Genomic DNA, 115,343 nt, shown 5'->3' with positions numbered 1-115,343 from the left:
ATCATATGAATAAAAATAAACATTATTAGTTCGTTCGGGAGCGTAAAATTCTATATGGTATATTGGATTTTCTTGAAGACTTCCCCTATAATCTTGCCCTTCAGAGAAAACAATTGGAGAATCTGTTTCAAAGAAACCTTTCGATTCTAAGCTATTGCTTGAAACAATACTTTTTTGTTCTGATTTAGACAAAATCATTTGCTCAGGTAAAAATCTAGTCAGGTTTTGAAAGGTAGAAATTCTGCTAAATCCACCGTTGTCTAGACTATAAAATGTAACCATAAACTCATCTGTTATATTAAATTCACCTGGAGCGTGCAAAACTGTTTCGGTTATGCTTCCTTCTATTTGTTTTGCCACAATATTTGTACCATCAGGTTTGGAAGCATAGACCCAGAATATTTCAATAGCTTCATCTACAAAATCAGATGGAAATTCTAATCTTAACAAAGCTCTTAATATTTCTATGTTAGCAATACTTTCTGTTTGATTTCCTAAATAATCAATAGCAATAAACTTAAAAACTCCATTACCAACAGGATAATTTTCAGGATCAAATTCGAATTTGTAATCCAAAGTATTTTCAAAAAGCTTTATTTGTTGGTTATTATAAAAAACTTCGAGAGAAGTAACTTCAGAAAAAGCATCTGTTAACTCGGGGTTAAAACTGAAAACTTCGTCAATAATTTGTCCTTCTACAAGTGTATTTATTTTAATTTCAGGGCCAGTATTATCAACGATAAAGTTTTGTATTACCGTTGAAACATTTCCAGTTAAATCAGTCGCAATGATCTTAATTATGTTGTTCCCGTCTTGTAAGTCCGAGGTATTAATTACTGTTTCGTAATTACCATCTGTAATCTCTGTTTTGGCTATATCATTAATGAACACTATGACGTTCTCTATTTCTTCATCATCAGTCACTTCAAAGGTAAGAGGGGTTTCGTCTCCATTTATCACAGTATTATTTTCTATAGATATATTGGTTATAGATGGCATAGTGTTATCTATAAAAATCGGCTCTTCTTTAGACGTCATATTTCCAGCTGCATCTGATGCTGTAACTTTTAGCAAGTATTCTCCTGTTTCGAAGGGAGTTACGTCGACCTCAATTTTAAAAGGAGCGGTACTATCCTCATTTACTTTTTGATTGTCGATGAACGCTTCTACTTTGGATATCCCCCTGTCATCGGTAGCATCTACTTTTATTTCAAGGATATTACTTACTCGTATAGCTTCTGTAGAATTATTTCCTGATAAATCATTAAGAACTAAAGTGATATCTGAAGGTGGAGTAGTGTCGGGAGGTAAAGAGTCATCGTTACCACAGGATTGCAAAAATATAGACGTAAAAATAAAAAAGAATTTTAAGAGATTTTTATTGATTTTCAACATGTTAAAATTTTTAATAAATTAAATTTAATAAAAACACCTTGCTGAGGATTGTATTATGATGTTTGATTTGACAAAAATATAACATACGAGTTTCATTTTTTGAAACTATCAACTTTAATTTAGTTATATTTTAATACCCAAGGATTGGTGGTAAAATAATTCCATGATACATTGGCAAGATCCACTTCGGGATCGATAAAAACTTTTCGTTTTTTACCGTTAACCGAAACACTACTTTTTACATAGACCTCAATTTCTTTTCCTTCAGCAGCATATTTTTTCTTTAAATGCTGAGCAAACTGCCACATAAAGTCGGGTTTGGTATTTACCGAGCGAATTTGCTTTTTGGTCAAATGATCATTTTTCTTGATGATTTGTTGCCGGGCTTCAGTATCATTTTTATCGACAACATAGAAGTTTGTGATACCAGAACGTCCTCGTAACATCATGCGCCAGCTTAATCGGTGCCCTTCTTCGGTCCATAAAACATCTCCAGGGATAAACCAATGGCGTAAAGGCAGTGCGATCTGAATTATAAACCAAATGATAGCTATCGGAATTAAAAAGCGTTTGTACGAGGGGACTATAACTTCGTTAGCAGTATAGAACTCCTTCTTTTTCATGAAAATACGATGTATTTTTTCTCTAGAAAAGAAAAACACACTAAAGGCTAGCGATAAGTAAGGGAATATCCCTATCTGGAATACAATAGAGTTGAATAGGTGAAAAAAGATACCCAGACAAAAAATGAAGAATCTAGTTCTTTTCCATAACAATAATGGGATGACCAAAAGATCAAATAAAATTCCAAAATAGGTGACACTTACATGAGCCCAATGATTTTGTAAAATGGGTCCTACTATAGGATAATACGCACGTCCTGCCATTAGATTTTTTGCTACCGTAAAATCCAGCCAGTCAGGATAGAGTTTGGCTACCGCAGCGTAGGTATAGACGATCCAGAGTTGTATGATGATCAATAGTACCACCCAACGAGGCATTGCAATTTTTTTTAAAGATGGATTCTTTTTTACATCTACAGAAAAGTAATTTCCTGCCGGTAAAATGATCATTATAATTAATAATAAAAGTAATAAGTAATAGTGATTATTGTATGACGATTTTTGCATAAAATAAACACCTGCCCACATAATGGTGTATGCGGTCATACTTAAACGATATTTATACCCAATCATAACCAACAAACCAAAAATACCCATGATGGCAAAATAGAAATACATCCCATTGCCGGGTAATGGCTGTAAAAAATCGAATCCAATAAAGTTAAAGGTAAACTCTGGCTCGATAAGTGTTTTTTTTACCCAGCCGGTAAAAATGGCTCCGATTGCCTCTGCAGCAATTAAAAATCCAAAGAAGACTCTAAATATAATTAGAGCACTGTTGTCTATTTGAGTAAACAACCAACGATTGATCATACCATAGAATTTATATAGTCACGAGAGAATTCTTCATCTTGTTGCATAGCTTCTTGCAATTGATCAACAGAGTCAAATTTTTTCTCATCTCTGATGCGTTTAAGTAGTTCGATTTGAATTTTTCTGTCATAAAGATTAAAGGAGATATCAAAAAAATGGGTTTCTATTGTTTGTTCAGTGCCATTAACGGTTGGATTGTTACCAATATTCATCATTCCAAAATGAATGACGCCATCAATATTAGATTTAACGATATAAACACCATTTTTAGGAATAAGTTTATAGTCTTCTTTGATATGAAGGTTTGCTGTTGGGTATTGTAATTTGCGCCCTAGTTCTTTTCCTCTCACAACTCGTCCGGTAAGCATAAAATTGTAGCCTAAATATGTATTAGCTTTGGTAACGTCACCATTCAATAGCGCTTCTCGAATTTTTGTTGAACTTATCGCTACATCGTCAATATCTTGTTTAGAAATTTCTTCTACTGTGAAATTATTTTGAATTCCATAAGAAGCCAGGTCCGTTATATTTGAGTTACGATTGCGCCCAAATCTATGATCATATCCTATGATCACATGTCTTACATTAAGACTATCAACCAGCATTTGTTGAACATATTCTCCGGCACTAAGACGTGAAAATTCTTTAGTAAAAGGATGGATAACCAGATTGTCTAAACCAGTTTTCTCTAAGATCTGAATACGCTCTTCAATAGTATTAATAAGTTTAATACCAGAATCTTGTTGTAGTACCATTCTTGGATGTGGGAAAAAGGTTAGAATGACAGATTCTAAACCATTATTTGAAGCACTTTCTAACAAGCGTTCAATTATTTTTTTATGGCCAATATGCACACCATCAAAAGTACCTATGGTCACTACCGATGGTATTTTGTTGTCATATGTATCAGCACTATTGTATAGTTTCAAGAAATAAAAAATTTTGAATTATAAAATTACGGAAATGTTGGGATACATTTCTTTATTTTCCGTTAAAGATGTTCATGGTATTTGCAAGTCCGGCTGTAGTAAAGGATTTAATTAAATCAATCCCTTTTTGTAATCTTTCGGGCATGGCAGATTCTTCGTCATTATTCCATTCACCCAATACATAGTCTACTTGTCGCCCTTTACTAAATTCTGCCCCAACACCAAACCTAAATCTACAATACTTTGAAGTGTTTAACTGGGTTTCTATATCTTTAAGACCATTATGCCCGCCGGCACTACCTTTTGCTTTTAATCGTATAGTGCCAAAAGGAAGATTAATATCGTCTGTAACTACCAATAAATTTTCTAGCGGAACTTTTTCTTTTTCTAACCAATATCGAACTGCTTTGCCGCTTAGATTCATATACGTGTTCGGTTTAAGAAGAATTATAGTCCTTCCTTTATGCTTAAACGAAGTGAGGTCTCCCAGTTTTTGAGTCTCAAAAGTTAGGTCTTCTTCTTTGGCCAAAGCATCCAGAATTTTAAAACCAATATTATGTCTTGTATTATGATATTTGGGGCCAATATTACCAAGGCCCGCAACAAGGAATTTTTTCATGAGCTCTTCTTGAGTTTCCTCTTTTTCTTCTTTCTTTTTTGAAAATAATTTCCTGAAAACAGAAAGCATATTTTTTATGTTTTGTTTGAGGGATAGTAGCTGTATCTTTTTTATAATCGTACCCTGAGGTTCTCGAAGGGTACGATTATAAAAAAGGATGCAGCGAAAGCCCGGCCCCGATTTTGATCGGGGACGAACCCTAAATTTTGGTAAAAATAAAAAAAGCACTTTGATTTTTCATCAAAGTGCTTTTATAATGTTCTTTAGTTGCAAAACTATGCTTCGGCAGCAGGAGCCTCAGTCGCTGGTGCTTCTCCTCCTTCAGCAGTTGCTGCAGTTTCTTCTTCATCTTCTTCATCGTCGACATCGACAGCAGTACGAGATGTTTTCACCATACAAATTACAGTATTGTCTGGATGTAGGATAGTAAAATCATCACTGGCTACATCAGTAACATATAATTTGTTTCCAATTTTAAGTTTTGTAATGTCTCCTTCAATTACGTCTGGTAATTTTGAAGCAAGTCCTTTTACTTTAATACGTCTTAAGTTGAAACGTAACACACCTCCATTACGAACACCTTTAGAATTTCCTACAGTTCTAAAAGGAAGTTCGACAGTAATAGGTTTGTTGTCAAAAATCTCGACAAAATCGATATGCAAAATTTTATCGGTCACAGGGTGAAATTGAATATCCTGCAAGATTGCATTTATTTTTGTACCATTATCTAACGCTATAACCACGGTATGAACGTCTGGAGTGTACACTAAGTTTTTGAAAGCAATTTCTGGAGCTGCAAAGTGTACAATAGTGTCTCCACCATAAATAACACAAGGTACCTGTCCAGCATTACGTAGGGCTTTTGTTGCTTTCTTGCCCACGCTTTCTCTTTGAGATGCGTTGATTGTTAATGATTTCATTTTAAAATTTATTAATTACTAATTTACATTATAAATTTAGAGCTAATAGACTCGTTATGATGCACTCGGTGCATTACATCGGCAAATAAATCTGCACAGCTTACCACTCTAATTTTATCACTTTTTTGTTTTAGAGGAATTGAATCGGTTACGATCAATTCTTCTAATTTTGAATCTTCCAACCTATCATAAGCACTTCCCGAAAGAATAGGGTGTGTACAAATTGCACGTACGCTTTTTGCTCCTCGTTCTATCATTAAGTCTGCTGCTTTGGTTAGGGTGCCAGCAGTATCTACCATATCATCTACTAAGACCACATTTTTTCCGGTAACGTCACCAATCAACTCCATATGCGATATAACATTGGCCTTGGCGCGTTGTTTATAACAAATCACGACATCACTTTTTAATGCCTTTGAGTATGCATAAGCTCTCTTAGAACCTCCCATGTCTGGAGAAGCGATAGTAAGATCTTGCAAATTTAAGGATTGCAAATAGGGTAAGAAAATCGTAGAAGCAAATAAATGATCTACTGGTTTCTCAAAGAATCCCTGGATTTGATCTGCATGAAGATCCATCGTTATGATTCTTGTTGCCCCAGCTGTCTCTAACATTTTAGCAATTAATTTTGCTGCGATAGGAACTCTGGGTTTATCTTTTCTATCCTGGCGTGCCCAGCCATAATAGGGTATTACTGCCGTTATATGCCTTGCTGAAGCTCTTTTTGCCGCATCCAGCATTAATAACATCTCCATAAGGTGGTCAGAACCAGGATGTGTTGATCCTATGATGAAAACTCTAGAACCTCGTACCGATTCTTCAAAAGATGGTTGAAACTCACCATCGCTATATGTAGATGTAATTACGTTACCCAATTTTGCGCCATACGCAGCCACTATTTTTTCTGCAAGCTCAGTGCTTTGATTACATGTAAAAAATTTTGCTTCTGTAACTGGGGTAGGCATAGGGTAAACTATTGTTTAATAATGAGTTAAAACTTATTTTTTAAAAACAAGGTGCAAATTTAAAAATTTATTTCAACTCTTGGGCTTATTTTATTACTTATTTGCTGGTTGGGAATAAATAATTTTTTAATTTTGCCGTCCAGTTCAAGGATTAATGCTCAAGTGGCGGAATTGGTAGACGCGCTGGATTCAAAATCCAGTTCTTTCGGGAGTGTGGGTTCGATTCCCACCTTGAGTACTGATAAAAAAGACTATTATATTGTTAATCAATATTTTAGTCTTTTTTTATCTCTGAAAAACCCCACATATCTCCCACAATACATATCGTTTTTTATTCTCCGTAGGTTTTTTATACTTTTATGATGCATTAATAAACTCTATGGTATGAAACCAGAATCTTGCGCTGATATCGAACAAAAAATCATGAAATTAAAATTCGAATATGATGATTTAAATCCTATAGATATAGAGAGGATGGAGGAGATTAAAAATGAAATAAATAAACTAGTTCATTTATTGTTTGTGAAAAGTGACGAGGAGGGCTATTACTATTTTGCCTGTGCTCTTCCGGTTTATAAGAAAACACTTTCTGATCGTCTTGAATCTGTAAAACGAACTATGAATCCTGGAATCACACTTCAGAAATTGATGGAGAATGATTATAAGGTTATTGACAATGCAGAAATAAATCAGGTAAACTCTGGCTATCCATCTTTTATGATGTCGTCTTTGAATAGAGAATTATTGAAACAAGCCCGATCCGAAAAGTTGGAGTATATCCAAAAACGGTTTAACGATGATGGTTTGATGATGTTTAAGTCTGGTAATGATTACGATTTGGTAAATATACCAACGGATGGTCTGGAGGAAGATGATGTGGATAGAAGTACAAATGCTTTGAAAATTGCTTTGATGGTAGAAGCGGGTTCTTTGGATACAGAAGTTATGAAGAACTTATATCGTTCATCTCTTAAAGATTATTATAAGGCTATTTCAAAAATGACGGGAGTACACTCGAGAGATGTACGAGGGTTTCTGAACATTCTAAATAAAAGTAGTACAGAAAGTTCTGGTAGGTATCCAACGGAAAAATGGTTGCCAGAAGCAAGAAAGTTGTTGAAAATCATATAGTTTACAATCATATAGGTAGATATTAATCAAAGTGAGGGGATTTTTTTTGGATTCCCCCTCGCTTTTTTTGTTGCATAATATTAAACTACAGAAAAATGCAACAAAATATTCAATTTGTACAGATTACACCGGAGGAATTGGTAGAAAAAACAGCGCAAAGAACCGCTGAACTTCTCGAGGATAAAAAAGAAGATTCTAAATCTACTGATAATCCCAAAAAACCAATGACCAAACAGGAAGTAGCGGATTATTTTAATGTCAATCTTTCTACTGTTTACCGCTGGGGAAAAGATGGTATACTTTCGCCTTTGGGAGTAGGTGGTAGGGTATATTTTGACCGAGAGCAAGTAGAGGGTTTGGCGGTTAGTCTTAATGAGAAGTAACAACTATTATTTATAAGATGATTGATTATCTTAAAATACTTGTTACGGATATGAGGGTATGGGATTACTTCCTTAATCACGAAAAACTTGTCTTTGTCCGGCAAATAAAACGAAGTGACCAAGAGTATGATGTAATAACAAAGGAGTATAAGGGGATCACCTTTGTTTTTCACGAAAAGTGCCTATGGATATATTTTAAGCCTCACTATTTTTTTAATGACAATCTTCATAACTCTAATGATTTTACGGTTTACGATTGTATAGGTGTTTTAAGTGACTTTTTAGAGGTTTTTAGGGAAGTTCGAAAGGAGTTATTGGAATGCCCCGTTATTAACCTAGAATTTGGGGTTAACGTAATCTCACCAATTTATGTTAAAGAATTGCTTGATAGTATTCTGTATCATGGAAAAAACCTCTTTCGTATTCAGGAGAACTTACCTTACTCCAAGATAAGCAGCAAGATAAGACAAAACGGCAAAGCGAATGATTACAAAATGATTAAAGCTTATGCAAAAGGATTGCAGGTATTTCCCGGATATGATAATCAGCATCATCCCAATACTTTTAGGTTTGAGGTCAAAAGCAAGCAAAGTAAATACATCAATCGACTTGGTATTAAAATCTTTGGAGACTTACTTAACTTGCAAATCTATGAAACACTAGCTGATCATATTTTGATATAGAGTTTCACGAGGTTTTGATTATAGATAATTCCGCAGCCCCAGAATTAAATAAGAAGGAGAAAAAGAACTTCTATAAATACCTCAACCCTAATACCTGGCGCAAGTATCTTAATAGCAGCCGAAATACTTTTAATAATAATAAAAATCAGTATTGTTCATTTTTAAGTCGTGATCAAAAAAACATAAGAGACCTTCTGATAGGGAAAATAGTAGAAAAGCTAGAATGTTTAAAAAATTGTGCAGATTCCACACTTGTACCAGAAAGTATACATAAGGGTTTTCTTGCTAATTATAGCAATAGTATAATTGGAAATGGCACAAAAGAATATGGAGTGTGTTTGGTTACTGGAGTTAGTCTTGCTTTTAATAAAAATAATAAAAGTGATACATTAACCGAAACAGGAATTAGATACTGTAGAAAACATAAACCTGATCTATATAGAAAGATTATGGGGATACATTCTACCCAAAAATGGGCAGCCTATCCTCTAGAAGTTAGGGAGCGAGAAGCCGCGCATAATATTCGTGACTATAAACGGAACTATAGAGTAAGTGAGCATTGTAGGTACAGACCAGGGCAGTATAATCTTTTAGGTGATTTTGATATAGTGCCTTTACTGCTTAGAGAAGTAAAAGGAATAAATGTAAAATAATTTCTTTTGTTTAAATATTGTAGGTAATTGAAAAATTTATTATTGCTCTGTGTTTGGTTGTACTATAAGTTTTTACAGTTCTGTAAATACATTAGTGTCAAAAACTCAAAACATCTACAATTAAAAGCTCAAAAAATACCCCACCCCTTTGTTTAAATCTATTTTCCTAATTGCAGAAATTGTATATAAACTACTATACCGTCTCATGTTCAAAAACAGATAGTACATTTATTTTTGTAAGCCTCACAGGTTGTATAATTTTAAGACGGCAAAAACAAATATGTATTGATTTGGTATATACTAAACATTTCTAATTGGGTATGTGAGGAGTATGGATTATTTCTTGTATATTTTGATCTTAACTGTGTAAGCATAGACGAAAAAAATGGATTGTAACAACAAAAACTCAAAAAAATTATCTCCCTTACAAAAGAAAGGAGCTATACTGGCAATTCTAAACAAAATGGAAGTAAGTCCTGCTTATAGGAAAAGAGTAGAAGAGGTTTTAGAAGAGAATCGATTGAGGCGAGAAGCATAGGAATAATCGTAGAGCTGTTTTATTCATGAGGTTATGATTTTGAACTTTCTTTCTTTTTTGTTATTAGATAGATAGCGAAAATAGAAAGTCCAATTACGTAGAGCATTTTCTTTATAAAATACTCTGAATTGTTTTGAAATTTTTCAAAATTTGTTGCTAACAAATAACCAAATCCAACAACATTTAAAAGTACTATGAGACTAATTAGTAATCCACTTACAAGGTTTACGTCAATTGAGGCTCTTTTTTTAAAATCTTTAAAATTTAGTTCTGAGTATTCTTTTGCTTTTGTTTTACCAGATTGTTCCCATTTACTACTTTTTTCATTATAATTTTGAGCACTTGTAGTTGTTTTCCCTTTTTGTTTATGAAACTCATTAAACAAAAAATCATATTGTTTTCTTTCTTCGCTGTTTTTTAAAACCTCATACGCTTCTGTTATTTCTATAAATTTTGTGGCAGCATCACTTTCTTTGTTCTTATCGGGGTGATATTTATTGGCTAATATTCTGTATGCTTTTTTAATGTCTTTTAAAGAAGCTTGGTTGTTGATATTTAAATCTTTATAATAGTTTCTCATATAACATCAATTCCACCAATAATTTCCTTTAGAATCGGTAAGTACTCCTTTTCATTTTTTGTAGTATATATTCCTTGAATAATGATCATTTTATTATCATAAAAAATGATGTAATTTATTGCTGATAACTTTTTGTCATTACTACCGGTTACAGAGGCTTTAGCATATTTGGCATTAATATTATCAATTTTCTTACTACCAATTTTATGAAAATGACTATTAGGGCTAAAAAGGTTTTGAATTACTGTTTTTATTTGATCATTGGTTATATTCTTTGCATCTGCCATTCCGGTTTGATTTGGCATTTCTATTACAGAGAACTGTACTGTTTTTCCTAAGTCAAAAGACATAGCGCCATAGCTGATGTTGTTCTTTGCCTTGATATAGTCCATTTCAACCCAATTTTTGGGATAGGAATATTTTAAATGTTCGTAAGATTTAGTAATCCAGTTACTTTTATCTTTTTTAAGGTTTTTTGAGGGTTTAGGTTTTTCTTTTCTTATGATATGTTTTGGGTTTATTTCAGCCAAAGGGACTGCGCTTGCAACATCTCCAAGTTTTTCTAACGTAGTAAGCTTTCTGTAAAAACTTTTATGCTCCTTAATCCATCGTTTTTTGGTTGTGTCCGTATTATTTTGATTAGAGGTGTTTTCTAAAACTTCTTTATAACTTAATTTACCCGACCGAAACACAATCGTATCGTTTGTCCCTTCGGTAGCGACTATAATTATCTCTTTTTGATCTTTTTTAAGGGTTTCTATTTCTTTTAGGGCTTCATCATATTTTGATTGTGAGACACATCCAACAATCAAAACGGGGGTTATAACTAAAAATACTTTTCTCATTATTTGGGCTTAAAATTTATATGGCTGTTATTCATAGTCAAAAACTAAGTCAAGTATTTCAGGTTCTTTACTATAATCCAGATATTTAAAACGTTTAAATTGCTTGTTGTCCAGATAAAAAGTAACAAAATAGTTTTTTGCATCATAATTATCACGGTGCTTATCACAGATCTTTGATAAGACATCTTCATTGAACTCTTTGTTTAAGAATATGTGAATACTAGCTTTTGTTCCACTGCTTTTTATTTGGTGTTCTGTAACTGTGTAGTTTAAATCTTTTGGAAGTTCTAAGTTGTTGCAACTGATTTGAGAAATACAGGCTAATAGGATTGTTATGAAGGTCTTTTTTTTCATTATCGTAGGGTTTTAAAAGTCATACTCTGTTTGTTTAATTAAGTGTTGGATAACATCTTTTTGGGATTCCCCTTTGATAAATTTCTTCATCATTTCAGATATAACTTGTTTGATGTCATCTTTTGATTGCCCGTATCCTGCTAGGATATATCTACTTTTATAATAATCAATTGAATAAAGTTGTTTTTTCTTGATGTCGAAAAAGGTATAATTTCCATATCTGTTTTTTGCTATAACATACCTGTCTGTTTTTTTAGTAACCGAATTCTTGTTTAAAGCACTATTTTCTCTCAGTCTGTAGGTTAGGGTTGTCGTATCATAAGTAACAGTTATGTTATAGTTTAAATCGGATGCAGTTACACCATTCTTCTGGCTCATAACATAATTAACAGCATTTGGGATTTTTACCTTTTTTTGTCCATAAATTAAACCGGTAAAGGATACTAAAATAATTATAGATAATAAAATTACTCTTCTCATAATATATAGGATTTGTTAGAACTTAGGTTTAGAATTGTAGTTTCTCATTTCCTTACTGTTCTTTGATGATGTATTTAGGGTTGTAGGTAAGAGATAAACGAACTTTGAATATCTTATCGGTAATATTATCTTTAAAGTTTACCTGAAACTGCCAATTATCGTAATCGTCCGGTGTATGCATTTTATCTACCGCTTGTTTTATTTCGCTATAAGTTTCTGCTTGTTGTAGTTGAGCTTCTCCAACGGCTTTATTACCTCCTGCTACTTGGGCAAGCTTATCTGTCCAATTTTCTGGCACTCTCGCTTGTCCTATGTCTATAATGGTAATATCTGTGAACCCGTATTTAGCGAGTTTTTTAGGCACTCTGGATTTCATTGCTTTAATTACTGCGTTAGATGCTGTGCCTTGTCGTACATCTTGATTGTACTCACCTTCAAAAGTCTGTTTTACTTCTAAAGTTTTCTTGCCTCCTGTAGGCGCGGTTTGTGCTGTTATACAAATGGTAGTTGCTAAAAACACTATTGCTAAAATTGCTTTTTTCATAAATATTGAGTTTTAATTATTTTTTTGATACATATAAGTGTATAAAATTAGCGGTCTGAGTAATTTTTATTTCTAACATTAGACTTATTTCACTACCCAGCCAAGCATAACCGTATCCTTTGTCTGTTGTAAATTTTTGAACTGGCTCTTTTAGCTCATAAGAATACAAGTCCTTTAATAGCATAATCACTCTATGTGCCTTTCTGGGGATGGAAGGTCAATCTTTAGTAAAAAACCATCAAATAAATTATTGTCATTAAAAGATAGCCAGAGTTCATCAAAAGTAACATGGCTATATTTTCTAAAACTCTCTGAACAACTTTATAAGTAAGTATTGTCCCTAGTTTCAACATAGTCATAGTTGAAATAACTTTTTATAGGATCATTAAATTTTATATACTTAAAGCCAGTAATTTCGTCTATGGATTCTTGATTATAAGCTAAATAAGACGTAAAAATGAATAAGAGTAATATTGTTTTTTTCATTTATCTTAGTTTTAGGTAAACTCTCGTATTTCGTTTCGCAATAATGCATATTCAATGATGTTTGACACAAATATGTTTACATCTTCATTATCCCATTTTAAAAGGCTTAGAATTGCCTAATTTGCCTAAAAAAATCTTATTATTTTTAACTAGTTTTGGGCTTTTCCTTTTCACATAGTCAATTACAACTTGATTTTTAAGCCTTCCCTTATTTCCTGCGGTCAGAGTACCATCGTGCCAAAAGGAGTATATCTCTTTATCTTTTTCAATAAATCTATCAATAGCATATTGTAAAGATAGATTGCTTGTTTCCGCATTGTCTATGGCAACAAGAAGCATTGTGTAACCTCTCTTTTTATCGTTAGTTTTTCCCATTATAGATAAGCTAATAATTTCGGTTTCTTTTTTGTCTTGTACTAGAAAAGAGCGATAATCACCTGCCCATCCACCACCACCGGCATTGCCAAAAGTGATATATCTTACCCCTAAGTCTTCAATAAATTCACGGTCAGAAAAAGATAAGTTTTTTGGACTGTCTTCTTCATCAAAAAACAATCCGATCAAATTATAAAACAAAGAATACAATCTAGGATTTGAGGCTTCGCCAATTTCATAAGATAGTTCGTTAATTTCAAACTGTGTGGGGTTGAGGTGGTTTGGTCGTGTCCATTTTGGATATTCATAATATGAATAATCTAATTTTGGAAGATTTACAATCTCCGGGAAAGTTGGTAATTCATTAATTTGTCTACGTTCTTGTATGTGTTCATCCCATTTGTAGAATTCTGTTTCTATCCCGTTGGTGATAATCATAAATTCAGGTTCTAAAAAATTGTCGTAACCTTCTGCCTGATCATAGACCTTTTGTGTAAGTGGTACATTGGAAGCTTTACATTCAATTAGTATTAAGGGGGTTTCTAGTCTTCCTTCTTTAAACTCCTTAGAGACCAAAATATCGGCTCTCTTTCTATTTGACAAAAGTACCTCTGTTTCAATAAAATTAAAAGGGACTTTGTAAATGTTTACCAGTTGCTGTATAAATTCCTGTCGCACTGTTTCTTCGGGAGTGCAAAGAATTAGTTTTTTACGAATTTGACAGAGATAATGTTCTTTTCCGTTTTTTTGATATGTTTTCACATATTTACATTTATGAGTTTCAAAAACCTTAAAGTAGGTCAAATTTTGGTGTACTCCTGTGTTTCTTTTTGGCTATCAGGAAAATCCCCTATTTCGTTATCATTAAAGGATTGAAATTCTAATTTATTCTCTGTTAAAGAGAGCATACGGGATTTTAAAATGTATGTACCTCCATTATCTCCTTCTCCGGGAATAGAAAAAGTAAGCTCACTACCATTAACTGAATATTGGAAAGTTATTGTGCTATAATCGCAAGGGTCGTTATCTACATAATAATTTTCTATGTTACCATTGTCAGAAAAGGTTAGGGTTTCTTCTTTTCTACAGTCGCTTAAAGTTATTTCGCCAGTACTTCTAGTAACTTTTACGAGTTGCCATTTTCCTAAAATTAGACTTTGATCAGCTGAATTGTCTGGAGAATCATCAGAGGAGCAAGAAACAAGATGTATGATTATTATGATTATTAGCGGGAAATAGGATAGTTTTTTCATAATGTCTTGTGTTTATTTGTATAAAGGTTTTGCAGTCTAATAGTTTGTATAATTTCATCCGAAGATATTTTGCTTTTAATGGCAAACTGATTAAGATCTTCCATAATAATTTCAAAGAAAATAACTGTGATATCGTGTTCTTTAAATCTGTTTTTCCACTTTTTTTGATTTTCTTTTGATGTTCCAAAAAAATTGCTTGTAGTAATAAACACTTTCTCTATTATATAGGATTCCGGTATTTTTTCTAGTATGACCCTTTTACGATCTGGGTACAAATAATCCTCTACAAATTTTAAAAAACCAATAGTTTTTTTGTTACTTCCTTCTAAGATTCGTGAGGTTCCGGTGCGCAGTTTTACTTCACAATCCCAAGCTATATTGTTAAAGGGATCAATAGCCAAGATATCTACATCTTTATTGTCTTTGTTTTCATCTCCATTAAAATAAAGGGTGTTGAGAGTAAACATATTTCGGCATTTTTGTAACCAGGTATTTACTATTTTTTCGTTAACGTCCATATTGGGTTTGATTAGGGGTTGTATTGTTGTTTTAAAGTGATAAATAATATCGCTCTAAACTATTGTAATAATTAATAGTTTCCTTGCGGAAAACCACAATATCAATTTATTCTTAATGCTATAGGGGTAATTTTGGGTATTTGATTAAATGTGGGATATTAAAGTTAGCTAATTATTCGCAAAACAGGATGCAGTTTACCCTCAATAGTTTTAAGGGTTTCTTGTGTGTTATTTTAAAATAGGAGTTATTTTCCAGATGCATTCTTAATAACCTTTAATATAGTTTTGTTCGATACACTTTTTTCTTTTAATCCTTGTTCTTTATGAGCTTCCAAAAGGACTGTGACTTTTTTACTAAGATTATCATTTACGTAAATTTTTAATGTTTCATCTTTTATGTGTCCAGTATGAATTTTTGCCACGGTAGTTCCGTATTTGTAATTATAATAGCTGGCTCCGGTTTTTCTAAAAACATGCGGAGTGATAAGCATCCATTTAGGATAAGTTCCTTTAACTTTTCTCTTAACCTCTTTATTCCCAACTTTAATTATTTTAATTATTTCTCCATGAGTTGGGCTGTTGATTTCTGCTAATTCACATACTTTTTTTACATAATCTCGCAATTTTTGTGAAGATATTTTGTAAGGTAAACCATCTTTAATAATCTCTTTAACTTGCTCAGCTAGGAAAATAGCTTCCGCCCCAGTTTTGGATTGTATTATATGAATTACTTCAACTAAATTGCCATTTTCATCAGGAACGTGCTTAAAATTAGTTTCGTCAATATTTAGGAGGTCTTCTACTCTTTGCGCTAGGGTGCAACCCAAAAGTATCCATTTCCTAGTATTTTCAAGGTGATTATTGGGTAGGTTAACTTCTTTTATTTTTTGAAGTTCGGTATCAGTAAGAGTAAGTGGTTCTTTTCTTTTTATGGCATACTTTGTAATTTCATAAAGTTCTGGGTTTGACACAACTTTTTGTCTTTTAGCAAATTTGCAAACGGCTATTAAATCATCCGCATATTTTTTGAGAGTGCTATCGCTGTATTTTTTGGAAATCAACCAAGTGCAAAAATCATCGTAAAAAAGTTGATCAACCTCTAACACCTTGCACATACTCCTGCCTTGGAAATCATTAACCAAATTTTTCAGGGTTTTATATGCCTTTAATCTATTTGCAGAAATACCAATATTACCTTGAACCGTTCTTATGGTTTTATGATTATCTATAATATGATTAATCCAATCAATGATATAAGGAGAAAGACCATTGTTATCATTATTAAAGAAGCCATCAACTACTTTTTTCACCCATCTGCTATTGATATCTATTCCTTTATGCGCATCTTCATCCATTCGTTCCTGGATTCTAATTACAAGAGAATCTAGTTTGTTCTTGATTTTTTTAAGAGGGGTTGAGGTTGCCTTAATAGTTTGTTTTTTATCGCTCCACGATTTCTTATCAATTTTATAAGGGGTTTTATACGATACATCCGCTTTTCTTCCATTTCTCACCCGTATATATAATGATATTTTGTCTTTTGTGTGTGTTCCAATTATTCTAATCGTTGCCATAGCATGTTATTGTATATTGCAAAGATATTAATTTCCCCCGCCAATCCCCCACATTTTTGCGTTAATAAGAATTATGCTGTTAAGTAATAATTAGTATAAATAATTGATTATCAACAATTAATAATGCATAATGGATTATAATTTTTCATAATATTGCATAGGTTCGATTCCCACCTTGAGTACAAGAAACCCTGATAAACATTTGTTTATTAGGGTTTGTTATTTTTTTTGGCAACTAGTTCAGGTTTTCTAGAGTAGCTTTATTTTGAGATATTGTCGTTATTCTGACTGAAACAATTTTATTGGTCCCAGATTTGGGCTTAAAATACTGTGATTTTATCGCAGCACTTCAGTAAATCGAAGAAATCTGTTTTTCAAAACTGTTAATAAGCAAAAGATATACGTTAGAGGTTGTCTGCAATCTGTACCTATACCAAGTAACTGTTTAACAGGTAGTAAATAGCAATACCTTGCGAATCAAAATCCCTACACTGTAAGTGTAGTATAGTTTAGTATTTTAAATTCATGCACAGTCTTTTATTTTATGAAAACAATTCTTATATTTCAAAAAAATCATTTGATAATCATGGGTAAAACAGCAATATTATTGATACAAATTATTTTATGTACCTGCCTCATTGCAGGTTGTAGCGATAGTGAGAATAATACCGACCCAGAACCAGAAGAAAACACTGGCAGTCTAGAGGATCTATCAGAAGATATGGTCTTTAAAGAGTATATTTCGGGAATTAAAACCATCTATACTAATAGTACTAATTTATCTAGAATTCAAGAGCTATTTGATAAAGACACTCCCTTGACAGATGAAGAACTTTTAGAACTAGCCAATAACCTAGGCTTTGACGATGTTGATAGTTATCTTGAAACATTCGAGCTATTATATCAACAATGGAGCAATCTAGCCGGGCGTTATCAATTTGATGAGGAAGAGATTAGTAATGTTGTAAGACTTTTTGTTAATACCTTTAATGGCGCAAATGTACAAAATAGAAATACTTCTAAGGTTTCTCAAGGTCACAATAAGAACAATAAAAACCCAGATGTATGCCCGCCGGGTAATAGAGAGTGTACTTGTACTCAAGAGTTTGAGACATGTATGGCGTGGTGTGTAGATAGATCATTTTTATTATTAAGAATGTGTGGCATAGATGGTAGTATACCTTGTCCTTTGGATATGGATGCTCACCATACAAATATGAGACTCTTGATCCGTTGTGCAGGTTTGCGTGAGTGTTGTCTCATAGGTTTCGATGATGAGGAGCGCTGTAAAAATGTTTTCGATCCTACCAGCTGTCTTATGATGTAGTAGATAATCTCAATAAAACTTTTATAAGCAGATCATCTTATAAGTATTTATGCTAATAACTCCCCGCTGGTACGAGCGTCTCGCTCATATCCTGGTGTACTTCATTATTATCGTTTCATTTTTCAAATACCGTATCTTTTCATAAGCATCGTCTTCTTACTCTTACCGGCACGAGCAAGATGTTCGCGTTAACAGGGGGTCTCCATCTTTAAAATCCAACATTGCACCTTCAGCTTTGCTGAGCTTTTTAAGAATCAGACTATTTATCTTAGCTGCACTATGATAAGAATCTTTAACTCTGCTCTTTGTGGCATTCCAATGTTTTTCTTCTATCCAGTTCAAAGAAAGATAACTTGATTTCCTATCCTTTGTAACTCTCACAGTAATCGGGTAAGTGCCATTTGCTTTTTTCTGTACTCACATAAGGCGTTTTGCAAATATTAGTAATTTTTATAAAAAAAATAGTTTGCAATATAGAGCAAAGATTCAAAACCCGGTTCTTTTGGGAGTGTGGGTTCGATTCACACCCGATGTACAAGAAAAAAGCTTAGATGAAAACCTAAGCTTTTTTATGTTTTGTTACAAAATAGGTACGACATTTTGTCCTTTTGATGTATCTCATTTGAATTATACACTTTTGATTATTTGTTAATACTATTAAATCTTATTATTTGGGAATTTGATCAATAGTTTTTGATATACTGTAATTATTTTTAATCCCACTCAGCACATTTTCCTGCATTTCGCAAAAAGCTACATTTCTGGAAAAGAGCTTCACTACATAGGTCTTGGAGACAATCCTCAATTTTAGCTTTCCATTCCGTTAACCTTTCCCTATACTCTGGGAAAGAACACCTCATTCTAGAGCCAAAATCGTGTTTAAGTCCGCTTTTTTGAATTTGAAAAAATGAAACTTTTGAAAAGTTACTTTTATCCATATCCACTTACAGGGATAATAGTATATTTATTGACTATATAACGAGTTACCTGCAAGCTGGAAAGAAGTTTAATTTAAACATTAATGAATGGAACAAATAAAAATAATATTCTTCGCCTTGTCATCCTTTTTTGGAATCGAGGATGGAAGAATTGCCGCTGATAAAACTACAGTTACGGTATTTCCTGAAAACAAGGAAATTGAAATCATTCAAGAAAAACTATTTACTGTTATTCAATCAGAAAAAGATAATACACTTGTATTGGAACAGTGGGATAAACTATATTATTGGAAAGAAAGAAAAACTTCTTGGTCAAAAGAACTGGACAGTTTTCCTATGAAAAATTTCAATCTTACACCTATAAAAAACAAAATACAACCAAATTTAACACTTACCTACTCAAATGAAAAAGATTTACGAAAGATGGGTATTTGGTATAATACAGAAAAAAATCAATTTTCTATCAACCATATTCCACAACACAACATCAAAACCAAAGACGGAAAATTAATTGGCAATTATTGGGTTTTTAATGGGGATAGAACATTTAGTTTTACAGTAGAGCCTTTTTTACAAATGCCCGAGAATTATCAAAAATTTAAACAACCTCTAAGAGAGTTATTAACCGAAAATAAAAAAGAATAAAGCCAGCAGGTAACAGCATATAAAATTATTTACTAGTGCAAGTGTACTTACGAAAATCCTCGCGAATTTTCTATTCGGTTTGTATTTGCTAAGTTATGTGCTTAAATAACACAACTAATCTTATACAAATACCTAAATACAAATGAAACTAAATTACCAACTTTCAAGTTCAGATTTTTTTCATGAGATACTGATCTTGAAGCTTTCGCGAAACAAGGGACTTTGCGTTTTGTGATGATATGGTAGAACGTAAAGCTTTAATCTACTATACAAAGGGTTTTTGTTCCTTAAGAATAAAATTTTATCTTTTTTTGAGTTGAATTTTTACTCTCTTACCAGATTTCTTAATTTATTGAGGTACTTCCTAGATATGTGTACACATTCTTCAATGCTAGATAGATTATAATTATATGCCTCATTAACTGTTTGTATCTATCTTTTAAACGCAGATACCTCTTCCTTAATCTTAGCTTTTAGATTCAATGTTCTATTTCTTTAAAATTTTAATTTTTTGTTAAAAGCACAATTTAAATAGTTCACTAAAGAACTAATGTATTATATTTGTAGCAAGAAAATTAATATGATTATGAAATTACCTTTGGAAATAGAAATAGGAAGAACAAGCACGCGCTTCTTTTGGAGTTTACAAAACAAGCTTAATTCGCTATTGAAACCTTTTGGACTCACTATTGAGCAGTGGCGTCTATTGATGCTAATACGTTACAATGAGGGCACGGACCAACAATTTCTGGCAGATGAGACCTTGAAGGTAAAGTCGGCAATAACTGCTCTTTTAACCAAAATGGGTAAGGCAGGACTGATAGCCCGTATAGCGGACGAAAAAGATGGTAGAAACAAAAAAGTCTATTTGACAGATAAAGGAAGAATCTTGGTAGAACAGGGAGAATCCATCATCATATCCGAAGGTAAAAAGGTACTGGAGGGTCAGGATAGGGAAAAATTGCAGATGATGGTGAACATCATGCAGGAGTTGACCGAAAAAATGCTTTAATTTTTTTATATAAACTTAATAGTTCACTAAAGAACTAAATAAAATAATTGAATATGATTAGCCCGAAAGGAAAAGAAAACGGTATAGGAAATAAAATTATCAATGCACCTATCGCATGCAATGGCAAGGCATCCAATATCAACGAATATTTAGAAAGAAAAACACACCACCTCTTTCTATTTACAGGAAATAAACCAGCGATAGAAAGTGCTTATTCCACCTATGACTTATTTGACTATGTGGTCAATAACCATCTGGAGAAAATGAATCCGATAATCGTAACAAAATTAGTTCCTATGGGATTGAGCGACAGGGAGATTATTCTTGATTTGGATGGTGAACTCTACGATGCATTCAATATCGGAAACCAACCTAAAATGGCCGTTATAGACGACAATAATATGATACTTGGTATTTCTGAAACAGTTACCAAATCAGGACTTAAAGTGTTAATAAATAACATTTTAAAAAATAAAAGTAACAATCAAAAGTGTTAAAAATGAGAAACAACAGCAATTATTTCGTTTGGTTAGTTTTCATATCGCTTATTCTAATGAGCTGCGGAGAAAAGCAACCAAAGAAGCAAGAAAAGAAAAAAGATTACAAAGAGTTTCAAACTGTAAAAGCAGAGCCAGCTGAGATTCAAAATACCTTAAATCTTACAGGACGTATCGTACCGATTCAAAAAGTAGATATCATCGCCGAAGTTCAGGGGAGGGCTCAAAACATGAGAAAAACCTTTAAAGAAGGTACAAGTTTCCGTAAAGGAGAACTTTTATTGAGCTTGGACGATAACAAGTTCCGTTATAACCTAAATGCACAGAAAAGTCAATTTGTAAGCGCACTTGTCAATGCAATGGCCGATGTGCAGTTGGATTATCCCAATGAATTTCCCAAATGGAATACGTTCCTTCAGGAAATTGATGTAGAAAAATCTTTGCCCACTTTACCGGAAGCTACCAACCAACAGCTGAAAAACTTCTTGAACGACAAGAACATCTATAACCTTTACTACACTATTAAAAGCCAGGAAGAAACCTTACGGGACTATCGCATCTATGCACCCTTTTCGGGTAGCGTCACTATGGCGATGATAGACGCGGGCGACTTGGTGCGTCCCGGCGCAAAGTTGGGTGAGTTTATCAGAACCGATGTCTATGAGGTAAAAGCAGCCGTTACCGCTAATGACATTAAGGAATTTGAAGTAGGACAAGAGGTAGAATTGTATGTGCGCAACATCGACCGAAAGGTTATGGCCAAAATAAAACGTCTCGGTACTTCCGTCGACGCGGCTACCCAGGCGGTCAATGTCTTTTTAGAAGTTCCTGGGGAAGGTTTAAAAGAGGGAATGTATGTAGAGTCAAATTTTGTCAAGGGTGCATTTAATAACGCGATTGAAGTGGATAAACATTTGATCTCTCGTGAAAACCGAATCTATGTCATCAAGGATTCTACAGTTGTGGCCAAACAAATCGAAGTGCTTCAGACCAAAGAAAGTAAAAGCATCATTACGGGCCTTGAAAAGGGCGACCAGATGATTACTGAAAAAACTAATAATCCTATTGCCGGAATAAAGGCAGTACCAAAAGCATAATACTGATGAAAGGCGCAATCAATTATTTTATAAAAAGACCCACGTTGGTCAATTTAATGATGTTCCTGCTTGTAGGCTTAGGTATTTTAAAACTGAGTCAAACACAGAACACCAACTTCCCGAAGCAAAAAACACGCTTTGTAGATGTAAGCGTGGCCTTCCCTGGTGCCAGTCCTTCGGAAGTTGAAGAAGGAATTACCATCAAAATTGAGGACAATCTTGAAGGTATAGAAGGCATAGACCGCGTAACGTCTACCTCTCAGGACAATCTTGCCACAATAAACGTAGAACTTACCGAAGAGGCCAAAGCAGACAAAATGCTCGTCGAGGTAAAGAATGCTGTAGATAAGATAACTAATTTTCCAGCTGGTGTAGAATCGGCGTCGGTCGAGAAACGCGACCCGCAAGACCTCACTGTTAGCTTTGGCATTATGGCCAAGGATATGCCACTTACCGCCATAAAAGATATTGCAAAACAGATAGAAGACGATTTTCTGGCGCAACCTGGACTTTCGCAGGTAGTGATACAAGGTGTGCCTGACGAAGAAATTGAGGTCCGCTTGCGCGAAAATGATTTGCGTCGGTACAACTTAACATTTCAACAAGTAAGTGCTGCAGTTAGACAAGCTAATTTGGAAACCTTTGGTGGTACTATAGAAAATGAAGCGCAGGTCATCAATATTAAAACGGACAATAAAGGCTACTTTGCCAATGACCTAAAAAACATAATCATTTCAGCAGGCGACAATGGCCAAACCGTTTATCTAAAGGATGTGGCCGATGTGGCAGACCAGTTCAAGGACAGTGCCACTGGTCGATATTTTAAGGGTGAACCTATCATAACGATGAGTGTTTATACGCTCAATTCTGAAGATATTTTGGCAAATGCCGAATTCGTAAAGAACTATATCGACACCTATAATGAAACCCGTAAGGGGATAGAATTATTGATTTTGGAAGATGGTACGGTCAACCTAAAAAGCCGTATCGGTACAATGATAGAAAACGGGATTACAGGTGTCATCCTTGTCCTCTTAGTGTTAGCACTCTTCCTGGACCGTTATCTGGCCTTTTGGCTGGCGGTAAAAATACCTATCGTGCTCTTGGGAATGTTCCTTTTGACGGACATTCAGGATATGACCATCAATGTGGTTTCCCTCTTCGGATTTATTCTTGTACTGGGAATTCTGGTGGATGATGCCGTGGTAGTCGGCGAAAATATCTACCATCACGCCAAGGAACTTGGCAAACCACCATTAAAAGCGGCATTGGACGGAACTATGGAAATGTTGTCGCCCGTAATCATCTCTTTGTCCACAACGGCGACCGCGTTCGCAATGTTCTTCTTCCTTCCGGAACAGGTCGGTGAGTTTTTCCAAGAGGTCGCGTTCGTGGTTATCGCGGTATTGATAATGGCGATTATTGAAACCTTCTTTATTCTGCCCGGTCATGTAGGTCACGCAAAAGGTATCAAAGAAGATATCAAATTGACTAAAATAGAAAAATGGTTCACCAATGCAATGGAATGGATGCGCAGTAAACTTTATATGCCCGCATTTTCAAAAACCGTATTGAAGAATAAATTTTCAAGATTGATTACTGTTGTAGTTTTTATTGGATTGCTAATAGGTTCTGTAGCCTTGATTCCTGCTGGCGTGATGGGCTTCACCTTTTTTCCCAACATTGATGATGATGCCGTATTTGTGGAGATGGAACTGCCACCAGGAACACCTGTAGAAGTGACCAAGCAAAAGTTGATGTCCATAGAAGAAGCTGTATGGGAAGTCAACGAAGATTATTCCGAAGGACGAGAAGATGGTAAGGATATTATTCGCTTTGTGGAAGTTATTACAGGGCCATTAGACAATCAAGGCGAATTAAAAATTACATTTCTAAATGGAGAAGAAAGAGGCATAAGCTCGTTCGATATCTCTAATTCCATAGCCGAGGAAGCCCCTGCAATCCCTGAAGCCACACGTCTTATTTACGGGCTTGGGGCAACGTCGGCACTCTTCGGCCTTCCGGTATCCTTCGCGCTAAAAAGCTACAATCTCGATGAAGTTCGTGCCGCCAAGGAAGACCTTAAAATAGCGATGCGTGATGTAGAAGGATTACGGGACGTTTCCGATACCGACCTAAAGGGCATTACCGAATATCAGGTGCGCCTAAAACCGAATGCCGAACTATTGGGCCTCAGTCTTTCAGAAGTCATGGCACAGATTCGTTCCGCATTCTTTGGAGTGGAAGCACAAAGTTTGCAACGCGGCGATGAGGAAGTCGAAATCTGGCTGCGTTATCCTGAAGAGGGTCGCCAAAACAAGGCACAGCTGCTCGATATGCGCATCAACGGCAAAAACGGTAGCAGTTATGCGCTAAGTGAAGTGGCCTATATAGAGGAAACCGTGGGCAACCTGACGATTGACCATCTTAATGGCCAGCGCGAAATACGTGTAGAAGCCAATGTGGCCAACAAGGATGTTTCGGCGCCACAGGTCATTGGCCAAATCGAAAGCGAAGTCCTGACGCCTATCCTAGAAAAATACCCATCGGTTACCTATTCCGTAGAGGGGCAGAGCCGTCAGGCATTCAAGCTCATCGATGCGATGAAAGTTGTTGGGCCAATCATTTTGTTACTTATTTTCTCGCTGATTGTATTTAACTGTAACAGTTTCGCACAGGCCATTATGATATTTCTGTTGTTTCCATTTGCTTTGACAGGGGTTATCATTGGACATCTTATTCACGGTGAGGCATTGAACATTTTTAGTTTAATCGGTACCATAGCCCTAATCGGTGTTTTTGTAAATAACACACTGGTCTATATTTCAACACTCAATGATTTACTCAAGGAAGGAAGGGAATTTATGGAAGCCGTCAAAGAGGCTGCCTACAGCCGTTTCAGACCTATCGTATTGACCACGATTACCACAGTTGCAGGTCTAGGGCCGCTTATCTTCTCAACTAGTTTAAGCGCACAGTTCCTTAAAGGGCCGGCGATTGCAATTGCTTATGGACTACTATTCGGTCTGTTCAATGTACTGTTCCTGATGCCTATTTTCCTGATTAATCTAAACAAATTCAGGGTGTTCTGGGCCAAGAAAGTGCAGGGAAAAAAAGATGTACAAAGAAGAGAATTGGAACCAGCGGTACGCCTTGCAATGGCAAATAAGGAAGAATAACAACATGAAACAAAAACCAAGGGAGCTTGTATCCCAATTAATTAGTTCTATAGCGAACTACCTGATATTAATATGAATATAATGGAAACAAAAATTAAAACAACAACAATGCTTTTGATGGTTTTTTTGGCCTTGAAAGTACAGGCGCAGGACCAACTTACCCTAGCGGATGCCATAGGGATAACCCTGCAAGAGAACCACGATATCCAGATTGCACAATTGGACACCGTTGTTTCTTCCAATAATGCCACAGCGGGCAATGCGGGGTTGTTACCAAGCATTTATGCTGTCGGGGGATACAACTATAGCGAGAACAATACGGAAATTGAATTTGCGGCCTTTGACGGTAGTGGTGATACGCAGTCCATTAGGGCAGATTTTGCAGAAACCGAGGAAATTAGTGCTTCCGTTAATGTGGAATATACGCTGTTTGATGGTCTTGGCGGGCACCACAGGCTCAAACTGCTCAAAAATTCAAATAAAGCTACAGCCTTACAGACCCGCTATCGTATAGAAAATACCGTATTGAATACAACCTTTTTCTACCTAAACGTGGCCACCCAACAAGCCAATCTCGTCATAGCACAAGAGCAGCTTGATATCAGCAACGAAAGATTGCAACGAGCGGAAAGTCAATTCAATTTTGGTGCCGGTAATCGTACAACCGTGCTCAATGCCGAAGTAGCCGTGAAAAATGATAGTGCGGCATTGCGCCAGAATCAACTACGTTACAAAACAGCACAAGCAGAACTGAACGCCTTTATGGGGCGCTCCCCAAAAATTGGATTTAGCGTTGATGAAGAAGTCGATTTTTATCCCTTTATAGATAAAGAGCAATTAGAAGCAAAGGTTCTAGAAAACAATGCCCGATTAAAACTATCCCAACAGGGTCTTGAGATTTCGGAAAGCGAACTATCGATAGCTAAGGCAGAGCGCTACCCAAAGGTATTGCTACACGGTGGATATAGCTATTTTGACCAGACCAATGAGGCCAATCTATTATTATCCCAGCAGTTGGATGGCTGGAACGTGGGTGTCGGTGTTCGGCTTAATATTTTTGATGGTAGTCGTGTCAACCGAAAGATTCAAAATGCACAAATCAGGATTGACCAAGAAAAATTAAGGATTGACCAAACGGAACTACAGGTAGTCAAAGATTTTGAAAATACGTATACAGAATACGAGCAGGCCTTGAACGATTTGAATATTGAACGTTCAAACCTCAAGACTTTTGAACAGAACTTTGAGCGCAACCAAATAGACTTCAGAAACGGACAGATTACCAATACTCAACTGCGTGAGGCACAGCTGGATTTAACCTCGGCCAAGACCCGAATTGTCACGGCAACCTATACCGTAAAGCAAAAAGAAGCAGAATTGTTACAGCTTACCGGTGCTATGTTAAAGTTAGAATAAATGATATAACACCACGAGATGATTAATAGCAAACGTGGTAAATACTGGGTTAAATTCCCCGTACGAGAAAATCCGAAGGCACCGATAAGGGGAACCATACAAAGTAATTCTTTTGGTTGGTCAGTTTTTGAGTTGCTTGTTACCCGAAGTGCAGTCTTGGCTTTTCCTCGTGCCGAAAAGCCTGTTGACTGCTACAAACACAAATAGTTATTAAAAATGATAAAGAATAAGGACATATCGATTTGGATGGAATACATCATTATTCTACTCTTCTTTGTTGTGGGATACAACTTATTTGTATACTTCAAAACAGCTGGCTTGGTCACTATATTTTCAGACGAGGGTATCCGCCCTTTTGAAATTAGTGAAGCTTATATTAAAACTACGGCAGGAGGCCTGTTGTTCGGATTTAAAACGATTTGGATTGAAACGAGATTTCAACCCTTTGTAGCACTACGGCTAATGAAATGGCAGCGTCGTATTGTCTGGGTTTTTGGTGTCATCATACTTATTGTGACTACAGGTATTGAGATAAATATCTTGTACCTATGGGTATTGGCAGATTATCTCTTTAACAAAGCCATTTCAGAAGCATTCTTATTTGCCGGTTCTGGCGTGTTCGTCTCTTTTCTTGTCCATTGTTTCTTTTTAAGTATGGCTATGAGTTTTGTTAGGCAGTTGCGCATCTCTTTCGGCGAAACAGTATTTCTCAATTATCTATACGGAAAATATTCCAATCCATTGGTCGAAGAACGCTATTTCATGTTCCTGGATTTAAATAATAGTACCCGTATTGCTGAAAGCTTGGGACACGTTAGATACAGTAGGTTTTTAAACAAATGCTTTAACGATATTCTTGAAGCCCTACAACCTTTTAAATATGAAGTATATCAATTTGTGGGTGATGAAGTTGTACACACCTGGAAAACAAAAGAGGACGTATCGGGTAAGGCGGTAACAATGTTCCAAACGGTTCGTGAAAAGCTAATTGACCATAAGGAAGAGTATATCATGCATTTCGGCGTTGAGCCCTCTTTTAAAGCAGGTGTGAGCTGTGGTGAAGTTTCGGCGACCTTGGTAGGAAGAAAACAAAAATCAGTAGCCTACCATGGTGATGTACTCAATACAGCAGCCAGATTGTTGGGGCATTGCAAAAAGCTGAAAACCTCATTTTTATGTACCGATTTTTATCTCAAGTCCCTAAATGTCAAAATCGGCTTTCAACCCGAATTATTAACGGAACTAAAACTGCGTGGTAAGAACAATACCAGTCTTGTCTACAGTGCATCCATGTTTCACTTAAATAAAGCGATATGAAAACAATGGTATTGAGTCTTTTACTACTATCAGGTATAGCAGTAAAAGCACAACAAAAAGATACTTATCAATACGAAATAGAACTAGGTCACAACAACGATTTTCTCATTATCTATACAGGTACCGACCGTGGTTACACCTACGGCATCAATGGTAGCTTTAGATGGCGTAATAAGAAAGAGACTTTTATAACAAAGCTATTTAAGACCGAGTTAGTGTCTTACAGTGAGGTAAATTTGAATATTGAGGCGTATACACCGGATTATCTAAGTGACGGAAGTCCAGACCCGAACGAAGAACGCCCTTATGCCGGCTGGTCCTATGCCAATTTCACTACCGCCCTGGCCTTTGAAAAATCGTTTCTTCATCTGGGTCTTGATGTAGGCGTTCTGGGATCGTCTTCCCAAGCGGATGATATCCAAAACTGGTTCCATAGGGAAATTACAGGCGACGTAGAACTTCAAGGTTGGGAAAATCAGATACCGGATCAATTGGGAATCAATTTAAGAGCCAATTATGGTTTTGACCTCAAGCATACCAAACTGCTCGATATATATGGTACTATAAATAGTTCAATAGGAAATATTGACACCTATATAAAACCTGCCATTCATTTCCGTTTCGGAAAATTTGAGCCCATACAATACTCGGTAGGTCAGGACAATCAATTATTAGGGAAGCGAAAACAAGTTGAATATTATCTCGATACAGGCTTCGGGGCAAAATTCTCGCTATACGATGCCACAGTACAAGGTAATATTTTCGACAACCATTCCCTTTTTGAACAAGATGAAATCAATAACATCCTTTTCAACGGCTACTTTGGCTTCTGTGTCTTGAAAAATGGTACGAGCATCGAGTTCAAATACCATTTGACCACAGGGGAACTCAATAGCGGGGATACACACCGCTATGCCACATTAAGTTTTGCACAACGATTTTAAGTAAACTAAAAAAAATAAAAACATGTATTTAAAACTGAAACATATGAAAACTATAGAAGTAACAAAAAGTGATTACAATTATTCCAACTTTAAGGCAAAGTTCTATCAGTTCAAGGATTTTACGGGATTAAAGGAAGGGGATACATACCAGGATTTTGAATTTTTGAGTATACAGGGTCAAAAAAAGAGGTTATCCGATTTTTTAGATAAGCCTCTAGTCGTAGAAATGGGCAGTATTACCTGTCCTATGTATGCCGGACACGTTACCCCGATGCAAGAGCTGGCCCGTAAATATCCAGAGTTCAATTTCGTTGTTCTCTATGTACGTGAGGCCCATCCTGGTAATAATATTTCATGCCATAAAGATTTTGACGAAAAAGTTTCTGCAGCAAAAGAAGCTGCCCGCTTTTATGATGACAAAAGAACCATACTAGTCGATGACATTGACGGGGAAGCACATGAGATATATGGGAAACTTCCAAATAGTGTTTATGTCATCGATACCGATGGCGCTATCCTGTTCGTAAAACCATGGAACAATACAGATTACCTGGGCGATATCCTAACCAATCTTCTTCATAAAAAACCGACGGAAGATTTGAAATTTAGACCGGCAAAACCTGGTCTTGGACAATCGTTTACAACGCTTCTTAAAGGCGGTTGGGTGTCGCTCTATGATTTTGTAGTGCAATTGCCAGAACTGCTTTGGAAGCATTGGAAAGCCGGAAACCTGTATTAATCTTTAAAAATGAATATGATGAAAACGCTCGTTCCTTACCTAATAATCTTATTACTTTCCTATGCTACCGGAATTTTTTATGTGCTGTCGATGATAGAAAAACCCATTTGGAAGGATATGTTATCTTCAAAGAAAATCTTCCCCAACGAATCGCTGATGCGAAGTATCCATGGTCAGTTAAAACGTTTGATAACCCTATTGCCGCCCATGATGGTAACTTCAATGTTAGGCTCAGCGACCCTTATTATCTATCAGTATTTTTTGCTAAAAAGTACGATGTCACTCGTACTATTGGTCATATTCTTTTCCGGACTTGGATATCTCATATTTCATCTGAAAAACAGGATAGATGGTGTTGCCAAAATCGATTCGAACGCTGAATATAAAGTGCTAAACCGTGGCGTGATTCGGCTGGCACAATTGCATCACGTTGGTTTGCTTGTAGCAATAATTTCTTGGCTATTGCAACTTATAGTTGTTTTTCTTCAATAAGCTGTGAAATGCCTTCATAACAATAATTCATCATCAAAGAATAGAATAAATAACTGGACAATGACAAATTCCCGCAATAAGATACTTCAGGCCTGTATGGAACAATTTATAAAACCGGCCGGGCAGTCCTACACGGTTGACGCTCTTGCGTCGGACCTAGGTTGTAGTAAGAAAACGATTTATAAATATTTCAAGTCCAAAAACGAACTCTTGGATGCCGTTTTCTCAAACTATAAAGATATTGTACTACGCCGTTTTCAGAGTATCAATAATGGCTCGGATGGCGAAGTCGATATTTTAATGAAGTATATCTATGCCGTCGACAGATCCGTTTGGGAAATTAGAATGTCAAGGTGGTATATTCAGTCAAAGGATTCAAGCTCTATACAAGAACAGTATTTTGATTTGCGCCTTTCCGTTTTTGAAAACTATATGCTCAAAGCCTTGATTCCTTTTGAACAGAATCTCTTACATAGAGGAAAGACGAGTATCCATATTGCTGATTACATCATAGGCTCGTTGGAAAGTCACTACCTTAACACGCCTGCTGGTCAACTTAAAAATACGCAATCCAAAACCTTTGTCGATACCTTACTTTTTCTAGTGCACGGTTGCCTAATACACCTTGAAGATGATTAGATTTTTCTTACATATCACAGCTTTCTTTATGCTGAAGAACTTTGGTGGGTTGACTTTGATGCTATTATGTTTTATTGGGATAGGTACCGTGGTATTTCATTTTGCTGAAGGCTGGGATTGGGTGGATTCCTACTATTTTTCGGTGATGACCCTGAGTACGGTAGGGTATGGCGACCTACACCCCACGACACCGTTTACCAAAATTTTCACCACGTTCTATATTCTTGGTGGTTTGGGTATCATACTAAACTTTGTAACGGTCTTTTATGAGCACAGGCAGGCAGCCTTAAATATACTATCTAAAAAGGCAGATGAAACTAAACATCGATAAAGAAATATTAAATAAACATTAATCTTAAAAACAAAAGTAATGAACAAATCACTTGACGTAATGAATGACAAAAAAAGTAAATGGCGCTTTATCTGGGTTATCCCAATATTGTTATTAATAATAACCGCGGTTCCGAAGGTCATTGGTATGAGCTTTATGGTCAATAATATGGAAGCTGCCGGTATGGCGCATATGACCTTTCTCGTTGGGATTATAGAATTACTATGTGTGCTGGTTTTCTTAATCCCAAAGACAAGAAACATCGGTTTTCTTCTCGTTGTGGCCTATACGGGCGGCATTATTGCCGCAGAATGGGTAGCGCATAAACCAGTAATTCCAGGGATAGTAGTTATGGTCTTATTATGGATTGGGATGCGATTTGAAAATCCGACTTTCTTTAAAATGAATACATAAAGCAATAATCCAATATCAAATTCAAAATTTACAATGATAATTAAGACAATAATAACCGCAAGTATGCTGCTTTTAAATTTCGCTTTCGCTAAAGCGCAAACTGGAAGCATCACAGTAAGCGCAACTGAAATAGAAGAAGTCAAGGGCAACATCTATTTTCTGATTTACAAAACTGATGAAGGATTCCCCAAGGAAAAGGATAAAGCTTTTAAGGTCGGAAAAGTAAGTGATTACAAAACCAAGGCATCCTACACCTTTACAGATATTCCCTATGGGACTTATGCAATTACCTTTTTTAAGGATGAAAATGGCAATGGGAAGTTAGACGATAATTTTATCGGATTTCCTAAAGAACCCGTAGGTGCATCCAATATGACCAGTATGGGCAAACCATCCTTTAAAAAGTGCAAGTTTAAACTCAAGGAAAACACTAAAGAGATGACGCTAAAATTTGTATTGTGATGGAAAAGCTAAGAGTATCAAAAGTAATGAAACAGCCAACGTGTTTATCCTCAAGAAAAGTCATAAAAGAACACTAAAATGAATCAAGAAAATGAAACTATATAGAATAATTCGACGACCCCCATTTTTCTTACGCTCTTCCTTTTGGATGCCAAAAGGGGAAAAACCCGTTAAGGCCAGTTCAAATGCTCGTCTTCCAGTTATCATTCCCACACTTTTGATACAGTATGGCAGCCTAGCAAGTAAACTTAACAGTTTTAGAGTCGTCGGAAAATCCCTTTGGATATCGCTACGTGAAATGTACCGAAGCGCATCCCAACTCAATAAAAATCCTAAAACTGGCAAGAAAATAATCTCACAAAACCAATTAAAGCAAATTGAAGAGTATGCAAAAGAATTGGGAATATCCAAGATTGGGTACACAAAAGTGAATCCAGATTTTATTTATAAAGATTTTGAGATTCTTTACGAAAACGCAATGATACTCGCCATGGAAATGAATAGAACGGCCATAAAAACCAATCCCTCAAAAGAAGCTACCAAGGAAATATGGCGTACGTACTCAGAGTTAGGCCAGACGGTAAATATTTTAGCAAAATTTATTAGAGATATGGGCTATAATTGCCACCCTTCGCCAGCCATAGGTGGTGATATAATGACGGTTCCAGTGGCTCAGGATGCAGGTATTGGTGTGGTGGGAAAGAATGGTATTCTAATTGCGCCAGAATTTGGCCCTTCAATGCGTTTGGCAGCAATCTTTTTGGATATGGATAATCTTCCATTGAAAACCTTGGATGATAACGGGCATCTTTGGGTAAGGGACTTTTGCGAAACGTGCAACCATTGCGTAGAAAGATGCCCCGGAAAAGCCATTTACAAAGAGACCAAAATTTTAGAGGACGGCTATCCCCAGTTTATTGACCGTGAAAAATGTGCACCAGAATTTTCCAAAAATTGTAGCAAATGCATTTCTACATGTCCTTTTATTATGGGTAACTATCACAAAATTAAGGAAACGTTTTTCATGCGTCAAGATAGGGAGATGTCAAATCAATAACTACAACCGATTTAGTTTTGGAGATTACGAACATAACAAAGAGCTCTATGTTAACTATAAGAACGAAAATAGATAATGTTAAAAATAAAATTTAGATTAAAATGAAAAGTAAAGTAGCAATTTTATCAGTAGCCTTTATGGCGTTTACGAGTATCTCTCTTGCGCAAGTGCAAGATGTAGCGAAGGGAACACACAATTTTGGCATTGGCCTTAACGCAGGAGTGACAGTTGGGGATTTCGAGGATTCTTATTCCTCTAACATTGGTCTTGACCTGTTCTATTTATACGGTGTTTCCGAACGCTTCTTTGTAGGTGGTACAACTGGTTTAGCCAGTTATTTTGGTCAGGAAGTCAATATTGCAGGTCTTGGAGAGGTAGAACTTGATGATGCTCAGTTTATACCACTGGCAGGAAGTGTAAGATTCTCACCATTTACTAATTTCCTGGTAGGTGCCGATATTGGTTATGCCATTGGTGTTAATGATGGCGACGACGGTGGTTTTTATGCTTCGCCAAGGGCAACCTATATGTTCAAAGGCAAGTTTCCAATATTTGCAGGCTATAGACTAATTGATTTGGACGGGGAAAGTCTAGGCTCAATTCAATTTGGAATAGGGTATAAGTTTTAGTGTTTTTGTCGAGTTTATTAACCACCTCTATTGCTAACAAGAAAGTTTAAGGTGGTTTTAAATTCTATGAGATTAAATAAAGTCATAAAAAAAACATCATATGGAAATAGTAAATAAAGCTTTCGAATTTGAAAACAGAAAGATGAGCAATATGTCAACAAGTGATAGAGTTAAAGCGTCTAGAGAAGCAAAACAATTGATTTTGAGTATCAATGAGATTTACAAAAAAACAAAAGATGTTCAATTAATGGATATTATGAAACGTCTTACCTACAAAAAACGTAAAATCGAAAAAAGACTAAAAGGGAGCATTTCATAATTACATCAAGCTAGAAATTAATCACACTGTCCAAGGCCTCATCAGCATCTTTGTGAATGAAATTTGCTTGATAATTTATAGTCGTTTTGAGGTCGCTATGGCGATGAAGTTTTTGAAGCATTTTCATTGGGATTTTATCTTCAGATAGATTTCCAAAACTATGACGTGCAATGTGCATTGTCACCTTCTTCTTAACTTTTACTTTCCTTGCAACTTCAACTAAGTATTTATTGAATTTTTTTGTAGCCGTTTTGGTCTTGGCATAAAAATCTTTGGTATCTTTAAAGTTGGCTTTTTTCAACTCTGTAAAGACAAAATCTTTATCACTTCGTTTACTATTCTTGTAACAGTCTAGGATGGATAACGCTTTTTCACGAATTTTAAGAGAAAGCAATTTTGAATTTTTATTCATTTTGTAGTGCAATCTTTCGTCATAAAAATCGAACCATCTTATTTCAAGAACATTCGCAGCTTACTACCCGCGAAGTTAAAGCTGAATAAGCTAACATTGCGAGCGTGGGTTTCACTATCAGTTAGATTTTACGGTTTCGAACGCTATTATATTTTGCTTGTTGAGTCCTATTTTTTCAGTTTCTGGAAATTTAATTCTAATCTTGTCATAACCGAATGGATAAAGTTTTCTATCTACTAAACCCATTTTTATAGCCCTGTTATAGATAGTTCTAATCACTACAAGTTTTTTGAACACATCACTTCTTGTATAGAATATTATAATTTGATTTTGAATGGATTAAGTTCGTTTTATAATGTTTTGAAAAACATTTACTCAAAAATTAATACAAATCAAGTTGCTCGGGTCAAAAGGTGAGAAAACGATATTTTTTCCAGTGTTTTTTATCTGGGTTAAATATCAGATTTGTTAGAAAAGAAGAGCGAGATCAAGTTTTGGATATTTGTAATTGCTTGATTAACATATATCTGCTTATAAATAATTATGGTTAAAACATAATTTTATTATGTTTTAAACTTACGTTACTAATCTATTTTATACATATCTTTACGATGTTAAGAAAAACTTAACATTTTTTAACCTCTAATTTTTAAATAGCTTGTAGATAAAAATTACTTTACTGATGTTATTATTTCTTACTCCCTTTACCGTTATGATAACATATTCTCTTACTAATAGATCCAACAGCTATTTTTTGAATTAAGAAAATCGTCAAGATTGCATAATTAGTAATCATGTGCCCCATGTTTACATTAATGAATTAACTTAAATAAAACATTCTATCTGAAGAATTATTGATTTATGGCTAATCTTTACTTTTGTCCGATTTTAAAATTCAAAGTATCTTCTTTGATGATTACTTTTTCGGTGTTGATGAAGTATACATTTTTATTTGAAGTAATTTGATATGATAAGGAGATAAATTTGTTATTCAGAAAAGAAATAATACTAAGACCAAATAGAATAGTATTACATCTTTTATAAATAGAATGTATAAGAAGTGGACTAACTAGAATAGAAAAGTATTAATAACAAAAACTAAAATCAAAATGTATACTTAATAAAACGAAAAGTAAAAAACGGCCCTGCAATTGTACACTTTGGCGAGCTAACAAGAGTAAGGGTTTGAATAACAATTAATAAAAAAATTTATCACTATGCAGAAATCTTCAAAACTTGTGCATTCAAAAAGTTATGTGCTGTTTGAACGAATCAACTTCACATGTAAAAGGACACTGTTGCAGTCTTACAAAGATGTCCTAAAAATTTCTTATAAGCAATATGCTGATTTAGTTTCATCTATATGTGGTTTTCCATAAAATTACTAGCAAATAAAATTAGATCTTAGTCTAGAGGGTTTGTAATTCATTTAATTTATGTAAATGGATCATCTTACTTTTTAAACAGTAGAATTAAATATGTAATGTATTATAATGCTTGAGAAAAGTTTTATAAGGAAATTACTTGAAAGTTCTTTATTATATAAATCTGCACTTAATCGGTGCAAATGTGTATTTAAACGATAAAATAATTCTCTTTATCGATACAAAAAAGAAAATACATTAACCAATTGTTAAGTTTATAAAATCATTCTAAATGCCATTTTAAGATCATTTATTCTGTAAAATTGGTGTTATCAAAATAAAAAACCTATGAAAAAAATTACTCCTATAATTTTATGCATCGTTTTGATATTAAGTTTTCAGGAGATGTTTTCCCAGGCAACTTTTACAAGTAATCCAACTGATGTTGATATACTAAACGAGCTTGCAGGTCCAGGCCTCACACTATCCAATCCAACATTAGAGTATGGTTCAAAATCGATTCAATTTGCTACATTTTCAAATGGTAATGCTGGAGCAAATTTTACAGTAGATACCGGGTTAATGATGACAACAGGTAGTACTACGCAAGCTTTTGGTAGTAATGGAACAGCAGCCTTTCCTAGTAATTCTGGGCTGCAAGCTAGTACTACAGCTGGACTTGCAACATATTCAGATCCAGATATTACGGCAATCGATGCAGGAGCGGTGCACGATGTTGCCGTATTTTCTTTTGATGTAACTTTAGACCCAGGGTTAACGGCCATACAAATTGTATATCAATTTGGATCAGATGAATATCCAGACTATGTTGGGACTACATTTAATGATGCCTTTGGTTTTTTTGTTTCCGGTCCAGGGATAACGGGGAGTCAAAATATTGCCAAAGTACCAGGGACTGACAACCCCGTTGCAGTAAATACGGTTAATGGGGGATACCTGGGATGTCAACAAGCTAGTTTTCCTAGTTCTGGTACTGTAGATATTTCTAAATCTTCCCAGTTTATTGTAAATGGGCATGATGTGGAAACACCCCCGGGACCACCTGGTTCTTGCAATACGAATTCTGGAGCATTTACTGTTTTTACAGAGTATAACGGAATCACCAAACAGTTTACAGGAACTATTAATGAACTAACTCCTGGCGTAACTTATCGATTTAAAATAGCCATTGCCGATACCGGAGATGCATCTTTAGACTCTGCAGTATTTATTAATCAAATTATAGGTACAACAGATATAGATGGTGATGGAACTTCAGATATGGCAGATCTTGATGACGATAATGATGGTATTTTGGATATAGATGAAAATATTTTCGGAATAGATCCTTCTGGAGATGCAGATGCAGATCTGATCCCTAATTATAAAGATTTTGATAACAATGGAACAGCAACATCACCAGTATGCACTGATGGTAATGCAGATGGTATTTGTGATACTTTAGATCCTGCTTTCGATTTTGACGGCGACAATGTTTCGGATCATTTGGATTTAGATAGTGATAATGATGGTATCTATGATGTAGACGAGGCGGGAGGAACAGATGTCGATAATAATGGTATAGCCGACGGTACGCCAGGGACGTCACCAACGACCAATGGTATACCTGCTTCTGCAGGATCTGGGCTTGCCTTAATAGAAACAACATCAGGTACTTCTGACCATCTTAACACCGATAGTGATAGTGATGGATGTACTGATGCTAATGAAGCATATAGTGATCCTGATGCTGATGGAGGAGATGGAGGACAATTTGGAACTACAGACCCTGCCACGGTAGATGGTGAAGGTCTTGTAACCGAACCTGGAATTGATTATACATTGGGAACTAACACGGCAGTAACCGATTCCTCTATAGTGAGCATATGTATCGATGCTACGGATGATACCAATTCTATACAGATTATAGACGTAAATGGAGGTGAAGCTGTTTCGAATATATTAGGTAATGATACACTAGGAACTGCAACAGCAACGACAGCAACTGTAGATATAACTGTAGTTACTCCCGCATCAAATCCTGGAGTAAGCTTAAATACTCTTACAGGAACCGTAAATGTAACAGGAGGAACTCCAACCGGATTTTACACTATTGTTTATCAAATTTGTGAAGCAAGCCTTACTGCTCCTTGTGCTACTGCAACGATTACGATTTTTGTGGACGTAGATACTGATAATGACGGTATTGGTAACGCTACCGATTTGGATGATGATAATGATGGTATTTTGGATACTGCTGAGAATTCTTTGGGCGTAGATCCTTCTGGAGATGCCGACATGGATGAAATTCTTAACTATCTTGATGCTACCGATAATGGAAGTGGAACTGCTCCCGTTTGTACAGATGGGAATGCTGATGGAATATGTGACACTTTAGATACTGTTTTCGATTCTGATGGCGATGAAGTCCCAAATCATTTTGATTTGGACGGCGACAATGATGGTATTTATGATGTTGTAGAAGCTGGAGGAACACCTAGCGGTGCGAATCCTGGCCAGGCAGATGGTGCCGTTGGTACTACTCCAACAACAAACGGAATCCCGGCAACTGCCGGAACTGGATTGATGCCGATTGATACTTTATCAGACGGATCATTCGATTTTCAAAATTTAGATAGTGATGGTGATGGATGCAGTGATGCTAATGAAGCCTATGCAAGTGCTACTGCAGATGGGGGAGATACAGGTATTTACGGAGATGATGCTGCCTTGACTGTAGACCTTAATACTGGACTTGTTACTACACCCAGTTCTGGTGTTGATTACACTATTATACCTGCAAATGCAGATGGAATAGCACCTACTAATGATATACAAGCCGATTTCCAACAAGCTGGTACGCAGCCGGCAATATTAACACAACCTTCAAACGTATTAACCAACGGAGTTAGTGCCGAGACATTCGAAGTAGAACCAAACGTGAATTACTATTCCTATCAGTGGCAGGTTAATGATGGAGGAGGTTTTGTGAATATCGACCCTGCTGATATGACTGATATTTATACCGATAGTGATACATCAATTTTGACGCTTACAGGTGTAACTGCAGCTGAAGATGGATACCAATATCAAGTAATTATAACAGATAATACTTTTATTTGTACCACTACAACATCAAATTCTGCTTCACTAACTTTTGACGATATCGCTACGATTGCCATCACCACTCCGATTGAGATCGATGATATTGTTAATGGTACCGAAGTAACTGATGTTACAATTAGCGGAACGACTACCGGTGTTGAAGCGGGCCAAACGGTCACGGTTACCTTTTCAGATGGGGTAAATCCAGATGTGACGACTACAGCCAACGTAAATCCAGATGGAAGTTGGACGGCCACCGATGCTGATATTAGTAGTTTGAATGATGGTGGGATTACTGTAGATGCCGATGTAAGTGATTTAGCAGGAAATGCTGTAAACGATCAAGCACCGATTACCCTAGATACTGCACCTGGCACGATTACCATCACCACTCCTATCGAAGTCGACGATATCGTTAATGGTACTGAAGTAACTGATGTAACGATTAGCGGAACGACTATCGATGTTGAAACGGGTCAAACTGTCACGGTTACCTTTTCAGATGGGGTAAATCCAGATGTTACTGTGACTGCTATGGTTGGAGCAGGAGGAGCATGGACGGCCACCGATGCTGATATTAGTAGTTTAGATGAAGGTCCTATAACCGTAGATGCCGATGTAAGTGATTTAGCAGGAAATACTGCAAACGATCAGGCACCGATTACCCTAGATACTGCAGCGACGATTACCATCACCACTCCTATCGAAGTCGACGATATCGTTAATGGTACTGAAGTAGCTGATGTAACGATTAGCGGAACGACTACCGATGTTGAAACGGGTCAAACGGTAACGGTGACTTTTTCAGATGGGGTAAATCCAGATGTGACGACTACAGCCAACGTAAATCCAGATGGAAGTTGGACGGCCACCGATGCTGATATTAGTAGTTTGAATGATGGTGGGATTACTGTAGATGCCGATGTAAGTGACTTAGCAGGAAATGCTGCAAACGATCAGGCACCGATTACCCTAGATACTGCAGCGACGATTGCCATCACCACTCCGATTGAGATCGATGATATTGTTAATGGTACCGAAGTAACTGATGTAACGATTAGCGGTACGACTACCGGTGTTGAAGCGGGCCAAACGGTCACGGTTACCTTTTCAGATGGGGTAAATCCAGATGTTACTGTGACTGCTATGGTTGGAGCAGGAGGAGCATGGACAGCCACCGATGCTGATATTAGTAGTTTAGATGAAGGTCCTATAACCGTAGATGCCGATGTAAGTGACTTAGCAGGAAATACTGCAAACGATCAAGCACCGATTACCCTAGATACTACAGCGACGATTGCTATTACCACTCCGATTGAGATCGATGATATTGTTAATGGTACCGAAGTAACTGATGTAACGATTAGCGGTACGACTACCGGTGTTGAAGCGGGCCAAACGGTCACGGTTACCTTTTCAGATGGGGTAAATCCAGATGTTACTGTGACTGCTATGGTTGGAGCAGGAGGAGCATGGACAGCCACCGATGCTGATATTAGTAGTTTAGATGAAGGTCCTATAACCGTAGATGCCGATGTAAGTGACTTAGCAGGAAATACTGCAAACGATCAAGCACCGATTACCCTAGATACTACAGCGACGATTGCTATTACCACTCCGATTGAGATCGATGATATTGTTAATGGTACCGAAGTAACTGATGTAACGATTAGCGGAACGACTACCGGTGTTGAAGCGGGCCAAACGGTCACGGTTACCTTTTCAGATGGAGCAAATCCAGATGTGACGACTACAGCCAACGTAAATCCAGATGGAAGTTGGACGGCCACCGATGCTGATATTAGTAGTTTGAATGATGGTGGGATTACTGTAGATGCTGATGTCAGTGACTTAGCAGGAAATGCTGCAAACGATCAGGCACCGATTACCCTAGATACTGCAGCGACGATTACCATCACCACTCCGATTGAGATCGATGATATTGTTAATGGTACTGAAGTAACTGATGTAACGATTAGCGGAACGACTACCGATGTTGAAACGGGTCAAACGGTCACGGTTACCTTTTCAGATGGGGTAAATCCAGATGTGACGACTACAGCCAACGTAAATCCAGATGGTAGTTGGACGGCCACCGATGCTGATATTAGTAGTTTGAATGATGGTGGGATTACTGTAGATGCCGATGTCAGTGACTTAGCAGGAAATACTGCAAACGATCAAGCACCGATTACCCTAGATACTGCGGCGACCGTTGCTATTAATACACCTGTTGAAATAGATGATATCGTAAATATTAGCGAAGCAGGAGATGTAACGATTAGCGGTACGACTACCGATGTCGAGGCGGGTCAAACGGTAACGGTAACGTTTTCAGATGGTGTGAGTCCAGATGTGGTAACCACCGCTACAGTTCAGCCTGATGGCAGCTGGACTGCTACCGATGCTGATATAGGTGATCTAATAAACGGATTAATCACCATAGATGCAGGTGTAACTGACGTAGCAGGTAATTCCGTGAATGATCAAGTAGTGATTACACTTGATGACACTATTTTAATCACTATTACCACTCCGATTGAGATCGATGATGTTGTCAATGCTGCCGAAGTATCAGATGTAACCCTTAGGGGTACAACGAATGATGTTGAGCCAGGTCAGATTGTGACTGTAACGTTTTCAGACGGTACTAATCCCGATGTAGTTACTACTGCTACCGTAAATCCTGATGGTAGTTGGACAGCTGCCGATGCTAATATCAGCAATTTGGATGCCGGAACAATTACCATCGATGCTAATGTAAGTGATAGTGTAGGAAATACAGCCACCGATCAGGTTACTGTCATTTTAGACGTACTATCTGGAGTTGTGATTGACACTCCGATTGAAGTCGATAATATTGTTAATGCAAGTGAAGCCAATGATGTTGTTGTATCTGGAGCGACTACTGATGTTGAAGCAGGTCAAACGGTAACTGTTACCTTTTCTGATGGAGTAAACCCAAATGTCACTGCTATCACTACGGTTCAGGCCGATGGTAGTTGGACCATTATCGATACAAACATAAGTGGATTGAATTCGGGTACTGTAATTATAGATATAAATACTAGTGATATCGCAGGAAATAATATAAATATTCAGCAGAATATCATTTTGGATCAAAATATTCCAATAGTAGATACTGTACTTTCGAATGACCTCACACCAATTTTATCTGGTGTGGCAGAGCCCAACGAAACTATTTTGGTGGGTGTAGATTCCAATGGTGATAGTATTTTGGAAGTGATTTATACAGTAGTGGCAGATGCTGCCGGAAACTGGAGTGTTGATCCTGATATAACCACTCCTGATAGTGGAAGTTTTCCCGTACTTATAGATCAACAAGTAATCGATATTACAGCAACAGATATTGCTGGGAATATGGGTATTGGAATGATACAAATTGATCTTACTGATACCGATGCTGATGGATTTAATGATTTGGAGGAAGAAGCCAATGATACTGATCCTTTAGATCCTTGTGACCCAGATCCTTTTGCGCTTAGATCAGCGGATTGTGATAATGATGGAATAGCCAACGAATTTGAAATAGGAGATGATGTTGATAATCCACAAGATACTGACGCAGATGGTATTCCAGATTTTTTAGATGATGATGATGATGGCGATGATATTCTAACTTCAGAAGAAAATCCGGATCCCGATGGAGATGGAAATCCTTTAGATGCTTTTGATGCTGATGGAGATGGAACTCCAGATTATTTAGAACAAAATAATATAAATCCTCAGTCTGAAGATGGAGTCGAAATATTCAATATTGTTACTCCTAACGGAGATGGAGATCATGATGTCTTAACTATTGCTAATATTGAAAAATTCCCTGATAATGAAATAAAGATTTTTAATCGATGGGGAGTAGTGGTCTATGAGGCAAAAGGGTATGGACAAAACGGAGAATTCTTTAGAGGTGAGTCAAATGGCAGAGCTACCCTTAACGCAGAGGATCAACTGCCTGTAGGAACATATTTCTACATCTTGACGTATAGAACTGAAGATGGTTCTGGCAAGAAGATATCTGATTACTTATATATAAATAGATAACATTCAATCAGGGAGTAGAAACTCTGCTTCCTGATTAAACAAAATAACCCTTTAAATCATGAGAAAAACTTACATATTAACTATTGGTTGCTTCCTGCTGTTGCTGGCCGATATTTTTGCACAACAAGACGCACAGTATACTCAATATATGTACAATACCATAAGTGTTAACCCAGCATATGCAGGATCTAGAGAAGCGATTAGTATTGTTGGCTTATACAGAAACCAATGGGTGGGAATTGGTGGAGCTCCTGCTACACAAACAATAAGTGTGCATTCTCCTATAGGAGCATCTAACAAGGTAGGATTAGGACTTTCTATTATCAATGATAAAATAGGCCCAACACAAGAAACATATTTTGATATTGATTTTTCATACACTATAAAGACTTCCGATCAAGGGCAGTTGGCATTTGGGGTAAAAGGAGGAGGACATTTATTAGACGTAAATCTTGATGAGCTTAATCAATATACTAATTCTGATATTCTTTTAGACACCAACATTGACAACAAGTTTTCTCCAAATGTAGGTGTAGGAGTTTATTATCATACCGAAAAATTATATCTCGGAATCTCTGCGCCAAATTTATTGGAGACCGAACATTTTGATGAATCGTCTAGTGATAATAGAGCATCCTCATTTTTTGCAGAAGAACGAATTAACTATTATTTCATTACTGGATATGTTTTCGATCTCAGTGAATCTCTAAAATTTAAACCGGCCTTTCTGGTAAAGGCAGTAGATGGTTCACCGTTACAAGTAGATCTATCTGCTAATTTTTTACTAAATGATAAGTTTACTATGGGGGTCGCTTATCGATGGGACGCTGCTTTAAGTGGGCTAGTTGGATTTCAAATTTCTGACGCAATTTCTATGGGATTTGCTTATGATTGGGAAACCACAGAACTTGGTAATACAGAATTCAATGCTGGATCCTATGAGTTTTTCCTACGATTTGAAATTTTTAAAAACAACAGAATTGTTTATCCTAGATTCTTTTAACCCTTATAATACCTAATTGAAATGAAAGTATCTGTCAAAATAGTATTGTTAATGTTCCTGATGAATAGTTATTATAGCAATTCTCAGGATAGATTACTAAAAAAGGCGAACAATAACTACGATAAATTTGCGTATGTAAAGGCAAAATCAATTTATGAATCTATTGTTAGGAATGGAAAGGCAACAACCGAGGTATATCAAAAATTAGGGGATTGTTATTATTTTAACTCCGATATGGAAAATGCTTCTAAATGGTATAAAGAAATGATTGATTCGAATGAGGCTTTACCATTAGAGTATTATTTTCGATATGCCCAGACATTAAAATATTTAAAAAGCTATGATTCGGCAGATGAGATTATGATGATTATCAAAAACCAGGTTGAAAATGACAGTAGGATTAATCGTCTAGTAGAAAACCCGGACTATTTAAGTGACATAGCTCTTCAGAAGGGAAGATACGAGCTGATCCAATTTAAGGAAAACTCAATATATACTGATTTTGCCCCTTCCTTTTTCAAAGATCAACTCGTGTTTTCTTCTTCCAGAAGTAATAGGACGTTTACTGATAAAAAAAATAAGTGGACAAACCATTCCTATCTCGATCTTTATATAAGTAATAAGGAAAATCTTAATACGTCAGAAACAGATAAGTTTTCTCGAAGAATTAATACTAGACTGCATGAATCTACCTCGGTATTTACCAAAGATGGATCGACGGTCTATTTTACCCGGAATAATCTTCATAAACAAAAATTTGGAAAAGATTCAATAAGCGTTAACAGGTTAAAGATTTTTAAGGCTACAATCAATAGTAACGGTAAATGGACAAAAGTAAGAGAACTTCCTTTTAATAGTGATCACTATTCTGTAGGGCATCCAGCTTTAAGTCCAAGTGAGGATAAATTATACTTTGTATCCGATCGACCGGGAGGTATGGGATCATCAGATTTGTATGTTGTAGATATAATCTCTGAGGATCGCTATGGTAAAGCAAAAAATTTAGGTCCGGAAATCAATACAGAGGGGAGAGATACATTCCCTTTTATTAGTAAAAGTGGTAAACTATACTTTGCGTCAGATGGTCATTTGGGACTTGGTGGATTAGATATATTTGTAACAGAATTATATAATAGTACCATATATAATGTAGGAGAGCCAATAAATAGTTATGCCGATGATGTCACTTTTATTATAGATGAAGATACGAACAAAGGTTTTTTTGCTTCAAACCGCCCAGGAGGAACAGGAGATGATGATATCTATGGCTTTGTAGAAACAAGCCCATTGATAGAAAAATGTAGTGGAAGAATACGAGGATTAGTGAAAGATAAAGAAACTGGTGAAGTTCTGTCAAATATAAAGACCAATATTGTAAATAGTATTGGAAAGGTTTTATTTGACATATATACCGATTCTGACGGTAAGTTTATTATTGAAGATATTAATTGTAATGAAAAGATCTATGACCTAATATTTACAACCGATGGATATAAACCTAAAAATACAATTGCACAACTCAACAAGAACAATCCTGATTTTTATGAGGAGATAGAATTACTGGCATTACCCAAGCTTGTGGAAGTTGGTGCCGACTTGGCCGAAACTTTAAAACTGAATCCTATTTACTTCAATTCAAATAAATATTATATAAGAAAAGACGCGGCAATTGAATTAGATAAAGTAGTGACTTTCCTAAACGAAAATCCATTAGTTTCAATAGAAATTAGATCACATACAGATAGTACAGCTGGTGATTGGTATAACCTTTGGCTTTCTAACAAAAGGGCCTCTGCTACTGTAGCATATATTGTAAAGAAAGGTATTAAACCTAACAGAATAACTGGTAAAGGGTATGGGGAAACTAGATTGAAAAATGAATGTGCTAATAATATACCTTGTAGTAAAGAAAAACATCAATTGAACAGGAGAAGCGAGTTTATTGTCATAAATAACTAAGTTTTTCATAAGAAAATAGGTATGATTTATTCACATTAATTGTTATGAAGCACCAGTATCTGTCTCGTCAAAGTATAGGAAAATTACCTTAGTATAAAACCAAAAATTCACTTGAAATATTAAGAGATCCCTTATGGTTAATTCTTCTAATCAAGTATTACCAATAAAATAATTTTTTAAAGACATTTGTTAATTTTTGTTTAATGTTTAGTATAAATTGTTAAACAATTTCGTAGCTTTGATTTCTATGAAAAAAAATGCTATGGAAATTGAAAATGGAACCCAAATAAAGTATAATGGTCGTACTTCATATGTAAACGGGTTTACAGACGAAGAGATAGGAGATGATCATATGTATACGGGTATTGATACACCTTTAAGGCAAAATGCTTTCGAAATGTCTGATGATGATAAGAAGATACGAATAGCAGAATTATTTGCTGAAATTATGGATGTGATGGGATTAGACCTCTCAGACGATTCACTCAGAGGGACTCCAAATCGTGTCGCAAAAATGTATATTGATGAAATCTTCTCTGGACTAAATCCAAAAAACAAGCCCAAAGTTGCTTTATTTGATAATAAATATAAGTATCAGCAAATGCTGGTAGAGAAAAATATTACATTTTATTCTAATTGTGAGCATCATTTTGTACCTATCGTTGGAAAAGCTCATTTGGCTTACATCTCTTCTGGAAAAGTGATTGGCCTATCAAAACTAAACAGAATCGTGCAATATTTTGCCAAGCGACCTCAGGTGCAAGAGCGTTTAACAAATCAAATTGCTCTCGAATTAAAACAAGCTTTAAACACAGAAGACGTTGCGGTTATTATTGATGCGAAACACCTCTGTGTATCTTCGAGAGGTATAAAAGATGAGTCATCGGCTACTGTTACCTCATATTATGGTGGAGTTTTTAATACACCTGCTAAAATAGCAGAGCTACAAAATTATCTCAATGATTAATTTAAAGAGTTACCTAAAAAACTAAAGCTATGTTCGGATTATTCAAAAAGAAAACAGAGATAGAGGTACTACAAAAAAAATATGAAAAATTGATGGGTCAATGGCATGAGTTGTCAAGTATTAATCGCACAGAAAGCGATAAAAAATATGCAGAGGCAGAGGAAATTTTGAAAAAAATTGAAGCTTTAAAAAGCCATTAATTTTGTTTGAAACTATAAGATTACTTTTCGATTTTGGATTACTTGTCTTAATTTGGATAGTACAACTCGTTATTTATCCCAGTTTTTCTGAGTATAAAAGGGAAGATCTAATGAGATGGCATAAAAAATATATCAATAGAATTGCTATAGTAGTAATGCCATTAATGATTGGTCAGTTAAGTTTGGTAATCGTACAAGTTTTCAGAGATCTAACTTTCCTTAACATTATTAGCTTAGTTTTAGTTATGATGACGTGGGGATCTACTTTTCTTCAATTTGTACCAATTCATAACGATATTTCATTTGGTATTGTTGATCGTAATTCATTACATAAATTGACTTATAAGAATTGGTTACGCACGATACTATGGACAGCGATTTTTATAATAAGCTTTTTTCAATACTCATCTTAAATGATTTAGAGCAAATATTTCGATTATAAATCGATTAATTTTAAATTAAAAATGAAAACGCCACTTCTCGTATTTAATGAAAACGGAATTTATTGTGAAGCGGCAGATGTTTACCTCGATCCTTGGCGCCCTGTAGATAAAGCTATTATTACGCATGGTCATGCCGACCATAGTCGTTGGGGTCATAAACAATATATTACGCATACTACGAATGTACCAATCATCAAACATAGATTAGGAGAAATTAATGTAAGTGGTAAAGAATACAGAGAAACATTCACCATCAATAATGTAACCTTTTCTTTTTATCCTGCAGGTCATATTATAGGAAGCTCTCAAATAAGAGTTGAGCACAAAGGAGAGGTATGGGTGTTTACAGGAGATTATAAAATAGAAGATGATGGGATTTCTGTACCTTATGAACCTGTAAAATGTCATACATTCATTACAGAATGTACTTTTGGCCTGCCTGCCTTCAAATGGACTCCACAAGATGAAGTGTTTTCAGATATAAACTCATGGTGGGCATCTAATAAAGCTGAAGGAAAAACTTCTGTGCTTTTTGGATATTCACTTGGCAAAGCACAGCGGTTATTAAAACATCTAGATGCTTCTATTGGGAAAATTTATACGCATGGAGCTATCGAAAACATGACCAAAGTAATTCGTCCTATGGTCGATTTTCCCGAAACCACGTTAATTACCAGAGAAACGAAAAAAGAAGGACTTAAAGGAAATATAGTACTTGCACCCCCCAGTGCCCATGGAAGCACCTGGATTCGAAAAATGGTGCCGTATGAGACTGCTTCCGCAAGTGGTTGGATGACATTTCGCGGGGCACGCCGACGTCGGGCAATCGATAAAGGTTTTGTGCTTTCTGATCATTGTGATTGGCAAGGTTTACTCACCGCAATCACAGAAACAGGAGCAGAAAAAATCATTAGTACCCATGGGTATACTGATATTTTCTCACGTTACCTCAGAGAATTGGGTTATGATGCGCGAACCGAAAAAACGCAGTTCGAAGGGGAGTTGGCCGAACTTGAAACCAAAAAAGAGATCGAAGATAGTGTATGAAGCTTTTTTCAGAATTAATCAAAAAATTAGATAGCACAAACAAAACCAATGTAAAGGTTGATGCATTGGCATCTTATTTTGAAAATGCTCCAGACACCGATAAGGTTTGGACCATCGCTATACTTTCCCATCGGCGACCTCCACGGCCGGTAAATACAACTTTATTGAGAACTTGGGCTTCAGAGTTAGCGAATATTCCGCTATGGTTGTTTGAAGAATCTTATCATATTGTAGGAGATTTGGCAGAAACTATTGCATTAGTTGCACCTCCTTCTGAAAAAAGTACAGAAAAAACGTTGACACAGTTTTTAAAAGAAATAATAGATTTAAAGAAGAAAGACGATACTCAAAAAAAAGAATATCTGCTTGATAATCTGAAAAAACTCGATTATTATGAACGATTTGTATTTACTAAACTAATCACAGGTAGTTTTAGAATAGGCGTAAGTCAAAAATTAATGACCAGAGCGCTAGCCAAGGCTACAAGAATAGATGAAGATGTCTTAGCATATAAGCTAATGGGGAATTGGGATCCCAATACGATCTCTTTTCATGATTTGATTCTCGAAGAAAAGGCATCAGATTTCTTGTCCAAACCGTATCCTTTTTATTTGGCCTATGCAATCGAAGATAAAGTTTCTGATTTAGGAGAAGTGAATGCATGGAGTGCAGAGCATAAATGGGACGGAATACGGGCACAAGTCATTATTAGAAGTAAAGAAATTTTTGTTTGGAGTCGAGGAGAGGAGCTGGTGACCGATAAATATCCAGAGTTTCATCAGTTTGTCGATCAAATACCCGATGGTACCGTAATTGATGGTGAAATTTTACCTTTTCCCGAAGGAGAAATAGGAACTTTTAACGATCTTCAAACCAGAATAGGGAGAAAAACAGTTTCTAAAGCCTTGTTGGAGAAGACACCGGTAATTCTAAAAGCATATGATTTATTAGAATGGCAGGGAAATGATATACGCCATTTACCTTTTTCTAAACGAAGAGAAGTATTAGAAAAACTTTATAAAGACTGTCATTCCAGACTTGATCTGGAATCTAAAAACAATTTTTCATTTCACTTATCAGAAAAAATGTATTTTGATTCTTGGGAAGATGTTGAAAAAGAAAGAGCACGATCACGTGAAAAACGAAGTGAAGGCCTCATGTTGAAACGAAAAGACTCTGCATATCAAGTAGGAAGAAAAAAGGGAGATTGGTGGAAATGGAAAGTTGATCCTTTAACAATCGATGCAGTGCTTACGTATGCAATGAGAGGCCATGGCCGCAGATCCAATCTCTTTACCGATTATACATTTGCTCTTTGGAATGAAGATAACAAAGAATTAGTAACTTTTGCCAAAGCATACTCTGGATTGACCGATGCAGAATTTCGAAAAGTCGACGCCTGGATCAAAAAAAATACCCTAGAACGATTTGGCCCGGTTCGAAGTGTAACGCCTGAGCTCGTTTTCGAAATAGCTTTTGAAGGAATTGCATTATCAAAAAGACATAAAAGTGGCATTGCTACACGGTTCCCCCGTATTTTAAGATGGAGACAAGACAAAAAAATAGAAGAAGCCAATACCTTGGACGATTTAAAGGCTATGATCCCTTCAGCAGATAAATAAATGAATAGAAACGATCTTCAACAAATAGCGATCAATTGGTTTGAACAGCAAAATTGGGTACCCTTTGCTTTTCAAAAACAAGTGTGGACTGCCTTTTTGCAAGGAAAAAATGGATTGTTGAATGCTCCTACGGGTAGCGGAAAGACCTATGCACTTTGGGTGGCTATAGTTCTAGAGTACATTAGAAAAAATCCAGATTATCTTTCAGAACATAAAAAAGGACTTAAAGCAGTTTGGATTACTCCACTCAAAGCACTTTCGATTGAGATCAAACAGGCTGCAGAACGTTTTGTCGAGGGTATTGGCGTTCCACTCACCGTCGGGATACGTACAGGAGATACCGATCAAAAAGAGCGAGCTGCTCAAAAAAGAAAAATGCCCGATTTGTTAATTACCACTCCAGAGAGTTTACATCTCTTGTTAGCTTCCAAAGGGTATGACCAAACTTTTAAAAATGTAACCGCTATTGTTATTGACGAATGGCATGAACTTTTAGGTAGCAAAAGAGGCGTCCAATCAGAATTGGCATTATCACGATTAAAGACAATAGCATCTCAGCTGCGTATTTGGGGTATTTCAGCAACAATTGGTAACCTGGATCAGGCGAGACAAGTTCTGTTGGGCCCTGACTCTTCTGCTTTTGAGAATTCAACATTAATAAGAGCCAACATTAAAAAAAGAATAAAGGTTAAATCTATTATCCCTAAAAAAATGGAAACCTTTCCGTGGCGCGGGCATTTGGGGTTGCATTTACTAGAAGAGGTCATTCCTATTATCAATAAAAGTAAAACAACGTTGCTGTTTACCAACACCAGATCACAATGCGAAATATGGTTTCAAAAGATTTTAGAAAAGCATCCAGAATTTGCAGGTGAGATTGCTATGCATCATGGTAGCATAAATAAAGAAACCAGAATTTGGGTAGAACATGCGATTAGAAATGAACAATTAAAGGCCGTAGTATGTACTTCGAGTCTTGATCTGGGAGTAGATTTTGCACCGGTAGAAACAATCATCCAAATTGGTGGACCTAAGGGAGTAGCCCGGTTTTTACAACGTGCAGGTCGCAGCGGGCATCAACCTGGTAAAGAAAGTGTCATTTATTTTTTACCTACACATGCTATAGAACTTATCGAGGCTTCGGCATTACAAAAGGCAGTAAAAGATAAGATAGTAGAAGATAGAGTGCCGTATTTGAATAGTTATGATGTATTGGTGCAATATCTCACTACACTAGCGGTTTCTAATGGTTTTTTTCCTGAAGAGATTTTTCCTGAAATTAAAAGTACGTTTTGTTTTCAGTCTATAACCAAAGAGCAATATCAATGGGTTTTAAATTTCATTACTATGGGTGCACAAAGTTTGCAATCCTATGACGAATACAAAAAAGTAGAAATCGAAGCTGATGGCAAGTTTAAAGTAAATAGTAGAGGAGTAGCCATGAGACATCGGTTACAAATAGGTACTATTGTAAGTGATGCGATTTTAACCGTGAAATATATGAAAGGCGGGTTTTTGGGATCGATAGAAGAATGGTTCGTTTCAAAATTGAAACCAGGCGATGTATTTACTTTTGCCGGGCGTAACTTAGAGTTGTTCAAAGTCAAGAATATGCAGGTATTGGTAAGAAAATCAAATAAAAAAACAGCAAAAGTACCAAGCTGGATGGGAGGTCGTATGAGTTTCTCTTCAGAAATGAGTGAATTATTAAGAGAAGAGATGTATCTGGCCAATTCAACGTCAGGAAAATCGAGAGAACTCAATGCTCTAAATCATATTTTTGAAAAACAAAGACAAGACAGCATTGTGCCTGGTCCGGGACAGTTTTTAATAGAGACTTTTAAAACGCGAGAAGGATATCACGCTATTTTTTATCCCTTTGAAGGGCGATTTGTACATGAAGCCCTGGGCAGTTTACTGGCCTGTCGAATAAGTTTACTTTCACCAATTACATTCTCTATTGCCTTTAATGATTACGGTTTTGAACTCTTATCTGATCAGGAAATCGACATGCAGCAGGTATTGGACAATGATTTGTTTACTACTGACTTTTTAAGCAGCGATTTGCGAAAAAGCTTAAATGCAACAGAAATGGCCAGGCGAAAATTTCGAGATGTTGCCGTAATTTCTGGATTGGTATTTACTGGATATCCCGATAAATTATTAAAAAGTAAGCATCTTCAATCGAGTTCTCAATTACTTTTTAATGTCTTCAAAGAATATGAACCTGATAATTTGTTGTTCCAACAGGCCTTTACAGAAACTTTTGAGCATCAATTAGAAGAAGGAAGATTACAGTTGGCTATGGAACGTATCTCTACACAAACCATCCTTTGGAAACGCTGCCAAAAACCAACTCCATTTTCGTTTCCTATTATTACAGATCGATTGCGAGAAAAACTTTCTTCGGAAAAGTTGGCAGATCGCATTAGAAAAATGACCATACAATTAGAAAAATCATAGCTTTGTGGTCGTATAATGAAGACAAGAACAATTACCTACCATTATCAAACATTTACGCTTCACCCAAGCGGAGCATTATATTGGCATGAAACCGAAATGCTCCTTATCGCCGATGTTCATCTTGGAAAAGTATCACATTTTAGAAAACATGGCAGTGCTGTACCGCAATCTGCAATACCTTATAATTTTGATAAACTAGACCGAACTATTGCTCACTTTGAACCTAAAGTGCTTTGTTTTTTGGGAGATCTGTTTCACAGTGTTATCAATTCAGAATGGTTATTATTTTCAGAATGGATTAAAAATATAACGGCAAAAGTTGTTTTGGTTACAGGAAATCATGATATCATTTCTCCTTTGAAATACGAAGAAGTAAATGTACATATTACGTCCGAATGGCAAATAGGTGCTGTTCTACTCACCCATATTCCCGAAGAAAGACAACATGTCTTCACCATTTCTGGACATATTCATCCCGGGATACGCTTGCAAGGATCAGGTAGGCAATCCTTATCGATACCGTGTTTTTTCAAAACGCCTACACAATTAATTTTACCCGCATTTGGAGCGTTTACAGGTAATTATACTATGACTCCCAGTGAAAATGACGAAGTATTCGTGATTACCGAAGACGAAGTGATTCAAGTCGATTTAACCCGTTTTATGCATTAGAACTTCGTAATGAAGCTTTCAGATGCCATAAAATATGACATTTTCTAAATTTTAGCATAGCATCGCTACGGTTAAATTTAAAAATGTAGCGTAGTGCTATATTTTGCAGTAGCTGGAAGCTGTAATACCTGCCCGCCTTAATGGTTCGGATAGGCAGGCGGGGATTTTCTAATGCATAAAACGGGTTTAAGTTAATTTATCCTTCAAAATCTGTTAAACCTTTCCTAGTTATTTCTTTTTTGTTTAATGATTTAATAAATTTGTTAAACATTTTCATGTTATGAAGAAGTCTCATCTGCCTCAAAAAATATGTTTAGTATGTAAAAAACCTTTTAATTGGAGAAAGAAGTGGTCACGCAGTTGGGATGAGGTAAAATACTGTAGTGAACGTTGTAAACGGAATAAGAAACAAATTCATGAGTAATACAGGACTGGTTTGGTTTAGAAATAATTTACGTTGTCAGGATAATATATCGTTACACAAAGCTATTGCAGAAAATGAAAAGGTTTTAGCCATCTATTTTTTTGATCCCAGGCATTATGACAATGACAGATTTGGATTCAAAAAGACAGAAAAATACCGTGCTAAGTTTTTGTTAGAAACAGTTACTGCTCTCAAACTGAACTTAGAAAAACTTAATATTCCTTTATTTGTATATCAGCAGTATCCCGAAGATGTGATGCCTCAGTTTTTTGAAGGCCGAAATATATCGAATGTCTACACACAAAAAGAATGGACAAAGGAAGAAACGGATGTATCTGAAGCGGCAAAAAACTCAATCGATAGGTATGGTGTAACCTGGCATGAGGATTTTGATCAATTTCTGTTTCATCCAGAAGATATCCCTTTCGATATTCAGAATATTCCTCAGGTATTTACCAATTTCAGGAAGAAATGTGAAAAATACGTTTCTGTTAGGCCCCAAATTACAATTGAGAAGCTTCCAGAAAGTAATAGGGTAGAGAATACTACCGAACTCCCAATAGTATTAGATTTAGGATTTGAGGATTTTGCCGAAGATAGTAGAACTGCGTTTCCTTTTTGTGGGGGTGAAAACGAAGCGCTAAAGCGCATTGAAGCATATTTTTGGGATACCAAGAAGCTTTCCTATTACAAAAAAACCCGAAATGGACTCATTGGGAAAGATTACAGCTCCAAACTTTCAGCATGGCTGGCAAACGGAAGCATATCTGCAAGAACAATATATCACGAAATAAAGAAGTACGAACAGCAGGTGACCAAAAATGATTCTACCTATTGGCTAATTTTTGAACTCATCTGGCGAGATTTTTTCAAATATATTTCGCTTAAGCATGGTAATCATATTTTTAGGATAGGAGGAATTCTTCAAAAGGATTATGGTTGGAAAACTGATGAAGAAATGCTGGATCAATGGATCAACGCAGAAACTTCAGAACCATTTGTAAATGCAAATATGCTGGAGATCAAATATACAGGATGGATGAGCAACAGAGGCAGACAGAATGTGGCTTCCTTTTTTGCTAAAGAACAGGAACTAGACTGGAGGATAGGGGCTGCCTATTTTGAGTCTATGTTGATAGATTACGATGTACATAGCAATTATGGAAATTGGTTATATGTTGCTGGAGTAGGCAATGACCCAAGAGATCGAAAATTTAATATTAAATCACAAGCAGAGCGATACGATCCACAGCAGAAATATCAAAATCTCTGGTTGCAATCAAAACTATTTTAACGATGACAGTACGATTCATTCTTGGCGATCAGCTTAATCAAAAACACTCATGGTTTAAAGATACCGATGATAAGGTATGCTATTTCATGGCAGAAATGAGACAAGAGACCGATTATACCCGCCATCATATACAGAAAGTGGTTGCTTTTTTTCAAAGTATGCGCAATTTTAAAGATTGGTTGCACGAAAGAGGTCATCAAGTGGTTTATTATGAACTTGATCATAAAGATAATGAGCAGGAGCTCACTAAAAATCTTAAAAAGATCCTAAAAGATAAAAATGCTGAAAAATTTGAATACCAATTACCTGATGAATATCGATTAGATAAACAATTAAAAGAATTCTGCGGCAATCTGGATATTGATACGGAAGTTTATGATACAGAGCACTTTTTAACTTCCAGAAGTGAGCTAGCTGAGTTTTATGAGGGAAAAAAACAATACACAATGGAGTATTTCTACCGTCACATGCGGAAGAAGTACGACATTATGATGGTGAACGATAAAGATCCCGAAGGAGGGAAATGGAATTTTGATCAAAGTAATCGCAAAAAGTGGACGGGCAAGCATGATATTCCACACGAAAGAGGTTTTAGAAAAGATGTGTCTGGAATTATAAATATGATTACAGACCACAATGTAGAAACTATGGGAAACATTGATCCCGATAATTTCAATTGGCCAACATCCAGAGCCGATTGTTTGTCTGTTTTAAATTATTTCTGTAAACATCTATTAGTTCATTTTGGAGATTATCAAGATGCCATGCACACCGAAGAAAAGTTTTTGTTTCATAGTCGCCTATCCTTTGCTATGAACTCTAAAATGTTGCATCCTATGGAAGTGGTTGAAGCTGTTATTGAACACTGGAGAGATAATAAGGACGAGATCGATATTTCTCAGGTTGAAGGATTTGTAAGGCAAATTATTGGTTGGAGAGAGTATATGAGAGGAATTTATTGGAAAGAAATGCCCGGCTACAAACGTAGCAACAGATTGGATAATCAAAATAAGTTGCCCGAATTTTATTGGACAGGGAATACTAAAATGAATTGTTTACATCATGCTATCAAACAAAGTTTGGATGACGCCTATGCGCACCACATACAACGATTAATGATTACCGGTAATTATGCATTACTTACGATGATTCACCCAGATGAGGTTTGCGATTGGTACCTGGGAGTCTATATTGATGCGATCGAATGGGTAGAAATCACGAATACGCGAGGGATGAGCCAATATGCTGATGGAGGTATTATTGCTACTAAACCTTATGTATCTAGTGGCAGTTATATTAACAAAATGGGTAATTATTGCAAAGATTGTCATTACAAAGTATCTAAAAAGACTGAGGAGGATGCCTGTCCTTTTAATGCACTATATTGGAATTTTTTGGACGAAAAACAAGAACATTTTAAAGATAACCAGCGTATGAATATGATGATGAGTACGCTGCATAAAATGGATAAAGATAAATTGAAAGCTCTCAAAAAAAGAGCGAATGATATAATTAAAAGCCCCGATGAATATTAAAAAAGAGACTGTAAATGTTGTTTGGTTTAAAAGAGATTTACGATTGCAGGACAATGAGGCGATAAAGAATGCTTTAGAATCCGGCAAGCCGATATTGTTATTATATGTTTTCGAAAATTCTTTAAAAGAAGATATTCATTATAGTGAACGTCATTGGAATTTTATTAAGCAATCTTTACAGGATATTAATGAACAGTTGATTTCTTTTAATACCAAAGTGTTATGTGTGTCTTCTGAAGTTATAAAAGCTTTTGGAACACTACAGCAATTCTGGAAGATCGATACTGTTTTTTCTCATCAGGAAACGGGAATTAAAAAAACGTACGATAGAGACAAGAATTTTAGAACCTTTTGTAGAAATAACCTGATCAATTGGAAAGAAAATGGCAATAATGGAATATCCAGAGGTCTGGATAACCGAAATAGCTGGCGCAAAGATTGCGAGCGGTACATGTCTATGCCTCAATTTGAATTTCATCCCAAAGAAAACAGTTTTATTCCGTTTCAAACCATTCAGGAAGTAGAAAAGGTCTTTAGTTTAGAAGATTTAGGGGTGTCAATGACTTCTAATTTTCAAAAAGGAGGAACTACAACGGCGATGAAATATTTACATTCTTTTTTTTATAAAGGACGATATAAAGATTACAGCTTTTATATTTCAAAACCAGAACTTTCCCGGAAAGGGTGTAGTAGATTGTCTCCTTATTTAGCCTGGGGTAATTTATCAATTCGTCAGGTTTGGCAATACGCAATGGAATTCAGAAAAATTTCAGGAAATAAAAGACAAATCGATGCTTTTGTATCCAGACTTTACTGGCAAGTACATTTTGTTCAAAAGTTTGAGATGGAAGAAATTATGGAATTCGAAAGCATCAATAAAGGATATCATAAATTAAAGAAAAAAGTTTCTGAGGAGTATCAAACTGCCTGGCGAGAAGGAAAAACAGGATATCCCTTAGTAGATGCCTGTATGCGCTGTCTTAAAGAAACAGGATATCTCAATTTTAGAATGCGGGCTATGGTAGTTTCTTTTTTTACCCATAATTTATGGCAACCCTGGCAAGAAGCCAGTGCATATTTATCAAGCCTGTTTCTAGATTTCGAACCAGGAATCCATTTTCCACAGCTGCAGATGCAGGCAGGAGAAACAGGAATTAATACACTAAGAATCTATAACCCCATAAAGAATAGTATTTCACACGATCCTGATGGTATTTTTATTAAGAAATGGGTTCCTGAATTGCGTAATGTTCCTGTTGAGTTTATCCACGAACCTTATAAGATGACCCTATTGGATCAAAAATTTAATAATATAACTTTAGGTGAAGACTACCCTTTTCCAATAGTTGATATCGATGCTAGTCGCAAAAGAGCCAGTGATACACTTTGGGAAATGAAGGATGATCCTTTGGTAAAAAAAGAAAGCAAACGTATTTTAAAAAAACATACCTTACCTAATAGAAAAAATCTAGAGTAGAAATGAAGAAAGAATTATCAATAAGAGATATCGATAGAATTATAGAAATGGCCTGGGAAGACCGTACACCATTTGATGCTATTTTAATGCAGTTTGGCTTAAAAGAGCAAGAGGTAATTCATCTGATGCGGCGCGAAATGAAAGCTTCCAGTTTTAGAATGTGGAGAAAACGTGTACAAGGTCGCAAAACGAAACACCTTAAGAAACGTTCATTTGAAGATGGTAGATTTAAATGCTCAAGACAACGACAAATTACTCATAATAAAATTTCAAAAAGATGAGTGCTAAAAAGAAAAAACCAGATTATATCGTTTTTAATGAAGACAATGAACAATACGATGCTTCATTAAAGCCATACGCAACAGACTTGGCTGCTCCAGCGATTACGACAAATGATACGGTTGCCTGGAAAAATGCAAATATTCATAAAGTCAATAAACAAATTAAGGCCAAATATGATGAGTTAAAGGAAGAATATGATGCATTGATCCAAGAATTTGAATATAATAATTTGGTATATAGTGCAAAGTTTAATTTTGAACCTGTTGTTGGTGAAGTTTATCATCTCTATAAAAATAAAGAAGAAAGGCCATTTCTATCCATTATAGCTCCTGCAGAATGTAGCTTTGATCATTTAGGTAGTTTTCGTCTTAACGCTGATAAAATGTGGAAAAGTGTATAAACGAGTTTACAATTCTTCTTATTTTTGGTAATATACATTGAATAAATTTGAACAAATGGCAAAAATGTTTACTGAAATAAGTGAAGAATTAACCGAATTTATTGCTAATCAAAAAATCTTTTTTGTAGGAACAGCCGCTGCAGAAGGAAGAGTGAATATTTCACCAAAGGGGATGGATACCTTTCGGGTTTTGGGACCAAATAAAGTGGTTTGGCTTAATCTTACCGGGAGTGGAAATGAAACAGCAGCTCACCTTCTTAAAAATAACAGAATAACAATTATGTTTTGTGCCTTTGAAGGAAAGCCTTTGATTTTAAGATTGTATGGAAAGGCTACCATATTTCATGAACGTGACGCAGCATATCATTCTTATATTGACCTCTTTCCTAAAATCATGGGAGCGCGCCAAATTGTAGAAATAGAAGTAGAAAATGTTCAAACTTCTTGTGGCTATGCCGTTCCGATTATGGAGTTTAAAGAAGAAAGAACGGTTCTTAAATCATGGGCAGAAAAACAAGGTGAAGAACGACTTAAAGAATATCACAAAGAAAGAAACAGTTTGAGTATTGATAATTTCAAAACTGGTATCTAGAGCCAAATAGCGTGTTTTGCTCGCAAAAATCTATAATGAAACTCCTACTAGCACGCCAATTCCAACTCCGCCAAGAGCAAAAAGTATTTTTTCGAAAGTACTTTTTCTACGTTGACGCTTTGCATTCTTCTCCACAATTTCAAGACTATTTGAGGCTTTTTCCAGACTGCTTAACGTAAAATCCAAAGCTCTTTCGGTATTCGCTAGTGTAGTTTGCATCCTTTTATAAACTTCTAAATCCAAACTGTCTGAGGTCTTAAAATTGATTTTCAACTGACGCTCAAGCTCTATATTTCTACCAAGAGTCTCTGTATATTTTTCTATTAATGATTTGGTCATCTTATCCTGCTCAAGAGTGCTTAAGTAGACATTTTTAATCGCAAGAAAAGACTTGGCATTTACTAAATAAATATTTGGTGTGCGAAATACATATAGGCTATCTTTTTTTACGGTAAGAGGTTCTCCCTGACGGTTTGCATAAGATTCAGGGATCTCAATAACTTTTTGCCCGTCGATATCTTGTCCAAAGGAAATAGAAATGACGAATACTAAAAGAAAGAAGAATAAGTTTTTCATGATTTTGTGAATTGAAAATAATTGATATACCACAAAAACACTATGTATATGTAGTATAACGTTGCTATAGATTAATTTATGCCAAAAAGACTATTTATTAACGCTTTATCTTCGGCTAATTTATCATTTGTAAATTTTATAGAGTCTTTAATGCGTTGTAATTCCTCCCAATCTTTGGCGTTCTTTCTCTTAAAATCAAAAATCAAAGAATCCCGTTTATGAATGAGAAGATCTTTTTGCAGTCTCATTTTTTCAAACTCTTCTCTGGAGTTTTCTAATGCTGCCTTAGTTGTTTTTAGTGTCTCTTCAGAAGTTTTTAGTTCCTGTTGGGTAATGTTTAATTGTTGCTCAATGATTTCCCATTTAGATCCAGAACTAAACGACATATATCCAATAATGACCAGAAATAAAAGAGCGACAATCTGTAAGATCGTATTGGTGTTCACGTTTTTCATGCGTTGTTTTTTGTGTTAAGAATTTTTATCACAAGCTGGCTAATTTGAACGGATAAGTAAATGTAAGTATTTTATTTTTTTTATACACAGGGAATAAACCCCTAAAACAGTATTGAAAGTTTTTGTTATGAGTCAAATCAATTTTTAGCCAATCACACTACTAAGTCTAAACATTGGCAAATACATGGCTATTAAAATCACACCTACTATGAGCCCAACCAGAATTGTTAAAAGTGGATTGAGGACATTAGAAATTACTTGAGATTGATGTTTTACCTGTTGATTATACTGCTCATTCAACTTTTGAAAAATAAATTCAGTCTGGTTGGTTTCTTCAGCCACGCGAATCATGGCAATCATTTTTTTATCGAAAATAGGGTGCTTTGAAAAAGACGTACTTAACTTACCTCCTGCAATTACGGCAACATTTGTTTGATGCAATCCTTCTTGTAGCGGATAAAAATTAATCATGTGCTTTACCAAATCAATACTTTCTACCATAGGTACTTTTGCTGAGGTAAGAAGTGAAAGAGCCTGTGTGAATTGTGACATGTATATATTTCTGAAATAGTTTCCTAAAATAGGGATTCGAAGCTGCATCCTTCCCAGTATTTTTCGATACCATCTTTTTTTAGAAATAAAAATTAAACACACGATTCCCAAAAGTGTTATTCCGGAAAGTAATATACCATACTTACCAACAAAGTTTGAAAACCCAATAATCCCTTCAGTAATCCCGGGAAGGTCTACTTTGTTTTGTTTAAAAATATCTACAAACATGGGTACCACATAGCGAAGCATGAAAAAAATAACTACCAAAGCGGTACATAAAACAATAATCGGGTAGGTAAGGGCTGAAATAATCTCTCTTCTTAGATCATTTTTACGTTTGTAAAATTCGCTAAGCTCTAATGTAATTTGTGCTAGTTGTCCTGTTTGTTCTCCAATACGGATTGCATAGTATTCGTAATCTGTAAAGCTCTTATTATTGTTCAGAATTTCAGAGAAAGAATTTCCTTCGATTAGCTGAGACATCATCAAAGACATCAGATGACGATCCTTTTCTTTTTTTTGGGTTTCAGACAACAACTCTAACCCACTTTTGAGATCAATACCTGATTTCAACAGCACACTTAGCTCTGCATACCATTGTTCCTTTTTCTTACTATTAAAAGCATTACCAAACAAGGTGATCTCTTTGGTTAATATTTCAGAAATATCAAAGGAACTTTCTTTTGTTTTTCGTTTTTTGGTATTGACAATTTTTATTCCCATAATCAGAAATGAATAGATGGATCATTGCGTTTAAACACAAAAATACGATGTACATCTGTGGTTTTATCAAAAGTAAGCTTTACAGCATCAATTCTTCCTGAATGTACTTGCTCTCCTTCAAAATAAAAGATTTTACTCTTTGGTGTTACCAAAAAACGATCTGTATTCGAAACAATGCTGTCGCTAAAAATTTGATAACTCTTTTGCGCTATAGGAGAAAATAGAGCTAATTGCTCTTTTTCCTGATTCCAGGTGGCGTTGGTATATTTATTAAAGTCGATGGTTAGAGACACTTCCAACGATTGTATTTCAGATTGATATCTGTAATTTCCTTCAATACTACGCATATTGCTTTGTACAATTCCCAATACCGAAAAAGCCAAACCAGCTACAATTGCCGAAATCACCAGGACCACCATGACTTCGGTAAGGGTAAAAGCTTTTATTGTACGATTCTTGAGTCTCATTTGGTGTATACTACTTTGGTTAGTCCTTTTCCTTCTTTATTATATGTAATTAAAGCCGCGTTTTTTTGAGATATGACCTGAATATCCCATCCCGCAAAATCTTCGGTATACGGTATTTTTATTTTTTGATGGTGTATCAGATATTCTAACTCTTTTATACGGTTTTGAATAGTGCCATGGTCTCGCTTAACATGGTTATTGAAGATATTATTGAAACTTAGACTGGCAATCATAAAAACAATAATGATCAATACTGAAGCCGTTAAGGTTTCAATCAAGGTAGCGGCACGTATTTTTTTTAATAAAGCCATTTCGCAATCTTATTTTTAGAGTTGACAAATGGCAATCCAGCATAATCGGGTATAGGGTTGATTAAAATCTTACCGTTGTAAATATGATTTAGATATATCGATCCCGATTGATTAGCGATACATTGTTTGGTGTACAAGGAGCCTCTTATTGTTCCTTGAAACTCTATATTACCCTGGCAATAAATTTCACCGATTATTTCGGTTCCTGGTTCGATTTTGAGGTTTGTTTTAATGCGATCTTGTTTTTTGGTTTGTATTGGCAGATATATCACAGACCCCTCTATCAAGGTATTTTTACCTATTACAAAATTTATTTCTCGATTTTGAAGAGATGAACTATTTGACATTTTAGGGGTCTTGGTTTGATCAAAAAGCGTTATTGATGAAGGATATGATAAGTGACAGTTTTTACCAATTTCTATCTTTTTTGAAGCAACGATCTGTATATTTCCTTTCACACCGTCATTTATGATAATATGAGGGGCAACAAGTAGTGTATTTTCTAACAAAGTAGTAGGATGCACTACTATTTTTGTATCTGATTGAATGATTACGTTTCCTGCTATTTTCTCATCACCTAAGACAATTGATGAAGGGCTATAGACAATTTTGTAGGGTTTATTGAATGAGTTTTTTAGATCACCAGCTAGAGCAATACTATTTTTTTCACGTATAAGTATCCCTTTGGTAAGAGATGTTATATAAGAAATCCAATAATCATCAAGCTTTGGTAATATTTCTTTACTTTGGAAAACATTACCGTAGTATAGACCAGAACCTTGATAATAATGCCCTGAAATGTTTCCGGCTTTTACTCCTTGTTTTGGTAAATAGCTGTTACCTTCTAATCGCGTATTTCCTACTACAACCAAGGGGGAATTTGTATTGGCCAAATACAGATTGGGAGATTTTTCTTGAAAAGCAGAGCCTATAAAAGCAGTTTTTGTTATTTTTTGGTTACGAACGGTAATTTCTGAAAATACTTTGGTCCACACCCCATGATAATTAGCAATCATTTTTTTTGTTTGATCACTTTCCTTTACCACTAGTGTGTCTTGAGAGATATTGTTTTCTTCAAGAGATTTCAGGATCTGCAGGGTTGCCGTTTCTGTGGCTTCAATTAGTTCACCAGACTTAATCCTAAAAAATGACTGCACATGAGTCAGTAGTAAAAAAGCACTTAATAGCAAGGCGATAAGTACCGAGATTAACAATGCAAATTGCATGGCCTGTGCTTTTATTTTGTGAAACACTTTCAATTTAAGATCTTAAATCGCTTGGTTTTGCCTTTGTACCGTAATTGCACCCATAATGAGGTTCCTTTTATAAGTTTTACTTCAGAAAGCACATCATTATGTTTCATGAGCTGGTCCACTCCATTAATTTCAATTAGAAATATAGCGGTACCTTTTTCACCAGTTACCAAACCCTTATAACGTATAGATGGCCAGGGGATAGGTGGTTTTTTGATTTTAGGAGCTACTTTTTTAACAGGCTCTTTTTTGGGTTTGTATAGCGTGCCTAAAAAAGGATCTCTCTCTACTTCACTTATGGTAAATTGATCTCGTTCTTTACCCTCTATCTTTGAAAATTTCATAGTGGTAGTACGGGTGATCACCGGATCGTTATCTGAAAACGCATCAGTTACCTGATAGATAATAGCTGCCCAGATAAAAACAACCAGAGGTAGTAATATGTATAATCCTTTTTTACCTTTTAGCATATATTCCTAGTTTATTTGGAAATTTTGCGTTGCACTTGCATCACTTTCATTTTTAGCCTGATCAAAAGCTTTTAAAAACCAGTAATAGGTTGTACTCGCTTCTAGAGTAATCTCAGAAGGAGAAGTTACCTGATTTTTAGTTACTAATTGAGTCAAGGCTTCGTCTTCAAAAATGTATATACTGTCAATTTCTGTAGTGCCTTCTACAGTTTCTCTTGTCCATGCAAAACTTACTGCAGTTTCAGTAAGTATAGCATTGTTAGCCGGAGTAGTAGCTACAGGAGTATTAGGTGATGTGGTATCTACCGTTACAGACCTGGTCGTATACAACGTATTTTGGGTAGCGTTCTCGGCTCTTACTTGCCAACGGGTAACTCCTTCAGGAAAGGTGAGTGTGATCATGGTGTTAATAGTCGTTTCTTCTTGCATCACTTCGTTACTCGAATTTAATAATTGTATTCTGTAGGTATTTGCATCAGGGACTGCCTGCCATTGTAGTTCTATTTCTGGCTCATTAGTGGCCAATTCGTTTACCGGGGAGGTAAGTAGTACTTCCCTTGAAGCAAAATCAGTAGGCTCAGTTACACTAAATCCAGCCATTACATAAGCTGTTTCTGATCCCGAGTTTTGGGCACGCACCCGCCATTCGTAGGTGTTTTTTGTAAGATTCGTTCTAAAATTTGTCGAAGTAACCGTGGTATCTTCTACAATTTGAGCAGCATTTTCAAAATTCGGTCTTGCAATTTGAACACGGTACGAAGTAGCCTGATCAACCGCTTCCCAGCTGAAATTAATAGAGGTGTCTTCAATTTGTGATCCGTCTTTTGGTGCAATGATAGCAGTCATGTCATCAGAAAGATCTTCTTCTATGAAGGCTTCTTCACAACTACAAAGAGCTATAAAGATTACTAAACTAAATAGTGTATACTTTTTCATACCAATTTATATTATTTTCTGTCATCTCGAGTACTTCGACTCGATTAAGCATAAACTGAATCTAGAGGTTGTCTGCATACATTTCGACGACGCATAATATGACAGCAGCTTATTAATTTTATTGATGTAAACTTATAATTTAAAATAATCCATTTTTTCTTTTGCCTTTTCGGCATTTTTGTAGGTGTTAGTAGGGCAAGATGCCTTTTCATCTATAATATCTAATAGCACCACCTTTCTTTTGCCACTAATTCCCCAGCAAAAATGCGATAGTCGATATCCAAACACAGTTGCTGACGAGAAATCTATAGTTTTGTACGATTTCCCATCACGTACCAAGGATAATTGATATTGTTTGTATTTTTCGTTAATCAAAAATACAGCTTCGGCATTGCTTATCTCAATTATCAAGGATTCTGGAAGTGCTATAGATACGCCAGTTACCATACGTGCATTTTCTTGATTTTTGAGATATGCTAAAGTAGCCTGATTCTCTTCTTTTTTTAGCTCTGAAAGCAACGTAACTCTATCTGTGATCTTTAATTGCAGAAAAGAAGGTTTCGTCTTGAGAGAATCTACATAAGTAACCCCTTGCTTGTTATTTTTTGAATGTTGCGTATATGCCTTATACGCATCCAAATTAAATGTCGTAGTGTTGACTCCCACACGAATCGCCTCTTTATACGTTGGGATTGCAGTTTCTTTAAAATCTGAATGCATCATTTTGTTATGTTGCATTCCAATAACCCCAAGTGCCATTGGCGTAGTAGAGGCCGTATGCATGGTAGCATGATTTACCTTGATGCTATGGCAACTTATAAGAGAGATAGGTATTAGTAGCAGTATGATATATTTTTTATAGTTCATTGGTTTTAATGTAAGTAAGAATCAAAGATAGTAGAAGCATGCTAATTATCCCAGCAGGGTATTGTATATTATTTGTATTTTATAGTAATGGTGGTTTCTCAAAAAAAATGGTTAAAAGTAAATAGATCTTCTTTATCGTCAACATAACTTTTGCCCCGCTTGTAACTTCGCATGTCTGATAGGAGATCTCTAATAGGTTTAAATTTGATATCAAAATTCAATTTATTTGTGGGCAAATATAGCAGACCTCAGTTTCATTTTTTGAAACTGATGTTTTTTTATGTACTACGCTAACCAAAATATCATACGGTAACCTATTTCTGCAATACATAAAAATCGTACTACATTTGCGTTTTAAGGTCATGTTTGAAGGGGTGATATTATACTATTATACAAATACTCAATCGTCGTAGCGTTGATTTGGAGGATTCTGGGGGCTATAACCATATATTATTTTAACATTTATCATTTGATTGTATTATGGAAATTGGGGGTAGCTTATAAAAAACAAAACCACAACTGCCAAGCTTTGACGGCACGAGCCAGAGCCATCGCGCTAGCCGTTACTTAGTTTTGCTCGCGCCAGCGGGGGATAAAACTAAGTAGTTTATAAAATAAAAACAGCCACGTTATCGTGACTGCTTTTACTGTTTTCTTACTCATACTCTGCCAATCTTTACTGCCACTAGTTTTGAAAACTAGCGGTAGCGTATACTAGCGGCATCAGGGGCTATAACCATATATTATTTTAACAATTTTTATTTGATTGTATCATGGAAATTGGGGCAGTAATAAAAAGGTAGCAAACTTATTAAAGAGTTGCTACCTGATATTTTAACATTTATCATTTGATTGTATTATGGAAATTGGGGGTAGTCTATAGAAAACAAAACCACAACTGCCAAGCTTTGACGGCACGAGCCAGAGCCATCGCGCTAGCCGATACTTAGTTTTGCTCGCGCCAGCGGGGGATAAAACTAAGTAGTTTATAAAATAAAAACAGCCACGTTATCGTGACTGCTTTTACTGTTTTCTTACTCATACTCTGCCAATCTTTACCGCCACTAGTTTTGAAAACTAGCGGTTGCCCATACTAGCGGTATCAGGGGGTAGCGCATACTAGCGGCATCAGGGGGACATTCGCGCAGCATCCTAACTTTTATTTAATCACTCTTTGCGGAGCGGAGGAAGAGGGTCGACTACTTATCTCTAAAATTTTTTTTCTTTTTTTTCTAAACAATAATTCATTTTTATCTACTAAAAAATAATATCTCTTATTTTCATTTTCAAAAGAGATGTAACTTGCTGCCAATAAATAATACCGTATGGATTTTACGTTATTAATATTAATTTTCTGCTTATCAGTATTTAAATAAACATACTCTTCATCAAAATAAATCAAATTAAGTTTATTAATTTTTAGCAAAATAAATAACAAGAAAAAAATCAATCCTAAGAATAGTAAAAAAAGAAATACAAATTCCTTTATTTGACCTCTATTAATAAGTTCTACAAATATTAGTATTAATACAAAGCTAAGTCCAGAAACTACAAAATAAATCAATGCTTTTGAATGTCGAAATGACAAAAAGGTTTTATTATCCATCCTTACTCTTAATTTTTGAATATAGATTGTTTCGTTGCTATAGAAAAATCTACTACTACACCAACACCATGTGATAGGCCTATACCGTGTTGTCTATAAATATTAGTTGAATTTTTCTTATATATATCTGTGTCTATTCCCACTTGCAATAACGAAGTAAATCCACCATGTGCATCAAGTTTTAATTTCATAAGTCCACCATTTCTCCTTGTTACTCCAGCATCATTAATTTCACTTCCCGTGGCACTAACATCAAAATTAATACCATAAAAGGCAGCTCCAAATCCAGTTTTTAACTCTAAATTTTTAACATAAAAATCAGGGCCTCTAAATCCATCTTTCGAGTTCCATTGAGCAAATGTTCTTGATAGCAAGTTAACATTTAATTTAAATATATCACTAAAGTTTTCTTTAACCTGAAGTCCTGCGCTTATTTTAAATTGATAATCATATCTGTCTCCCAAAAATTCAAATCCTAAATCATCAACATTTTTAAAATTATGAAAAGTCAATTCTCCATCTGAATTATCATACGCTATTGTATGATAGCCTTTAGGATCTAAAGGGTTCTTAGAATAATGTGAATCGTAATTGGTAATTCCTTTGGTTTGTAAATAATCCAATCCTTCATTACTAATCCATCCTTTACCCCCAAGCCAGTTTCCTAATTCTTGCCAAAAACCTCCATCTGGGTCAATTCCATTAATAGGGTTATTACTCATCCCAAGATAAGGGGAATTAAACTGTCTATAAGGATCCGTAGTCAACCACCTGCCAATTCGTCCATCCCAAAGCCTTAGCTCAAACGCTTCCTTCCCAGTCTCCGGGTCTTTTTCTTGCCCTTGGTAGGCATAACGGTAATCGCCTACAATATTTCGTCCCGGCATTGGCATCCCAAAGGGGTAGTAATCTGTAGCACTACTCATCGCCATGGCTTGCCCAGATGCTGTTTTACCTACCACAGCACGTACATTGCCTAAATGATCGGTTAGTTGGTACAAATGGGAGCCATCACTTTTACGCACTCCTAATCTGCTTGCCCCATAAATGGTGTTTTCTACCACTTGGTCATTTCTATAGATTGCTAAGGCCGTACCTGCTGCATCCCGTACATAATGTTCGGTATATACCAAATTACCGTTGCCGGGGTTATAACTTTCTTTTTTTACCCGATGCCCTTTGTCATTGTAAAAGAACTTCACCAAAGGTGTGTTGCTTTTTTGCACCTCGGTCACCAATCCACTGGCGTTATAAAGATAAGAAATGTTTTCTTCATTGTTTCTTATTAACTGTCCGATCTCATTATACTCATAGTTATTGCCATTTTGATCGCCAATATCGCCGGCGCCTGCTACATCACCTACGGTATCATCTACCCGTAATAGTTGGTTGGGTTTATCGGTTTTGTATACATAAGACAACTTATCCATCGCATTATTGCCGCTCTCGGTATGCTTGTTACGGTCCAAGGATTGTATATTACCATTGGCGTCATAGGTAAGATTATCTACTTTGTAATCACCATTGGTATTGAGGGCCAATGCTCCTGCATTTACAGTATGCGTTGGTCCCATGCCAGAGATCTTGGCAGAGACAGAGCTTCCTGCTTTGGCATGAAATCCGGGTTTTAAGGAAATATAATCATTCGCCACATAGTTTTTTGTACCTGTAATAACCTCTGTAGTCGTGATATTATCCTGTGCGGCTGTACCTTCTTCTCCTTCGGTTATAATGGGTAAACTACTATAATCGCCCGTAAAGTGGCCATACGTTGCTGCTTGTAACCAGTTGTTTCGGTTATATTGATAGCTATAGGCATGCTCCTTGCCCGCAATGGGATTATATTCTGAATTCCATCGTATTCCTTTAATATTACCATTGTACTGGTTTACCCCATAGTCGGCACTTTTAATATTGCGTAAGGGGCGATTGTAATCGTGGTTATGGTAATCGATAATCATCCCAAACAGATCATTGGCATCACCACCAGGGTCATTACTACTCGTTAAACTTGGGTGGTTGATACTTTTTAGGGCTCCTTGCAAGTTATACACATAATCTGTACCCTGTAATCCTTGTGCGATATCAACACGTTTTAATGCGCCGGTCTCATAATAGTGATACGAAGCATGCTCGGTATACTGGGTGCCATTGGTCGAAGTTTCTACTTTGGTAAGGCTATAATCTATGGGATCGTAGGTATATCGATGTATAAATTGATCTGGATTTCCTTTTTGATAGACCACCCGATCTACCTGGCTGGTCACAGGATTGTATTCATAATCGATGGTTTTGATACCCAATCCTGTTATATTTTGCACAATCCACTGTACTCTGCCATAGATATCATAGCTATAGTAGGTTGTGGTATGGTCATTTTCTGTTTTGGCAACATTACCTGCTAGAAACGAAGGGTTTCTATAATTGGCGGGTAATGCGTTGGTATCTGAGGTTGATAAAGCATCATAGGTAGTTTTATGCTGCTCTTTTTTAATTCCTGTGGGCAAGTCTCCATCTGGATCTGCGGTTAAGAAGTTCATGTTTTCTAGAACACCGCTTTCTATAGGCCTTGCTCTTAGGTCATAATTGGTATAGGAGAATTCTGCATCGCTAATATTACCATCTTCATTAGGATCTTTCTGTTTACTGTTTTGAGAAAAACGAATTTGGCCGTCTCTACGATATTTAAACGAAGCGTCTCCTTCATCTGGACTGGTAGTAGTTTCTAATTGCCCTATTGAATTGTACTGAAAAGTACTTTCTAGATGATTTAAGGGCTGTTTACTACTTAGCAATCGCCCGGCTTTGTCATAGTAGTTTAAACTATAGTCATAGTAGTTTTCTTTGCATCGAATGCGTATGGCTCCAGGGGTATACGTATCTACATTACGAACCGTGATTCTATAAAATCCGTTGGATAAGCTTCCCGCCGCTGTATTTATTTTTTGCTCGGTAATCAGATCATAGATATCCAGCGCAATACCTGAATTTCCAAAAAGTTGAACTCCTGTGGTGCCTTTTGGGACATGTATATCTACATATCCTTGTTCGTTTATCAATATGTCTGAATCCCGTAAGGCATTGCCACCACTACGTGCTGTTGCGAGTGTACGACCATCGGTGTCTGTAAATAGTACATTTTCTTCTCCTCGTACATCTCGGGATATCGTTTTGATCACTTTATGATTGGTATTCCAATTGCTTCCAAAGGCTGCGGGACTTGATAATTCCTGACCGGCAGGCATAGAGAATGTATAACCATTTTTCCATGTTCCATCGATTTTATTACCCCCTATAGTTTTTAAAACGCTTCCGGGATTTAATTCGCTATAGATTGTTCTGGAATATGGTCTTTGTGTTACATCTTGATACGGTTCTGTAGTATTGTTAGTGCTGTAGTACCAACCTACGGTATTGGGTTGCTGACCTGCCAACGATGGATTTTCTGGGTCGTTTTCGAAATCAGCTTTCGTAAAAGGACTACCGTTTGATTTCTTTAATAATCCTTGTCTAAATAAAAAGTCACTTGGGATATCTTCGTTTGTAGGGGCGCTTAGAGTTTGTAAAGCAGGTCTTCCCTGGCTATCATAATAAATTTCATTAGCCCAGATTTTTCCGGTTTTATAATCTTTGGCTTGAGACTGTATCGATTTTCCTAACTCATCAAAGTATGATTTGCTTTTGCCAATTTCTTTTCTGGTGATGTCAAAAGTAGTCACCAGTACTGTATTCCATAGTTCGGCTGTATTTTCTCCGGCAGCGGGGCAACCGTCATAATCACCATAAACGCCAGGACATAAATCATCATTTTTGTCGATATAGTTGCCATTGGGTTTTTGACAGCGAACTATAGGGTTGCCTGGTTCACCAAAACCATCACCATCGATATCTTTGTACCAGGTTCTTTGCTGAATATTGGGATTTGTGTCATCACAATCAGTACGATTTTCAGCGGTCACATATGTTGTAGTCGTTGTAGAAGGATTACTACATTCATATCTTGGACTTGCATTTATAGCAGCTTGGCCATCTTTATCATTATCCAGATAATACGCTGTTTTTCCTCTTACCGCATTTATATTATCATTACAATCATCATTGTTTGTGACATAGTTTTTTGTGCTGTCATTTTTAAAAGGTTCTTCACAAGCGACAATGTAAGGGCCGTTCATAGTAGACCCTAAACCATCATTGTCTTTATCGAAATACCAATTTTTTTCTCCTTGTACATCGGGATTGTTATCATCGCAATCTGAGTCGTTGAAAGCAACCCATCCGATCCCTGGATCGCTACATAATTCGATGAAAATTTCAGCATTACCGGCTCCATCCTTATCATAATCCTGAAAATACTTAGTAACAAATTCACCAGGTCCACAATCTACGTCTCCTATAGGCAAAATTTCTTGTGCTCTAGAGGTTAATGCAACGCAAAGAAGGAAAAATGTATATAAAATTTTGATTTTCATGCTCTTTAATTTTTTTGCTAAGTTGATTATTGTTGTTGTCCTGCCGGGGCTATTATGGGATCTCCATCACCAGAACAACTTCTTAAGCGACTAGTACTTCTGGTTGATGTGTCCTGTGTTTGAGTATCTTTTACCTGGCACTGCACATAAGTAGTTTCTCCACAGGCATCATATATGGTCTTTGTGCTAGAGGATCCCCATGCCCCATAGGATGGGTTGGATCCTATGGGAGTATTGCTAATGGCCCACCGATATTGATAACTTCCGCTACCTCCTATACCTCTTGCAACGGCCTCAGTTGCGTAGTCAATTGTACTATCTATATACAGACTGATGCCTAATGGAGGATACGACTCGACAGGATCAATAATACCGTTCCCATTAGCATCTACTTCGGCTACTTTTTTATAGTTATAGTTCACTTCTTTTGCGAGTTTAAACCCTCCTGTAACACCATTAGCATCAACAACTTCTGAATATGTTCTTTCCAATCTTCCCACATCATCATATTCATATTTTGTTGCTAGGTTGTTTGGGCCTATTATATGGGTTAATTCATCCCATTCGTTGTATACATAACTGGTCATTGAGGATTCTATAGGATGGACTCTAAAATCATCATACAATCCGTTACGATTCGTGTTATATACGTACACCTCCTGTCCCGGGGAAATTTCACCGGTATAGAAATTGTACTGTACCCAATCTCCAGCGTTCACAACTTCTTCTGTGTCATAGGAGATAACATTACTTCCAACTTTAAGCCTGGTTAAACTTGGAAGATAAAACTTTGCATCTTTATTGACCCATACGGAAACTTTGTACTCACCCTTGTCAAGTTTAGCTGCAAAAGCTTTCTTATTGGCGCCAACGGAGATAGAATACTTTCCAGTATGTGAGGTATTGGACAATGTTGCTGTAGCATCTGTATATACCTCTCCACTAAAATAACCTGTCTTTACATTCAGATCTTCAGCTCCAGAATAGAACATTTCCTTATATCCAGCATTGGCAACTGCAAATACTTTAGAGTTATTGTCCCCCATTTTGGTAGCAACCTTATTGTTATTAATATCTAAGGTTTCTAATGGCATCGAGTAATGATCATAAAGGCTTACTGTTGACGTATTAATCCATTTAGGATTGGTTTGAGTACCGTTGATTTGCCAATTAAAATTATCAAAGTCACCAGTATATCCTAGATATGCTCCATTAGTATCTACATCACCTTTCCAAACGTAGGCTTTATGCTTACGCCAGATTTTTGCATTACCAGTAGCTGTAGATTCTAAAGATCCATCAAACTTACGATACGACCAATTATTCGTCCACGTAGTTATGCCTGCGTTTATAGTTTTCCAAGTATCATTAATGTTAATCTGAGTTAGGTTAGCGGCAATTTGTGACAACATATTTTTATTAGTAGAATTGTCAGCTTTGCTTCCCATACCGGCATATATATCATGTGCCGGAAACGATTTTGTTATAATATTCGTCCCATCGCTTAGACTAGAACGAGTTACAGTAGCTTGACCTGTTAGGAAATTATACTCATCAAAATGAGATGTGGTTTTTTGATTACCCGAATAATTAGTTGTGGATTTTAAGACGTTAGGAAGTTTTGTTTTACTTGATGTACTTAATAAATTTTTATACACAGATCCTTCTCTAACACTCTTATACATTTTATTAGTTTCCTGATGTGCGCCTTGTTGTATTTCATTAGGACTATAGTATTCATTTTCTATATTAGACATGAGCTGTCCTTTCCCATTAAAACTTTTTTTAGAAATCAAACTTCCTAATGATGCCGTATGATCAACAAGTTCAAATTTTGAAAAATTAGTAGAACGCACATTTCCATTTACATTAATATTTTGGTTGGTGTTTTGGGTTTTCTTTAAAGAGAGCATACTTCCCATTTCGAAACCACCATTTTTCTCTTGCATTTTTTGTAATACATTGAATCGAAAAACATCTTTAAACTTGATTTGATTTGTCGAAAATTTATGTTCAACACTCACATATTCATACATTACAGAGGGGCCTGGTATTTCTCCAATATATTTAACTTCTTTCTCGTTTTTCGCTGGAGCATATGAAGTAACTCCCGAGGATGTTGTTGTTCCAGGAATATTATAATTATATGAAGTGATGTATTCTTTGTTATCAAGTGCTAAGATTAAGTTTTTCACTCTTAATCCTCCACCATTTTTATTAACTTCCGCGGGTGCAGTTATAGCTGCCTCATATCTAAATTTATCTTCTTCATATTCTACAGAAATGGACGATCCTAATGGAGTTGTAATTTTCTTTAAACTCCAACTCGCAGGTGTATCATCTCTATAACCCCAAACGTCTTTAGCATTATTATTATACTCTGCATGCTTATTGTTATAGTCAAAAAGATATGGTGGCATAAGCATTTTTCCTTTTTTTCCTCTAAAGCGAACCTGATCCAAAGTCAATTTTTCATTGTCATTCGATTTAGAATTCGGAGTGTTTCTAACTAGGTTATACGATGTATTAAAGTCAATGATCTGGATAGCATCATTATCAATATCGTTTAGAGATTCGATATCCTTGGTGTCAAGAATATTTTTATAAAAATTTGCCTTCCAAGTCCTATCTGTTATTGGCTTGTGTAAAGTACCTATGTCCCTCCCCAATAGATCGAACTGTTGAAAACTCTCTTCTATTGCTATTTCTCCTCCTGTAATTTCATTTTCTTCAGACGAGTTGGTTTTACTTATGTTGGCATAGGAACTGCTGTTCTTTAAGAGAATGATTTTCTTGAGTTTGAGAGATTTTTGCTCATTAAGATTTAAAAAGAATTTATGTCTTGACTCAATGTAGAACGTGCCAAATCTTGGATTAACTTCATCGTAAACCCCATTGAAATAGCTTTTCCCATCATCCCCAATGATAAAATCTTTTATATGAATATCATTATATACTTTTGGATTAGATCTTGATCCCACATTTAATATTGAAGATGAAGATAGATTATCCAATCTGTTTTCTTTTACAAAAAGGGCAGTATGTGTTCTGGTTTTAATTTTATCCAAATAATAGATTTCTTTTATTCCCCATTGATATGTTTTTGTTTTTTCAGAAGTCTGATATCCAGTAGTCGGAGTTCTCCATCCAAAGCCTTCGCTCCACATACCATAATTAAATTCTACCCAATATCCATAATCTGCCTCATCAACAAGATAATTGTTATTGGTATCTACATAGTCCGGGCCTGTAATTGCTGTTAACAGCCAATGAGTAGCATAAGGATCGAGCTGTACTTCCTCTGAAAATTGTTTATTAATATCTCTATTTACTTCTGCTACTCTGGAGAATTTCTCATGTTGATAAACAGGTATAGAATAGTGATACGTTTTTCCATCAGTTGTTGTAATTTTATAAGCTCCAATTCCATCCCTTGGAACTCTAGATCTGTTTCTATTAAAGTTTTGAGGTTGTACTATACGTGAAGGAGCATCTAATATCTGCTGATTTGTAAAAGTTTCGATAAAAGAACCTTTTCGCATTCTCTTACTGTCTGTATTATACCCATTTTGGACAATACCATTTACGTTTATTGAAGTATCTGTCCTACTGTTAGAAGTATTTAAGTTGAATATACTACTATAATTATTATTAGAAGATGTCCAGTTTCCAGAACTCACCTTTAAAAATGAAGAGTTCTCGTTTTCAAAATAGAAATGAATATCGTTGAATCCTTTAGTAAACTTATCTCCAATTGTACCTGTTGGATAATCATAAAAAGCTGCGGCAATTGAGTTACCTTCTGTATCTGTGTCGATGGTTCTTTGTTGATTTCTTAAAACGGCATCCTCAAAAATATATGGCTTAATGCTTCCAGATATACCCTGACCAGAAACAGAGTAGCTATCATAAGATATTAAAGAATAATTAGCTTCCTTCGACTGTTGTTTTCGATCTGTTTCATAATAAGATTCGTAAGAATCAAACGCAACTTTATAGTCAAACAAGCTATTTTCTAAAGAATTACTAATATTACCAGAATATAATGAACCATCAAAAATGGAATAATCATTTTCATAAACCCAATATTTAGTTTTTCGATATGCTGCATCAATATTAACTGCTCCTGATGGCGTAGGAATTGGAATTACAGCTCTTAAAGTTCTGTTGACTACAGATAGTTGTCTTGACAAGGACTCACTACCACTGAAATCAAAAGAGCCATTCATAACACTTACGGTTAAACCGTCTCTAGAACTTAGAGAAACCCCCAGACTTGCCCCATAATTAGAAGAGCCATTAAGGGATAATAATGTACTTCCGTCTTTGAAACTTTGGTTAACAGATAATCCAATAGAATTTGCGCCGGAACTTCTCTCATAACTAAGACCGACTCCTGATGTGCCAATGCTAGCTTTAAATCCAGCTCCCAGAGGAATTCCTATTCCGAAATTCGTGCCGCGCGATCCAATACTACCTTGAAGTGGACCATAATTACCTCCAACACTAAAATCGTATGAATTTTCACCGTTTGAAGATCTGTTTTCAGAATAACTAGCATATAATCCAGCCGAATATAAGCCATCACCCCATCCAACACTTACTCCTCCTGTATATGACCTAGCAACCCCACCTTCATCATAAACGACGCTGTACTTTTTTGTACTTTTCCAATCGTCGGGAACACCAGAAACATATCTGTTGATTGCACCTGGGTTCAAAGACCATCCTAGTCCAACCCAAGAAGCTTCCTGATCCATAGCAATACCGGCGTGATACGCCAATGCTAAAGGATATCCTCCTTCTGGAGAGGGTACATTTAGTAATGGCAAAACATAAGTAAAATCCCCTGTTAATAAATTCACCATATCGGTAGCATCAATCGGTTCGAATGATGCAGCTTCTGGTGCGTTAGGCCCATTATTATTAGCCCATAACTGGTTATACGGGATAAGTGTTTGTAAAAACGTCATTGCAAAAAAGACGGCAATGACTCTATGTGAAAAATTTGTTTTGGTGTTCTTCATCAAGTTTCTGGTTTGAAGTTTTTGGTTTCTATTTTTTACGAAGTCTAAAGTTTTCTTGAGACTTTCAGTTTCAGTCTTATAACTCTATTTAAATTTTATTCTTGGTTCGTTGTTTATCATCTCTGTTGGGATCTTAAATTTTACTTCTCCAGTATAAAATCCTAAATCTTCTATTGTTACTATAAAATAATCTTCGTTGGTTACTTTTTTATCTCTTGGATAGACTAACAACATGGTGGTTGCCCCACTCATACCATACATCCTGGGATAGATATAATCTGCCATCGCAATGGTATCTTTTTGTGGAGTGTATAGATGTACTTTTTGCTCCATACCAAAGGCTAATTCGTTGACCATAGCTCCAAATTGTTGTTTGTTTCCGGCTACATTGCTTAGTAATTCCTGGTTGTTTTTAGACATGGATAATGTGAAATACAAATATGCTCTGTATTTACTTCGTAAACTATCTACTTTAGAAGAGGAATACGCTCCTGTCAATTCTTGATCAACCAATAAGTCTGTTGGTTTATACAGCATCGAGAAATCAACTCCATTTACCGATTTGGTATACAAGTACCCATTCTCTGGCTGCTTGATGTACTCCAGTAGCTCCTCTGCCGAATCAAAATTCTTTGAGGTGCAGGAGGTAAGTACTGTCGTCAAAATTAGACAGCGCATTACTATCCTTGTCATTCTTTTAAAAAGGGAAGTCGTTGTGGACATCTGTTTTAATTTAGTGCTGTGCCTATAGCATCTATTTTCATCTTTGGATTTCGCATCAAGTCTGGATTGACAAACCTTCATGATCACTTCCCTTCAAATTCTGCATTTAGGCGTTCCAAAACTTTATCAGTAAGATCGGCAGATGCTTCACCATACATAATAGTTCCGTTTCCGGTAGCGCCAAAAATCACTTTGTATCCATTTTTTTTACCATATTCTTTTACAAAATCATTTATATCGTTAATTACGGTTTGTGTAACTTTTTTATCTTCTTCTACTAGTTGTTTCTGTACCGCCTGTTGGTAATTATTGATTTGTTGCTGTTTGTTGCCTAATAATTCTTGTTTAAGTTCTATTTCTTTTTTAGTCATTGAGCTCCGTTCTTTTTCATACGTTTTCAACTCATTTTGCCAACCTACAATCAAGCTATCTACATTCGTTTTCATCGTTTTCGCCTTTTCATCAAATTCGGCTTTTACAATTCTGGTTCTTTTATATCCATCTAAAAGTTTATTCACATCTACGTACACCAATTCTGATGATGATTGTAGATAGAAAAAAGAAATTACTGCGGTAATAAGTGCCAGGATTGAGATGGGTAGTGCTAATTTGTTCATTGTTTTTGTTTTTTAAGTCTGATGTCGTCAGTAGGGAGTTTTTTTGTTACTCTATTTTCGTAGTTTTGACTTTTTATTTACTATTCTTTTATTAATAATGCTTCAATTTTTTCTAATCGATTCTCCAGGGTTTTATTTATGTATTGTTGCTTTTTCAGTTGTTTTTCTTGTGCTATCGCATAAAGTGTTAACTCTTCAATTTTCTCCAATAATTTCATATTCATGATCCCCAAATCAACTCCTTTGGTTTCCATAATTTTGGCAGAAGGAATATTAGGCAAATGTCCTTTTTCCTGAATGTAGTGTTGTACTTCTTCAAGGGTTGGCAGGTCATACTCTTTTTTGAACACATAATCGGGTGCAGGAACGCTTAGGTCGATTTTTACTTCTTCGGCATGTATTTTTCCCTTTACCGTGAGTTTTGAGTCTGGGGCGGTGGTGCCGATGCCAAATTTACCATCATTTGTATAAGTAAACAGTAAATTACCAGGATTAGATGTATTGCTTAAAAAAAGTTTGTTTCCTGTATCTTCAATATCAAATCTCCATATTTTATTGCCTCTTTCTATTCCAATTGCTGCTCCACCTGATGGATTTTTGATATGAAGTTTCATATTTGGGTTTATTGTTCCTATTCCAACATTTCCAATGTTATCAATTGTAAATCTTGTATTATTTCCTCCAGTTTGAAAATTGATAGGTGCTGAATCTAATGTGCCTATCACCATGCCATTAGGAAGAGAAGAGTCATCTGCACGACCAATTTTCCATCCTATGGAAAGATCTGATGACTGCCCCAAAATTGAGCCTGTTCTCTGAGTTCTTTGACCTCTTAGATCTAAAGTTGGAGAATCTGTCCCAAAGGAAGAAGGCGTATTTGTACCGAGTCCTAGATTTGCATTTTTAGAATAAATTACAGATTGATTATCATAATCATGTTGGGCCTTTAGTTCAATTGCAGTTAAGAATAGTACTGCCATTAGGATCTTTATTTCTATGCTTCCTATTTTTATTGATTTGATCATGTTGTTCTGAATTTCTATATTTTTTTAATTCATATTATTTAGAAAATGAGTTACTATCTTTTTTTGATCATCTTTTCGACTATTGATTTCAACTCCTTGATCTCTTTTTGCTGCTCAATAGTATATAAGGTCAATTCTTCAATCTTCTCCAGCAACTTCATATTCATAGTTCCTAAATCGACTCCTTCAGTTTCCATCATTTTGGCAGAAGGGATGTTAGGCAGGTGCCCTTTTTCCTGAATGTATTGTTGCACTTGTTCAAGGGTTGGCAGGTCATACTCTTTTTTGAACACATAATCGGGTGCGGGAACGCTTAGGTCGATCTTCACTTCTTCGGCATGGATTTTTCCTTTTACCGTGAGTTTTGAGTCGGGATTATTGGTGCCGATGCCTAAGTTTCCGTTGTTAGTCAAACGCATATATTCTGTAAGTTTATGTTGGCCATCGGAATCATAACCATTATGATTTCTATATAGCCATCTAAAACCGTAATTAGAACCTTCAAAAACCCCTTTTGAAGTGTATCTGTTAGTTCCCTTATAATAATCTTTAGTTTCGTTGTTGTTTCTGAATGCATTAAAACCAATGTATCCCGCCCAATTGTTTGAATTACCTCCCCAATTGGTTTGGTTAGTCCAATCCAAAGTTAAGACGCTCCATTTACCAACTTTTGCAGCTCCGTCTACCTGTAGTTTAGCCTTTGGTGTCGTGGTTCCTATTCCAATATTACCATTTGATAAAATATTCATTAAACTACCATTGGCATTTTTAAAATTAAACCCCCTTATGGTTGAATTGTTATTGAAGTTTATTCCATCATCATTTATTCCAATGTCCAATATATAGCCACTAGAATTTGTTCCTGTTAAAAATTTGAATCTTTGGCCTCCACTTTTTAATTCAAGTTTCGAACTTGGTGAAGAGATTCCAATGCCCACATTACCAGATGCTGGGAATGTATTTTGAGCTTCTATACTAAACGATATTAGTACAGCAATTAATACTACGACTTTTTTCATGTCATTATTTTGGTTTACTTGTTTTTTAATAAAAGATCTAACTTCCTTTCGAGTTCTTCGATCTTATTTTTGTATGTCTTAAATTTCTCAATCTCTTTCTCCTGCTCAATAATATATAAGGTCAATTCCTCAATTTTCTCCAATAATTTCATATTCATTTCACCAAGTTCTACTCCTTCGGTTTCCATAATTTTGGCAGAAGGAATGTTGGGTAAGTGTCCTTTTTCCTGAATGTATTGTTGTACTTTTTCAAGGGTTGGCAGGTCATACTCTTTTTTGAATACATAATCGGGTGCGGGAACGCTTAGGTCGATTTTTACTTCTTCGGCATGGATTTTTCCTTTTACCGTGAGTTTTGAGTCTGGATTACTGGTGCCGATGCCTATATTAGCATTTGGAAAGACAATTTTGTGTCCTCCAATAAAAGTACCACCAGTGAAATCGCCTCCATGATTTATAGATAATCTATTATTTGAGTCATGAACTAAAGCTCGACCTCCGGAACCTCGACTCTTATATTGGAGACGAACATCTGCACTCCCATTATATTCAAAGTAATTTTCTGAATTTCCAATTTTTAGCGATCCATTTACCTCTGTGCCTCCCGAAAAATCACTGTTGTAATTAATAATTAGTTTATTATCCATACCATGAACAAGAGCTCGGCCTCCTAAACCTCTAGGTTCATATCTGAACAAAACATCTGCACTCCCATTAAAGCTAAAATAATTTTGACCTACAATGATATGACTAAATCCAAAAGCTATTATTAATATTGATAGGGTATTTTTCATTTTATAGTGGGTTTTATGATAGGATTTGTAATACCGATGCCTACATTGTAATCTTTTTTTAAAGTAAGAGTCTTATTGTTTGAATGGTTAATAATTAAATTAGCATAGTACTCATTGCCTCTGGTTGTAAAAAGCCAAACTGAACTACTGAAATTAAGAGGAGCTAGCGATATTTTTTTCTTTTTAACTTTAACAACGGGAGATCCCGAGTGATTACCATCACCAATCTGCAAGTTTGTATTAGTATTAGTAGTTTCTATATCAACTTTACCACTATCATTAGGGAAGATAATTACATTTCTTAAACCAGTTCCCAATATAATGTCCCTGTTCTTATGAATATAAATTGAGAAGTCATCTACATTATTATAACTATGAGAGTTATTGTTGCCCATAAAATCTGCCTTACTCTCTGGTTGAATTCCGAATTCTAAAAAATTATCAGGATCCCCATTGTTTGTGGTGAGATTCAAATAGGAAACATTTACCGTTTGCCCATAGGAAATTAAGCATAGCATACTGGCTACACTATAGATAAAAATGAATTTCTTCATTCAATAACACTATTAAGTTTGTAATTATCCTGGGGTAGGTAGAATAAGATTCAAATATATGAATCTTAAGATAATTTTAAAAGTTAAAATTCAAATTGTTAATATTTTACTAATAAATATAAAAAGACTAGTGAGCTGTTTATGATCAAAATTTTTAACTTAAAATTCTATACTGTACATTATTAGTTCAACCTTTGCAATAAAACCCTACATTGCAAATAGCTTTTTCTGGTTCTGAAATTTTTCTTCTTTTCAAAATCTACGTGAATCAAATTCCCAAAACTATACTTTTGTTCCAGCGCATATACTACGTCTATAAGCGATTTATAATTTCCTTGAATGGTGAAATTATAGGTCGTGGCAGTTTTTTGACTAGTTTCATTGGTAAAAATATGAGGTTCTTCAAAAGCTATTATTTTAAATTCAGATAGATTGGAGAGGGTATTTAAGGTTGTAAGGATGTTGTTTTGCAAAGAACTTCCTTCGACATTATTTTTTTGAAGAATCTCATCAAGTTGTTTTTCTTTATTGGTTAGAGCAGCTAATTGTGCAGGAGCAGATTGATATGCCAGTTTTTGAGTTTCGAGTTTTGTTACTTCACTACGAAGACTAAAAGTTTTAGAATACCCAAAGCGGTAAGCAATGAACAACATTAATAACAGTCCTACTATTAGCAATATGTTTTTATTTCGTTGTGTCATGAGTGAGATTGATTGTTATTTCAAAACTTGAGGTGTTCTTTTTATCCATCCCGTAGTGGATGATAGTTACAGTGTCTACAAAATCCAAATCTTCAATGGTGTTTAGCCAAGTAGTAAAACCTGCCTTATCAACTGAGTTTCCGTTTATCGATATCACATTATTTTTAATCGAAATTGGCTTATCACTTCGTGTCGTTTTGGTCTTGGGTTGATATGTGAATGAATTTAATAGAACTGTCGTAGGTTGTGCTCGTATTACTTGATCAATATAGAATGAGCTTTTAGAGAATCCGGTGGTAAGTATGCTGTTTACAATAGCTTCTTTTGTATTTACAATAGATTGTTGCTTTTTTATACTTTCATTTTGAGTAGTATATACCTGAATTTCCTCCTGTAGGTTTTGCCATTTTTGGTATTGGGCATTAAAGACAAAGAAATTGATAAGTAATGTTATTAGCAAAAATCCTACACCATATTGCAAAGCTTTTTTGAAGAAGAGAGATTCTTTGTACTCATTTTGTAGTTGTTGGTTTTTCTCATCAATATTACCAAAAATCCGTGTTTGATCATAAAATGAATCTAACACAATAGCTAGAGGAAGTGTGTAGATACTAGAAATTGCAAAACCCTCCATAGTATAGTCTTGCACGTCATGACTTATTCTAGCAAGGATAGAAAACACCTCTTTATCCTGGAATTGAATTGTAGAAGTATAACTTAAAATTTCTTCTTTTTGGATGTAAGGTACTAACGCAGCCATCTTCAGATTGCCCAAAGAAATTTCAGTAATTATAATTTTCTCTTGTCGGTAATTTTGAATTATAGCATCTACATATTGTTTTCTACAAACTGTTACAAATGACTTTTTACTCGTTTTTAGTATTTGATAATAAAAATCATCTAGATTTAGATTAGGATATGCCTCAGATAAGATTTCGATATCTTTCCCTATATTGTTTACTTCTTTGGTAAGAACGTTGTCGCCTGTAATTACCAGCCTGATTTTTTGGATATTTTTTATGTAACCAGCTAGTTCCTGAAAACTATTCGCTTTAAAGCTTCTGGTAATATCAAGCTCCTCTTTTTTTAATAGAACTTCTAATCCTAAAATCGATAGCGAATTATCGTGTTCAGAATAATGTTCTAACGCTAGAAAAGTTTTCCCTTTGGGATTATATGATGCCAGTTTATTGAGCATTAGTAAAAAACTGTAGGTTTGATAATAACATTTAATCGTCTTTTTGAATCTTCTCTAACCCTTTTGCTAAATAACCATTTTATGATCGGAATTCGGGATAATAAAGGGACACCAGATCCTGAGTCATTTTTAACTTTTTGTTCAATTCCACCTAAAATAGCAACATCGTTTGCCTGCATACGCATAATAGAAGAAAATCTACGGCTATTAATGTCTGGCGGTGCATCTTCTGCAATGCGCTCACCACTAAAATTGGATTGAATTACCTGAATGTCCAGAGTAATTTGTCCATCTCCTGAAACAAAGGGTTTAAATTCCAAAGCCAATTCGGCATCTATAGGTAGATAGTTTACAATCTCTGTAGTTTGAGGATTTTGTGATCCAATAATATTCTGACTGGTTACCGTATAATATGTGGTTTGCCCACTGGACAAATATGCTTTATGGCCATTTAAAGTACTTAACTTTGGAGTGGATAGAATCTTTACATTTCCGTTGGTTTCCATAGCCTTGATGTCCATGTAAAAGTTAGGAACTACATTCCCTAAATTTAAAGATCCAAAACCATCAAAGCCACCGATAATTCTATTTATAGTTTGTGCCCCTAGGGTGATGTTAGCATTGGGGAAAGCCACTCCCTTATCATTTGCAGGTTCTTCTCCAAGCCCAAATTCTACTCCGGTTTCTATGGTTGCACTTCGGTTTACTTCAAGAATCATAACTTCTATAAGAATAAGCGGTACTGGTTTGTCGATATACTTTACGAATTTCTTGAATTTCTCGACCCGAGTACCTGATCCACTAACTATAAAACTGTTTAGTTCGGTATCAATTTTGATATCCAGACCCTCGCTAATACTTGCTGGAAATATATCTGAAATAGAGCCGGCTTCAGAGCTTTGGGGAGATCCATTCCCAGAGAATCTGTTACTAGAGTTATTACGATTTCTATTGTTAATATTGGGCTGATTTAATCCTGTATTTGCGGTATTTCCAAAAAAACTAGTACCTCCAGTAACAAAATTATTGTTCGTAAAACTATTGCCATAGGAAGTTGAAGGATTCGCATCTCCTAACATAGCAATGGAGCGGTGCATCATCTGTATTAAATCAATTTTTTTGAGCGATAGTTGGTTTTCAGTGCCAAAATAATAAACATCTCCTTCTTTTTTAAAAGTGAAATTATCTGAATTAGGTAGCGTATTATTTTGAAAATTTTGTGAATTATTTTCTTGATTATTTTGATTGGTAGGATTTCTATTAGCGTTGCTCTCAAAAATCTTAATGAGTAAATCGTCAAAACGTATTGCTTCTGCTTTTACAGTAACCGTACCAGCATTTTCTAGGGGGGAAGCCGTGAATACATCTAGATTAAGATCTTCTGTAATATTATAAATAATGTCTGAAATAGGTGTGTTTTTAAGATCTACAGTAATTACTTTTTTTATTGAATCTACTACTTTATAATAAAAATTATTGCGACTTCTTCGTGGTCTTCCTGCACCATTTGGGTCACTGCCTCCGGGTATAGACTCGAATTCGTAAAAACCATCTCTGGTTTTATTGAAATCTAGATTATTGGCCTCTGCCAATTTTCGTAAGGCAAGATCTATAGGAACGTTAGTGATAAAAAGTGTAAGCGTTTTATTATTTAATTCTGGAGCGTATAGAAGGTTTTTTCCAGAAAGCTCTGTTATTTTTCTGAAAACCTTTGGTAAAGGATCATTGGTAAAATCGGTTGTTAATGTTTCTGATGTAATATCATACGAAACTACAATTTCCTTTTCAACAGGAATTATATCGGGAGGAGTATATTTTCTTATTGATAAAATGTTACCAGTAAAATCAATATCTAACTCATATTCTTTGGCTAGAAATATAAGCAAATCCTGTACACTTACCTCGTTAAAACCATTAACTATATTAATCGAGTTAAGTTCGCTTGCAATATTTATATTTATTTTGTGCACCTGCGAAATCGCTCTCAAAAAATTTAGAAGGCTGGTATTCGAGATATTTATATTTACTTTTTCAGATAGTCCAGGGATATCTACACCAAGTAATTGTAGTTTGTTTTCGATAGTATTTATCCTGGTATTATCTTTATCCTGGACATCTTCTTGGGCAAAGGATGCTATTCCAAAACCTAGAATAAAGTAAATAAGTAGTATATTTTTTTTCATAGTGATTATTCTAATTTCCTTGGGGGTCATGAACCTTAATTGTTTGCTAACAATGGATATACTTCTTCAACAGAGGTATGCCCTTCGATCACCAAGCGTATGGCATTGTTTTTTAAAGTTTTAATATGCTGAGTTGAGATATAGTCATCAATCTCTAATTCGTTGTGCCGTATGGTTGTTTCTAATTCTTTTGTGATTGGTAATATCTCATAAATTGCTTTTCGTCCAAGATATCCAGTTTGATAACAATGATTACACCCTACTGCTACATAATGTTTTTTGATGGTTTCGGGAATATCAAATCCTAATGGAAAATCTCTAGTTTCTGAAGTCTTTTCTTTTTTGCAATGCGAACATAATTTTCGAACTAATCGTTGTGCAATACTCATCGTTAATGTACTTGCTAATAAAAAAGAAGGGACATTCATGTCGATAAGTCTTGAGATCGTCGCCCAGGCAGAATTGGTATGAATAGTTGACAATACTAAATGTCCTGTTAAAGCCGCTTTGATAGCCATATTGGCGGTTTTTTCATCTCGAATCTCACCAACCATGATTACATCCGGATCCTGACGTAAAAATGCCCGTAGTGCTGCCGGAAAATCAAAATCAATGTCTTCACGTAACTGAACCTGATTTACACCCTCTAAGGTATATTCTATAGGATCCTCAATGGTTAATATGTTGGAAACCTCTTTATTCAATTCTTTTAGGGTTGCATATAGCGTGGTGGTTTTACCAGAACCTGTTGGACCAGATATGAGAATGATCCCTTGCGGTTTTTTGATAGCCTCTCGATAGAGTTCAAGCTCTTTTTGGGTAAATCCTAAGTCGTCAAGTTGTACCTGTTGTGTATCTCTGTTTAAAAGTCTAAGAACAATTTTTTCGCCATACAATGTAGGCATCGTAGAGACTCTGATATCAAACTCTTCTGCTCGATTTTTAAATGTAATACGTCCATCCTGTGCCAATCTTTTTTGAGAGATATCTAGTCCGGATTGTATTTTAATTTGATTAATAAGTTGAGGAAACTCTTTAAGTGTTATAGTATACATCTCTTTTAGTTTACCATCTAATCTAAACCTAACCCGACAATGTTTTTCATACGGTTCCATATGAATATCACTACTGTCAAAATCTTTAGCAGCAGAGATCAGTTTTTGTAGAAAGTTATCCTCATAATGCAGCTTTTCATGAGTTGTGACTGCCTTTCGATAATTAAGAGTAAGATACGATTGCACATTTTCAGAACTATCAGGAACTAAAACGATATTTTGATTCAATATTATGGATAATTCCTTTTTTAAACTATCTATATTTTTGGAGTCTGTTTTAAAAAGTATTTGGTTTCCCTCTTCATTAAAAGGGACTATCCTATAATGAAATGCTTGGTTAGAAGTAATTAATTGCTTCAGGCGGACTGGTATTTCAAAATTATCTATACTCATTATATCAAATATAAGTTAACGGTGTTGGTACACCAGTTTCCGATTAAAATGAATAGCAGAAAAGCCGACATATAACCAGCAAGGGGAATAGAATTGTATTCACTCTTGTGTTTCAAAATCAGCCATGTAAGTAATGAGAAAATTAACGAGAAAACGAAAATTACAACAAAAGTAGCCGTGGGGAACGCAAAGCCAAGGGCTAAAAAATAAAGGGCATCTGCTATGCCAAAAACTTCTCTAAAAAAATGTTTTTTAATTAGTAGAACGTTATATAAGTATAGTAATCCTAGTACGGTAACAATTACTCCAATATTCATAAGGGATGATGTTATAAAGTGTATTCTAACAACATTGTAATAATGCACATACCCAAGTAATACCATTAGAGATGGTAATAAAAACCAATAGACCTCTCTGCTTTTAAGATCTTGATATGTAATATATACCAAATTAAAAATAATAAGGCCTTTCAAAATCAACATATTAATCTTTTACAAGTTGTTTTGGACTTCCGTTTTGATCAATCTCCCAAACATTAAAAACTCCGTCACCATCAAAATCCACTACGGCAGTCGCTCTTGCTTTAAAATTAGAAATAGAGGCTTCAGTAATTTCATAAGAATAATTAGCGGTTCCACCATTCTTAACTGTTACGGGAGCTTCATAGTTGATTTCTGTAAAATCAGGAGAATATTTAGAATTTAAATATCGATATTGGGTTTGCATATTGCTGATAGTCTTCAGTTGTATTTTTGCTTCCTGTGCTTTGGTCTGGGCTATAAGAGGCAAAAAATTGGGTAATGCAATTAAGAGAAGAATTCCAATAATGGCTAATACCAGTAACATTTCCTGAAGATTAAAAGCGTTGAGCTTGTAAACCTTAGTATTCATAAGTGTTCGTTTTTTAATTCTTTTGACAATGCAATATTAAATAATAACAGTTTCAAAAAATGAAACCGGTATTAAAATAAAAAAGAAAACTTACAAATTTAATTGTAAAGTATTAGAATAATGAAAGTTTCTGATTTTTTATTAAACTTTTGATAAGAATTTTTTATCGATTTCTTTGTTGTGCGATTTAATTGTACATTAGTCCCAACCTCAAAAACACTAAAATATGTCAGAATTTTGGCTTTATGTAAAGCTTGGCTTTAGTCACGTATTAGATTGGAGTGCCTATGACCATATCCTTTTTTTAATAGTACTTACTGTAGGATATACTTTTGATAACTGGAAACGAATACTGGTATTAATTACTCTTTTTACTTTAGGACACACAATTTCGTTATTTCTAGCCACCTACAATATAATATCTGTCAACTCCAGACTCATAGAGTTTTTAATTCCATTAACAATTTTGATTACTGCAATTTTCAACTTGTTAACGGCAAAAAGTGGTTCAAAAAGTGGTAAAATTGGTGTTTTGTATGGGACAACCATTTTCTTTGGATTGATACATGGATTAGGTTTTTCTAGCTATTTTAAAGCAATAAGCAGTAATGTGAGTTCTAAGATTTTCCCATTGATCGAGTTTGCCTTAGGTATAGAGCTCGCTCAAATTATTGTAGTGGTTATTGTGGTATTCATCAGTTTTGTCGTTCAGACATTTTTTAGATTTTCAAAGCGAGATTGGATTCTTATTGTTTCTTCGATCGTTATAGGAATGGTAATCCCGATGCTTATCGCCAATAAAATTTGGTAATTAAGTACCTCTTTGTGTTGTATTTGCCACATGGTAATAATATATTCGTACTTTGATTGTTATGAATATACAAGTCATTCTACCCTATGTCTAAAAAAAAGCAACTCAAATACGATAAAGCCTATTTGCGAATAGCAAGAGAATGGGGTAAATTATCACATTGTGAGAGAAAAAAAGTTGGTGCGGTTATTGTAAAGGATAGAATGATCATCTCAGATGGGTTTAATGGTACTCCAACAGGTTTTGAAAACCCATGTGAAGATGAAGAAGGATATACAAAGTGGTACGTTTTACATGCCGAGGCTAATGCGATCTCTAAGGTTGCATCGTCTACTCAATCATGTAGAGGCGCGACGCTATATATTACGTTATCACCATGTAAAGAGTGTAGTAAATTGATTCATCAAGCCGGGATTAAACGGATTGTGTATCAAATGGGTTATAAAGATAACTCTGGCTTGACATTTCTTGCCAAAGCTGGGGTTGAAATAGAACAGATTACGGATTTAGAAGATTAATGGGATATTCAAAAAAATATTTACCGTTGTTTTTAGGACTGGCAGTGGGAGCTGGAGTGTTTTTAGGAAGCAAACTGAATTTTAGCAACCCTTCAGCAAAGTTATTCTCTTCAAATGCAAAGAAAGAAAAACTAAACCGTCTTATTGATTATATTGATTATGAGTATGTGGATGAAATTAATACAGATAGTATTGTAGATGTCACTGTAAATAGAATTTTAGAGAATTTAGACCCGCATTCTGTATATATCCCTCCCGAAGAATTAGAAGGAATTACAGAAAGCATGCAAGGTGACTTTATAGGTATAGGAGTGACTTACTATCCTTATAGAGATACTATATCGGTCATCAATACAATTAAAGGTGGGCCAAGTGAAAAATCTGGGATCAAAGCTGGAGATAGAATTCTCATGGCCGATAATGATACACTTTATGGAGAAAGCTTGTTAAGTGACAGGCTGGCCGATAAATTAAAAGGAGAGTTAAATAGCCAGGTCCAACTTAAAGTATTTCGTAAAGGTAGGGGCGTATTTGATGTGGTGGTTAAAAGAGGAAGAGTACCCTTGCAAAGTCTAGACGCAGCTTACATGCTGGATGAAAATTTGGGATACATTAAAATTAACCGTTTCGCAGAAACCACGTACAAAGAGTTTAAAAGAGCCTTAGATTCTCTAAAAAGTGAAGGAGCACAAAGTATAGTCATCGATTTGCGGGATAACGGAGGCGGGTTTATCGCCCCTGCTTTAAAAATGGCAGACGAATTCCTGAAAGACGATGTGTTAATCATGTTTACAAAGAACAAAAAAGGCGCGATAGAAAATAACTTTGCAACCCGCAGAGGCAGCTTTGAAGAAGGTAAGCTTTATGTGTTGATTAATGAAAATTCTGCCTCAGCAAGTGAAATTTTTGCAGGTGCAATTCAGGATAACGATAGAGGCATCATTGTGGGCAGACGTTCTTATGGTAAAGGGCTTGTGCAAAGAGAAATGGCTTTGGGTGATGGCAGTGCAATACGATTGACCATTTCTAGATATTATACACCTACAGGACGCTCAATTCAGAAACCATATACCAATGGGAATAAAGAGTATTTCAATGAATACTTAGAGCGATACAAAAATGGCGAATTACAGAATGCAGATAGTATCCAGGTAGCAGATTCTTTGAAGTTTAAAACCCCAGGAGGTAAAACAGTATATGGTGGTGGAGGAATCATACCCGATATTTTTGTAGGTAAAGATACTACCAGAGTAGGAGAGACCCTGAATTATTTGTTACGTTCTGGCCGGATGGGGCGTTATGTTTTTGAAGAATTGGATAAAAAAAGAAGTTTCTATAATGATCTTTCTGAAGAAGAATTTAATGAAAAAATTGAAGTGGATGATGATTTTGCAGAAGGTTTCCTATCTTATGCCAGAAGATTAGGCATGGAAATTCACCTCAATAATTATCAAGAGCAACTTAAAAAATATCTAAAAGCAACTATGGCGCAACAGTTGTTTGGTACCGATGAATTCGAAAGAATCATCAATACAGATGACGCCATGATTAACAAGGTAATATCGCTTTCTAAAAAAGACTCATTATACCCCTAAACTTATGTCAGAACTTCAAGAATATTTGGTAGCTATTGCGATTTGTTCACCACTTTTTTTCTTTATCATAGCAGTTGCCTTTAGGTTGCTAGATAATAGTGCTGCTATTTTTTTAAAGCATGATATTCTTGTAGATACATCTTATGTTTCTGCCGATGTGATAAGAGAGCATATTGTTACTTCGGAAGATAGAATGCTTAAAAAATCTTTAAAAACAGCACTTCTATTCAGAAAATTACACAATTTTTTTATGATCTTAATGGTGATTTCTATCCCTCCGGTAATTATTGCTTGTTTCTTTCTTTTTTAAGAAAACCAAAAGGTTATTTTCCTTTCTTTTTTTGTTGAATTTTCCTTGAAATCAATAGAATGAACAGGAGTATAATTACACTGGCAGAGGCAAAAATACCAATAAGAGCGGTTTTACTATCATCGACAAGAAGATTGTCGACATCTAGATGTGTTGCATTATAAACCACTAAAGCGGCAGCAATTACAATTAATACATAGATAAAATACTTCAAAACAATTTTATTTATTGAACTGTTCTAAACCAGTTCATTGATTCTAATGGCTAAAATAAGCCTTTAATATTGGTTGCAAATAATTTTACAGCAATAGCTAGTAGAATTACGCCAAAAATCTTCCTAACAACATTAATTCCTTGCTTTCCTAAAACTTTTTCAATCTTACCTGAAGATTTTAATACGATGTATACAAATATGATATTGATAAGGATTGCAATAACAATATTGATGGTGTGATATTCTGCTCTTAAGGACAATATAGAAGTCATGGTGCCTGCACCTGCGATTAAAGGAAAAGCAAGAGGTACTACGGCTGCAGTTTCAGGAGCGTCATCTTTATATAATTGAATACCTAAGATCATTTCGATAGCCAAAAAAAAGATGATAAATGATCCGGCAACAGCAAAAGAATTGACATCTATACCAATTAAACTTAATATTTCTTTACCTACAAATAAGAAAAGAACCATTAGTATAGCAGCGACTATTGATGCTTTTTCACTTTGAATGTGTCCTACTTTTTTTCTTAGATCAATAATAATAGGGATACTTCCTACAATGTCTATAACTGCAAACAAAATCATACTTGCAGTCAGTATTTCTTTAAGGTTAACGTTCATAGATTGGTCGTTTCAAACTTTGTGCAAATGTAAGAGACTTTATCAAATAAAGGTATTATAAAATGCTGAATAAATTATAAAAAATTCTAGTGTAAGAATTATATTTGCCTCATGTTTCAATTAGGAAAAACTATAATTTCTGAAGAAATTATCGAGAAGGATTTTGTGTGTAACCTCTCTGCCTGTAAAGGAGCTTGCTGTATCGATGGCGAAGCTGGAGCACCTCTTGAAGAGTCTGAGGTTCAAAAACTTGAAGAAGTGTACCCTGTAGTGAAGTCATATCTGCGCAAAGAAGGTGTAGAAGCAATAGAGAAGCAAGGCACATATATTAAAACTCAAAATGGGGAATTAGAAACTCCCCTTATTAACGGAGGGGATTGTGCCTATGTAATTTTTGATGAAAAGGGTACAGCAATGTGTGCAATAGAAGAAGCATATAATCAGGGAGAAATCGATTGGAAAAAACCCATTTCGTGCCATTTATACCCCGTACGTGTTCAAGAGTATTCAGAATTTTCTGCAGTAAATTATCATAAATGGGAAATATGTGATGATGCGTGTATCCTAGGAAAAGAACTTCAAGTTCCTGTGTATAAATTCGTAAAAGAGGCGCTCATTAGAAAGTTTGGTGAAAATTGGTACATCGAACTTGAAAAAGTAGCCGAAAAGTTAAAAAAATAGTTTCTTTCCATAATTAAAAACCTCTTTTTTGATTCTTTTTTTGTTAAAATTGAAGTTTTTTATCGTTACGGTTTAGCCGTAATTTACTCATTTGTATCCATCAGAATTTTTAGTCAAAAAAGCCTGTGAAGAAGTGTCAAATAAGGATTTAAGGAGGTTGCTAACATCGTTGTTGATATCTTTTGTTTTTTTATTTAACTTATTGATAATCAAATAGTTGAATATAAATCTTATTTTACTTAAAATGCTGGGTGAAATTTCTTCGTGTTGAAAACTTTGTTGAAAACGTTTGCTAACTTTTAGTAGAACTTTTGACCTATTTCGTGATCTTTGTAAGACCCTTTGAAAAGAAAAATTCTTAAAAAACAGCTAAAAAAAATGAAGATGAGTGCAGTAGAACCTATTTTGCAAGATAATAAAGATCGATTTGTGATTTTTCCTATTCAACATCATGATATTTGGGAGTGGTATAAAAAATCAGAGGCAAGTTTTTGGACCGCCGAGGAAATCGATTTACATCAGGATATTACAGACTGGTCTACCAAACTTACAGACGACGAGAGATATTTTATTAAACACATTTTAGCATTTTTTGCAGCCTCTGATGGAATTGTAAATGAAAATCTTGCTGAAAACTTTGTGAATGAAGTACAATATAGTGAGGCTAAATTTTTCTATGGTTTCCAGATCATGATGGAAAACATCCATTCTGAAACCTATTCACTACTTATTGATACGTATGTAAAAGATGAGAAAGAAAAAGATTTATTATTTAATGCAATTGAAAACTTTCCAGCAATTAAGAAAAAAGCAGATTGGGCACTAAAATGGATCGATTCTGATTCTTTCGCAGAGCGTTTGATCGCTTTTGCAGCAGTTGAAGGAATTTTCTTTTCTGGAGCATTTTGTTCTATTTTCTGGTTAAAGAAACGTGGATTGATGCCTGGGCTTACATTTTCTAACGAATTAATTTCTAGAGATGAAGGGGTGCATTGTGATTTTGCAGTACACCTTCATAACAACCACCTGGTAAATAAAGTGCCAAAAGAAAGGATTCGTGAAATTTTGGTAGATGCATTGAATATTGAAAGAGAATTTATTACAGAATCTCTTCCGGTAAGTTTGATCGGGATGAATTCAAAATTAATGACACAATACCTTGAGTTTGTTACCGACAGATTATTGGTTGAACTAGGTTGCGAGAAAGAATATAGCACTGCAAATCCATTTGATTTTATGGATATGATCTCACTACAGGGAAAAACTAATTTCTTTGAGAAGCGAGTTTCAGAATATCAAAAAGCGGGAGTGCTTAATAAAGATACAGAGGAAAGTAAGATAAGTTTTGATGCCGATTTTTAATCAATTGTCATTCTGGCGAGGGCTGGAATCTCAAATTATTGCGCAAAATTTTATAATATATTCATTCTGAGCTAGTCAAAAACATTTCTTCTGTTTAATTCATAGGTTAGCTCAGTTTGATACAGCTTTGCAAAAGGCGTTACATAAATAAGGACGGGAAAAAGTCACAGTATTGTATTCGATGTAGGGTCACTCTTGTTTTAGGATAGAGAGGTTTCTTTTGAGTACTCGATTTCAAAAGCAATTGAATATAATTAGCTGACTTTTAGAATATAAAAAATTAGTGACACGGAATTAACATCAACTTCTTCGCGAGAAGAAAATTTAAAAACCAAAACGACGTATGTATGTAGTAAAAAGAGATGGGCGTAAAGAACCAATTATGTTCGATAAGATTACCGCAAGGGTAAGAAAATTATGTTATGGACTTAATCCGCTAGTTGACCCGGTAAAGGTGGCGATGAGGGTGATAGAGGGATTGTATGATGGGGTAACAACAAGTGAATTAGATAATTTGGCTGCAGAAATCGCTGCCACAATGACTATAACACACCCTGATTATGCAAAGCTTGCAGCTCGTATCTCTGTTTCTAACCTACACAAAAACACAAAAAAGACATTTTCTGAAGTAATTACAGATCTTTATGAATATGTAAACCCAAGAACAGGTAAAAAAGCACCTTTGATTTCTGATGAGGTATATGATGTGATTGTTGCCAATAAAGAAAAATTGGATTCTACGATTATCTATAACCGTGATTTTGGATATGATTATTTTGGTTTTAAAACATTAGAGCGTTCGTATTTACTTAAAATTAACGGTAAAATAGCAGAACGACCACAGCATATGTTAATGCGCGTTTCTATTGGGATTCATCTAGATGATCTGGATGCTGCTATAGAGACTTATGAGTTGATGTCTAAAAAATACTTTACACACGCTACACCTACTTTATTTAATTCGGGGACACCAAAACCACAAATGTCTTCTTGTTTCTTGTTAACCATGCAGGATGATAGTATTGATGGTATTTATGATACGTTGAAACAAACCGCCAAAATTTCTCAATCTGCCGGCGGGATAGGATTATCTATTCACAATGTTCGTGCTACTGGATCATACATCGCAGGAACTAATGGTACTTCTAATGGTATTGTGCCAATGCTTAGAGTGTACAATGACACCGCTCGATACGTAGATCAAGGAGGAGGAAAGCGTAAAGGATCTTTTGCAATCTATGTAGAGCCTTGGCACGCCGATATTTTCGACTTCCTGGACCTTAAGAAGAACCATGGTAAAGAAGAGATGCGTGCTCGTGATTTGTTTTATGCAATGTGGGTGCCCGATTTATTTATGAAACGTGTACAGGATGATGCCGAGTGGACTTTGATGTGTCCTAATGAGTGTCCTGGCCTATTCGATATGCATAGTGATGAATTTGAAGAAACATATACGCGTTATGAAGCCGAAGGAAAAGGACGTAGAACTATAAAAGCTCGTGAGCTTTGGGAAAAAATCTTAGAATCCCAGATCGAGACTGGAACACCATATATGTTGTATAAAGATGCGGCAAACCGAAAATCAAATCAGCAGAATTTGGGTACGATTCGTTCATCTAACTTATGTACAGAGATTTTAGAATATACCAGTCCAGATGAAGTAGCGGTATGTAACCTGGCTTCCATCGCACTACCTATGTTTGTAAAGAATGGAGAATTTGATCATAAAGAACTATATAAAATCACAAAGCGTGTTACCAAAAACCTAAATAGGGTTATCGATCGTAACTACTATCCAGTAAAAGAAGCGGAAAATTCAAATATGCGCCATCGTCCTATCGGATTAGGCGTGCAAGGGTTAGCAGATGCATTCATCCAGTTGCGTTTACCCTTTACAAGTGATGAGGCGAAGAAATTAAATCAAGAAATTTTTGAAACCCTCTATTTCGCAGCAGTAACAGCTTCTATGGAAGAAGCTAAGGCAGATGGGCCATACCAAAGTTATGAAGGTTCTCCTATATCAAAAGGAGAGTTTCAATACAACTTGTGGGGGATCAAAGATGAAGAATTAAGTGGTCGTTGGGATTGGGCAAAGCTGCGTAAGCAAGTGCTTAAAAATGGAGTACGTAACTCATTATTAGTAGCACCAATGCCTACAGCATCTACCTCTCAGATTTTAGGAAATAATGAAGCATTTGAGCCTTACACAAGTAATATCTATACCAGACGCGTATTATCAGGAGAGTTTATTGTAGTAAATAAACATCTGTTAGAAGACTTGGTGAAACTAGGATTATGGAATGATGAGCTTAAAGATGCAATCATGCGTGCCAATGGATCAGTCCAGAACATCGATATCATCCCTCAGGACCTTAAAGAATTATATAAAACTGTTTGGGAAATGAGTATGAAAGATATTATCGATATGTCTCGTCACAGAGGATATTTTATCGATCAGTCACAATCACTTAATTTGTTTATGGAAGGAGCTACCATGGCAAAATTAACATCGATGCATTTCTATGCCTGGAAAAGCGGATTAAAAACAGGAATGTATTACTTAAGAACAAAATCTGCAGTAGACGCGATTAAGTTTACACTTAAAAGTGAAAAGAAAGAAGTGCCACAAGCAGAAAAAGTAGCAGTAGCTGCAGCACAAGTAATGGAGGCACAAGCTGCTGCTGCCAAAGTAGCAGAACCAAAACAAGCTCCGGTTTCCCCAGAAGGAACTGCGCTAACCCCAGAAGAGCTTCGTGCTATTATAGCACAGTCAAAAGAAGCCGAAGGAGACGATTGTTTAATGTGTGGGTCTTAGACCTGGATTTATATAGGGTAAAAGGGAAGTTTTCTTAGGATGCTTCCCTTTTTGTATATTTCGATTTTATTAAAATATGATGAATTGGGAACAACTCCTGTCTCTAAAACGACAAGGAGATACAAATAAAAGGTTACGCAAAGAACAAGATGAAACCAGATTAGGTTTTGAAGTAGATTATGATCGAATTATCTTCTCCTCAGCCTTTAGAAGTTTGCAGGACAAGACACAAGTAGTTCCATTATCCAAAACGAGCTTTGTACATACGCGATTAACGCATAGTCTCGAGGTGTCAGTGGTGGGTCGTTCTTTGGGTAGAGTAGTAGGTAAGAAAATTTTAGAAAAACATCCGCATCTTTCAACAATTCACGGATATCAATTTAATGATTTCGGCGCTATTGTCGCTGCCGCTGCCTTAGCACATGATATTGGCAATCCTCCTTTTGGACATTCAGGGGAAAAGGCAATAGGAGAATATTTCAAAACAGGAAGCGGTACTCGCTATAAAGATCAACTAACACCAAAACAATATCAGGATCTTATTGATTTTGAAGGAAATGCTAACGGTTTTAAAATCCTTACTGAATCAAGACAAGGCATCGAAGGAGGACTACGACTTTCGTTTGCAACTTTGGGAGCTTTTATGAAATACCCAAAAGAGTCACTTCCTAAGAAACCAACAAAACACATAGCTCATAAAAAATATGGATATTTTCAGAACGATAAAGGATTTTTCAGAGAGGTTGCTGAAGAAGTTGGGTTACTTAGACATACAATAGATAATGAAGTTACCTACAGCCGTCACCCGTTAACGTTTTTGGTAGAAGCAGCAGATGATATCTGCTATACTATTATTGATTTTGAAGATGGGATTAACCTTGGATTAATAGAGGAAGAATACGCGTTAGAATATTTAATTAAGCTGGTAAAAGATACCATTAACACCTCAAAGTATAACCAATTAACTACTACAGCAGATCGATTGAGTTATTTAAGAGCTTTGGCTATCAATACGTTGATAAAAGAGGCTGCCAGCATTTTTGTAGAAAACGAAGAAAAGATACTGTCTGGAGAATTTGATAGTGCTCTAATTGATAAAAGTAAATATGGGGCTCAAATCAACGATATTATAAAAATAAGCGTATCCAAAATATACCAAAGCCATGAGGTGACTGAGAAAGAAATTGCCGGTTATGAAATTCTTTCAACTTTGTTAGATCGTTATTGTGTTGCAACCGATAATTTCAATCAAAATCGAAGTTCTAATTATGATAAACTAATTTTAAGGGCAGAAGGAGAGAATTTTGACTCTAAAAGCGAAGATTTATATACTCGACTTATAAGCATTGGTAATTATGTTGCCAGCTTAACTGATGGTAATGCATTGATGAAGTTCCAAAAAATAAGAGGGTTGCAGTTGTAAAAAACCATCGCCTATTTTTCTATAGAATTATCGGCCCTGTTGAATAATGGATACATAATCTTTAAATACTACGATTTTTTAAAACTGCGCTCTTCTGTAAAACCTTCTTCAGCATAATTTAAAGTTAGCGTATCTTCAACAACTTTAAAACTTGAAGTTTCAACGACCTCTTCCCCTTCTTCAATATAAGTGAGAGTTAGCTGATCTCCGTTTACTTGCCAAGTTCCATTATCTTCAAAATCAACTTGGCAGTCTGTGTTAACGGGTGCTATGCTTATTTCTGTATACGATTGAACATCAAATTCGATAGTGGATCTTTTTTCACATTCGGTCAAAGTAATTGTTTCTCCGTTTTGAGAAAGTGAAATTTGTACCCATTTGCCAATGAGTTCTGAGTTGTTTTGTTCGTTTCCGTTTGGTGTGTCATCATCGCTACCACAAGAGGTAAGAATAGAAGTAAAAAGTAAAATTAACAAGCCTAGTTTTTTCATGTTAGATAATTTTTGACTGATTTTTTAATAATCGATTATTAAAAATGAAATAATGTAATTTTTTTGAAGCCTGCAATTTAAAAATATAATGCCAAAAATAAAATTACTGTAGTTCTTGAATTTTTCTTAAAATACTATTAGATGAAATTCCACAGATATCATGCAATTCTTCCACAGTACCGTGATGTATAAATTGATCGGGAACACCCAGTGTGATGATTTTGTTGTTAAAGCCATATTGGTTTGCAAAATTTACTATGGAGCTTCCAAAACCACCTTTTATAACACCATCTTCTATAGTAATTATGGTTTTGTAACGCTGTAGTATTCGATTCAATAAATTGACATCTAACGGTTTTATAAAACCGAAATGGTAATGACCAATTTTTTCTTCTATAAATTCTAATGCCATAGTAACATTACAGGCAATGGTTCCTGTCGAAATGATTGCTATATCAGTTCCTTCTTTTATCACCTGGGCTTTACCAATTTCTATATTTTGAAATGGTTTTCGCCAATCTATGATGTGCCCTCTTCCACGGGGATATCGTATAGCAATAGGATTTTCTAATCCCAAAGAAGTAGCGTACAAAAGATTTCGTAATTCAATTTCATCTTTTGGAGCTGCTACAATCATATTTGGAATACAATTGAGATAGGCAATATCAAAAACTCCGTGGTGTGTAGCACCGTCTTCACCCACAATTCCCGCTCTATCGATACAAAAGATCACAGGTAAATTTTGTAAAGCAACATCATGAATGATCTGATCATAGGCTCTTTGTAAAAATGTAGAATAAATAGTACAAAAAGGAACTAATCCCTGAGTTGCCATTCCGGCAGCAAGAGTAACCGCATGTTGTTCTGCAATACCAACATCAAAGGCACGATCTGGCATTTCTTGCATCATATATTTTAAAGAACTTCCTGTTGGCATAGCGGGTGTAATGCCTACAATCTTTTTGTTTATTCTAGCCAGTTCCAGAATGGTATAACCAAAAACATCTTGAAACTTAGGAGGTAACTTGTCATTATTCTTTGGGATTAAATCTCCTGTAGCCGCATCAAATTTACCAGGAGCATGGTATTTTATTTGGTCTTCTTCAGCCTGTTTCAAGCCTTTTCCTTTGGTGGTAATGATATGCAAAAGCTTTGGGCCTTTAATAGTTTTTAGCTTTTCCAGTATATTAAGTAACGAAGGTAAATCGTGTCCATCGATGGGTCCAAAATAATTAAAATTTAAGGCTTCAATGATAGTATTGGTTCTGGGTTTCACTCCTACCTTGGCCTTGGTAAGATATTCTTTAAGAGCACCAACACTTGGATCAATTCCTATGGCATTGTCATTAAGAATTACCAGTATGTTGGTGTCGGTAACTCCGGCGTGATTCAATCCTTCAAAAGCCATTCCGCTAGCAATAGAAGCATCTCCAATGACAGCGATGTGCTGTTTTTTTGTATTACCTTTCAATTTTGAGGCAATAGCCATCCCCAAGGTTGCCGAAATAGAGGTGGAAGAATGCCCCACTCCAAAGGTATCATATTCACTTTCACTACGCTTGGGGAACCCACTAATACCATCCAGTTGTCGATTAGTGTGAAATACATCTTTTCTACCGGTTAGGATTTTATGAGGGTAAGCCTGATGCCCTACATCCCATACCAAAAGATCATTTGGCGTGTCAAAAATATAATGAAGTGCAATGGTGAGCTCGACAACTCCTAAGCTGGCTCCCAGATGTCCTTCTTTAGTGGCTACGATATTAATCACAAAATCCCGTAGTTCCTGAGCCAATTGTGGTAACTGGTCTCGAGAGAGTTTTTTAAGATCTGATGGGTATTTTATATGTTGTAGTAGCTCGTTTGACATTCAAAATTAATTGAATGACAAAACTACAACTTTAAAAAATTATTCTTCTAGTTTAAATATTATAGGAAGTGAGTATTTGGTTCTTACAGGTTGATTTTTGTAAGTTCCAGGAATGAGTTGAGGTATTTTTTGAATCATCCTTTCTGTCTCTTTCTCTAAACTAGGATGAGGGGCTCTGATTTTGATGTCTTTAATTATTCCTTCTTTATTGATTTCAAACTGAGTATATATTCTTTGTGTCCCTTTTAAACCAACATTTCCACATGCATTTGTATTATAGTGTTTAGTAACAAATTTTCTCATTTGTTCAGAAAAAGTTTCTTGTGTTCTTTCTTCTTTAGCAGTTTTATCGAATGCCGGATATGTTTCAAGAAGATGAGCCGGAACAGGACTATTAACATTAATTATATCTGGTTCAACTAAGCCGAATATTATTTCAAAATCTCCTTCGATTTCTTCATCAGATGGTTCTAAAATATCGATTTCTTTTTCAGTGGGAATTATTTCTCCCTTAGTATGTGAAATTTCAATGGTTGTTCTGGTTTTCATTTTTTGAAGAAAGATCGGCGTGGTTTTTTCGCATTTTTCAGTACTAGTCTCTGTTAATGAAACGGGACATTCCTCTGATTTCGAATTTTCGGTTATTTCTACAGTTTTAATTTTTTGTTTTTTCCCATCATAATTGGTGCAACTAATTAATGTGGTTCCCATTGCGATTAACAAAGCCAATAAAAATGATTTTTTTAACGAGTGTTTAGTTTTGATGACCTCGATAGGAATCGAAAGATGTATAGTATCAAGTTGGCTTCTTTTAAAATGCCCACACATTTTGGTATTTTGATTTGCATGAATAAAATCTTGTACCTGAGATGAAGACATTTTCGTAAAATCAATAACGGTTTTTGCACAAGAATTACAAAATCTACCTTTTTCTTTAGGAGTCATCTTATTCCAATCTTCGTGGCAAGGTTTCGGAATTGATATTTTGTAGAATTTTTTCATAAATCAAAAGTTAGTTTTTCTTCATCATCAAGTTTCTTGCCAATTTGCTTAAGTTTGTGTATAACCTTATTTTGATAGTATGCTAGACCCACTAGATGATGCTCATTATATGAGAAAAGCCTTGCAAGAAGCAGAATTGGCTTATGAAAAAAACGAAGTTCCTATTGGTGCGGTCATTGTCGTTGCTAATAGAATTATAGCGAGAGCTCATAATTTAACAGAGCTTCTTAACGATGTAACTGCTCATGCAGAGATGCAGGCGATAACCGCTGCTTCTAATTTTTTGGGAGGAAAATATCTTCATGAGTGCACATTGTATGTAACTCTAGAGCCATGCCAAATGTGTGCAGGCGCATTGTATTGGAGTCAAATTAAAAGAATAGTCTTTGGAGCTGTTGATGAAAGAAGGGGTTGTAGCACAATGGGAACAAAACTTCATCCTAAAACTGAAATGATTGGAGGGGTGATGGAAGAACAATGCGGCGAGATTATAAAACGATTTTTTATAGAGAAGCGTAACTTGAATTAAGGTAGTCTGTGGATATGAAAAATACAATCGCAGAACGAATACAGGATTTTTTAAAGCAATTTCCGCCTTTTGATAGTCTTAAAAGAGAAGAAATACTAACTGTTTCAAATGAAGTTTCGGTGCTGTATGTAGAGAAAGGCGATTATATTTTTGAGCAGGATACGCCTTGTCATAATGAGTTTTATATTGTTAGAGAAGGAGCAATCGGACTGTATCGAGAGTTGGATAACAACCAAAATTTAGTGGATATTTGTGATGTAGGAGATTTATTTGGTCTTCGTATCATTATTATAAGAAAGAACTATCGTATGTCTGCCATAGCAGATGAAGAATCTATAGTTTATGCTATTCCTGCCAAAGTCTTCAAGCCGTTCATTGAAGAAAATAAAGAGGTCAACAGGTTTGTTTTAGGAGCTTTTGCAGCACATGCACGCAATTATTATACTGAGACCGAAAAGGGACAACGAATTGACAATACAATTTCTATAGAAGTAGCAAATGACCTTTCAGAATTACGCAGTATTTCTTATAGCAAAAAGCCGGTAAGCTGTTCATTGGAGGACTCGATAAAAGATGTCGCCAAGAAGATGACCAAGAAAAAAGTCGACTACGTGGTAATTGTTGACCAAAATAAACATCCTGTAGGTATTATTACAGATAGCGATATAAGAGCACAAGTTGCTACAGGGTTGTTTTCGCCTGAGGTCGTAGTTACCAAAATTATGACCGCTCCGGTATTTACTTATTCTAAAAAACTTACTACTGCAGAGGCACAAATAGCATTAATTAAACATGGCATCAGTCATCTTTGTATCACCAAAGACGGTACGCGCAACTCGAAATTAGTAGGTATTCTTTCAGAACATGATCTTTTAGTTTCTTTCGGAAGAAATCCTTCGGTTTTGATTAAAGAGATAAAAAGAGTAAAGAAAGTTCAGCGACTCAAGTACATTAGGAAACAAGTAGAAAAGCTACTTGCATCCTATCTTGAACAAGACATCCCAACAGCGCATCTTCTTAATATGATTTCTGAAATTAATGAGGCATTAGTAGTACGAATCATTGAGTTATCGTTAAAAGAAATGGATGCTTCACCGCCGGTTACCTTTAGTTTTTTGGTATTAGGTAGCCAGGGAAGAAGAGAACAATTATTGCTCACCGATCAGGATAATGCTATAGTTTTTAGAGATGTTGACGAAGAAAAATATGAGTCAACACAAAACTACTTTCTTGGACTGGCCAATAAGATTACTAAAGGTCTGCATACTATTGGATTTGCATATTGTCCTGCAGAAATGATGGCAAGTAACTCCAGATGGTGTATGTCATTATCGAATTGGGAAACGCAGTTTAGAAGCTGGATGACCACTCCAACAGAAGAGAGCACATTATTATCCTCTATATTTTTTGATTTTCAATATGTTTATGGAGATTCTGGTTTGGTTGATAGATTGTCTGACGTAGTTTTTGAGGGAGTAAATAAAAGCAATAGATTTTTGGGACTTTTAGGAGTAAGTGCCTTACAGAAACCTTCTCCTCTGGGTTTTTTCAAACAATTTTTGGTAGAACAAAACGGAGAACACAAGGATACCTTTGATATAAAAACAAGGGCAATGTTAGTGTTGATCGATGCTGCCAGAATTTTGACATTGTATCACAATCTTAAAGGACTGAATAATACTCTTAAACGCTTTGAAAAACTCGCTGAATTAGAACCTAAAAATGCCGACATTTTTGATAGTTGTGCCAAGGCTTTTCGAGTACTGATTAAATTTAAGACCCGACAGGGATTACTTCATCGTGATTCTGGAAGATTTATCAAATTAAGTACACTTAGTAAAAAAGATAAATTAAGGCTTAAACGATGTTTCAGGCCCATTCGTGATATACAAGAACTTTTAAGAATACGTTTTCAGCTTAAGTCATTACTATAAATGCAACTGTGGTCTAAAAATAACAATAAAAATTATCCGGATTTCTGGAAAGAATATCTCGAACACTTCAATACGCAGAAATCAAAAAGATCGCAAAACGAATTTCGCTTTGTAGCCTTTGATACAGAAACTACTGGATTTAACTATGAAGAAGATAGGATTTTGTCTATTGGCGCTGTGGCAATTAAGAAGAACAGGATTGACGTATCTGATCAATTAGAAATTTATCTTCAACAAACAGTGTTTAATGAAGATACGGTAGAGATTCACGGAATTCGTAAAAATAGCGAATTAGATAAAATTTCTGAAACAATGGCTTTGCAATTATTTTTAGAATACATCGGTGATGCTGTTTTAATAGCGCATCATGCCAGTTTTGACAGAACAATGATTAACAAGGCACTGCGAAGACAAGGATTAGGCGATTTAAAAAATAGAATACTAGACACAGCAATTCTTTTCAAAAACTCGAAACATTTCTTGTATCGTACTGATACAAGAAAAAGTTATACTCTTGATGAACTGTGTAATAATCTTAAAATCTCTCAAAGTGATAGACACACCGCATCAGGGGATGCCTTCATAACTGCATTGGCTTTTCTGAAAATCACTTCAAAACTTAAGAAAGATAAAAAGATTCAGGATATCCGTGAGCTTTTTGTATTAAAATAATTATTAGAGAGTGCTTAATACTTTTAATTAAATACACCTTAAAAAATAAAAAAGCGCTACTGGAAGTAGCGCTTTTGAAACTAGTACTTACTTTATCTTAATCATGAATTACGCGAACTTGAGCCGCAATAACTCCTTTTCTTCCTTCTTCTTCCTCATATTCTACCTTGTCCCCTTCATTAAGAGCTTCACCATTGAGCCCTGATGCGTGTACAAAGATATCTTTTCCTGTTTCGTCGTTGGTAATAAATCCGTAACCTTTTGATTCATTAAAAAATTTAACTGTTCCTTCCATGGTAATAAAATAAAATAATAATTTAAGATCTAAAGTTAATTCTAAAAATTTTAGGAAGCGTTATTAAAATGTGAATATTTCGAAAATTCATTGGGGTTTTGACTCATTTTTTTTACCATAATCCCTCATTTTTCTAAGATTTTCTTCAGTAAGCATATAGTCTTTTACTTTTTTATTTTTCCATCGGTGATAGATAAAAATAGGCATTAGTATAAATGAAGCCACCAAGATTCCTATACCAACTAATTTGTCTCCAAAGGCATGATCTCCAGAATTCTTAAAATAATAACCTACACATACCAGAGTGATTATTGTAATAAAAAGGATACGAATGATGTACTTCATTTTGTAAATGTATTATATCATGTAAAATTAATCAACTTTCTACGGTAGGAGGTAAGTAATTTTGATTTTGAAATGAAACCAAAGTATTTACCATCCTTAATTACGGGCAAGTTCCATGCTCCTGTATCTTGAAATTTTTGCATTACTGTTTTTACATTATCCTGTTCATAAATAATAATAGTAGAAGTTTGAGACATTAACGTCTCTACTTTTATTTTGTGATACATGGTTATGTCAAACATAATATCTCTTATATCATCTAAGGTCACCATACCAATTAGATGATCAAAATCGTCTGTAACCGGAAACAAATTTCGATTAGATTTTGCTACAGCTTCACTAAGTAATTGTTTTAAAGTATAATTTGGCTTTACCGCGATAAAATTGGTTTCAATACATTCTTCTAAATTCATCAGGGTTAGCACCGTTTGATCTTTATCGTGAGTTAGCAAGTGTCCCTGTTCTGCAAGTTCTGTAGTGTAAATATTGTGCTCCATTTTATTTTTTGAGATAAAAAATGATATTGATGTGGTAATCATTAATGGAACAAATAATTCATAACTCGAGGTGATTTCGGCAATTAGAAATATTGAAGTAAGTGGTGCATGCAATACACCGGCAATAAGTCCAGCCATACCAAGGAGCGTAAAATTAGCCTCAGATACCTCAAATCCTAAACCTAAATTATTAATAACCTTTGATACAACGTTACCAAGGGAGCTTCCCATGACCATTGTAGGGATAAAAACTCCACCAGATCCACCAGCTGCAAAGGTTGCTGTCATGGCTACAGCCTTAAAGACTGTGATCCCGGTTAATAATGCAATTACGATCCATATATTTTCGGTAATACTATCAAAAGGTGTTTTGCCAATAGCTTTAAAATGATCGCCGTGTAATAAATCATTGATAAAACCAAGTCCTTCACCATAAAGTGGTGGAATAAAATATAACATAATACCAATAGCAAGGCCACCAATTAATAATCGATGAATCTTTTTAGAAAAGCGATCAAAAAAATGCAGAATTCCAAAATACATCTTGGTAAAATATATAGAAGCAAACGCAGTTCCTATGCCTAAAATAATGTAAAAAGGAGTGTCATAAATATCAAATTTTTCAATAACCTCAAATCTAAATAAGACTTCATCTCCTAGAAAAAAATAGGAAGTAATGATGGCAGATACCGATGCGAAAAGCAAAGGTAACAATGAGGCAAGCGTAAGATCCAGGCTAAACACTTCAACAGCAAAAACCAATCCTGCCAAAGGGGATTTAAAGACTGCAGAGATAGCTCCCGCCGCTGCACAACCTATAAGTAAAAAACGAGTTTTACCACTTATTTTTACTAGAGTACAAATATCAGAACTAAGCGTAGAACCCGATCCAATTGCTGGTCCTAGTAGACCTACAGAACCCCCGAAACCTACTGTAATTGGGGCTAAGATAAGAGGTAAATAACCATGTATAGATTTTATTATCCCATCTTTTTTAGAAAGTGAATGTAAAATTAATGGTATTGCCGATCGAACGTTTTTTTTAAAGATAAATTCTGTAATTATATAGACGATCAATAAACCTATGACAGGGATTATAAAATAGAATGAAGTTTGCCAGGAGATAATATCACTTTCGAGAACTACCTGAATAAGGTGAGTAAGGTTTTTTAGTAATAATGATATGAGACCAGCCGCAAATCCAACAAGAATACTCAGCAATAGAATAAAATTCTTATTGGAGATATTGCGATACCGCCATTTCAAAATTTTGTATAATAATGATTTTTTTGAGGGGCTCGACATTCTTGATCACATCTTAATTAGATTAAAGGTATAAAAAATCCCGCGATAAAGCGGGATTAATAAGTTTTACAAATCAAGTTTGATGTTCAGCTCTTTAAGCTGTTCACTATCAATGGCTGCGGGAGCATCTATCATAACATCACGGCCGCTATTATTTTTTGGAAAGGCAATAAAATCTCTAATGGTTTCCTGGCCACCTAGTATGGCGACAAGCCTATCAAATCCAAAGGCGATCCCACCGTGTGGTGGTGCTCCATATTGAAACGCATCCATCAGAAACCCAAATTGGGCTTTGGCTTCTTCGGGCGTAAAGCCAAGATGATCAAACATAAGTGCCTGTGTTGCTGCATCATGAATACGAATAGAGCCACCTCCAATTTCATTTCCATTTAAAACAAGATCATATGCATTGGCTCTTACGTCGCCAGGTCTTGAGTCTAGTAACGCAATATCTTCTGGTTTTGGAGAAGTGAATGGATGATGCATTGCGTGATAACGTTCTGTTTCTTCATCCCATTCTAACAATGGAAAATCTACTACCCATAGCGGTGCAAATTCTTCTGGATTTCTTAAACCTAATCGATCGGCAAGCTCCATTCGTAAAGCACTTAATTGCGCTCTCACTTTGTTTGTTTGACCAGAAAGGATACAAATTAAATCTCCTGCTTTAGCTCCGGTAACTTTGGCCCATTTGGCTAAGTCATCCTGGTCGTAGAATTTATCTACAGAAGATTTATAGCTTCCGTCTTCATTACATTTAACGTATACCATTCCCAACGCGCCAACCTGTGGGCGTTTTACCCAATCAATAAGCTTATCGATTTCTTTTCTAGTATATGATGCGCCACCCGGAACAGCAATACCTACTACCAGTTCGGCATCATTAAAGACTTTAAAATCTTTATGTTGAGCTGCTTCATTAAGCTCTCCAAACTTCATCCCAAAACGAATGTCGGGTTTGTCATTGCCATAAGCTTTCATAGCTTCAGCATATGTCATTCTGGGGAATTCATCAATCTCCACGTTTTTAATCTCTTTAAGCAAATGACGTGTAAGACCTTCAAAGATTGTAAGAATATCTTCTTGCTCTACAAAAGCCATTTCGCAATCGATCTGTGTGAATTCGGGCTGCCTGTCTGCACGCAAGTCTTCATCTCTGAAACATTTTACAATCTGAAAGTATTTGTCCATTCCACCTACCATTAGTAATTGCTTAAAAGTTTGTGGAGATTGGGGGAGTGCGTAAAATTGACCTTCGTTCATTCTGGAAGGAACCACAAAATCCCTGGCCCCTTCAGGAGTTGACTTAATTAAATAGGGAGTTTCTACTTCTATAAAACCTTCATTAGAAAGATAATGTCTCACCTGCATTGCCACTTGATGGCGAAACATCAGATTATTTTTTACAGGATTACGACGAATATCAAGGTATCGATATTTCATTCTAATGTCTTCACCACCATCGGTTTCATCCTCAATAGTAAAAGGAGGAACAATAGCTTCATTAAGAATTATAAGTTCATTTACAAGAATTTCAATTTCCCCGGTGGGTATATTGAGGTTTTTAGATTCTCGCTCGATCACCTCGCCCTTTACCTGGATTACAAATTCCCTTCCCAGTGTTTTTGCTTTTTCAACAACAGTAGCAGGAGTTCTTTCTTCATCAAATATCAATTGTGTAATACCATAGCGATCTCTAAGGTCTACCCAAATCATAAATCCTTTGTCACGTGTTTTTTGAACCCAACCGGCCAAAGTAACTTCTGTATTAATGTTTGAGGCGCGCAATTCGCCACAAGAATGACTTCTGTACATAGTAGCTTTAATTAAGGCTGCAAAAATAAGAAGATTTATCGATTAGAGATGGATTGGGTATTGATAGTTTTCAGAAAGTTTATTGAGAAGTACTAGATAATCAACGATGTATCACGCGTGTTAATAAAATTAATACTTTTTCCTTTTTTTACGGTTTTACCTTAAAATAGATAACTAACTAAATCTTTTATTGCGAACAATCGTTAGTTTAACATTGTTTTTTCAATTTCTTTTAATAGATTTAACGAAACATTTAAACAAATCATTATGAAAAAACAAACTCATTTTAGCAAAATGAAGATTTTGCTATTACTAATTTTTGCTCCGGCTTTCCTGCTGGCCCAAGAGACCATTACGGGAAAAGTGGTTATTGAAGATACAGGAGAAGGAGCGCCATTTGTTAATATCGTAGAAAATGGCACTGATAATGGTACTGCTAGTGATATTGACGGTAATTTTTCTATAACCGTAAGTTCGTTACCGGCAAGATTAAGAGTATTTGCTCTTGGGTTCTCTACCAAAATGGTAGACGTTGCCACAGCTGGAGAGATTACTATTCAAATCGGAGAATCTACAGAGGCACTTGAAGAGGTGGTAGTAACAGGGTTAGCTACTTCTGTTAAGAGAGCGAATTTGGCTAATGCTGTCGCTACAGTTTCTGCTGAGGAATTGGTAGGAAACACAGGACAACCTACGGTAGATGGAGCTTTATATGGAAAAGTGCCGGGTGTAAATATCGTTTCGTCTTCTGGTGCACCAGGGGGTGGGTTTGCACTGCGCTTGCGTGGGGTATCTTCTATTAATGGAGAAAACCAACCACTTTTTATCGTAGATGGGGTGTACTATAACAACGATGAGATACCCACAGGCTTGAGAAATGCCTCGGGTGCAAATGCAGGTAATGAAGAGAATTCTGCAAATAGATTAGCAGATTTAGATCCAAATGATATTGCAAATATTGAAGTGCTAAAAGGAGCTTCTGCTGCGGCTATTTATGGACAGCGTGCAAGTGCAGGGGTTATAATTATTACTACCAAAAGAGGTAAAGGCGGTAAGACAAATATTAATTTTAGCCAGGACGTTGGTATCACCAAAATCGCTAATCCATTAGGATTACGGCCATGGACTGCTCAAAGCGTCTTTGATGCATTTTTTACTCCAAATGCTAGCGATCCGGCTGCAGAAGCCAGATCTCGAGCGGCTGCAGAAGCTGAAGTCGCAGCTTTTAATAATGCTATACGAAATGGTGGACTTATCGATTATGAAGATGAGATTTATGGAGAGACAGGTTTTATTACAGAGACAAGATTAAATGCTTCTGGCGGTGACGAAAAGACAAAATTTTATACCGGAGTTTCTTTTCGAGATGAAGAAGGAATTATAAGGAATACCGGCTTTGACAGACTCTCGATTAGAGCGAATATCGATCATAAAATATCAGACATATTCGATTTCTCGATAAGTTCAAATTACGTAAAAAGTAATAATAGCAGAAGTTTTACAGGTAATGAAAACGAAGGTGGTTTAAGTTATGGATATACGTTGGCGTTTACCAGACCTTGGGTTAATTTGTTCCCAGATGCTGCAGGCAACTATCCTGTAAATCCTAATTATCCTGGGAATCCGATTTTTACAAGAGATCAGACAAGAAATGAAGATGCAACAAATCGCTTTTTACAAGGATACACTGTAAATACAAAATTGTTTACTAATGATCAAAATAGAGTTAGATTTCAAATAAGCGGAGGTATCGATTATGTGGCTAATGAAACGAATGTATACATTCCTGAAACCCAACAAGCGCAGGCAGCTCCTGGTGGATTAGCAGGATTTATCGCACAGGGGAAGAATAATATCATACAATTTAATAATCAAGCCATAGCGGTATGGGATTATAATACTAAAGACAACAATTTTAATTTAACGACACAGGCTGGTATCACCTATATTGATATCGAACGTAATTTTGTAAACAGTCAAGGAACCGAACTAACGCCTGGACAAACGAATGTCGACCAGAGTTTAAATCAAACCATTGATCAGTTTTTAGCAAAAGAACGTGATTTTGGTTATTTCGGACAAGTGGAAGCTAATTATAAGGACCAATTAATCGGTACGGTAGGATATCGTTTGGATAAATCTACCAGAAACGGAGATCCTAATGAATTGTATGGTTTCCCAAAGGCTTCATTAGCTGTAAATGTGGCGAATTTCGATTTCTGGAATATAGAAGCTATTAATCAGTTAAAATTAAGAGCGGCTTATGGTGAAGCAGGTAATCCGGCCGGTTTTGGTGATACATTCACCAGTTTTATTAGTTCTAATGTTGGAGGTAATAGTGGTATCTCTTTACAAGGTTTGAAAGGTGACCCTGATATAGAGCCTGAGACCTCTGCAGAATTTGAAACAGGTTTTGATATGAGCTTTTTAGACAGCAAAGTTTCTTTAGAAGCAACCTATTATAATAGGCAGGTAAAAGATTTAATATTAACACGTCAACTTCCTGGGTCTTCTGGGTTCACTACAGAAACTACGAATTTAGCTGATATGACTAACCAAGGGGTTGAATTAGCTATAAATGCAAACATTATTGAAACTGATAATTTTTATTGGAATTTCGGAACTCAGTTCTATTTGAACCGATCTGAAATTACAAGATTGGATGTTCCGGCCTTTGCACAACCGGGAGCAGGTTTTGGAACTGGTTTGGGTACATTCTTTATCCAAGAAGGTCAGCCGGTTACACAATTAGTAACCGAAATAGACGGAGAAGAAGTTCAGATAGGTGACGTTGAGCCTGATTTTCAAATGGCTTTTAACAATCAAATTACCTTATTTAAGCAGTTGGATATATCCTTTTTATTACAATGGAAAGAAGGAGGGGAGAATTTAAATTTGACCCGGTTTTTAACTGACCTGGGTCAAACCTCCGATGATTTAGAAACTGAAGCTGGACAAGCAAGATTGAATTCGACAGCGAATGGAGCGCGCTTCGTAGAACCTGCTGGATATGTTAGGTTAAGAGAAGCCGCAATTTACTATAGATTTCCTTCCGATATGTTATCTAGTTTCTTAGGGGAAACAATAGAAGGTATTAAAATTGGTGTGTCCGGAAGAAACATTTTTACCATTACCGATTACAGTAGTTATGACCCAGAAGTTTCTGTAAATGGAGGTGCAGGATTATCAAGTGGTATTGAGGTAACGCCGTTTCCAAGCTCTCGACAGTTTTACTTTCATTTAAACGTTAATTTTTAAAAAGACGATCATGCAAAAAATAATAAAATCAAGAAAGAAAGCACTTTATTTATTGGCTTTTATGGGATTGGCATTTGTCTCTTGTGAGTTAGATGAAATTCAAGATCCTAATGGTCTCAGTTTAGCGGAGACAGAACAAAATGCTATTTTAGGTGTTTTAAATGAATTAGTGGTAGGGGTACAGTCTTCTGCCAGAAACGGAATTGGTATTGAAACCACAGCAAGCGGAACCATTGCACGCGAATTGTATTTGTTTGATGCCGATCCCAGAAATACAGGCGACCTTCTAGGAAAAGATGGTAGTGCTCTTAACAACAATTCATTTTATAGCACAGCGCAATGGAATGGTAACTACCGGTCTATAAAGAATGCAAACATATTATTAAATGCATTAGATAATACGAATGCTATAACTGAAACAGAAAAGAATGGATATAGAGGTTTTGCCAAGACTTTTCAGGCTTATGAATTTATTCAGATATTAAAATCATATGGACAGGCAAGGATAGATGTTGCTGATGAAGAAAATCTGGGAGCCATCTTAGATTTTGATGCTGCAATTGCTGAAGTAAGAACATTGTTAAACGAAGCGCTTACCGATTTAAATAATGCCGGCGATACCTTTTTATTTCCAATAGCAGGATTTAGTGATCTTGTTTCTGATACTGATACAGGACTTAGTGTTAGTGACTTTATAGAGTTTAACAGGGCCGTTGCAGCAGTGGCAGCTTTGTATGATGGTGACGGTGATGCTGCTCTAACAGCGCTACAAAATTCGTATTTTGATTTAAATGGATCCCTAGCCGTGGGGCCGAGATTTCTTTTCAGCCTTGGAGCAGGGGATCGAGCAAACCCAGTATTTCGTTCGCCATCAGAATCTGCTGAAAGTCCCAACAATGGTGACCAAATAATTGTACATAATAGCTGGATCAATGATGCAGAGCCTAATGATTTGAGGGTAGCAGAAAAAGCAGCTTTACGCCCAAGCCCAAGTGTTCAGGATGGATTAAATGGTACTCATGAAACGAGATTATATGCATCAAATTTATCATCTATAGATATACTTAGAAACGAAGAATTGGTTTTGGTGTATGCAGAAGCGAATATTTTGACCAACAATCTGCCAGAAGCAGTTGTAGCACTGGATGTAATACGTACCTCTGCAAACCTGCCAGTATACTTGGGAGCAATTACTACCGAGGCATTAACAGATGAAATGTTAACACAAAGAAGATATTCTTTATGGAGCGAGAATCATAGGTTATTCGATCTAAGAAGGTATAATAGAATTAACGAAACCGTATTACCTATCGATCGTGAAGGAGATCGGCTTTTTGAAGTATTACCAATTCCATTATCAGAAAATGCAGATTAATTTGATCAAACTTATTAAATGATTTAAAAAACGCCACGATTCGTGGCGTTTTTTGTTTCTAGGGGGTTAATAATACCATTTCTCACATGAAATTACCGTATAAAATTGTCTCTTTTGACTTGATGCTTCGTTATAAAATTGATCGATAGCTATGGCTATCCATAAATTTTTTGCCTTACCTAAAATCAAAATAGTTCAATTCGTATATCAGTAACTTCATATAAGAACTGGTATAATTCAATGTAAAGAATTATCAAAATCATCATTTAGCTATAGATCAATCTCTTTTCTGTCGCTTAATCACCTATCTATCAATAGGTTGTACCTTTCTGTTAAGGCGTTTAAATTTCCAATATAGGTTTCAAATTGAGCTACCCTTTTGGTTTTTGCATGAATAAAGATCCAGTCCAGTAATTCTCTTAATGATACCATAGTTTGCTTTCGAAGCTAGTTAACATTTAAGTCTGATTGCTCTTGTTGTTCTTCGATACGATCCTTAAAAACGATATCAAACTCTTAACGTGCACTTTTCATCTCTTCAAAATTTTTTCGCTGGGGTAAGGTATCTATAGTGATGCTTACCTGGGAGTTTTTATCCATTGAGTTTCTGTACACTTTTTCAACTCATATTTCATTCCGCACTTGAGGCGGAATCTACGGTTTTTGAGTATGAATAGATTTCTGCCTTTATTTTAACAGGAGATATTATAATATTATAGTACTATCGTGACGCCGTAGACTTACTGTAAATGGCTCTAGTGGCCTATGTCATTAAGTTTGGATGCTATTTCGGACACTTGTAATCCTCTCGAAACTTGGCAGGTGATACCCCGGTATATTTCTTGAAAGTGCTATAAAAGGTACTTACATGTGCAAAACCCACTTCATACCCAATAGCTTCGACTTTATATTTGGCAGCATTGGGTGCGCAAAGTAGTTTTTTTGCCCTGCTCTGCGAAGTTTGTAACTTCGTAGCCTACCAAGATAAACTATTCCAAAATTTATTATCGCTTTGGACATCAATAACTGGATTATCGGCAAGCGTAATTTCTAAAATACCATTCCCTTCTACATAATTTGATGCGCTTGAATATATGTAGTGAGAAGCTTTATTTACCCAACCAGCTCGTATAGGATTTAAATGAATATAATCTAGCTTTGACCATAGAAATTTATTACTATAAACTTCTTCAGGATGATTACCATATCGCCAGAATTGAAACTCTTTATTACGGTTATGCGTTTTTGCTGCTTTTGCAAACAAATCAAGCATCCATTCCTTTCGACTCTCTGGTTCTGA

The 115,343-nt window shown here is 35.6% G+C and carries 103 protein-coding genes, 1 tRNA gene and 3 pseudogenes (1 of these 107 running past the window's edge); 55 read left to right on the top strand and 52 right to left on the bottom strand.

Annotated features, from left to right (window positions below; genetic code table 11):
• The 6 genes from ACFSJT_RS04375 to ACFSJT_RS04350 form a co-directional block, all read right to left on the bottom strand.
• A protein-coding gene (locus ACFSJT_RS04375; protein WP_378319001.1) for an Ig-like domain-containing protein crosses the window boundary here: on the bottom strand, window positions 1-1,395 show its 5' portion. It extends 753 nt beyond the left edge of the window; the window shows 1,395 of its 2,148 coding nt (coding positions 1-1,395); it begins with the start codon at window positions 1,393-1,395; the stop codon falls past the left edge of the window.
• A gap of 119 nt (window positions 1,396-1,514) precedes the next feature.
• Window positions 1,515-2,831: an HTTM domain-containing protein gene (locus ACFSJT_RS04370; protein WP_378319000.1), complete on the bottom strand. Its 1,317-nt coding sequence runs from the start codon at window positions 2,829-2,831 to the stop codon at window positions 1,515-1,517.
• A complete protein-coding gene (locus tag ACFSJT_RS04365; protein ID WP_378318999.1) occupies window positions 2,828-3,760 on the bottom strand; it encodes a bifunctional riboflavin kinase/FAD synthetase in 933 nt (310 codons plus the stop codon). The genes ACFSJT_RS04370 and ACFSJT_RS04365 overlap by 4 nt, the downstream gene beginning before the upstream one ends.
• A 52-nt stretch (window positions 3,761-3,812) precedes the next feature.
• Window positions 3,813-4,448 carry an aminoacyl-tRNA hydrolase gene (gene pth, locus ACFSJT_RS04360; RefSeq protein ID WP_378318998.1) on the bottom strand — a complete coding sequence of 212 codons (636 nt, stop codon included), beginning with the start codon at window positions 4,446-4,448 and terminating at the stop codon, window positions 3,813-3,815.
• Between the two features lie 206 nt (window positions 4,449-4,654).
• Window positions 4,655-5,299: a 50S ribosomal protein L25/general stress protein Ctc gene (locus tag ACFSJT_RS04355; RefSeq protein WP_378318997.1), complete on the bottom strand. Its 645-nt coding sequence runs from the start codon at window positions 5,297-5,299 to the stop codon at window positions 4,655-4,657.
• A gap of 23 nt (window positions 5,300-5,322) precedes the next feature.
• On the bottom strand, window positions 5,323-6,264 hold the full coding sequence (locus ACFSJT_RS04350; protein WP_378318996.1) for a ribose-phosphate pyrophosphokinase: 942 nt from the start codon (window positions 6,262-6,264) through the stop codon (window positions 5,323-5,325).
• A 156-nt stretch (window positions 6,265-6,420) separates the two neighbouring features.
• On the opposite strand from ACFSJT_RS04350, the gene ACFSJT_RS04345 reads away from it, so the two are divergent.
• The 6 genes from ACFSJT_RS04345 to ACFSJT_RS04320 all read left to right on the top strand — a co-directional run bounded on the left by ACFSJT_RS04345 (window position 6,421) and on the right by ACFSJT_RS04320 (window position 9,652).
• Window positions 6,421-6,502, top strand: a tRNA-Leu gene (locus ACFSJT_RS04345).
• A 146-nt stretch (window positions 6,503-6,648) separates the two neighbouring features.
• Window positions 6,649-7,395, top strand: coding sequence for a hypothetical protein (locus ACFSJT_RS04340; protein WP_378318995.1), 747 nt, complete (start codon window positions 6,649-6,651; stop codon window positions 7,393-7,395).
• 95 nt (window positions 7,396-7,490) lie between these two features.
• Entirely contained in the window at window positions 7,491-7,778 is a 288-nt protein-coding gene (locus ACFSJT_RS04335) for a helix-turn-helix domain-containing protein (protein WP_378318994.1), read from the top strand.
• 50 nt (window positions 7,779-7,828) lie between these two features.
• Window positions 7,829-8,461: a hypothetical protein gene (locus ACFSJT_RS04330; protein ID WP_378318993.1), complete on the top strand. Its 633-nt coding sequence runs from the start codon at window positions 7,829-7,831 to the stop codon at window positions 8,459-8,461.
• Between the two features lie 14 nt (window positions 8,462-8,475).
• On the top strand, window positions 8,476-9,114 hold the full coding sequence (locus ACFSJT_RS04325) for a hypothetical protein (RefSeq protein ID WP_378318992.1): 639 nt from the start codon (window positions 8,476-8,478) through the stop codon (window positions 9,112-9,114).
• A gap of 385 nt (window positions 9,115-9,499) precedes the next feature.
• The gene (locus ACFSJT_RS04320; protein WP_378318991.1) at window positions 9,500-9,652 is read left to right on the top strand and encodes a hypothetical protein; all 153 of its coding nucleotides are present in this window, start codon (window positions 9,500-9,502) and stop codon (window positions 9,650-9,652) included.
• Window positions 9,653-9,683: 31 nt separating this feature from the next.
• On the opposite strand, the gene ACFSJT_RS04315 is transcribed toward ACFSJT_RS04320, so the two are convergent.
• The 9 genes from ACFSJT_RS04315 to ACFSJT_RS04275 all read right to left on the bottom strand — a co-directional run bounded on the left by ACFSJT_RS04315 (window position 9,684) and on the right by ACFSJT_RS04275 (window position 16,442).
• Window positions 9,684-10,232, bottom strand: coding sequence for a J domain-containing protein (locus ACFSJT_RS04315; RefSeq protein ID WP_378318990.1), 549 nt, complete (start codon window positions 10,230-10,232; stop codon window positions 9,684-9,686).
• Window positions 10,229-11,077 carry a hypothetical protein gene (locus ACFSJT_RS04310; RefSeq protein ID WP_378318989.1) on the bottom strand — a complete coding sequence of 283 codons (849 nt, stop codon included), beginning with the start codon at window positions 11,075-11,077 and terminating at the stop codon, window positions 10,229-10,231. The genes ACFSJT_RS04315 and ACFSJT_RS04310 overlap by 4 nt, the downstream gene beginning before the upstream one ends.
• A gap of 27 nt (window positions 11,078-11,104) precedes the next feature.
• Window positions 11,105-11,431 (bottom strand): hypothetical protein, encoded by a 327-nt coding sequence (locus ACFSJT_RS04305; protein ID WP_378318988.1) that lies wholly within the window; start codon window positions 11,429-11,431, stop codon window positions 11,105-11,107.
• Window positions 11,432-11,443: 12 nt separating this feature from the next.
• Window positions 11,444-11,911 (bottom strand): hypothetical protein, encoded by a 468-nt coding sequence (locus ACFSJT_RS04300; RefSeq protein WP_378318987.1) that lies wholly within the window; start codon window positions 11,909-11,911, stop codon window positions 11,444-11,446.
• A 52-nt stretch (window positions 11,912-11,963) separates the two neighbouring features.
• The gene (locus tag ACFSJT_RS04295) at window positions 11,964-12,455 is read right to left on the bottom strand and encodes a hypothetical protein (RefSeq protein WP_378318986.1); all 492 of its coding nucleotides are present in this window, start codon (window positions 12,453-12,455) and stop codon (window positions 11,964-11,966) included.
• A gap of 573 nt (window positions 12,456-13,028) precedes the next feature.
• Window positions 13,029-14,078, bottom strand: a complete 1,050-nt coding sequence (locus ACFSJT_RS04290) for a type I restriction enzyme HsdR N-terminal domain-containing protein (RefSeq protein WP_378318985.1) — start codon at window positions 14,076-14,078, stop codon at window positions 13,029-13,031.
• A 38-nt stretch (window positions 14,079-14,116) separates the two neighbouring features.
• Window positions 14,117-14,569 carry a lipocalin-like domain-containing protein gene (locus ACFSJT_RS04285; protein ID WP_378318984.1) on the bottom strand — a complete coding sequence of 151 codons (453 nt, stop codon included), beginning with the start codon at window positions 14,567-14,569 and terminating at the stop codon, window positions 14,117-14,119.
• A complete protein-coding gene (locus tag ACFSJT_RS04280) occupies window positions 14,566-15,036 on the bottom strand; it encodes a hypothetical protein (protein ID WP_378318983.1) in 471 nt (156 codons plus the stop codon). The genes ACFSJT_RS04285 and ACFSJT_RS04280 overlap by 4 nt, the downstream gene beginning before the upstream one ends.
• Window positions 15,037-15,332: 296 nt before the next feature.
• Entirely contained in the window at window positions 15,333-16,442 is a 1,110-nt protein-coding gene (locus tag ACFSJT_RS04275; protein WP_378318982.1) for a tyrosine-type recombinase/integrase, read from the bottom strand.
• A 763-nt stretch (window positions 16,443-17,205) separates the two neighbouring features.
• On the opposite strand from ACFSJT_RS04275, the gene ACFSJT_RS04270 reads away from it, so the two are divergent.
• Entirely contained in the window at window positions 17,206-17,988 is a 783-nt protein-coding gene (locus ACFSJT_RS04270) for a hypothetical protein (protein ID WP_378318981.1), read from the top strand.
• A 162-nt stretch (window positions 17,989-18,150) separates the two neighbouring features.
• Here ACFSJT_RS04270 and ACFSJT_RS04265 read toward each other — a convergent pair.
• A pseudogene (locus tag ACFSJT_RS04265) lies at window positions 18,151-18,387 on the bottom strand (Arm DNA-binding domain-containing protein); the annotation flags it as partial.
• Between the two features lie 626 nt (window positions 18,388-19,013).
• Between ACFSJT_RS04265 and ACFSJT_RS04260 the strand changes: the two are divergent.
• The 18 genes from ACFSJT_RS04260 to ACFSJT_RS04175 all read left to right on the top strand — a co-directional run bounded on the left by ACFSJT_RS04260 (window position 19,014) and on the right by ACFSJT_RS04175 (window position 34,115).
• Window positions 19,014-19,571: a hypothetical protein gene (locus ACFSJT_RS04260; protein ID WP_378318980.1), complete on the top strand. Its 558-nt coding sequence runs from the start codon at window positions 19,014-19,016 to the stop codon at window positions 19,569-19,571.
• 586 nt (window positions 19,572-20,157) lie between these two features.
• Window positions 20,158-20,583 carry a MarR family winged helix-turn-helix transcriptional regulator gene (locus tag ACFSJT_RS04255; protein WP_378318979.1) on the top strand — a complete coding sequence of 142 codons (426 nt, stop codon included), beginning with the start codon at window positions 20,158-20,160 and terminating at the stop codon, window positions 20,581-20,583.
• Between the two features lie 53 nt (window positions 20,584-20,636).
• Entirely contained in the window at window positions 20,637-21,080 is a 444-nt protein-coding gene (locus ACFSJT_RS04250; protein WP_378318978.1) for a hypothetical protein, read from the top strand.
• A gap of 2 nt (window positions 21,081-21,082) precedes the next feature.
• Window positions 21,083-22,177: an efflux RND transporter periplasmic adaptor subunit gene (locus tag ACFSJT_RS04245; protein WP_378318977.1), complete on the top strand. Its 1,095-nt coding sequence runs from the start codon at window positions 21,083-21,085 to the stop codon at window positions 22,175-22,177.
• A 5-nt stretch (window positions 22,178-22,182) separates the two neighbouring features.
• The gene (locus ACFSJT_RS04240) at window positions 22,183-25,356 is read left to right on the top strand and encodes an efflux RND transporter permease subunit (protein ID WP_378318976.1); all 3,174 of its coding nucleotides are present in this window, start codon (window positions 22,183-22,185) and stop codon (window positions 25,354-25,356) included.
• Between the two features lie 81 nt (window positions 25,357-25,437).
• Window positions 25,438-26,772, top strand: a complete 1,335-nt coding sequence (locus tag ACFSJT_RS04235) for a TolC family protein (protein WP_378318975.1) — start codon at window positions 25,438-25,440, stop codon at window positions 26,770-26,772.
• A gap of 18 nt (window positions 26,773-26,790) precedes the next feature.
• Window positions 26,791-26,979 (top strand): hypothetical protein, encoded by a 189-nt coding sequence (locus ACFSJT_RS04230; protein WP_378318974.1) that lies wholly within the window; start codon window positions 26,791-26,793, stop codon window positions 26,977-26,979.
• Window positions 26,980-27,018: 39 nt separating this feature from the next.
• The gene (locus ACFSJT_RS04225) at window positions 27,019-28,089 is read left to right on the top strand and encodes an adenylate/guanylate cyclase domain-containing protein (protein WP_378318973.1); all 1,071 of its coding nucleotides are present in this window, start codon (window positions 27,019-27,021) and stop codon (window positions 28,087-28,089) included.
• Entirely contained in the window at window positions 28,086-29,033 is a 948-nt protein-coding gene (locus ACFSJT_RS04220; RefSeq protein ID WP_378318972.1) for a lipid A-modifier LpxR family protein, read from the top strand. The genes ACFSJT_RS04225 and ACFSJT_RS04220 overlap by 4 nt, the downstream gene beginning before the upstream one ends.
• 43 nt (window positions 29,034-29,076) lie before the next feature.
• Window positions 29,077-29,772 carry a deiodinase-like protein gene (locus ACFSJT_RS04215; RefSeq protein ID WP_378318971.1) on the top strand — a complete coding sequence of 232 codons (696 nt, stop codon included), beginning with the start codon at window positions 29,077-29,079 and terminating at the stop codon, window positions 29,770-29,772.
• 276 nt (window positions 29,773-30,048) lie between these two features.
• A complete protein-coding gene (locus ACFSJT_RS04210; RefSeq protein ID WP_378318970.1) occupies window positions 30,049-30,264 on the top strand; it encodes a hypothetical protein in 216 nt (71 codons plus the stop codon).
• A gap of 60 nt (window positions 30,265-30,324) precedes the next feature.
• Window positions 30,325-30,903, top strand: a complete 579-nt coding sequence (locus ACFSJT_RS04205) for a TetR/AcrR family transcriptional regulator (RefSeq protein ID WP_378318969.1) — start codon at window positions 30,325-30,327, stop codon at window positions 30,901-30,903.
• A complete protein-coding gene (locus ACFSJT_RS04200) occupies window positions 30,896-31,234 on the top strand; it encodes a potassium channel family protein (protein ID WP_378318968.1) in 339 nt (112 codons plus the stop codon). The genes ACFSJT_RS04205 and ACFSJT_RS04200 overlap by 8 nt, the downstream gene beginning before the upstream one ends.
• 39 nt (window positions 31,235-31,273) lie before the next feature.
• Entirely contained in the window at window positions 31,274-31,648 is a 375-nt protein-coding gene (locus tag ACFSJT_RS04195; protein WP_378318967.1) for a hypothetical protein, read from the top strand.
• A 63-nt stretch (window positions 31,649-31,711) separates the two neighbouring features.
• Entirely contained in the window at window positions 31,712-32,110 is a 399-nt protein-coding gene (locus ACFSJT_RS04190) for a DUF2141 domain-containing protein (protein WP_378318966.1), read from the top strand.
• 91 nt (window positions 32,111-32,201) lie between these two features.
• Window positions 32,202-33,167, top strand: coding sequence for a hypothetical protein (locus ACFSJT_RS04185; RefSeq protein WP_378318965.1), 966 nt, complete (start codon window positions 32,202-32,204; stop codon window positions 33,165-33,167).
• A 137-nt stretch (window positions 33,168-33,304) separates the two neighbouring features.
• The gene (locus ACFSJT_RS04180) at window positions 33,305-33,796 is read left to right on the top strand and encodes a hypothetical protein (protein WP_378318964.1); all 492 of its coding nucleotides are present in this window, start codon (window positions 33,305-33,307) and stop codon (window positions 33,794-33,796) included.
• Window positions 33,797-33,896: 100 nt separating this feature from the next.
• Window positions 33,897-34,115 (top strand): hypothetical protein, encoded by a 219-nt coding sequence (locus ACFSJT_RS04175; protein ID WP_378318963.1) that lies wholly within the window; start codon window positions 33,897-33,899, stop codon window positions 34,113-34,115.
• Window positions 34,116-34,125: 10 nt separating this feature from the next.
• On the opposite strand, the gene ACFSJT_RS04170 is transcribed toward ACFSJT_RS04175, so the two are convergent.
• The gene (locus tag ACFSJT_RS04170; protein WP_378319536.1) at window positions 34,126-34,569 is read right to left on the bottom strand and encodes a tyrosine-type recombinase/integrase; all 444 of its coding nucleotides are present in this window, start codon (window positions 34,567-34,569) and stop codon (window positions 34,126-34,128) included.
• A 1,670-nt stretch (window positions 34,570-36,239) separates the two neighbouring features.
• Here ACFSJT_RS04170 and ACFSJT_RS04165 point away from each other — a divergent pair.
• The 17 genes from ACFSJT_RS04165 to ACFSJT_RS04085 all read left to right on the top strand — a co-directional run bounded on the left by ACFSJT_RS04165 (window position 36,240) and on the right by ACFSJT_RS04085 (window position 59,438).
• A complete protein-coding gene (locus tag ACFSJT_RS04165; protein WP_378318962.1) occupies window positions 36,240-43,058 on the top strand; it encodes a choice-of-anchor L domain-containing protein in 6,819 nt (2,272 codons plus the stop codon).
• A gap of 58 nt (window positions 43,059-43,116) precedes the next feature.
• Complete coding sequence (locus ACFSJT_RS04160; RefSeq protein WP_378318961.1) at window positions 43,117-44,061, top strand: PorP/SprF family type IX secretion system membrane protein; 945 nt, start codon at window positions 43,117-43,119, stop codon at window positions 44,059-44,061.
• A 21-nt stretch (window positions 44,062-44,082) separates the two neighbouring features.
• Window positions 44,083-46,020, top strand: coding sequence for an OmpA family protein (locus ACFSJT_RS04155; RefSeq protein WP_378318960.1), 1,938 nt, complete (start codon window positions 44,083-44,085; stop codon window positions 46,018-46,020).
• A 262-nt stretch (window positions 46,021-46,282) separates the two neighbouring features.
• On the top strand, window positions 46,283-46,987 hold the full coding sequence (gene folE / locus ACFSJT_RS04150) for a GTP cyclohydrolase I FolE (RefSeq protein WP_378319535.1): 705 nt from the start codon (window positions 46,283-46,285) through the stop codon (window positions 46,985-46,987).
• Window positions 46,988-47,016: 29 nt separating this feature from the next.
• Window positions 47,017-47,187, top strand: a complete 171-nt coding sequence (locus tag ACFSJT_RS04145) for a Lacal_2735 family protein (protein WP_378318959.1) — start codon at window positions 47,017-47,019, stop codon at window positions 47,185-47,187.
• Window positions 47,188-47,297: 110 nt separating this feature from the next.
• Window positions 47,298-47,600, top strand: coding sequence for a hypothetical protein (locus tag ACFSJT_RS04140; RefSeq protein ID WP_378318958.1), 303 nt, complete (start codon window positions 47,298-47,300; stop codon window positions 47,598-47,600).
• 51 nt (window positions 47,601-47,651) lie between these two features.
• On the top strand, window positions 47,652-48,677 hold the full coding sequence (locus tag ACFSJT_RS04135; RefSeq protein WP_378318957.1) for a ligase-associated DNA damage response exonuclease: 1,026 nt from the start codon (window positions 47,652-47,654) through the stop codon (window positions 48,675-48,677).
• On the top strand, window positions 48,674-50,299 hold the full coding sequence (locus tag ACFSJT_RS04130) for an ATP-dependent DNA ligase (protein ID WP_378318956.1): 1,626 nt from the start codon (window positions 48,674-48,676) through the stop codon (window positions 50,297-50,299). The genes ACFSJT_RS04135 and ACFSJT_RS04130 overlap by 4 nt, the downstream gene beginning before the upstream one ends.
• Window positions 50,300-52,762, top strand: coding sequence for a ligase-associated DNA damage response DEXH box helicase (locus ACFSJT_RS04125; RefSeq protein ID WP_378318955.1), 2,463 nt, complete (start codon window positions 50,300-50,302; stop codon window positions 52,760-52,762). It abuts the gene before it with no gap.
• Window positions 52,763-52,777: 15 nt separating this feature from the next.
• Window positions 52,778-53,434 (top strand): ligase-associated DNA damage response endonuclease PdeM, encoded by a 657-nt coding sequence (pdeM, locus tag ACFSJT_RS04120; RefSeq protein WP_378318954.1) that lies wholly within the window; start codon window positions 52,778-52,780, stop codon window positions 53,432-53,434.
• A 280-nt stretch (window positions 53,435-53,714) separates the two neighbouring features.
• Window positions 53,715-53,858 carry a DUF2256 domain-containing protein gene (locus ACFSJT_RS04115; RefSeq protein ID WP_378318953.1) on the top strand — a complete coding sequence of 48 codons (144 nt, stop codon included), beginning with the start codon at window positions 53,715-53,717 and terminating at the stop codon, window positions 53,856-53,858.
• A complete protein-coding gene (locus tag ACFSJT_RS04110; RefSeq protein ID WP_378318952.1) occupies window positions 53,851-55,152 on the top strand; it encodes a DASH family cryptochrome in 1,302 nt (433 codons plus the stop codon). Before ACFSJT_RS04115 ends, ACFSJT_RS04110 begins: the two co-directional genes overlap by 8 nt.
• A 2-nt stretch (window positions 55,153-55,154) precedes the next feature.
• On the top strand, window positions 55,155-56,687 hold the full coding sequence (locus ACFSJT_RS04105; RefSeq protein WP_378318951.1) for a cryptochrome/photolyase family protein: 1,533 nt from the start codon (window positions 55,155-55,157) through the stop codon (window positions 56,685-56,687).
• Window positions 56,677-58,164, top strand: a complete 1,488-nt coding sequence (locus ACFSJT_RS04100) for a cryptochrome/deoxyribodipyrimidine photo-lyase family protein (RefSeq protein WP_378318950.1) — start codon at window positions 56,677-56,679, stop codon at window positions 58,162-58,164. Before ACFSJT_RS04105 ends, ACFSJT_RS04100 begins: the two co-directional genes overlap by 11 nt.
• Window positions 58,165-58,166: 2 nt before the next feature.
• Complete coding sequence (locus tag ACFSJT_RS04095; RefSeq protein WP_378318949.1) at window positions 58,167-58,445, top strand: TIGR03643 family protein; 279 nt, start codon at window positions 58,167-58,169, stop codon at window positions 58,443-58,445.
• The gene (locus ACFSJT_RS04090; protein WP_378318948.1) at window positions 58,442-58,846 is read left to right on the top strand and encodes a DUF2452 domain-containing protein; all 405 of its coding nucleotides are present in this window, start codon (window positions 58,442-58,444) and stop codon (window positions 58,844-58,846) included. The genes ACFSJT_RS04095 and ACFSJT_RS04090 overlap by 4 nt, the downstream gene beginning before the upstream one ends.
• Before the next feature lie 55 nt (window positions 58,847-58,901).
• The gene (locus ACFSJT_RS04085; RefSeq protein WP_378318947.1) at window positions 58,902-59,438 is read left to right on the top strand and encodes a pyridoxamine 5'-phosphate oxidase family protein; all 537 of its coding nucleotides are present in this window, start codon (window positions 58,902-58,904) and stop codon (window positions 59,436-59,438) included.
• A gap of 30 nt (window positions 59,439-59,468) precedes the next feature.
• Here the strand turns inward: ACFSJT_RS04085 and ACFSJT_RS04080 are convergent, their stop codons facing one another.
• The 24 genes from ACFSJT_RS04080 to ACFSJT_RS03970 all read right to left on the bottom strand — a co-directional run bounded on the left by ACFSJT_RS04080 (window position 59,469) and on the right by ACFSJT_RS03970 (window position 88,303).
• Entirely contained in the window at window positions 59,469-60,014 is a 546-nt protein-coding gene (locus ACFSJT_RS04080; protein ID WP_378318946.1) for a hypothetical protein, read from the bottom strand.
• Window positions 60,015-60,085: 71 nt separating this feature from the next.
• Window positions 60,086-60,469 (bottom strand): hypothetical protein, encoded by a 384-nt coding sequence (locus ACFSJT_RS04075; RefSeq protein WP_378318945.1) that lies wholly within the window; start codon window positions 60,467-60,469, stop codon window positions 60,086-60,088.
• A 144-nt stretch (window positions 60,470-60,613) separates the two neighbouring features.
• Window positions 60,614-61,744 (bottom strand): type II secretion system F family protein, encoded by a 1,131-nt coding sequence (locus tag ACFSJT_RS04070; protein ID WP_378318944.1) that lies wholly within the window; start codon window positions 61,742-61,744, stop codon window positions 60,614-60,616.
• Window positions 61,745-61,746: 2 nt separating this feature from the next.
• Entirely contained in the window at window positions 61,747-62,211 is a 465-nt protein-coding gene (locus tag ACFSJT_RS04065; RefSeq protein WP_378318943.1) for a PulJ/GspJ family protein, read from the bottom strand.
• Complete coding sequence (locus ACFSJT_RS04060) at window positions 62,208-62,522, bottom strand: hypothetical protein (protein ID WP_378318942.1); 315 nt, start codon at window positions 62,520-62,522, stop codon at window positions 62,208-62,210. Before ACFSJT_RS04060 ends, ACFSJT_RS04065 begins: the two co-directional genes overlap by 4 nt.
• Window positions 62,510-63,748 carry a hypothetical protein gene (locus tag ACFSJT_RS04055; protein ID WP_378318941.1) on the bottom strand — a complete coding sequence of 413 codons (1,239 nt, stop codon included), beginning with the start codon at window positions 63,746-63,748 and terminating at the stop codon, window positions 62,510-62,512. Before ACFSJT_RS04055 ends, ACFSJT_RS04060 begins: the two co-directional genes overlap by 13 nt.
• Window positions 63,749-63,777: 29 nt before the next feature.
• On the bottom strand, window positions 63,778-64,245 hold the full coding sequence (locus ACFSJT_RS04050; RefSeq protein WP_378318940.1) for a hypothetical protein: 468 nt from the start codon (window positions 64,243-64,245) through the stop codon (window positions 63,778-63,780).
• 6 nt (window positions 64,246-64,251) lie between these two features.
• Window positions 64,252-65,181 (bottom strand): hypothetical protein, encoded by a 930-nt coding sequence (locus ACFSJT_RS04045; RefSeq protein WP_378318939.1) that lies wholly within the window; start codon window positions 65,179-65,181, stop codon window positions 64,252-64,254.
• Between the two features lie 132 nt (window positions 65,182-65,313).
• Complete coding sequence (locus ACFSJT_RS04040; RefSeq protein ID WP_378318938.1) at window positions 65,314-66,048, bottom strand: hypothetical protein; 735 nt, start codon at window positions 66,046-66,048, stop codon at window positions 65,314-65,316.
• A 1,159-nt stretch (window positions 66,049-67,207) separates the two neighbouring features.
• Complete coding sequence (locus ACFSJT_RS04035) at window positions 67,208-67,654, bottom strand: hypothetical protein (protein WP_378318937.1); 447 nt, start codon at window positions 67,652-67,654, stop codon at window positions 67,208-67,210.
• Between the two features lie 8 nt (window positions 67,655-67,662).
• Window positions 67,663-72,123: an RHS repeat domain-containing protein gene (locus ACFSJT_RS04030; RefSeq protein WP_378318936.1), complete on the bottom strand. Its 4,461-nt coding sequence runs from the start codon at window positions 72,121-72,123 to the stop codon at window positions 67,663-67,665.
• A gap of 26 nt (window positions 72,124-72,149) precedes the next feature.
• Window positions 72,150-77,150: a hypothetical protein gene (locus ACFSJT_RS04025; RefSeq protein WP_378318935.1), complete on the bottom strand. Its 5,001-nt coding sequence runs from the start codon at window positions 77,148-77,150 to the stop codon at window positions 72,150-72,152.
• A gap of 84 nt (window positions 77,151-77,234) precedes the next feature.
• Entirely contained in the window at window positions 77,235-77,873 is a 639-nt protein-coding gene (locus tag ACFSJT_RS04020) for a hypothetical protein (RefSeq protein WP_378318934.1), read from the bottom strand.
• A gap of 83 nt (window positions 77,874-77,956) precedes the next feature.
• Window positions 77,957-78,490, bottom strand: coding sequence for an OmpH/Skp family outer membrane protein (locus tag ACFSJT_RS04015; RefSeq protein ID WP_378318933.1), 534 nt, complete (start codon window positions 78,488-78,490; stop codon window positions 77,957-77,959).
• Window positions 78,491-78,570: 80 nt separating this feature from the next.
• Window positions 78,571-79,515 carry a hypothetical protein gene (locus ACFSJT_RS04010; protein WP_378318932.1) on the bottom strand — a complete coding sequence of 315 codons (945 nt, stop codon included), beginning with the start codon at window positions 79,513-79,515 and terminating at the stop codon, window positions 78,571-78,573.
• A 53-nt stretch (window positions 79,516-79,568) separates the two neighbouring features.
• Window positions 79,569-80,534, bottom strand: a complete 966-nt coding sequence (locus ACFSJT_RS04005; RefSeq protein WP_378318931.1) for a hypothetical protein — start codon at window positions 80,532-80,534, stop codon at window positions 79,569-79,571.
• Window positions 80,535-80,548: 14 nt separating this feature from the next.
• Complete coding sequence (locus ACFSJT_RS04000; protein WP_378318930.1) at window positions 80,549-81,328, bottom strand: hypothetical protein; 780 nt, start codon at window positions 81,326-81,328, stop codon at window positions 80,549-80,551.
• A complete protein-coding gene (locus tag ACFSJT_RS03995; RefSeq protein WP_378318928.1) occupies window positions 81,325-81,882 on the bottom strand; it encodes a hypothetical protein in 558 nt (185 codons plus the stop codon). Before ACFSJT_RS03995 ends, ACFSJT_RS04000 begins: the two co-directional genes overlap by 4 nt.
• 182 nt (window positions 81,883-82,064) lie before the next feature.
• Complete coding sequence (locus ACFSJT_RS03990) at window positions 82,065-82,583, bottom strand: hypothetical protein (protein ID WP_378318927.1); 519 nt, start codon at window positions 82,581-82,583, stop codon at window positions 82,065-82,067.
• Window positions 82,567-83,781 carry a hypothetical protein gene (locus ACFSJT_RS03985; protein ID WP_378318926.1) on the bottom strand — a complete coding sequence of 405 codons (1,215 nt, stop codon included), beginning with the start codon at window positions 83,779-83,781 and terminating at the stop codon, window positions 82,567-82,569. Before ACFSJT_RS03985 ends, ACFSJT_RS03990 begins: the two co-directional genes overlap by 17 nt.
• A complete protein-coding gene (locus ACFSJT_RS03980; protein WP_378318925.1) occupies window positions 83,781-85,964 on the bottom strand; it encodes a type II secretion system protein GspD in 2,184 nt (727 codons plus the stop codon). The genes ACFSJT_RS03985 and ACFSJT_RS03980 overlap by 1 nt, the downstream gene beginning before the upstream one ends.
• Window positions 85,965-85,999: 35 nt before the next feature.
• Window positions 86,000-87,412: a GspE/PulE family protein gene (locus ACFSJT_RS03975; protein ID WP_378318924.1), complete on the bottom strand. Its 1,413-nt coding sequence runs from the start codon at window positions 87,410-87,412 to the stop codon at window positions 86,000-86,002.
• Window positions 87,412-87,894: a prepilin peptidase gene (locus tag ACFSJT_RS20485; protein ID WP_465252806.1), complete on the bottom strand. Its 483-nt coding sequence runs from the start codon at window positions 87,892-87,894 to the stop codon at window positions 87,412-87,414. The genes ACFSJT_RS03975 and ACFSJT_RS20485 overlap by 1 nt, the downstream gene beginning before the upstream one ends.
• A gap of 1 nt (window position 87,895) precedes the next feature.
• Complete coding sequence (locus ACFSJT_RS03970) at window positions 87,896-88,303, bottom strand: prepilin-type N-terminal cleavage/methylation domain-containing protein (RefSeq protein ID WP_378318923.1); 408 nt, start codon at window positions 88,301-88,303, stop codon at window positions 87,896-87,898.
• 226 nt (window positions 88,304-88,529) lie between these two features.
• Between ACFSJT_RS03970 and ACFSJT_RS03965 the strand changes: the two genes are divergently transcribed.
• The 4 genes from ACFSJT_RS03965 to ACFSJT_RS03950 all read left to right on the top strand — a co-directional run bounded on the left by ACFSJT_RS03965 (window position 88,530) and on the right by ACFSJT_RS03950 (window position 91,537).
• On the top strand, window positions 88,530-89,114 hold the full coding sequence (locus ACFSJT_RS03965) for a HupE/UreJ family protein (RefSeq protein ID WP_378318922.1): 585 nt from the start codon (window positions 88,530-88,532) through the stop codon (window positions 89,112-89,114).
• An 86-nt stretch (window positions 89,115-89,200) separates the two neighbouring features.
• Window positions 89,201-89,632 carry a deoxycytidylate deaminase gene (locus ACFSJT_RS03960; RefSeq protein WP_378318921.1) on the top strand — a complete coding sequence of 144 codons (432 nt, stop codon included), beginning with the start codon at window positions 89,201-89,203 and terminating at the stop codon, window positions 89,630-89,632.
• Complete coding sequence (locus ACFSJT_RS03955) at window positions 89,632-91,227, top strand: S41 family peptidase (RefSeq protein ID WP_378318920.1); 1,596 nt, start codon at window positions 89,632-89,634, stop codon at window positions 91,225-91,227. The genes ACFSJT_RS03960 and ACFSJT_RS03955 overlap by 1 nt, the downstream gene beginning before the upstream one ends.
• A gap of 4 nt (window positions 91,228-91,231) precedes the next feature.
• A complete protein-coding gene (locus tag ACFSJT_RS03950) occupies window positions 91,232-91,537 on the top strand; it encodes a hypothetical protein (protein WP_378318919.1) in 306 nt (101 codons plus the stop codon).
• Window positions 91,538-91,550: 13 nt separating this feature from the next.
• Here the strand turns inward: ACFSJT_RS03950 and ACFSJT_RS03945 are convergent, their stop codons facing one another.
• Entirely contained in the window at window positions 91,551-91,751 is a 201-nt protein-coding gene (locus tag ACFSJT_RS03945) for a hypothetical protein (RefSeq protein WP_378318918.1), read from the bottom strand.
• Between the two features lie 50 nt (window positions 91,752-91,801).
• Entirely contained in the window at window positions 91,802-92,374 is a 573-nt protein-coding gene (locus tag ACFSJT_RS03940) for a MarC family protein (RefSeq protein ID WP_378318917.1), read from the bottom strand.
• A gap of 111 nt (window positions 92,375-92,485) precedes the next feature.
• Here ACFSJT_RS03940 and ACFSJT_RS03935 point away from each other — a divergent pair, with 111 nt between their 5' ends.
• The 4 genes from ACFSJT_RS03935 (at window position 92,486) to ACFSJT_RS03920 (ending at window position 98,655) form a co-directional block, all read left to right on the top strand.
• Window positions 92,486-93,055 (top strand): DUF3109 family protein, encoded by a 570-nt coding sequence (locus tag ACFSJT_RS03935; protein WP_378318916.1) that lies wholly within the window; start codon window positions 92,486-92,488, stop codon window positions 93,053-93,055.
• A 384-nt stretch (window positions 93,056-93,439) separates the two neighbouring features.
• Window positions 93,440-94,417: a ribonucleotide-diphosphate reductase subunit beta gene (locus ACFSJT_RS03930; RefSeq protein ID WP_378318915.1), complete on the top strand. Its 978-nt coding sequence runs from the start codon at window positions 93,440-93,442 to the stop codon at window positions 94,415-94,417.
• A gap of 343 nt (window positions 94,418-94,760) precedes the next feature.
• On the top strand, window positions 94,761-97,232 hold the full coding sequence (locus ACFSJT_RS03925) for a ribonucleoside-diphosphate reductase subunit alpha (RefSeq protein WP_378318914.1): 2,472 nt from the start codon (window positions 94,761-94,763) through the stop codon (window positions 97,230-97,232).
• A gap of 79 nt (window positions 97,233-97,311) precedes the next feature.
• Window positions 97,312-98,655, top strand: a complete 1,344-nt coding sequence (locus ACFSJT_RS03920; protein WP_378319534.1) for a deoxyguanosinetriphosphate triphosphohydrolase — start codon at window positions 97,312-97,314, stop codon at window positions 98,653-98,655.
• A gap of 68 nt (window positions 98,656-98,723) precedes the next feature.
• Here ACFSJT_RS03920 and ACFSJT_RS03915 read toward each other — a convergent pair whose 3' ends face one another.
• From ACFSJT_RS03915 to ACFSJT_RS03905, 3 genes are all read right to left on the bottom strand, one after another.
• Entirely contained in the window at window positions 98,724-99,146 is a 423-nt protein-coding gene (locus ACFSJT_RS03915) for a lipocalin-like domain-containing protein (RefSeq protein ID WP_378318913.1), read from the bottom strand.
• 103 nt (window positions 99,147-99,249) lie between these two features.
• A complete protein-coding gene (locus tag ACFSJT_RS03910) occupies window positions 99,250-101,016 on the bottom strand; it encodes a 1-deoxy-D-xylulose-5-phosphate synthase (RefSeq protein WP_378318912.1) in 1,767 nt (588 codons plus the stop codon).
• Between the two features lie 39 nt (window positions 101,017-101,055).
• Complete coding sequence (locus tag ACFSJT_RS03905; RefSeq protein ID WP_378318911.1) at window positions 101,056-102,018, bottom strand: energy transducer TonB; 963 nt, start codon at window positions 102,016-102,018, stop codon at window positions 101,056-101,058.
• A gap of 79 nt (window positions 102,019-102,097) precedes the next feature.
• Here ACFSJT_RS03905 and ACFSJT_RS03900 point away from each other — a divergent pair, with 79 nt between their 5' ends.
• Genes ACFSJT_RS03900 through ACFSJT_RS03890 form a run of 3 tightly spaced genes read left to right on the top strand, consistent with a single transcriptional unit; the run spans window position 102,098 to window position 105,153 of the window.
• Complete coding sequence (locus ACFSJT_RS03900; RefSeq protein WP_378318910.1) at window positions 102,098-102,547, top strand: nucleoside deaminase; 450 nt, start codon at window positions 102,098-102,100, stop codon at window positions 102,545-102,547.
• 14 nt (window positions 102,548-102,561) lie between these two features.
• Window positions 102,562-104,481: a DUF294 nucleotidyltransferase-like domain-containing protein gene (locus tag ACFSJT_RS03895; RefSeq protein WP_378318909.1), complete on the top strand. Its 1,920-nt coding sequence runs from the start codon at window positions 102,562-102,564 to the stop codon at window positions 104,479-104,481.
• Window positions 104,482-105,153: a 3'-5' exonuclease gene (locus tag ACFSJT_RS03890; RefSeq protein WP_378318908.1), complete on the top strand. Its 672-nt coding sequence runs from the start codon at window positions 104,482-104,484 to the stop codon at window positions 105,151-105,153. It begins immediately after the preceding gene.
• A 97-nt stretch (window positions 105,154-105,250) separates the two neighbouring features.
• On the opposite strand, the gene ACFSJT_RS03885 is transcribed toward ACFSJT_RS03890, so the two are convergent.
• The 4 genes from ACFSJT_RS03885 to aspS all read right to left on the bottom strand — a co-directional run bounded on the left by ACFSJT_RS03885 (window position 105,251) and on the right by aspS (window position 109,410).
• Window positions 105,251-105,448, bottom strand: coding sequence for a cold-shock protein (locus ACFSJT_RS03885; RefSeq protein WP_378318907.1), 198 nt, complete (start codon window positions 105,446-105,448; stop codon window positions 105,251-105,253).
• An 87-nt stretch (window positions 105,449-105,535) separates the two neighbouring features.
• Window positions 105,536-105,793, bottom strand: coding sequence for a hypothetical protein (locus ACFSJT_RS03880; RefSeq protein WP_378318906.1), 258 nt, complete (start codon window positions 105,791-105,793; stop codon window positions 105,536-105,538).
• Window positions 105,794-105,810: 17 nt separating this feature from the next.
• Window positions 105,811-107,595: a chloride channel protein gene (locus tag ACFSJT_RS03875; RefSeq protein ID WP_378318905.1), complete on the bottom strand. Its 1,785-nt coding sequence runs from the start codon at window positions 107,593-107,595 to the stop codon at window positions 105,811-105,813.
• A gap of 66 nt (window positions 107,596-107,661) precedes the next feature.
• Window positions 107,662-109,410, bottom strand: coding sequence for an aspartate--tRNA ligase (gene aspS / locus ACFSJT_RS03870; RefSeq protein WP_378318904.1), 1,749 nt, complete (start codon window positions 109,408-109,410; stop codon window positions 107,662-107,664).
• 267 nt (window positions 109,411-109,677) lie between these two features.
• Here aspS and ACFSJT_RS03865 point away from each other — a divergent pair, with 267 nt between their 5' ends.
• Complete coding sequence (locus ACFSJT_RS03865) at window positions 109,678-112,668, top strand: SusC/RagA family TonB-linked outer membrane protein (RefSeq protein ID WP_378318903.1); 2,991 nt, start codon at window positions 109,678-109,680, stop codon at window positions 112,666-112,668.
• 10 nt (window positions 112,669-112,678) lie between these two features.
• Entirely contained in the window at window positions 112,679-114,043 is a 1,365-nt protein-coding gene (locus ACFSJT_RS03860; RefSeq protein WP_378318902.1) for a RagB/SusD family nutrient uptake outer membrane protein, read from the top strand.
• A 784-nt stretch (window positions 114,044-114,827) separates the two neighbouring features.
• On the opposite strand, the pseudogene ACFSJT_RS03855 reads toward ACFSJT_RS03860, so the two are convergent.
• Together ACFSJT_RS03855 and ACFSJT_RS03850 are read right to left on the bottom strand one after the other, a co-directional pair.
• Window positions 114,828-114,980 (bottom strand): annotated as a pseudogene (locus tag ACFSJT_RS03855) (helix-turn-helix domain-containing protein); the annotation flags it as partial.
• Window positions 114,981-115,019: 39 nt separating this feature from the next.
• Window positions 115,020-115,343: pseudogene (locus tag ACFSJT_RS03850) on the bottom strand (REP-associated tyrosine transposase); the annotation flags it as partial.

This window comes from Aquimarina celericrescens, from assembly GCF_042682765.1.
Lineage (GTDB): Bacteria > Bacteroidota > Bacteroidia > Flavobacteriales > Flavobacteriaceae > Aquimarina > Aquimarina celericrescens.
Note: the sequence above shows the minus strand (reverse complement) of the source record. Positions and strands in the feature narration are given on the sequence as shown.

Excerpts from the sequence above, each read along its gene's own strand:
- ACFSJT_RS03960 (WP_378318921.1), top strand. The coding sequence starts at position 89,201 with ATGTCTAAAAAAAAGCAACTCAAATACGATAAAGCCTATTTGCGAATA.
- ACFSJT_RS03905 (WP_378318911.1), bottom strand. The coding sequence starts at position 102,018 with ATGAAAAAATTCTACAAAATATCAATTCCGAAACCTTGCCACGAAGAT.
- ACFSJT_RS04305 (WP_378318988.1), bottom strand. The coding sequence starts at position 11,431 with ATGAAAAAAAAGACCTTCATAACAATCCTATTAGCCTGTATTTCTCAA.
- ACFSJT_RS04285 (WP_378318984.1), bottom strand. The coding sequence starts at position 14,569 with ATGAAAAAACTATCCTATTTCCCGCTAATAATCATAATAATCATACAT.
- ACFSJT_RS04275 (WP_378318982.1), bottom strand. The coding sequence starts at position 16,442 with ATGGATGAAGATGCGCATAAAGGAATAGATATCAATAGCAGATGGGTG.
- ACFSJT_RS03935 (WP_378318916.1), top strand. The coding sequence starts at position 92,486 with ATGTTTCAATTAGGAAAAACTATAATTTCTGAAGAAATTATCGAGAAG.
- ACFSJT_RS03965 (WP_378318922.1), top strand. The coding sequence starts at position 88,530 with ATGTCAGAATTTTGGCTTTATGTAAAGCTTGGCTTTAGTCACGTATTA.
- ACFSJT_RS04350 (WP_378318996.1), bottom strand. The coding sequence starts at position 6,264 with ATGCCTACCCCAGTTACAGAAGCAAAATTTTTTACATGTAATCAAAGC.
- ACFSJT_RS04270 (WP_378318981.1), top strand. The coding sequence starts at position 17,206 with ATGAAAACAATTCTTATATTTCAAAAAAATCATTTGATAATCATGGGT.
- ACFSJT_RS04210 (WP_378318970.1), top strand. The coding sequence starts at position 30,049 with ATGTCACTCGTACTATTGGTCATATTCTTTTCCGGACTTGGATATCTC.
- ACFSJT_RS04180 (WP_378318964.1), top strand. The coding sequence starts at position 33,305 with ATGGCGTTTACGAGTATCTCTCTTGCGCAAGTGCAAGATGTAGCGAAG.
- ACFSJT_RS04200 (WP_378318968.1), top strand. The coding sequence starts at position 30,896 with ATGATTAGATTTTTCTTACATATCACAGCTTTCTTTATGCTGAAGAAC.
- ACFSJT_RS04195 (WP_378318967.1), top strand. The coding sequence starts at position 31,274 with ATGAACAAATCACTTGACGTAATGAATGACAAAAAAAGTAAATGGCGC.
- ACFSJT_RS04215 (WP_378318971.1), top strand. The coding sequence starts at position 29,077 with ATGAAAACTATAGAAGTAACAAAAAGTGATTACAATTATTCCAACTTT.
- ACFSJT_RS03970 (WP_378318923.1), bottom strand. The coding sequence starts at position 88,303 with ATGAATACTAAGGTTTACAAGCTCAACGCTTTTAATCTTCAGGAAATG.
- ACFSJT_RS04355 (WP_378318997.1), bottom strand. The coding sequence starts at position 5,299 with ATGAAATCATTAACAATCAACGCATCTCAAAGAGAAAGCGTGGGCAAG.
- ACFSJT_RS04175 (WP_378318963.1), top strand. The coding sequence starts at position 33,897 with ATGGAAATAGTAAATAAAGCTTTCGAATTTGAAAACAGAAAGATGAGC.
- ACFSJT_RS04310 (WP_378318989.1), bottom strand. The coding sequence starts at position 11,077 with ATGAGAAAAGTATTTTTAGTTATAACCCCCGTTTTGATTGTTGGATGT.
- pdeM (WP_378318954.1), top strand. The coding sequence starts at position 52,778 with ATGAAGACAAGAACAATTACCTACCATTATCAAACATTTACGCTTCAC.
- ACFSJT_RS04040 (WP_378318938.1), bottom strand. The coding sequence starts at position 66,048 with ATGAACTATAAAAAATATATCATACTGCTACTAATACCTATCTCTCTT.
- ACFSJT_RS03910 (WP_378318912.1), bottom strand. The coding sequence starts at position 101,016 with ATGTCAAACGAGCTACTACAACATATAAAATACCCATCAGATCTTAAA.
- ACFSJT_RS03860 (WP_378318902.1), top strand. The coding sequence starts at position 112,679 with ATGCAAAAAATAATAAAATCAAGAAAGAAAGCACTTTATTTATTGGCT.
- ACFSJT_RS04295 (WP_378318986.1), bottom strand. The coding sequence starts at position 12,455 with ATGAAAAAAGCAATTTTAGCAATAGTGTTTTTAGCAACTACCATTTGT.
- ACFSJT_RS04025 (WP_378318935.1), bottom strand. The coding sequence starts at position 77,150 with ATGAAGAACACCAAAACAAATTTTTCACATAGAGTCATTGCCGTCTTT.
- pth (WP_378318998.1), bottom strand. The coding sequence starts at position 4,448 with ATGCTTTCTGTTTTCAGGAAATTATTTTCAAAAAAGAAAGAAGAAAAA.
- ACFSJT_RS03950 (WP_378318919.1), top strand. The coding sequence starts at position 91,232 with ATGTCAGAACTTCAAGAATATTTGGTAGCTATTGCGATTTGTTCACCA.
- ACFSJT_RS04090 (WP_378318948.1), top strand. The coding sequence starts at position 58,442 with ATGAGTGCTAAAAAGAAAAAACCAGATTATATCGTTTTTAATGAAGAC.
- ACFSJT_RS03955 (WP_378318920.1), top strand. The coding sequence starts at position 89,632 with ATGGGATATTCAAAAAAATATTTACCGTTGTTTTTAGGACTGGCAGTG.
- ACFSJT_RS03865 (WP_378318903.1), top strand. The coding sequence starts at position 109,678 with ATGAAAAAACAAACTCATTTTAGCAAAATGAAGATTTTGCTATTACTA.
- ACFSJT_RS04335 (WP_378318994.1), top strand. The coding sequence starts at position 7,491 with ATGCAACAAAATATTCAATTTGTACAGATTACACCGGAGGAATTGGTA.
- ACFSJT_RS03920 (WP_378319534.1), top strand. The coding sequence starts at position 97,312 with ATGAATTGGGAACAACTCCTGTCTCTAAAACGACAAGGAGATACAAAT.
- ACFSJT_RS04135 (WP_378318957.1), top strand. The coding sequence starts at position 47,652 with ATGAAAACGCCACTTCTCGTATTTAATGAAAACGGAATTTATTGTGAA.
- ACFSJT_RS04110 (WP_378318952.1), top strand. The coding sequence starts at position 53,851 with ATGAGTAATACAGGACTGGTTTGGTTTAGAAATAATTTACGTTGTCAG.
- ACFSJT_RS04000 (WP_378318930.1), bottom strand. The coding sequence starts at position 81,328 with ATGAAAAATACCCTATCAATATTAATAATAGCTTTTGGATTTAGTCAT.
- ACFSJT_RS04220 (WP_378318972.1), top strand. The coding sequence starts at position 28,086 with ATGAAAACAATGGTATTGAGTCTTTTACTACTATCAGGTATAGCAGTA.
- ACFSJT_RS04240 (WP_378318976.1), top strand. The coding sequence starts at position 22,183 with ATGAAAGGCGCAATCAATTATTTTATAAAAAGACCCACGTTGGTCAAT.
- ACFSJT_RS04070 (WP_378318944.1), bottom strand. The coding sequence starts at position 61,744 with ATGGGAATAAAAATTGTCAATACCAAAAAACGAAAAACAAAAGAAAGT.
- ACFSJT_RS04230 (WP_378318974.1), top strand. The coding sequence starts at position 26,791 with ATGATTAATAGCAAACGTGGTAAATACTGGGTTAAATTCCCCGTACGA.
- ACFSJT_RS04105 (WP_378318951.1), top strand. The coding sequence starts at position 55,155 with ATGACAGTACGATTCATTCTTGGCGATCAGCTTAATCAAAAACACTCA.
- ACFSJT_RS04045 (WP_378318939.1), bottom strand. The coding sequence starts at position 65,181 with ATGAAAAAGTATACACTATTTAGTTTAGTAATCTTTATAGCTCTTTGT.
- ACFSJT_RS04085 (WP_378318947.1), top strand. The coding sequence starts at position 58,902 with ATGGCAAAAATGTTTACTGAAATAAGTGAAGAATTAACCGAATTTATT.
- ACFSJT_RS04020 (WP_378318934.1), bottom strand. The coding sequence starts at position 77,873 with ATGTCCACAACGACTTCCCTTTTTAAAAGAATGACAAGGATAGTAATG.
- ACFSJT_RS03930 (WP_378318915.1), top strand. The coding sequence starts at position 93,440 with ATGAGTGCAGTAGAACCTATTTTGCAAGATAATAAAGATCGATTTGTG.
- ACFSJT_RS04125 (WP_378318955.1), top strand. The coding sequence starts at position 50,300 with ATGAATAGAAACGATCTTCAACAAATAGCGATCAATTGGTTTGAACAG.
- ACFSJT_RS04155 (WP_378318960.1), top strand. The coding sequence starts at position 44,083 with ATGAAAGTATCTGTCAAAATAGTATTGTTAATGTTCCTGATGAATAGT.
- ACFSJT_RS04165 (WP_378318962.1), top strand. The coding sequence starts at position 36,240 with ATGAAAAAAATTACTCCTATAATTTTATGCATCGTTTTGATATTAAGT.
- ACFSJT_RS04300 (WP_378318987.1), bottom strand. The coding sequence starts at position 11,911 with ATGAGAAGAGTAATTTTATTATCTATAATTATTTTAGTATCCTTTACC.
- ACFSJT_RS04320 (WP_378318991.1), top strand. The coding sequence starts at position 9,500 with ATGGATTGTAACAACAAAAACTCAAAAAAATTATCTCCCTTACAAAAG.
- ACFSJT_RS04095 (WP_378318949.1), top strand. The coding sequence starts at position 58,167 with ATGAAGAAAGAATTATCAATAAGAGATATCGATAGAATTATAGAAATG.
- ACFSJT_RS04080 (WP_378318946.1), bottom strand. The coding sequence starts at position 60,014 with ATGAAAAACTTATTCTTCTTTCTTTTAGTATTCGTCATTTCTATTTCC.
- ACFSJT_RS03875 (WP_378318905.1), bottom strand. The coding sequence starts at position 107,595 with ATGTCGAGCCCCTCAAAAAAATCATTATTATACAAAATTTTGAAATGG.
- ACFSJT_RS04050 (WP_378318940.1), bottom strand. The coding sequence starts at position 64,245 with ATGCTAAAAGGTAAAAAAGGATTATACATATTACTACCTCTGGTTGTT.
- ACFSJT_RS04010 (WP_378318932.1), bottom strand. The coding sequence starts at position 79,515 with ATGATCAAATCAATAAAAATAGGAAGCATAGAAATAAAGATCCTAATG.
- ACFSJT_RS03990 (WP_378318927.1), bottom strand. The coding sequence starts at position 82,583 with ATGACACAACGAAATAAAAACATATTGCTAATAGTAGGACTGTTATTA.
- ACFSJT_RS04315 (WP_378318990.1), bottom strand. The coding sequence starts at position 10,232 with ATGAGAAACTATTATAAAGATTTAAATATCAACAACCAAGCTTCTTTA.
- ACFSJT_RS03890 (WP_378318908.1), top strand. The coding sequence starts at position 104,482 with ATGCAACTGTGGTCTAAAAATAACAATAAAAATTATCCGGATTTCTGG.
- ACFSJT_RS04160 (WP_378318961.1), top strand. The coding sequence starts at position 43,117 with ATGAGAAAAACTTACATATTAACTATTGGTTGCTTCCTGCTGTTGCTG.
- folE (WP_378319535.1), top strand. The coding sequence starts at position 46,283 with ATGGAAATTGAAAATGGAACCCAAATAAAGTATAATGGTCGTACTTCA.
- ACFSJT_RS04030 (WP_378318936.1), bottom strand. The coding sequence starts at position 72,123 with ATGAAAATCAAAATTTTATATACATTTTTCCTTCTTTGCGTTGCATTA.
- ACFSJT_RS03975 (WP_378318924.1), bottom strand. The coding sequence starts at position 87,412 with ATGAGTATAGATAATTTTGAAATACCAGTCCGCCTGAAGCAATTAATT.
- ACFSJT_RS04330 (WP_378318993.1), top strand. The coding sequence starts at position 7,829 with ATGAGGGTATGGGATTACTTCCTTAATCACGAAAAACTTGTCTTTGTC.
- ACFSJT_RS04280 (WP_378318983.1), bottom strand. The coding sequence starts at position 15,036 with ATGTTTACTCTCAACACCCTTTATTTTAATGGAGATGAAAACAAAGAC.
- ACFSJT_RS03940 (WP_378318917.1), bottom strand. The coding sequence starts at position 92,374 with ATGAACGTTAACCTTAAAGAAATACTGACTGCAAGTATGATTTTGTTT.
- ACFSJT_RS04185 (WP_378318965.1), top strand. The coding sequence starts at position 32,202 with ATGAAACTATATAGAATAATTCGACGACCCCCATTTTTCTTACGCTCT.
- ACFSJT_RS03915 (WP_378318913.1), bottom strand. The coding sequence starts at position 99,146 with ATGAAAAAACTAGGCTTGTTAATTTTACTTTTTACTTCTATTCTTACC.
- ACFSJT_RS04340 (WP_378318995.1), top strand. The coding sequence starts at position 6,649 with ATGAAACCAGAATCTTGCGCTGATATCGAACAAAAAATCATGAAATTA.
- ACFSJT_RS04255 (WP_378318979.1), top strand. The coding sequence starts at position 20,158 with ATGAAATTACCTTTGGAAATAGAAATAGGAAGAACAAGCACGCGCTTC.
- ACFSJT_RS04075 (WP_378318945.1), bottom strand. The coding sequence starts at position 60,469 with ATGAAAAACGTGAACACCAATACGATCTTACAGATTGTCGCTCTTTTA.
- ACFSJT_RS04250 (WP_378318978.1), top strand. The coding sequence starts at position 20,637 with ATGATTAGCCCGAAAGGAAAAGAAAACGGTATAGGAAATAAAATTATC.
- ACFSJT_RS04370 (WP_378319000.1), bottom strand. The coding sequence starts at position 2,831 with ATGATCAATCGTTGGTTGTTTACTCAAATAGACAACAGTGCTCTAATT.
- ACFSJT_RS03995 (WP_378318928.1), bottom strand. The coding sequence starts at position 81,882 with ATGAAGAAATTCATTTTTATCTATAGTGTAGCCAGTATGCTATGCTTA.
- ACFSJT_RS04005 (WP_378318931.1), bottom strand. The coding sequence starts at position 80,534 with ATGAAAAAAGTCGTAGTATTAATTGCTGTACTAATATCGTTTAGTATA.
- ACFSJT_RS04205 (WP_378318969.1), top strand. The coding sequence starts at position 30,325 with ATGACAAATTCCCGCAATAAGATACTTCAGGCCTGTATGGAACAATTT.
- ACFSJT_RS03925 (WP_378318914.1), top strand. The coding sequence starts at position 94,761 with ATGTATGTAGTAAAAAGAGATGGGCGTAAAGAACCAATTATGTTCGAT.
- ACFSJT_RS04245 (WP_378318977.1), top strand. The coding sequence starts at position 21,083 with ATGAGAAACAACAGCAATTATTTCGTTTGGTTAGTTTTCATATCGCTT.
- ACFSJT_RS04130 (WP_378318956.1), top strand. The coding sequence starts at position 48,674 with ATGAAGCTTTTTTCAGAATTAATCAAAAAATTAGATAGCACAAACAAA.
- ACFSJT_RS04140 (WP_378318958.1), top strand. The coding sequence starts at position 47,298 with ATGAGATGGCATAAAAAATATATCAATAGAATTGCTATAGTAGTAATG.
- ACFSJT_RS03980 (WP_378318925.1), bottom strand. The coding sequence starts at position 85,964 with ATGAAAAAAAATATACTACTTATTTACTTTATTCTAGGTTTTGGAATA.
- ACFSJT_RS04225 (WP_378318973.1), top strand. The coding sequence starts at position 27,019 with ATGGAATACATCATTATTCTACTCTTCTTTGTTGTGGGATACAACTTA.
- ACFSJT_RS04115 (WP_378318953.1), top strand. The coding sequence starts at position 53,715 with ATGAAGAAGTCTCATCTGCCTCAAAAAATATGTTTAGTATGTAAAAAA.
- ACFSJT_RS04190 (WP_378318966.1), top strand. The coding sequence starts at position 31,712 with ATGCTGCTTTTAAATTTCGCTTTCGCTAAAGCGCAAACTGGAAGCATC.
- ACFSJT_RS04260 (WP_378318980.1), top strand. The coding sequence starts at position 19,014 with ATGGAACAAATAAAAATAATATTCTTCGCCTTGTCATCCTTTTTTGGA.
- ACFSJT_RS03900 (WP_378318910.1), top strand. The coding sequence starts at position 102,098 with ATGCTAGACCCACTAGATGATGCTCATTATATGAGAAAAGCCTTGCAA.
- ACFSJT_RS04065 (WP_378318943.1), bottom strand. The coding sequence starts at position 62,211 with ATGAGACTCAAGAATCGTACAATAAAAGCTTTTACCCTTACCGAAGTC.
- ACFSJT_RS04100 (WP_378318950.1), top strand. The coding sequence starts at position 56,677 with ATGAATATTAAAAAAGAGACTGTAAATGTTGTTTGGTTTAAAAGAGAT.
- ACFSJT_RS04235 (WP_378318975.1), top strand. The coding sequence starts at position 25,438 with ATGGAAACAAAAATTAAAACAACAACAATGCTTTTGATGGTTTTTTTG.
- ACFSJT_RS04060 (WP_378318942.1), bottom strand. The coding sequence starts at position 62,522 with ATGGCTTTATTAAAAAAAATACGTGCCGCTACCTTGATTGAAACCTTA.
- aspS (WP_378318904.1), bottom strand. The coding sequence starts at position 109,410 with ATGTACAGAAGTCATTCTTGTGGCGAATTGCGCGCCTCAAACATTAAT.
- ACFSJT_RS04035 (WP_378318937.1), bottom strand. The coding sequence starts at position 67,654 with ATGGATAATAAAACCTTTTTGTCATTTCGACATTCAAAAGCATTGATT.
- ACFSJT_RS03880 (WP_378318906.1), bottom strand. The coding sequence starts at position 105,793 with ATGAAGTACATCATTCGTATCCTTTTTATTACAATAATCACTCTGGTA.
- ACFSJT_RS03985 (WP_378318926.1), bottom strand. The coding sequence starts at position 83,781 with ATGCTCAATAAACTGGCATCATATAATCCCAAAGGGAAAACTTTTCTA.
- ACFSJT_RS04055 (WP_378318941.1), bottom strand. The coding sequence starts at position 63,748 with ATGCAATTTGCATTGTTAATCTCGGTACTTATCGCCTTGCTATTAAGT.
- ACFSJT_RS04015 (WP_378318933.1), bottom strand. The coding sequence starts at position 78,490 with ATGAACAAATTAGCACTACCCATCTCAATCCTGGCACTTATTACCGCA.
- ACFSJT_RS04145 (WP_378318959.1), top strand. The coding sequence starts at position 47,017 with ATGTTCGGATTATTCAAAAAGAAAACAGAGATAGAGGTACTACAAAAA.
- ACFSJT_RS03885 (WP_378318907.1), bottom strand. The coding sequence starts at position 105,448 with ATGGAAGGAACAGTTAAATTTTTTAATGAATCAAAAGGTTACGGATTT.
- ACFSJT_RS03895 (WP_378318909.1), top strand. The coding sequence starts at position 102,562 with ATGAAAAATACAATCGCAGAACGAATACAGGATTTTTTAAAGCAATTT.
- ACFSJT_RS20485 (WP_465252806.1), bottom strand. The coding sequence starts at position 87,894 with ATGTTGATTTTGAAAGGCCTTATTATTTTTAATTTGGTATATATTACA.